We start from the raw sequence: 91028 nt of genomic DNA, 5'->3' as shown, positions 1-91028 counted from the left end.
AGGGAGAGGGGTTAAGGGGGAGCTCCACTAACACCTCTCCCACAAAGTGGGAGAGGAGGGGCCCGCCGCCGAAGGCGGTGGGAGGTGAGGGCTCTTGCCTCAGCCCCCAGCACCAGCCCCCGGGCCTTGCCCGAACGGCCCCCCGGCGCTAGGTGCGGGCGAACTTGATCCGCAAGGCCCGCCCCATGACCGACGCCCCCATCTCCGGCCCAGTTTCTGGCCAATTGTCCGGCAAGCAGCTCGCCCGCAAGCCGCGCGGCTTCCCAGACCAGCGCGAAGCGCTGATCCAGGCCCGCGCCCGGCTCGTGGAAACCGTCACCGGCGTTTACCGCCAATGGGGCTTCGAGGCGCTGGAAACCGGCGCTTTCGAATATGCCGACGCGCTCGGCAAGTTCCTGCCCGATGATGACCGCCCGAATGCCGGCGTCTTTTCGCTCCAGGATGATGATGAGCAGTGGATTGCCCTGCGCTATGACCTGACCGCCCCACTCGCGCGTTTTGTGGCCGAGCAAGGCCAGATGCTCGGGCGCCCCTTCCGCCGCTATGCCGCCGGCCCGGTCTGGCGCAATGAGAAACCCGGCCCCGGCCGCTTCCGCGAATTCTGGCAGTGCGACGCTGACACCGTTGGCGCCCCCGGCTTCCATGCCGATGCCGAGATGATCGCGATGGGCGCCGAAGCCCTGCGCGCGGTCGGCATGGCGGACGGCGAATTCGTCATCCGCGTTAACACGCGCAGGCTCCTGAATGGCGTCCTCGACGGCGTCGGCGCAGCCTCGCCCGAAACCCGCCTTGCGATCCTGCGCGCGCTCGACAAGCTCGACCGGCTTGGCGCCTCCGGCGTCGCAGACCTGCTGGGGCAGGGGCGCAAGGATGACAGCGGCGACTTCACCAGGGGCGCCGGCCTCGGCCCGGAGGAAGTCCGCCGCGTCCTCGCCTTCGCAGAGGCGGGCGCCGACACCCGCGCCGCCACCCTCGCGAACCTCGCGCGCGCCACCGGCAGCACCGAGGAAGGCAAGGCCGGTCTCGCCGAACTCGAAGCCATCGCGCTTGCCCTGGAAGCCCTCGGCGCGCCGGAGCAGGACGTGAAGATCGACCCGTCCGTGGTCAGAGGACTTGAATATTACACCGGCCCCGTCTTCGAGGCAGAGTTGCTGCGCGAAGTGACCGGCGAGGATGGCCGCACTTATCGCATCGGGTCCATCGGCGGCGGCGGGCGCTATGACGATCTCGTCGCCCGCTTCACCGGAGAGACCGTGCCCGCGACCGGTTTCTCCATCGGCATCTCCCGTCTTGCCGCTGCCCTCGCCATCCTGGGAGAGACGGGCACGCTGGATGGCCCGGTCGTCGTGCTTAATCTGGACAAGGACAATCCGGCGGTCGCCCTCGGCCTCGCTGCAGAACTGCGCCGGGCCGGCATCCGCGCCGAAGCCTATATGGGCGCCTCCGGGATGCGCCCGCAGATGAAATATGCCGACCGCCGATCCTCGCCCGCCGTCGTCATGGCCGGCAGCGACGAGATCGAGAAAGGCACCGTCACGATCAAGGATCTCGAAATCGGCGCCCAAAAGGCCAAGGCGATCTCCTCCAATGAGGAATACCGCGAAGCCCGCCCCGGCCAGATCGAAGTGCCGCGCGCCGGAATGGTCGAGGCCGTCCGCCGCATCGTCGAGGCGCACAGATGACACAGGACGCCCTGGTGGCCGTCGCGCGCGCCGTGTTCGAGGCGTCCGGCGGCACGCCCATTGATCCCGGCTATGTGCTGCCCGCCGACCTGCCGCTGGAGCTTTCCGGCGAGGCGGTGCGCGCCCGGCTCTGTGTCTTCGCAGACCATCGCGGCGCCGAAATGGTGATGCGGCCCGATTTGACACTCCCTGTCGCGCAGCATGAAGCGGCCCGGCTGGAGTCTGGCGAAAACGGCCCGCGCACCTACACCTATGCGGCGCCCGCCTTCCGGCTTCCGGCCTCGCCCGATGACCCGCTCGAATTCCCCCAGGTCGGCCTCGAACGCTTCGGGCACGAGACCGGCCCAATGGCGGATGCAGACCTCTTTGCCCTCGTCCTGCGGGCCGCCGAAGCCTGCGGCGTTCGTCCGTCCACGATCATTACCGGCGACCTTGCCATTGTGCCTGCCTTCATCGAGGCGCTGGACCTTCCGGCAGTCACCGCAGACCTCCTGAAACGCGCCTTCCGTCAGGAAGGCGGCATGCGTGCTGTGCTCGACGCCGCCGCCCGCCCGCTCGAATCCGAAGCCTCCGCCGCCCTCGACGCCGCCGATCCCGAGGCCGCGCTTGCGGCCCTTCTCGCCGCCCGCGCCATTCCCCTTGCGGGTACGCGCAGCCTTGCGGAGATCGCCGCGGGCCTGCGCGCCCGGCGCGCCGCCATCGAGGCCGGCGGGCTCACCCCTGCCGCCCGCGCCGCGCTGCTTGCCCTGCGCGAAGTGGACTGCGCCCTGAAGGACGCCCCCGCCACCCTCGCCGCGCTCGCCGAAACTCACGGCCTGACCGCGGCCGCGCCTGCGCTCGAGCGCTTTGCGGCGCGCACCGCCGCAATCTTCGACCTCGCGCCCCAGGCCGAGCGCCGCGCCGTCTTCCGCGCCGGCTTCGGCCGCCGCTTCACCTATTATGACGGCTTCGTCTTCGAAGTCCTCGCAGACGGCCTCGGCCCCGACCAGCATGTCGCTGCCGGCGGGCGCTATGACGGCCTTATCGCCAGCCTGTCGGGCGGGCGCGCCTCTGCCACCGGGATCGGCGGCGTCGTGCGCCCCGACCGGATCATCCGTGTCCGCAGGAGCGCTGCATGAGCCGGCTCACCCTCGCCATCCCCTCCAAGGGCCGCCTGAAGGAGCAGACCGAAGACTGGCTCGCCAGCCTCGGCCACCCCCTGCGCCAGATCGGCGGCGAGCGCGGCTACACCGCCGAGATTGCGGGTCTCGATGCCGAAGTGCGCCTGCTCTCCGCGCGCGAGATTGCCCAGGGCCTCATTGATGGCAGCCTCGATTATGGCGTCACCGGCGAAGACCTTCTCAATGACCTTGCCCCCGATGGCCCGTCCGACTTTGAAGTGCTGCAACGCCTCGGCTTCGGCGGCGCCGATGTCGTCGTCGCCGTGCCGCAGGCCTGGCTGGACGTGGACACGATGGCCGATCTCGAAGCCGCCGGCGCCGCCTTCCGCAAGGCCCACCACCGCCGCCTGCGGGTCGCCACCAAATATCTCCGCCTCACCCGGCGCTTCTTCGCGCAGAAGTCTGTCGGCGAATACCGCCTCGTCGAAAGCGCTGGCGCAACCGAGGCTGCCCCGGCCACCGGAACGGCCGATGTCATCGTCGACATCACCACAACCGGGGCCACGCTGAAGGCCAACGGCCTGAAGATTCTTGCCGATGGAATCATCCTCAAGAGCGAAGCTGCCTTCACCCGTTCGCGTCATGCGTGTGCGGAACGTGATGCGAGCGCTAACATCGCGCATCTGTTGTCAAGGCTGCAGTCCGGGACAACTTGACCCATTGCCGGCACCCCAAATTTTTTTCCGACACATTCTTGACACAACCCTGAAATCGTTGCCGTATGGGTAGGCAAGTTTCTGGGAGGAAACGCTGCAACGGTGGAGAGGCGCAGGACCCGGGAGGGATCTGCGCCTCTTTTTCATTCCGGGCTGGTCAAGGCACAGTCAGGGCGCGCTGAGGGCCGTATTTTCCGGGGAGCGTAAAGCCGGGATCCGCATGCTGCGATGCTTCAGGGGAGTCGAGGGGCGTAGAACACCGCGCCGCAAATCCCGGCTTCACGAGTAACAATAAGCACTTATCGATAAACGTCAACCGATTTTATCGTTTTTCGATTAAATTGCCGTAATCCGGCCTGATCCGGCCCTCTGCCCGCCCCCCGCGCCCCTGCCGCTGTTGACTTCGCGCCCCGCCCGCCGCATCCGTGGCCCGAACAAGCCCCGAAAGCCCAATGCCAGCCCCCTGAAAGAATGCCGCCATGTCCGACGATCTCCACACACCGGATCCCCGCCAGCACATCCTGCCGGTTTACCGTCCGCCTGAGGAAGTCTTTGTCGAGGGGCAGGGGGTTTATCTCTATACCGATGATGGCCGCCGCTATCTCGATTTCATCGCCGGCATCGCCGTTACCGCGCTTGGCCACGCCCATCCCGCCCTCGTCGATGCCCTGCGCGACCAGGCCGGCAAGCTATGGCACACCTCGAACATGTTCCGCGTCGAGGGCCAGGAACAGCTCGCCGACAAGATCTGCCGCGACACCTTCGCCGACCGCGTCTTCTTCACCAATTCGGGCACCGAAGCCGTTGAATGCGCCATCAAGACCGCGCGCAAATATCACTGGGCCAAAGGCAATCCCGAGCGCACCGGCATCATCACCTTCACCGGCGCGTTCCATGGCCGCTCGATGGCGGCCATCAATGCCGGCGGCAATCCGAAATACCTCGAAGGCTTCGGCCCGCCGCTGCCGGGCTTCGTCCATCTCGAATGGGGCGATCATGATGCGCTCAAAGCCGCCGCCGCAGACCCCACCGCCGCCGCCATCTTTGTCGAGCCGGTGCAGGGCGAAGGCGGCGTACGCGCCATGCCGGAACACTGCCTGAAAGGCCTGCGCGAGCTCTGCGATGCTCACGGCCTCCTCCTGATCTTCGATGAGGTCCAGTGCGGCATCGGCCGCACCGGCAAGCTCTGGGCCTATCAGTGGGCGGACGGCGTCGAGCCCGACATCCTCTGCGCCGCCAAAGGCATCGGCGGCGGCTTCCCCTTCGGCGCCTGCCTGATGACCGAGGCCTGCGCCGGCCCGATGCAGCCCGGCAGCCACGGCTCCACCTATGGCGGCAACCCGCTGGCCATGGCCGTCGGCAATGCCGTCTGGGACATCATCTCGGACGAAGCCTTTCTCGCCGAAGTCCGCCGCGTCGCTGGCACGCTGGCGCAGGGTCTGAAAAGCCTCGCCGACACCCATTCCGACAAGGTCGAAGGCGTCACCGGCAAGGGCCTGCTCACCGGCCTGAAACTCAAGGCAGACCCGAAAAACCTGCAGGGCCTCTGCCGCGAGGAAGGCCTCCTCACAGGCGTCGCCGGCAACAACGTCCTGCGCCTCGCCCCGCCGCTGATCATCACCGAAGCCGATGTCCGCGAAGCTGTCGGCACGCTGGATAACGCCCTCGCCATGTGGCAGCCGGGCTGAGCTTCAACCGGCGCCATCTCCGGCGGTATCGGTAACCCCGCCCACATCCAGGATCGGCGAGGCGTCGATATCGCTGGCGCCCAGCAGCGCCACGAGGCGCACGAGCGCGGCATTGATATAGGCCTGCTCCCAGCCGGGCAGCTGCGCGAAGCGGCGGCCGAAATCGATCTGCAACAGGTCCGGCGCCCCGGCCAGCACGTGCCGCCCCTCCGGGGTGATCTGCACGCGCACGGTCCGCCGGTCCTCATCGCCGCGCGTGCGCACCACCAGCCCGCGCTCCTGCAGCCGGTCCAGCAGAATCGAAATTGTCGCCTGTTTCAGCCCGGCGGAGCGCGCCAGTTCGCCCGGCTGGATGCTGCCGCGCACCGCAAGTTCGTTCAGCACCAGCGTCTGTGATGGCGTCAGGCCGGTCGCCCGCGCCAGCGTGCGGCCCTGGGCTTCGACAGCTTTCAGGATGCGGCGCAGCGAAATCAGCGCCTCATCGGCGCCGCCAGGCGCAGGCTCGGAATCGGGGGAGGGCAGCTTGGGCATGGCCAGACTGTAGGGGATATGCTTTTCCAGATAAATAATTATAGTATCAAAATATCTTTCGGCTTCAGTGGTCTAGGGTAATGCCGGGAAGGTTATGATCCTGTGGAAAATAGGCCGGGTGGTTGACTTTCAGGAGGCGACATTATTTAGACCGCCTAAATAAAAAAGGGAGCCGTCATGACCTATGAGGCCGCCGAAAGCACAGGAACAGATCCCGTCCCGGACCGAAGTTATCCGGCGCGGACAGCTGACGTCCGTATTTCCCCGCCCGTGGCCGAGGATGCTGCGGAGATCCACGATCTCATCGCGGCCTGCCCGCCGCTCGATGGCAATTCGCTCTACGCAAACCTCATCCAGTGCACCCATTTCGCCGAGAGCTGCGCCGTGGCGCGCTCCGGCGGCAGGGTGATCGGCTGGATTTCCGGCCACCGCCCGCCTGCAGAGACCGGCACCTATTTCCTCTGGCAGGTCGCCGTGCATCCCGATGCCCGCGGCACCGGGCTCGCCCGGCAGATGCTGGCGCAGATCCTCGCCCGCCCCGCCCAGTCCGGCGCCACCTGCCTGCAAACCTCCATCACATGCACGAACGCAGCCTCCTGGGCGCTGTTCCGCAGCATTTCGGGATGGCTGAAGGCGCCCATGCGGGACGAGCCATGGTTCCACCGCGAACGCCACTTCCATGGCCGCCACGATACCGAATTCCTCGTCACCATCGGGCCGTTCGCCCCGCTGGCCAGCAGCGCCTGACACCGCTTCACCGACACCGGAACAACCGGCTTCCAGACAAAAAAGGGGGCACCATGCCTTACGAAAACGAATCCGCACCGGCAGACATCTTTGAGCGCCGCGAGTCTGCCGTGCGCAGCTATTGCCGCGCCTTCCCGGACATGTTCCGCTCCGCGCGCGGCGCCGAAATGACCGCCGAGACCGGGCAGCGCTATATCGACTTCCTGTCCGGCTGCTCGACGCTGAACTATGGCCACAACCATCCCGAGCTGAAAAAGGCGCTGGTGGACTACATCTCCGCCGACGGTGTCGCCCACGGCCTCGACATGCACACAGAGGCCAAGGCCCGCTTCCTCGAAGCGCTGGAGCGTCACATCCTCAGTCCCCGGAAGATGGACTATTGCGCGATGTTCCCCGGGCCGACCGGCGCGAACGCCGTCGAAGCCGCCATCAAGATCGCCCGGAAAGTCACGGGACGGACGAATATCATCGCCTTCACAAACGGCTTCCATGGCATGACGCTGGGCGCGCTCTCGCTCACCGGCAATTCCGGCAAGCGGGAAGGGGCGGGCGTTCCGCTTACCGGCGTCTCCCACGAACCCTATGATGGCTATTTCGGCCCCGGCACGGACACTGCCGACCAGCTCGACCAGCGCCTTTCGGATCCGTCCTCGGGCATCGACGCGCCCGCCGCCATCATCGTCGAAACCGTGCAGGGCGAGGGCGGCCTCAACGTCGCCTCCGACGCCTGGCTGCAGCGCATCGAGCGCATCGCCCGCAAGCATGGCGCCCTCTTGATCATCGACGACATCCAGGCCGGCATCGGCCGCACCGGCGGCTTCTTCAGCTTCGAGCGCGCCGGCATCCGGCCCGACATCGTCACCCTCGCCAAATCGCTCTCCGGCTTCGGCCTGCCGATGGCGCTCACGCTGATCCGCCCGAAATATGACCGCTGGAAGCCCGGCGAACACAACGGCACTTTCCGTGGTAACAACCACGCCTTCGTGACCGCCGCCCGCGCCCTCGAACTCTTCTGGGCCGATGACCGGTTCGAGCTGGAAACCGCGCGCAAGGCTGCCCGCCTGCGCAGCGGCCTCGAGCGCATCGCCGCGTCCAGCCATCTGGTCCATCAGGTGAAGGGCAGGGGGATGATGTCGGGCATCGAGATGGCCAGCGGACACATTGCCGCCGAGATCTGCCGCGCCTGTTTTGACCGGGGACTGATCATCGAAACCAGCGGCAGCCATGACGAGGTCGTCAAGGTCCTCGCGCCGCTGACCATTCCGGATGCCACCCTCGATGCCGGCCTCGCCATCTTGGAGGACGCCGTGCGCGCCGCCACCACGCGCCGCAAGAAGTCCGCAGCCTGAAGGAAACAGAAACATGATCGTCAGAAATCTTGCTGAGGAAAGCCTCACCCCGCGCCGCGTCGACAGCGAGGGCTGGACCTCCGTCCGCCTGATTCTGGAAGAAGATGGCATGGGCTTCTCCTTCCACATCACCACCATCCATCCGGGGGCTGAGCTTCGGATGCATTACAAGAACCACCTTGAAAGCGTGTTCTGTATGCAGGGCTCCGGCTCCATCGAGGACCTGGCCACCGGCGAGCGCCATGCCATCCGCCCCGGTGTCATGTATGCCCTCGACGCGCACGACCAGCATATTCTGCGCGCGGACGCCTCCGGCCCGATGGTCATGGCCTGCGTCTTCAACCCGCCCGTCACCGGCCGCGAGATCCACGGGCCGGACGGGGCCTACCCGGCCGCAACCGAACCGGCGGAATCGGCATGATGATGGCCGCAGCAGAAGACACCGGCGTGAAGGATCTCTATCCCTCGCGCCGCCGCCCCGCGCCCGAATGGCTGGAGCGCCGCGACCCCGTCCTGCGCGGCCTTCCCGGCGCCAGCCCGCCCATCGACCCGGCCCTGATTGAAGGCTATGCGCGCGATGGCTTCGCTGTTCTCGAAGGCGTGTTCTCGCCGCTGGAGATCCGAGACTGGCTGAACGCCGCCAAAGCGCTCCGTACACAGAGTGGTCTCATCCCGGAATCCCGCGTCAGCGAGCCGGGCGCCGAGGGCGCAGAGGCCGTTCGCTCCGTCTTCGCCCCGCACCAGCAATCGAAGATCTTCGCGCGCCTCGCGGCAGATGCGCGGCTCGCTGGCCTCGCCCGCTACATCCTCGGCGGCGATGTCTACATCCACCAGTCGCGCATCAACTATAAACCCGCCTTTCGCGGCAGGGATTTCTACTGGCATTCGGACTTTGAAACCTGGCACACCGAGGATGGTATGCCCCGCATGCGCGCGGTCTCGATGTCCGTGATGCTCACGGACAATCACCCCCAGTCCGGGCCCACAATGTTCATCCCCGGGAGCCACGAAACCTTTGTCGCCTGTGTCGGCAAGACCCCGGACGATCATTACCGCCAGTCGCTGCGCAAGCAGGAAACAGGCACTCCGGATACGGACAGCCTGACGCGCCTCGTGCAGAAGGGCGGCATCGCCGCGCCCGCGCCGAAGGCCGGCTCGGTCGTGATCTTCGATTGCAACACAATGCACGGCTCCAGCAGCAACATCACGCCTTTCGAACGGATCAATGCATTCTTCGTGTTCAATGCCTGGGATAACCAGCTCGCAGACCCCTTCGGCGGCACGCGCCCGCGCCCTGAGTTCGTCGCGCGCCGCAATCCCGAAGGCCCGATCCGCCCGGTGCGCCTTCCCCCGCCATTCCCGCCCGGAGGGCGATGACATGTCTTGCACAGTCGAAAAAATCGGCGGTACCTCGATCGCCAACACAGGCGCCATCGTCAAGAATGTCCTGATCGGCGGCCGCCGGGGCGATGACCTCTACAACCGCATCTTCGTCGTCTCCGCCTATGCGGGCATGACCGACCTGCTTCTGGAGCACAAGAAATCCGGCGCACCGGGCGTCTTCAGCCTGTTCGCCGGGGCGGGAAACAAATGGGCGTGGACCGAAGCGCTCTCCGCCGTCTCCGCTGCGATGGAGAAGAAGAACGCCGAAATCTTCGCCGGCGAGCCTGAGCAGGACGAGGCCGACAGTTTCGCCCGGGAACGGATCGAAGATGTCCGCAACTGCCTGATCGACCTGCACCGCCTCTGCGCCTATGGCCAGTTCCGGCTCGATGAAAATCTCTCGACCGTGAAGGAAGTGCTCTGCGCCCTTGGCGAGGCGCATTCGGCCTTCAACACCGCGCTCCTCCTGCGCCAGCGGGGCGTGCGCGCTGTCTTTGTCGATCTCACCGGCTGGCGCGACGAGCTTGCCCCGCCGCTGGAGGCGCGCATGGAAGCTGCCCTGGCGAATATCGACCTGTCGCGGGAGCTGCCCATCGTCAGCGGCTATGCCAGCTGCCCTCAGGGCCTCGTCCGCCAGTTTGGCCGTGGGTATACGGAGGTTACCTTTGCCCGGCTGGCCGCGCTTGCGGGCGCGCGCGAGGCCATCATCCACAAGGAATTCCACCTCTCCAGCGCAGACCCGAAACTCGTCGGCAAGCACAAGGTCCGCAAGATCGGCGCCACGAATTATGATGTCGCCGACCAGCTCTCCAACATGGGCATGGAGGCCGTCCATCCGAAAGCCGCCAAGACCCTGCGCCAGGCCGGCATCCCCCTGCGCGTCAAGAATACATTTGATCCGCAGGATGAAGGTACGGTGATTTCGGCAGACTATATGCCAAAGGCCCCCCGCGCCGACATCATCACCGGAATGAAAGGCATCTACAGCCTCGAAGTCTTCGATCAGGACATGGTCGGGGAGAAGGGTTATGATGTCGCCATCCTCGATGCGCTGACGCGCCATTCCATCCGTATCGTGTCGAAATGTTCCAACGCCAACACGATCACGCATTTCGTCGAAGGCTCGCGCAAGGCCCTGAAACGCGCGGCCGCTGACATCGAACGCGCCCTGCCGGGGGCAACCGTCTCGGCCACGCGCGTTGCAATTGTCTCCGTCATCGGCGCAAACATCGACATCTCCGGCATCACGGCCGAAGCGCTCGGCGCGCTCCATTCCGCAGGCGTCAAGCTCTCCGGCCTCCAGCAGGTCTCCCGCAAGACCGACATCCAGGCCGTCATCGCGGAGGAAGACTTCGACACGGCCATCCGCACCCTTCATGCGGCGCTGGTGGAGGAGGGCGCCCGCCCGCGCATCCGGGAGCGGCGCGAGCAGGCGGCGGCATGATCCGTACACCCCGCAGGATGGGGCCCCGATGGCCGGTACCTGTGGGATTGTCAGCCTACCGCAACATCCTCGCGCTGGTCGCCGCGCTCACGCTGCTGCAGGGCGCTATGGCCGCGCTGGCGGTGGTCATGTCCTTCTCCCTGATCGCGGGCGGTGTCTCGCCCGCCGGCATCGGCCTTGTGGCGTCGGCCTATTCCGCCGGCTTCCTGGCGGGCACGCTGGTTGCGCCGTTCGAGATCGGCCGCATCGGCCATATCCGCGCCTTCACGCTGCTGGGCGGGCTGTGCGCGCTGGTCATGCTTCTGCTGCCGCTGGCGGGTCCGGCGCTCGCCGGCTGGGCGCTCCTGCTGGCGCTGGCGGGCCTCGGCGCGGCGGGGATGCTCACAGCGGGCGAGAGCTGGATCGCGAACGCCGCCCCGGCCCAGCGGCGCGGCGCCATTCTCGGCTTCTATCACATGGTCTCCAAATCCGGCGCCATCGCCGCGCCTTTCCTCGTGGCGGGCGCCATCGGCGGCCTCGGCGCCTTCATGATCGTGGCCGGCCTGTTCGTCATGGCGCTCCTGCCGGTCGCCGCAACGAACCGCACCCAGCCCGAACTCGTCGCCGCCCGGCCGCTCTGGCCGACGCGGCTGATCGCGCTGGCGCCGGCCTCCGCGCTCGCGGCGTTCTGTGCGGGCGCGGTGAACAATTCGGTGGCCCAGCTCTATCCCGTCTTTGCCGCCGGGGTCGCCGCCGAGTCCGTGGCGGCCTTTTCCGCGCAGCTCAATGGCGCGATCCTCGCCGGCGCCATGGTGGGCCTCTGGCCGGCGGGGCTCCTGTCCGACAGGTTTGACCGCCGCGTCGTCATCGCGGGCGCAGCTGCGCTGGGCGCAGCCTCCGCCGCCGGCATTGCGCTCGCCGCCGCTGCGGGCAATTCCGGCGCCATCCTCTGGTGTGCGGCCCTCTTCGGCGCGGGCTCGCTCAGCTATTACGGCGTCGCCGTCGCCAATGCGGTGGACCGTGCGCAGGCGGATGAAATCACCTCGATGATGGCCTGCGTGCTGGTGGTCTGGGGCATTGGCTCGGTGCTCGGGCCGCCGGTGGCCGGCCTCTTCATGCAGTTCGTGCCCGGCGGCTCCGGCCTGTTCGTCTTCGCCGGTATCGTGCTGGCAGGGCTCGCTGTCCTTTGCCTCTCGCGCGCCGCCGCCGCGCCGCCGGCTCCCGCCGAGGGCAGGGAGCCCTTTTCCGTATCGCCCGCCACCAGTCTCGCCATCGCCGAATTTGATCCGCGGGGAGATGACTTCCAGCCAGATCTGTTCTCCACTCCGCCGCAGGAGCCGACCCCATGATGACCGCCCTCAGCTTCGGCGTGATCCTCGCCCTCTTCGTCGCCATCGGGCTCGCCTCTGCGCGCAAGGCCACTGGCAGCCGCACCGACTACTACCTCGCCAGCCGCAGCGTCCGGCCCTCCCTCGTCGGTCTGTCGGCGGTCGCCACCAACAACTCCGGCTACATGTTCATCGGCGTCATCGGCTTCACCTATGAAACCGGCCTCGCCGCCATCTGGCTGATGATTGGCTGGATCCTCGGCGACTTTATCGGCTCCACCTTCATCCACCGCCGACTGCGCCGCGCGGCGGCGGCCACCGATGAAGCCTCCTTCGCCTCCGTGCTCGCCCGCTGGCATGGCGAGACGTTCCGCAAATGGCGCACCCTCGCGGCGATCATCATGGTCGTCTTCCTCGTCGCCTATGCCGGCGCGCAGGTCGCCGCCGGCGGCAAGGCGCTGCAGGGCGTGTTCGGCATTGATCCGCGCATCGGCGCCGTGGCGGTGGCCGCCATGGTGCTCGCCTACTCGCTCGCCGGCGGCATCCGCGCCTCGATTTGGACCGATGCGGCCCAGTCGATCACCATGATGGTTGCGATGACAGTCCTGTTCGTCGCCGGCATTGCCGGCCTAGGCGGCATCAGCGGCGTCATCGAAGGCTGGTGGGCCGTGCCGGGATACCTTGATCTGTTCCCGGAGGACCTGATCCTTCCGGGCCTTGCAGGCACGGGCTTCTTCATCCTCGGCTGGCTGTTTGCCGGCTTCTCCGTGGTCGGACAACCCCATGTCATGATCCGCTTCATGACGCTGGATGACGACCGCAACATGGTCCGCGCGCGGGCCTGGTATTACACCTATTTCTCGGGCTTCTACCTGCTCGCCACCGGTGTCGGGATGCTCTCGCGCCTCTACCTGCCGGACCTCTCAAGCCTTGACCCCGAACTCGCCCTGCCCGTCATGGCGATGGAGGTGCTCCCCCCGGTCCTGGTCGGCCTCATCCTCGCGGGCATCTTCGCAGCAACCATGTCCACTGCCGACTCGCTTGTCCTCGCCAGCTCTGCCGCCGTCACGCATGACCTCGCCCCAGAACGGCTGGAGACGCCTTTCATGCTGAAGCTCGCCACCGCCATCGCCATCGCGGTCGCGCTCGTCCTGGCGGTGTCGGAAAACCGCAGCGTGTTCAGCCTCGTCATCCTCGCGTGGTCGACGCTCGCCTCCGCCTTTGCGCCGCTCCTGGCGCTCTATGCCGTCCGCCGCCGTGTATCGGAGAACGCAGCCATCCTTATGCTGATTACCGGGGTCTCCGTCGCGCTCCTCTGGCGCTTCGGCCTTGGCTGGCATGACCGGCTGTATGAAGGCCTGCCGGGCATCGCGGTGCCGCTGCTGCTCGGCATTTTGCTGTCGCAGCCGGCAACCCGCAAGACCGAAGCCGAGGCGGCCTAGGCGCGCCGCCCAAGTCTGCGGCGGAACTCCTCGTATCCGAACTCGGACACCTGCTCCACGCGCCCGTCTTCCCAGCGGATGGCAAGGTTCGCCAGCGGCGTGCCGTTGAAGGTATTGGTCTTCACAAAGGCATAATGCATCTGGTCGGTGAAGATCACCCGGTCGCCCGGCTCCAGCGGCTTGTCGAAGGAATAGTCCCCGATCACATCGCCGGTCATGCAGGTCTTGCCGCCAAACCGGTACGTGTACGGATGCTCTCCGGCTGCGCCCGCGCCGATCACATCCGGCCGGTAAGGCACCTCCAGCACATCGGGCATATGCGTCGACGCCGACGCGTCCAGGATCGCGAGGTCCATCTCGTTCCAGTGCAGCGCCAGCACGGTCGAATGCAGCTCGCCGGTATTCACGACCAGCCCCGCGCCCGGCTCCAGGATCACTTCAACCCCGAACCGGCCCCCGAAAGCCTTCACCGCATGGATCAGCGCGTCCACATCATAGCCGGGCTTGTTCAGGAAATGCCCGCCGCCGAAGTTGATGGCCTTCACCTTGCGCACATAATCGCCAAACCGCCGCGCCACATGGCTGATCAGGCCGACAGAACCCTCCGCCATGCTCTCGCACAGCGCATGCACGTGAAATATGTCAACGCCGGACCAGTCCACCTCGTCCAGCTTTTCCGCGACTTCCCCGAACCGGCTCGTCGGCGCTGCAGGATTATAAAGGTCCCCGCCCAGCGTCGCATTCGACCAGCCGGGATTGACCCGCAGGCCTACCTTGCAGCCAGCCTCGCGCACAATATGCCCGAACCGTCCCAGCTGCTCGGCCGAATTGAAATAGATATGCTGCGCAATCTTCGTCAGACGGCGGACTTCCGTCTCGGTATAGGCGGGCGAATAGACATGCACCTCCTTGCCGAATTCCTCCGCACCCATGATCGCCTCATGCTCGCCGCTGGCGGTCGTGCCATCAAGATACTCCCGCATCAGCGGAAACACCGCCGGCATCGCAAACGCCTTGGTGGCCAGCAGCACCTTGCAGCCGGCCTCTTCCCGCACACGTTTCGCCGTCTCCAGATTCTTCCGGAGGCGGACGGTATCGAGCACGAAGCAGGGAGTTTGAATATCGGTCATTTAAGTGCCCTCACCTCCCACGCCCTTCGGGCGCGGGCCCCTCCTCTCCCGCAAGCGGGAGAGGGGTTATGTTGCGTTTGTGTCGGCGCGATGAAAACCCCTCTCCCTCCGGGAGAGGAGGGGCCCATCGCGCAGCGATGGGAGGTGAGGGCCTTCCTCACGTCTCCACCGCAAACAGCGCGGCCTGATCCTCCGGGCTCACATCGATGATCGTCGTCGGCAGGCCGCGTTTCGCTACATCCTCCAGGAAGGGCGCAGACGGGAACTCCTCGACATTGAACACGCCCGGCCCCTTCCAGATGCCCCGGAAGAACATCGCCGCGCCCGACACCGGCGGCACGCCCGTGGTGTAGCTCACAGCCTGCGCGCCCACTTCGCGGTTCGTCTCCGCATGGTCGCAGACATTGTACAGCATCTTCGCGATCTCTTTCCCATCCTTCCGGCCCCGGATGATCACGCCGATGCTCGTCTTGCCCGAATAGCCTTCGGCAAGCGAGCACGGCGCCGGCAGAAGATCACGCAGGAATTCCATCGGCACGATGTCCATGCCCTTGTGTTTGATCGGCTCGAGCGAGATGAGCCCGATGGATTTGAACACTTCAAGGTGCTTGATGTAAGCGTCGCCAAAGGTCATCCAGAAGCGGATCTGCTTCAGGCCCTTGATATTCTTCACAAGGCTTTCTTCTTCCTCATGATAGATGAGGTAGGAGGCGCGCGGGCCGACTTCGGGATAATCCACCATCGTCTTGATACTGAGGGCCGGGATCTCGATCCACTCGCCATTCTTCCAGTATTTTCCGTCCTGCGTCACTTCGCGAAGGTTGATCTCCGGATTGAAGTTCGTCGCAAAGGTCTTGCCATGGTCGCCGGCATTGCAGTCCACGATGTCGATATAGTCGATCTCGTCGAACAGATGTTCCTGCGCATAGGCGCACCAGATGTTGGAGACGCCGGGGTCAAACCCGCAGCCGAGGATGGCCGTCAGCCCGGCTTCCCTGAAGCGGTCCTGATAGGCCCACTGCCAGCTGTATTCGAACTTTGCCACTTCGCGGGGCTCATAATTGGCCGTGTCCAGATAATTCGTGCCCGCCTCAAGGCAGGCATCCATGATCGGCAGGTCCTGATAGGGCAGGGCCATGTTGATCACGAGGTCGGGCTTCACGCGGCGAATCAGCGCCACGGTCGCGGCCACGTCATCGGCGTCCACCTGCGCAATCTCGATCGGCGTCACGCAATCCTTCGCCACCTTCTCGCAGCTCTCGATGCGGCGGGAGGCGAGGGTGATGTGTTTGAACGTCTCGCGGTCCATCGCGCATTTCTTGGCGACGACCGAGCCGGCCGCGCCGGCGCCGATGATGAGCACATTATCCATGCCAGTTTCCATCTCTGGGGGGCCTCCCGGGCAAAGGTTGAAGGATTGGGCCTCCCTCTAGGACAGATCGGCCGGGCGGGCTAGATAGGGGCCGCCATCCCCCGGCACAATGACACTCCTGTGACAGAGCCCCCGCCAAGAGCCTCCAATGATCGCCGCCACGCCCCCGCCGCCCTACTGGGCCGTCATCTTCACCGCCGTCTTCTCCGGCCGCGAGGCAGAGGAATATGCCGAAACCGCCGCCCGTATGGTCGCCCTGATGAAGGATGTGCCGGGCTATCTCGGCTATGAAACCGCGCAGAGCCCCGGCGGCGGAGAAATCACCGTCTGCTACTGGGAAAGCGAGGCCGGCATCCGCGCCTGGAAACAGAATGCAGAGCATCTCGCCGCCCAGAAGCGCGGCCGCGAGGCCTTCTACAGCGCCTACCATATCCGCATCGCGAAGGTGGAGCGCGCCTACGGCTTCTGAAGCGCCCGCGCCGGAAGCCCCCGTTTACCCTACTGGCATCCCCGGCGAAAACACGCTATGCCGCGCCCTTTCCTTCGCGGGGGCAGCCCATGACGATCCGCCATTTCATTGATCTCTGGCCCATGGAGCGGGCAGACCTGCGCGCCATCCTCGACGAGGCCCATCGCATGAAGCGCGCCCGCAATGGCTGGCCGAAGGGCCGTATCGATCCCGGCGCCCCGCTCGATGGCCACACGCTGGCGATGATCTTCGAGAAGTCCTCCACCCGCACGCGCTTCTCCTTTGATATGGCCATGCGCCAGCTCGGCGGTTCGTCCATCACTGCCACCTCGTCCGACATGCAGCTCGGCCGCGGCGAGAGCATCGAGGATACCGCCCGCGTCCTCTCCCGCTATGTCGATGCGGTGATGATCCGCGCCAACGACCATGCCGATATCGAGGCCTTCGCCGAATGGTCGTCCGTGCCCGTCATCAACGGCCTGTCAGACCGCTCCCATCCCTGCCAGATCATGGCAGATCTCATGACGCTGGAAGAGGCCGGCCTCACGCTGCAGGGCGCGCGCATCGCCTGGGTCGGCGATGGCAACAATGTCTGCGCCAGCTTGATCCACGCCGCCGCCAAGTTCGGCTTCTCCCTCGCCATCGGCACGCCCGGCCGCTATGCTCCGGATGAGGACGATCTGGAAATCGCCGCCGAGATGCAGGCCCGCATCGAACTCTTCGACAATGCCGAAGATGCCGTCGCCGGCGCCGATGTCGTCATCGCCGACACCTTCGTCTCGATGGGCGACACCGACGCCGATGTCCGCCTCGAAATCCTGGAGCCCTTTGCCGTCACCGAAGACCTGATGGCGCTCGCTGATCCCGGCGCGAAATTCCTCCACTGCCTGCCCGCCCACCGGGGCGAGGAAGTCGACGCCGAAGTCATCGACGGCCCGCAAAGCCTCGTCTTCGACGAAGCCGAAAACCGCCTCCACGCCCAGAAAGCCATCCTCCGCTGGTGTTTGCAGAAATAGGGCGGAGCACCACACCCCCGCTGTCATTCCGGCGAACACCGGAACCCAGCAGAATCAACCTGCTCCATAAATTCTGGTTCCCGACTTTCGCACGGATGACAAAGAACAGCGGCGCGACACCCCTCACCCCACCTCCCGCACATTCCCCCTCAGCCATTCCGCCAGCAGCGCAAACTCGAACCGGTCCGCCCGGTAGAGCCCGATGATGAACTCATACGCCGCGCCAGCCTCAGCCGTGATCACCAGCCCGTTGATCGCAAGGAATGTATACGTCGCGGCAAAGGCCGTGCGCTTTTTGCCATCGATGAAGGGATGGTTCTGCGACAGGCTCTCCCACAGCGCGGCAGCTTCCTCGACCAGCCCGGAATAATATCCCGTCTGCGGACGAAACAGCGCCGCCTCCAGGAGCCCGGCATCGCGCAGGCCATGCGCCCCGCCATAGCGCTCGATCTGGTCGGCATGGATCGCGAGCAGTTCGGTGAGCGTGAGGTAATCCCTCACTCGGCGAGCTTCCGGTAAAGCGGCGCATAGGCCTCATGGCTCGCCTGATAGGCCGCCATCACATGCCCGCGCGGGCGGCCTTCCCTGCGCTTGGCGATCAGGTCCGCCAGCGCCTCATCGACCAGCGCCTGGATCTGGCGGCCCTCGCTCTGCGCCAGCTCGCGCAGCGCGGAGAGGATTTCCGGGTCCACCTGGGTGGCAAATTTCTCGCGCGGCTTTGCGGGCATGGACGCACTCCCTCTCAGGCGCAGACCCTATCATGAAACGTCATGATCTATCAAGAAGCACCCCCATCACATCCCCGCGCGTCCCGCTTGGCAGACGCCCCGGCCCGCACTAGCGTGCCGCGATGCCAGACACGCTGCCGCCCTCGCCGAAATTCGCCCATCCCGACATCACCGCCAAGGGAGAGATCCGCGCCAGCGTCGGCTGGACGGGCCTCAAAACTCTCTGGCTGAACACCGGAACCCTCTGCAACATCGAGTGCCGCAACTGCTATATCGAGAGCAGCCCGAAGAATGACCGCCTCGCCTACCTCACGCTGGCCGATGTCACCCCCTTCCTGGACGAGATCGACAGCCCCGCCGAAATCGGCATCACCGGCGGCGAGCCCTTCATGTGCCCGGATATCCTGCCCATCCTTGAGGCCGCGCTCGCCCGGGGCCACAGCCTGCTGGTGCTGACCAATGCCATGCGCCCGATGATGCGCCCGCGCGTGCAGGAAGGCCTCCTCGCCCTCGCCGCGCAGTATCCCGGCGCCATGACGATCCGCGTCTCGCTCGATTCCCATCTCGCGGCACTCAACGATGCCGAGCGGGGGCAGGGCGCCTTCGCCGAAGCCTGCGCCGGCCTTGCCTGGGTCTCCGCCGCCGGTCTGCCGCTCGCGCTTGCGGGGCGCAAGGCGCTGCATGAGGACGAGACCTCTGCCCGCGAGGGCTACCGCGCGCTCATCGCCCGGCTCGGCCTCACCCTCGATGCGGACGACCCGAAACAGCTCGTCCTCTTCCCGGAGATGATCGCCCGCGATGACCCGCCGGAAATCACCACCGCCTGCTGGGGCATCCTCGGCAAATCGCCGGACTCCATCATGTGCGCCAGCCAGCGCATGGTCGTGCGCCGCAAGGGCGCGCCCGCGCCCCGCGTGCTCGCCTGCACGCTGCTGGTCGATGATCCGCAGTTCGACCTGGGTGCCACCCTCGCCGAGGCGACCGCCGCACCGGTCAAGCTCAACCACCCCTGGTGCGCCAGCTTCTGCGTCCTCGGCGGCGCCAGCTGCTCGGCCTGATTCCCCCGCCGGAAACCCCGGCCTGAAGCCCGCCCCTTGTTCTGCCCGCCCCGCGCTGCCACATGGGGGCGCCACAGCCAACCCCCGCGACAAGGCAGCCCGCCCATGACCGGCCCCGCCCAGACTTCCGGTGATTTCACCGCATCCTTCCAGATCGAAGGCCGCCCCGTGCGTGGCCGCGCCGTGCGTATGGCCGGCGCCAGCATCGCGCCGATCCTCGCCCGCCATGATTATCCGCCCCATCTCGCCCGCATCCTGGGGGAAGCCGTCACGCTGGCCGCCCTCGTCGGCGCCTCGCTGAAATTCGAAGGCCGCATCCTGGTGCAGGCCGAAGGCGACGGCCCCGTGCGCCTGCTTGTCGGCGAATATTCGACCGGCGGCGGCGTGCGCGGCTATGCCCGCTATGACGCGGACGCCTGGGCCAATCTCGACCGGCTCAACAAGGGCCGCCCGCCGCATATGCCCCAGCTGTTCGGCCCAGCCGGCCGCCTCGGCCTCATCCTGATCCAGGACAATCCGGCCCTCCAGCCCTATCAGGGCATCGTGCCGCTCTCCAAGGCGACCCTCAGCCAGTGCGCCGAGGATTACTATGCCATGTCGGAACAGGTGCCCTCACGCATCCGCCTTTCGGTCAGCCAGACCGAAGATGGCGGCTGGGTCGCGGGCGGCATGATGGTGCAGAAAATCGCCGGCGATGCCGCGCGCGGGGATACCACCGAAGCCTGGCACGAGGCCGAAGCCCTGTTCGGCACGCTGACGGAAACCGAGCTCACCGATCCGGACCTTCCGGTGGCGGAGCTCCTGTTCCGCCTGTTCCATGAACAGGGCGTGCGGATGGAGCCGGGCGAAGCGATCAGCGATCATTGTACGTGCAATGAGGACCGCCTGATCGCCACCCTGCGCGGAATGCCGGACGAAGCCCTGCGCGAGCTGGTCGAGCCCGATGGCACCTTGTCGATCGACTGCCAGTTCTGCGCCCGCCACTACACCATCCCCATCACCCGCGTCACCAGCCCCGCCAACTGACGCAGGTTGGCCGGGGGGTGCGCAGCGCCACCTCTCCGTCACGGCCGATGGCCAAAGGCCATCTGGCCGCCCATCTCCTGACCTTTCCGCCCAGCTGAAGCCGCGGGAGATGGGCACCCTGATGCGCTGGCGCGCATCGGGTGTGACGATCTTCTTGAGTTCCGGTCTCGAGGGCGCCTATCCCACACCCCGCCGGAAAAAACTCCAATACCCTCAGCCCCTTGAAACAAAATCACCCGAACTTATCCTCCCCCTCCGGCGGCGGGTGTATACTGCCGGGCATGACCCCGCTGCCTGCCTCTCTCCACGCTGACGACACCGCCGCGCGCCTGTTCGCCGCCGGGGCGCGGATGGTGCAGGTCATCCTGACCCTGATCACTTCTATCCTGCATGGTCCCAGAACGCCCGATGCCAATTTCCTCAGGAGACTGATGAAAAGCCAGCTGCGCCTCGCAGAGACCATCGCGCGGCGCATGGTCTGGATGCTGGCCGCCAGCCTGCCGCCCATTTTGCCTGCCGCGCCGCGCACGGCCGCATTTGCCGGCCCGTCACTTCCCCTGGGCCCCGGCGCCCCGCGCCGGCCGGCCTTCTGCCTGACGGAGGCTGTGAGCCGCCAGCCTCCCGCCAGACCACGCGCCGCACCCGCCCCGGAAAAACATCAGCCAGCGGATAAAAGCCGGATCGCAGCCCGTCTCCTCGCCCGCATTCAGGCGCGCAGCGCGGCCCTCGCCGATGTCCTCGCCGATCCCGAACGAGCCGCCCGGCGCCTCCTCCGCAGGCTGAGCAAAAAGCCCGCCCCGCTCGCCCCGGCCATCCTGCCGGACGAAGCCCCGCCGCCCGTCCGCGCCTGCCTCGCAGACCTCGACCGGGCCGCCCACACCGCCCGCCGCCACCTCAGCGACACGTCCTGAATCGCCCGCAAAATCAGGGAACAAACCGGCAGGGGAACGCCTTTGCCGGGCGCTGGCGCTGCCTGAAGAGTGCTTCCTGCGCGCAACAGAAGGCTCACCCTGAGCGAAGTCGAAGGGCGAGCCGGAGACGATTCCCGCCGCCCGCCCATCCTTCGACTTCGCTCAGGATGAGCTAGCGGTTCGCTCAGGATGAGCTGTTGCTTTGCCCGCGATGAACGCCGCGCCTTGCTGCTTTCGCCGAACCTATTCCGGCGTATCCATCGCCAGGATGATCTGCGCATAGCCGCGCGTCAGCCGGCCCATATTCTCCACCGACAGGCGCTCATTCGTGCCATGGAAGCCAGAGAGATCCTCCGGGGACAGAACAGCCGGCGCGAAGCGGTAGACATTGTTGGTGATCGCGCTGGCATAGCGCGCATCCGTCGCCCCCAGCACGAGGCCGGGCGCCACCGGCGCGCCATTTCCGGCCGCTTCGGCCACGCTCGCCAGCACCGCATAGGCGCGGTTGTCCGTCGGCGAGACCGGCGAGGCGCCCGCCCCGCGCAGGCCTTCCGTGCCGGTGTGCACCTCGATGCCCTCGATGCCAGCAGTCACAGCCTTCACATGCGCGATCACATCCTCGGGATTGTCATTCGGATGTATACGGAAGTTCACCAGCGCGCTCGCCCGCTGGGCCAGCACATTCTCCTTGGCCGATCCCGCCAGCATGGTTGGCGCGGTTGTTGTGCGGATCATCGCATTGCCGGCGGGAACCCCGCCCAGCTGCTCATCGATCATGCTCTCGAACAGCCACAGATTGGCAAACGCCATCCGCTGCAGGAAGGGCATGTCCTGCGCGGCGGAGCGGAAAAGGTCCGACACCGGAGGTTTGGTGAAATCCGCCTTCATCTGGTTGTCGTCCAGCGCGGCAATCGCCCGGGCAAGGCGCACGGCGGCAGAATTGCGCGGCGGGGTGGAGGAATGCCCGCCCTCGGCGGTGGCGACGATTTCCAGCGTCAGGTAGCCCTTTTCCGCGATGCCGATAAAGCCCATCGCCTTGCCGGTCAGCGGCGAAGGGTCGACGATCATGAAGCCTTCATCCAGCGCCATTTCCGGCTCGATGCCGCGCGCCTTCAGCAGCGCCACGCCCGCCTCCGCGCCGGATCCGGACACTTCCTCATCATGGCCGAACATGAAATGCAGTGTCCGCTGCGGGCGGAAGCCGCTCTGCGCCAGCGCCTCGGCTGCCTCCATCAGCGCCACCAGCGAGCCCTTGTCGTCAATCGCGCCGCGGCCATAGACATAGCCCTCCACGATCTCGCCGGAGAAGGGCGGGGCGGTCCAGTCATCCTCGGTGCCGATATTCACCGGCACGACATCCTGGTGCGCCATCAGGAGCAGGGGCTTCAGCGAAGCATCCGATCCCGCCCAGGTGTAGAGCAGCGTCAGCGTGCCGGGCACAAGCTCGCGCGTCATGGCGGCATGAGCCGCCGGATAGGCCTCCTCCAGCCAGGCGTGCAGGGCCAGCCATTCGCCCTCCTGTCCCGGGCGCGGATCGCCGGCGGTGAGCGTGATCGTGCGGAATTGCAGCGCCCGCGACAGGTTCTCCGCCGCCCGCTCGGCCGAAACCGCCGGGGGCTCGGGCAGCTCCACGCGCCCGCCGACCGAATCGGCGCCGTAATTCAGGGTTCTGAAGATCACAACCGCAAAGAGAATAGCGATGATCGAGCCGAGCCCGATCAGGATATGGCGGATCATTCTCAAGGTCCTCCCCGGTTATCCGGCCCCGGATTTTGACGCGAACTGTGCCAGCCGAAGGCGCGGCGTCAAGCAAGCTCAGCGCAAAAAATGACTTGGCCGTCACGCTTTGTCACGGCACTCTCGCGCGCATGTCAGAACCTGAATCCCGGCGGCTGTCCTTTCCGCGCGTGCTCGCCTTTGCCTCCCTCAGCGTCCCGATCGCAGGGGTCGGGCTGCCGCTTGGCGTCTATCTTGCGCCGCTTTATGCGCAGGATGTGGGCCTGGGCCTGGAGATGACCGGCCTCCTCTTCATGCTGCTCCGCTTCTGGGACATCGTGACCGATCCGGTGATGGGATACCTGGTGGACCGCTACCGCACACCGCTCGGCCGGGTGCGCCACTGGATCCTCCTGTGCGTGCCCGTGCTGGGGATCGCGACCTATTTTGTCTACAATCCCGCGCCGGGGGCCAGCCCCTGGTATTTCATCGGCTGGATGCTGGTCTTCTATGTCGGCTTCACCCTGCTGCAGACCTCGCGCGCCTCTTGGGTGCCGGCGATTGCGCGCGATTATGACGACCGCTCGCGGCTTTTCCTGTGGCCGGAGATTGTTTCCGTCTTCTCGATGCTGATGCTGCTGGCCGTGCCGCTGATCCTGGCCGGCACAGGGGTTGAGGCAGACCGGTTCGGGCAGGTCGCGGTGATGGGCTGGGTGCTGATCATCGCGCTGCCGGTCTCGGCGGCGCTCTCCTGTCTCTTCGTGCCGGACCCGCCGCTCAGGGGCGAATCAAAGCAGGTGGAAAAGTTCGAGCTGAAGCCCCTCTTCGCCGCCATCCGCCATCCGATGTTCAGCCGGGTCCTCGGCATCGAGCTGCTCGTCTCCACCGCCATCTCGGTCACGGCGGCGAATTACCTGTTCGTCGCCATCCATGCCTTCGGCGCCACTGGCGGGCAGGCGAGCCTTGCGCTCGTTGTCTTCTTCATCACCGCCATCCTAGCCCTGCCGGGCTGGTTGTGGCTGGCGAAGCGCACGGAAAAGCGCACCGCCTATTCGATTGCCGTGCTCGCCTCCGGCATCTGCTTCATCGCCTATATCCCGCTCGCCCCTTCCGGCAATTACACCATCTTCCTGATCGCCTCGATGATGGCCGGCATTCCCTTTTCTGCGCCGATCTTCCTCGCCCGGTCGATGACGGCGGATATTGTCGAGCGCGTCGCCGCAGAGACCGGCCAGAACCGGGCGGGCAATTTCTATGCGCTCCTGACCAGCTTCAACAAGGTCGGCTCCAGCCTCGCCTTCGGGGTGGGCTATCTGATCGTCGGGCAGGTTGCGGGATTCCGTCCGGGGGCGGAGAATTCGGACGCGGCGATCTTCGGCCTCGTCCTCGTCTTCGGCCTGCTGCCGGGCCTCCTTTATGTCGCCGCCGGCCTGCTCGCGCGCACCTATCCCCTGACCCGCGCCATGCAGGAAGAAACCGCCCGCAGCCTGGAACGCCGCATCGAAATCACCCCCGGCGGGGAAGGGGGCTAGACCCCACACACCCCCATCACACCCCCACCTGGGGTTTGCCGATGACGAGGACGTCGTGGTGGCCGGCCCAGCCGCGTTCGATGTAGTTGAAGATGCGCAGGTCCTTCATCTGCTCGATCAGGGCGAGGATGTGGGAGGCCTTGCTGAGCGAGATGCCATAATCCCCGGGCACGTTGCCGTCATGGGCGGGCTGGGAATAGTTCTGGTAGCCATAGCCGCCGCGCTCATAGCCCTTGACGATCTTGCGCCAGATCGGCGGCTCGATATAGCCGAAGGCTTCCCCGTTCAGGGCCGAGAACCGGCCATGGAAGGTGGCAACTATGATGCCGGCCTCGGTCAGGTGGCTGGCGAGCTGGCGGATCCAGCGCAGCGTCAGGTCCTGCGTTGTGTGAGTGAACAGCGAGCCGATCCAGATCACATCATACTTGCGCGGGAACGCCACGTCTTCGGGCCTTGCCTTGGACAGGATGGGCGTTGCGCCGAACTGGCTGGCGCAGAACTCGATGCCCGGCTTGTCGATATCGCAGGCGTCGAAGACGGCGCCGGGAAACAGTTTGACGAGATGGCGCAGCACCCGGCCATGGCCGCAGGGCATGTCGAGCACGGTGCGGACATCCGAAAGCCAGCTGGACATGCAGGCGAGGGTGACGGCCTTCGCGCCGCTCTCGCCGACGCCGGCATACCATTCATTGCCCATCGATTCTTCCGGCGACAGGGTCATGTCGATCTCGGCCTGGAGATAGGCTTCATAGAGATGGGCGAAGCGCACAAGCGCGTCGGTGCGGGCCGGTTTGGCGGTTGCGTCATAACTCAAGATGGAGGTTCCCTGCCACTCGCCTCGTCCGCCGAGCGGCCTTCTGGCCTGCGTTGCCTAGCAAACACTCCGGAGGGGGGAAACCCTGCTTGATCGAAAAGCGTGCGCCGAGGGAGCTCCTGATCGAATTTGGTCAGGATGACAGGGCACGCATGAGGAAGCCGCCCCTAAGGGGCCTCTGTCGCCGGCCTCCAACAAAGCCGGGCGGGGTCATGGCAGGGTGCTCTACAGGAGTCCGGCAATGAACCGGGGCTTGCCGACAACCAAGAGGTCCTGGTGCCCGCCCCAGCCGCGCTCGATATAGTTGAATATCCTGAGATCGTCCATGCCCTCGGTCAGGCTTATCAGGCGTGAAGCCTTGCTGAGGGAGACGCCATAGTCCCCCGGCACATTGCCGCCATGCGCCGGGAACGGATAGTTCGCATAGCCATAACCGGTCTCTTCATATTCCGCGACAATCCGTTGCCAGTTTTCTGCATCGATATACCCGAATTCCCCGCCCCTACGGGCAGAGTAGCGGCCATGAACGGTTGCGGCGATTATGCCGGTATCGCTCAATTGCATCGCCAGATGGCGGAGCCAGCGCTCCGTCAGCTCCAGCGTCGTGTGGGTGAGGAGCGAGCCGACCCAGATGACATCATATTTGCGGGGGAACACGACCGCTTCAGGCTCCGCCTCGGAGATGATCGCCCCGGCGCCGAACTGACGGGCGCAGAACTCCGCGCCCTTACGGTCGATATCGCAGGCATCGACCTGTGCGTCCGGGAACAGTTTCACCAGATGGCGCAAAACTCTTCCGTGCCCGCACGGCATATCGAGCAGGGATCGCACGTCTGTAAGCTGGCTGGACATGCAGGCAAGTATGACTGCCCGCGCGCCCGCCTTGCCGACGGTGTGATACCATTCGAAGCCGCGCATCGTTTCGTCGGGCGAGATCGTCATGTCGATGTCGGACCGTAGGTAAGCATCCCACTTCGCCGCAAAGCCGAGGAGTGGGTCCTGCTCTGCCGACATCGAGCCCGGTCCGGCCGTTGCTGTTTCTTGCCCCATCATACCCATCCTGCTGGCGTCTCCGGAAAATCCTGCGGGAGCGCGTTCTGCTTATCCTGTCAGGTTGACTAGCGGATGCGCGATGGGAAGGAAACCCTTGGGGCGGCTGCCGGTTCGGCTGGGCCGATGACCGGCTGACTTGGCGCCGGCTTCAGAAGCCGCCGCCTTCGGCGAGCCATTCCTGTTCGGCTTCGGTGCTGGCGCGGGCGACGGCGGTGTTGCGGTGGGGGAAGCGGCGAAAATCGCGGATCACATCGAGATGCTGGCGGGCATAGTCGAGCGTGTTGGCGGTGAAATCGCGAAACTCCGGGCGCGCGGTTTCGTGCAGGGCTTCGAACAGGGCGACGGAGCGGTGCTGGTCTTCGAGGGATTCGGAATGTTCGAGCGGCAGGTAGAAGAAGACCCGCTCGACTTCGCTGAGGCGCGTGTTCTCGCCGGCTTCGAGGCCTTCCTTGCAAAGCGTCAGCGCGAGCAGGTCCTGCGCAAAGGCGCGCGGGCTGGCGCGGAAGATGTTGCGGCTGACCTGGTCGAGGATGATTAGCGCGGCAAGGCGCCCCTTCGGGCCCCGTTCGGCCCAGTCGCGGGCGAGCGGGCCGGCGGACAGGGTTTCGAGCAGGGGCTGGAACCGGGCGCGGAGCATGGCGTCAAAGTCCGGCCCGCCGCCGAACCAGAGCGGGGCATGGGTGGTGAGGACGTCCGGGCTCGAAGGGTCCGGCCCGAACCAGACTTCGAGGACGTCTTCCGGCGAGGGCAGGGGCGCGCTCATGCTGCAGGTCTCCTTGCGACGACCATGTAGTTGACGGAGGTGTCGGAGGAGAGTTTCCACTGGCCCGACAGTGGCTGGAAGGAAACGCCGATGGCTTCCTTGGCGGTCAGGCCGGCTTCCTCGAGGGGGCCGCGCACTTCCTCAGGGCTCAGGAATTTCGACCAGTCATGCGTGCCGCGCGGCAGCCAGCGCAGGACATATTCTGCGCCGATGATGGCGGTGGCGAGCGCCTTGGCGGTGCGGTTGAGGGTGGCGACGATCATCAGCCCGCCGGGGGCGACGAGGCTGGCGGTATCTTTCAGGAACTGCGCGGGGTCGGCGACGTGTTCGACCACTTCGAGGTTGAGGACGATGTCGAACAGGGGCTCGCCGGCGGCGATCAGGCCTTCGGCGGTGCCGGCGCGGTAGTCGATCGCGAGGCCCTGTTCGCGGGCATGGGTGAGGGCGGTCTTGATATTGGCCTCTGAGGCATCGACGCCGGTAACCTGCGCGCCGAGGCGGGCCATGGGCTCGGAGACGAGCCCGCCGCCGCAGCCGATGTCCAGGAGGCGCTTGCCTTCCAGCGGTTTGAGGAGGCCGGGGGCGAGGCCGAAATGGGCCTCGGCGGTCTCGCGGATGAATCGCAGCCGGACGGGGTTGAACCGGTGCAGCGGGCGGAACTTGCCATTCGGGTTCCACCAGTCAGCCGCCATGGCGGAGAATTTCGCGACCTCGGCCGGGTCGATGCTCGGGGTCACCGGGGGGGCGTCAGAGGCTTCAATTGTTTTGGCCATCGTTTAGCAAACCTGTTTGATCCGGACCGGAGTTTCGCCTACAGGGCCGCGATATAGGCCGCGAAGCGGTCAGGATACAGCTTATTGGGTCGAAATGGCGCGCACGGTGCTGAAATTCGGGGGTACTTCGGTCGGGGATCTCGACCGGATTGCCAATGTGGCGGACATCGTGGCCGCGCGCGCGGCGAAGGGCGAGCATATGGCCGTCATCGTCTCGGCGATGTCGGGGGAGACGAACAAGCTCGTCGCCCTGGCAGACGGGGCCGCGGGCAAGGATTTGCCGCGCCATCTCTATGATGATGAGTATGACGTCGTGGTCGCCTCGGGCGAGCAGGTGACGGCGGGCCTTCTGGCGCTGGCGCTGCGGCGGCGGGGGCTGAAGGCCCGGTCCTGGCTCGGCTGGCAACTCAGGCTCAAGACCGATAACAGCCATGGCCGGGCGCGGATCATGGGTTTTGATGATACGGCCCTGCCGGATTCGGTCGATAGCGGCGAGATCGCAGTGGTCGCCGGGTTCCAGGGCGTGACGGATAATGGCCGGGTGACCACGCTGGGGCGGGGCGGGTCGGATACCAGCGCGGTGGCGGTGGCGGCGGCGCTCGGCGCCCGGATGTGTGATATCTACACCGATGTGGACGGGGTCTACACGACCGATCCCAGGATCGTGCCGAAGGCGCGGCGGATCGACAAGATCTCGTATGAGGAGATGCTGGAGATGGCGTCGCTTGGCGCCAAGGTGCTCCAGACCCGCTCGGTCGAGCTTGCGATGAACCATGGCGTGCCGGTGCGCGTCCTGTCCAGTTTTGTAAAACCCGGCGAGGAGTCCCCCGGCACCCTCGTCTGCGCAGAGGAAGAGATCGTGGAAAAACAGGTCGTCAGCGGCGTTGCCTATTCGCGGGACGAGGCCAAGGTCACGCTCTATGGGGTGCCGGACAAGCCGGGCAGCTCGGCCAAGATCTTCTCGGCGCTGGCGCGGGCGGGGGTCAATGTGGACATGATCGTGCAGGCCAGCTCGCGCGAGGCCTCGAAGGCCAACCTTGTCTTCACCTGCACCGACCGGGACAGCCCGTTTGCCCGCGAAACGCTGGAAAAGCTGCAGGATGAGGTCGGGTTCGAGCGCCTGGAAGTGATCCGGGACGTGTCGAAAATCTCGATCATCGGGGTCGGCATGAAGAGCCATACCGGGGTTGCCGAGAAAATGTTCACCGCGCTGTCGGAGAAGGGCATCAACATCGATGTCATTTCAACTTCGGAAATCAAGATTTCCGTTCTGATTGCTGCGCCCTATACAGAACTTGCGGTCCGGGCCCTGCACACAGCCTTCGGGCTGGACGCGGACTGACAGGACACCGTAGACCGGGGAGAGGATGCCCCAGAATCTGCCGGCCACCCGTTTGCTGATGAACCGCCTCCGCCAGGTGATGGCCGAGGACGGGGAAGCGCGCTCGCGCCTGTCGCAGGTGGTGCGGCTCGTTGCCTCGACGATGGTGGCGGATGTCTGCTCGATCTATCACCGCGAGCCGGACGGCGCGCTGTTGCTGATCGCGACCGAGGGCCTGAAGACCGAAGCGGTCAACAAGACGCGCATGGCCGCGCATGAGGGGCTGGTCGGCTATGTGGCGCGCACGGCGGAGCCCATCGCGATCGAGGATGCGCCGCGCCATCCGGCCTTTTCCTACCGGCCGGAGACAGGCGAGGACCCGTTCCATGCCTTCCTCGGCGTGCCGATCCTGCGGACGGGGCGGGTGACGGGGGTGCTGGTGGTGCAGAACCGCACCGAGCGCACCTACCGGGATGAGGAGATCGACACCCTCCAGACCATCTCGATGATCCTGGCGGAAATTGTCCACCGGATCGAGGAGGACCAGTCGGCTCCGCAGCCCGACCGGCGCCAGCGCTTCCAGAATGGCGGGCCGCTGACGGGGCGGATCTTCTGCGAGGGGCTCGGCTATGGACGGGCGGTGCTGCATGACCCGGTGGTTCCGGCGGCGCGCTTCTTTGCGGCGGACCAGACGGCGGAGGCGATCCGGCTCAGCGATGGGCTGAAGGAGCTGCGCGCCTCGATCGACCGGATGATGCTGATTGACGGGGCGGCCCTCGGCGATGACCCGCGCGATGTGATGGAGGCGTACCGGCTGCTGGCGCATGACCATTCCTGGGCCGAGAAGCTGCAGGAGGGGGTGCGTTCGGGCCTGTCGGCGGAGGCCTCGGTCGACCGGGCGCGGCGGGAGCACCGGGCCAAGCTGTCGGCGGCGCGCGATCCTTATTTGCGCGAGCGGCTGCATGATCTGGAAGACCTCGACAACCGCCTGCTGCGCATTCTCGGCGGGGAGGCGAGCAAGCCGCAGATCACTGGTGAGCGCAGCGTTCTGGTGGCGCGCAGGCTGGGGCCGGCGGAGCTGCTGGAATACGCCAAGACGGGCCTGAAAGGCATCCTGCTGGAAGAGGCAGCGGCGTCGTCCCATGCGGCGATCGTGGCGCGGGCGATGGGCATTCCGGCAGTCGGCGGTATCGAGGGGCTGACGACCCGGGTGGAGCAGGGCGACTATATCATCGTCGATGCCGAGCAGGGCCAGGTGCATGTCCGCCCCGATGATGCGGTCTATGACGCCTACAAATCGCGCGTGGCGCTGCGCTCGGAGCGGCAGGCGGCCTATGCGGCGCTCAAAGGATTGCCGGCGCGCACGAAGGATGGGGTGAACGTCTCGCTGTTGCTGAACGCAGGCCTCGACCTCGACCTCGACATGCTGGAACCGGCGGGGGCGGACGGGGTCGGCCTGTTCCGGACCGAGTTCCAGTTCCTGGTGGCCGAGACGCTGCCGCGCCTTCAGGACCAGATCGAGCTTTACAAGCGCGTGCTGGAGAAGAGCGGGCAGAAGCCGGTGATCTTCCGGACGCTGGATGTGGGCGGCGACAAGGTGCTGCCGATCATGAACCAGCTGCGCGAGGAGAACCCGGCGCTGGGCTGGCGCTCGATCCGCTTCGCACTGGACCATAAGGGCCTGTTCCGCCGCCAGCTGCGCGCGCTGGTGAGGGCCGCCGGGGCGGGGCCGCTGACGGTGATGTTCCCGATGGTGACGACGCCGGCCGAATACCGCGAAGCGCGGGCGCTGCTGCAGGATGAGATCGACTGGAGCGAGCGGCGCACGGGCGTGCGCCCGCAGCCCGTGGAGATGGGGGTGATGCTGGAGACCCCGGCGCTCGCCTTCTCGCTGATGGATCTGGCGGGGGAGGTAGATTTCCTGTCGGTGGGCACCAATGACCTGTTGCAGTTCTTCTTTGCTGCCGACCGGATGACGCCTTTTGTCAGCGACCGGTATGACCTGATCAGCCCGGCGGCGCTGCGCTTCCTGCGGATGGTGGCGGAGACCTGCGCGGTGGCCAACATCCGCCTGTCAGTGTGCGGGGAGGCGACGGCGAAACCGCTGGCGGCGCTTTGCTTTGCGGCGCTGGGCTTCCGCAGCCTGTCGATGGCGGCCTCGTCCATCGGTCCGGTGAAGCTCGCCCTGCGCAGCATCGACCTTGGCGGCTTCCGGCAGGCGCTGGATGCAGCGCTGGATGCACCGAACGAGGCGTTCCGTAACCAAGTGTTAAGTATAGCCTTGCAGCATGGAGCGGATATACCGGACAGCTGAAGCCGGTTGCGGTTGGGTACGGGCGGAATTACCTAGAGGTGGACCACTTCTTGCCCGTGTCGGGCAGGAATTCCCTCACGGTCAGCGAGACTGGTAGAAATGGTACAGAATCCGACCCCCGAACCCACCCATGACGGCACGCCCGCCGAGGGCTCCGGCAATGAGAACGGTACGGACCGTTCCAATGTGACGCCGATTTCGCCGCGCGCCGCCCAGGCGCTGGGCGAGCGCGAGGGGCGGGCGAAGGCCGACGAGATTTTCCGCACCAGCGAGTTTGAAGGCGAAGCGCTGCGCATGGGGCAGGTGCTGCGCCGGGTGCGCGAGGCGCTCGGCATCGAGCTGCGCACGGTGGCGCAATCGACCCTGATCCGTGAGCCTGTGCTGATGTCGATCGAGCGGATGGAAGTCCAGACGATCGCGCCGGGCTATCTGAAGGCTTACCTGCTCACCTATGCCCGCGTGCTGGGCCTGCCGGAGGCAGACGTTGTCCAGCGCTTCACCCGCGAATGCGGCGGCATGGAAGAACTGAAGACAGCCGCGCCGGTGCCGAAGATCGGCAGCATCCAGAAGACGCCGAGCCGCTGGCCGCTGATTGCGGGCCTTTCGGCTGTGGTCGCGGCGGTACTGGCGGCGAGCCTGACAGCGTTCTGGTTCATGAACCGGCCGGAGCCGGAGGTGATGCTGCAGTCGCCGGTGGCGGTGAGCGGGGCGCGCAACAGCCTGTTCGACGAAGTGCGCCCGGCGCGGTCAGCTTCGGCAGACCTGCCGCTGGAGATCGTGGCCGTGCGCCAGGCCTGGCTTGAGGTGCGCGGGGCGGATGGCACCATCTTTGTCAGCCGCACGATGGCCGAGGGCGAGACCTATTTTCCGCGCATCAATGCCGGCTGGACCGTTTCGGCGCGCAATGGCGGCGCCTTTGAATGGCGGGTGGGCGATGTGACCGTCGCGCCGCTGGGGCCGGAGGGCGCGCAGGTATTCTCCATCTCGGTCGATGACCAGCTGGCCCGGGCGGCAGAACTGGCCGCACCGACCGTGGCGGCGACCGCCGGGACCAGCACGCCGCGCTGACACCCCTTTACGCGGGGCCGGTTGCGGGCCAGATCAGATATGATCCGGTCAGCGAGAAGGTAGGCGCGCGCCCATGAGCCATAATCCCATCCGCCCCTGGCGAAACATCGAGCGGCGAAAGTGCCGCCAGATCCGCGTGGGCAATGTGCTCGTTGGCGGGGATGCGCCGATTGCCGTGCAGACGATGACCAACACGCCGACCGAGGATGCGGCCGCCACGATTGCGCAGATCAAGGCCTGCGCCGAGGCGGGGGCAGACATTGTGCGCGTGTCCTGCCCGACGGAGGAGTCTACGGCGGCCTTCCGCCAGATTGCGCGCGAGAGCCCTGTACCGCTGGTGGCGGATATCCACTTTCACTACAAGCGCGGGGTTGAGGCGGCGGATGCGGGCGCGGCCTGCCTTCGGATCAATCCCGGCAATATCGGGTCCGAGGCGCGGGTGCGGGAAGTTGTGGCGGCGGCGCGGGCGAATGGCTGCTCGATCCGCATTGGCGTCAATGGCGGCAGCCTGGAGCGCCACCTCCTGGAGAAGTATGGCGAGCCCTGCCCGGACGCGATGGTGGAGAGCGCGCTCGACCATGCGCGCATCCTCGATGACCTTGGCTTCCATGATTACAAGATTTCGGTGAAGGCCTCCGACATGTTCCTGACGGTGGCGGCTTACCAGCTGCTGGCGGAGGCGACCGATGCGCCGCTGCACCTGGGCATCACGGAAGCCGGCGGGCTGCGCACGGGGACGGTCAAATCCTCGATCGGGATGGGGAGCCTCCTCTGGGCCGGCATCGGCGACACGATCCGCGTGTCGCTGTCGGCGGACCCCGTGGAAGAAGTGAAGGTCGGCTATGAGATGCTGAAATCCCTCGGCCTCAGGACGAGGGGGGTGAATATTGTCGCCTGCCCGTCCTGCGCGCGGCAGGGGTTTGATGTGATCTCGACGGTCGAGATCCTGGAGCAGCGGCTTGCGCATATTTCCGAGCCGATTTCGCTCTCTATCATCGGCTGCGTCGTCAACGGGCCGGGCGAGGCGGCGCTGACGGATCTCGGCTTCACCGGCGGCGGCAAGGATGCCGGCAAGATGTTCGTGAACGGACGGGCCGACCACAATGTCTCGAATGCCGACATGGTCGAGCATATCGTGAAACTGGTCGAACAGCGCGCCGAAGCAATGCGCGCGGCGCGGGAGGCAGAAGAGGGCGTGCCGGCGGAGTAGGTTGACCTGATACGTGTTACGTATTATGTAACGACCAGATGATCGTCTCCCTTGCCTGCCGGGATACCGGCTCTGTTTCACCGGCAGAGGGTTCGGCGTTTCCAGCAGTTCGAGCGGGCCGCGCAGCGAAAGCTCGCCATGCTGCAGGCAGCCGCCGTGCTGGAGGATCTGCGCAGTCCGCCGGGGAACCGGCTGGAGAAACTTCTCGGAGACCGGGAAGGCCAGCACTCCATCCGGATCAACCAGCAATGGCGGCTGTGTTTTGTCTGGACGGCGGAGGGGCCGGGGAGTGTCGAGATTGTGGATTATCATTCGTGAGGCGTGACATGAAAGCGAAACTTGCCCCTGTGCATCCCGGCGAAATCCTGGATGAGGAGTTCCTGAAGCCGATGGGCCTCAGCGCGCGGCGGTTTGCAGAAGCGATCCGTGTACCGGCAAACCGGGTGACGCGGCTGATCAATGGTCAGGTGAACGTGACTGCCGATACGGCGCTGCGCCTGTCGCGGGCCCTGCGGACAACGCCGGAATTCTGGCTGAACCTGCAGGTGCAGTATGATCTTCAGAGCGTCGAGGATGCGGACGGGTATGAGGATATCGTCCCGGTAGGGACGGTTTAGGTGCTTGTGGGTTAAAATTTCAGATGTCCACAACGTTCGTCACGCCCGATGGCCGTCAGGCCATCTGGGCGCCCAGCTTGTGAGGTTGAGGTTGGGTGATGGAGTGGGCGGCCCCCTCCGTCTCGCTGCTGCGCAGCGATCCACCTCCCCCGCCAGCGGGGGAGGATAAGGGGCTGCCGATGAGGAAAAATCACACCGGGCCGCAGCGGCTTTCGGGGGTGAGGGTGGCGGCTTCTTCCCAGGCGCCTCTTGTGGGGGCGAGGCGGCGGATCAGGGCGAGGGCTTCAGGGCGTTTCAGGGTGATCTGTTCGGCCTCTGCGTCTGCCTCGTCAAGGTCGTGTTTCGGCAGGCCGAGGATGACGCGGCGCATCGCGGGCGCGCCGGGCAGGCGGGCATCCAGCGAGCCGACATAGATATTGTCCGTATTCGCATCAAAGATCGAGAGCGAGCCATAGTCCGGCCAGGTCGGCACTTCGATCAGGACGGGGCCGGCGGTGAGGTCGATCAGGCAGATCGTGTAGGCAAGGTCGGGCGAGGGGCGCACGACGGTCTGGGTCTCGGGGGTGACCTGCGGGCTCATCTGCCAGTGATGCAGGGGCAGGCCGCGTTCAACCATCTGCGTACGGACGGTTGACATGATGCGCGACGGCAGGGCGGCGAGCACGAGGAAATGCACCGCGAGGAAGGTGACCACGAAGGCGCTGATAGCGAGGAGGGCGAACCGGGTCATGGCGCGCTCCGGCAGCTGAGGCGGGTGATCGCGGGCGGGGGCAGGGTCTCCAGCGGGGCGGCGATCAGGTCCGGCGCGGGCTTGTAGAGGCGCAGGGTCAGGTCGAAATTTCCGGCGGCGCGGCTGGAGACCCAGGGGCCGCCAGCGTCCGGGCGCTCGGGCGCGATGAGGAAGGACCAGGCCTCGCCCATGCGGGCGGTGTCAGCATCGGTGCGGTCGAAGGAGAGGGCGTTGTCACTGTTCTGCGGCAGGAAGCTGGTGGCATCGTAGAGCGTGAGCGACCACCAGAGCGCGGGCAGGGCAATGCCGGTGACGCGGTAGGTGCAGGCCTCCTGCAGGCGCTCGCCGGTATCGTCTGTGTTGCGGGTGAAATAAACCGCTTCTTCCTTTGACAGGGCGAGGAGGCCGTGGCGGGCGACGCGGGCGCGGGTCCAGGGATTGGCGGCGGGGGAGCCGATCGTCCAGTCCGATTTCCAGCCGCCGGCGTTGATGCCGCCACCGATGCGCACGCCGGGGCCGACCGCGCCGGCGATCCACATGGCGCTGCCCGCCCCGGCGGCCAGGCCGAGGATTGCGCCGATCAGGAGGGCCATCAGGGTCTTCACCGGCGAGACGCTAAGCCCGCTCACGCGAATTTGCAATTCCGGTGCAGGTGGGGGGCTGGGAGGGGGCGGGAGGATGCGCTAGCTCTGGGAGAATGTGCGAGCTGAGCGGCAAGGGGTGCCCATGGTTTTGAAGGTCCTGCGCTGGACGGGTCTGACGCTGCTGGCGCTCGTGATGCTGTTCATGGCGTCGAGCTGCACGATGCTGGGGCTGAACTATTCGAGCCTCGAGACCGGGAACAAGCCGGAGGCGCTGCCGCCGCTGCCGGCCGGGCTGGTGGCCGGGGACGAGACAGCGCGGGAGGAGGCGCGGGCGCTGCTGGCGGCGCTCTATGGCGACTGGCCGGAGGGGCTGCCTGTGGCGAAGAGCCCGTGGCGGGTGGTGGTTGAGGATTATCTCGGCGGGCGCGGCACGCTGGAGGAGGCCGACATCACGATTGGCCGGGGCGAAGGCGCGCGGACCTTCCAGCTGGTGGCGGCCTTTCCGAAGGGCGCGCGCGGGGCGCCGCTGGTGCTGTCGCAGACTTTCGGGTCGAACTGCGCGACCTTTCCCGAGCAGCCGGTGACGAGCGAGGATGGCGACGCCTGCACGGTGCGCGATTTCGGCAAGTTTGCGAGCATGGTGATCTCGGCGGTGTTCGGAGAATATATCGCCGAGGCGCCGGTGGAGCTCTATTTCGATGCGGGCTTTGCCTATGCGAGCTTCCATGCGAGCGATTTCATTCCCGATGATGCAAAGACCGCCCGGCCGGCGATGGAGGCCCTTGGCGGGGCGCCGAACCCCGGCGGGGCGCTGATGGCGTGGGCCTATGCCTATTCGGCGGCCCTCGGCGTGCTGGCGGACGACCCGCGCATTGATGGGGAGAGAGTGGCGCTGCTGGGCCATTCGCGCTTCGGCAAGGCAGCGCTGCTGGCGGCGGCGTGGGACGCGCGGATTGCAGCGGTGATTGCGCATCAGAGCGGGTTTGGCGGGGCGGCGCTGTCGCGCTCAACTGTGGGCGAGCGGCTGGACCGGATGATCCGGCGGTATCCGCACTGGTTGGGGCTGCAGGCGGCGGCGTTTGCGGAGTATCCCGAGGCGATGGACTTCGATCAGCATTTCCTGCTGGCGCTGATGGCGCCGCGTCCGCTGTTCCTGGGCAATGCGCGGCGGGATGTGTGGTCTGACCCCAATTCGAGCTTCCGGGCGGCGGAGGCGGCGAGCGCGGCCTGGCGGGCGCAGGGGGCGGCGGGGCTCGCCCTCGACATCCGCGAATTTGACCCGTCGGCGAAGATGGCCTGGTTCCTGCGGCCGGGCGGGCACAGCGTGACCGATGATGACCTTGAGGCGTTCCTGGCTTTCCTGACGGCGCATCTGACGCGGGGCGGGGCATTGCCAAGGGCGGCGATGGCTCCTTAGAAACAGCGCATAAAAACGCTGTGGGAGGCAACGCATGACACCTGAAATCGACTTCCTGAAACCTGTGCTGGCGCTGGTCATCTGGACCTGCGTGATCTGGCTCTGGATGTATTCGCTGCGCCTGCCTGCCTTCCAGAAGGCGGGGATCGAGCCGGATGCGGCGCGCCATCCGGGGACGTATTCGGACAAGCTGCCGGCGCATGTCCGCTCGGCGGCGGACAATTACAACCACCTGCATGAGCAGCCGGTGATCTTCTATGCGCTGATGTTCTTCATGGCGCTGACCGGCGGGGCCGACAGCACGGGGACGATGGTGGCCTGGGCCTATGTGGCGCTGCGGATCGTGCACAGCTTCGTGCAGATCGTGGTGGGCAAGGTGGCGCTGCGGTTCCTGGTGTTCACGGCCGGCACGTTCTGCCTGTTCTTCCTGGCGGGGCGGGAAGCGGTGCGCGTCTTCGGCGGCTGAAGGGCGCTCTTCCAAGCGGGCGGAAAGCAGCCTAAACGGCGGACATGTCAGCCCTTTCAGAACTCCGCCTGCAGCAGGTGATCGACCGGTTTGAGGAAGTCGAGGCCCGGATGGGCGCGGCCTCTGACCCTTCGGAAATTGTCGCCCTGTCGCGGGAGCATTCGGAGCTGCGCCCGGTGGTGGAGACCGCGCGGGAAGTGCTCTCGGCGCGGCGGGGGCTGAGTGAGGCGGAGGCGCTGGCGGCATCGGGCGACCGGGAGATGGCCGAGCTGGCGCGCATGGAGATCGAGGAGCTTAAGGAGCGCCTGCCGGAGCTGGAACAGGCGATGAAGGTGCTCCTTCTGCCGAGGGATTCCGACGACCGGGCGGACATTGTTCTGGAGGTGCGCGCCGGGACCGGAGGGGATGAAGCGGCGCTGTTCGCCGGCGACCTGTTCCGGATGTATTCGCGCTATGCGCAGCTGCTCGGCTGGAAGGTCGAGGTGGTGGACGCTTCGCCCGGCGAGGCGGGGGGCTACAAGGAGATCATCGCGAACGTGTCCGGTGACGGCGTGTTCGGGCGGCTGAAATGGGAAGGCGGCGTGCACCGCGTGCAGCGGGTGCCCGCGACGGAGACGCAGGGGCGGATCCATACATCGGCGGCGACGGTGGCGGTTCTTCCGGCCCCGGAGAATATCGAGATCGAAGTGCGCCCCGAAGACATCCGCATCGATACAATGCGGGCATCCGGCGCGGGCGGCCAGCACGTCAACAAGACGGACTCGGCGGTGCGCATTACCCACCTTGCGACCGGCATCGTGGTGACGAGTTCTGAAAAGTCCCAGCATGTGAACCGCGACAAGGCGATGCAGCAGCTGAAAGTGCGCCTGTATGAAAAGGAGCGCTCGGAAAAGGACGCCGCAAGGGCCGAGGCGCGCGCAACGATGGTTGGCTCCGGCGACCGCAGCCAGAAGGTGCGCACCTATAATTATCCGGAAAACCGCGTGACCGATCACCGGATCGGGCTGACACTCTATTCGCTCGACCGGATCATTGCGGGCGACAAGCTGGGCGATCTGATCGAGGCGCTGATTGCCGAGGACCAGGCCCGGCGGCTGGCGGCGCTGGAGGGCGTTTGATGATCCGTTCACTGATGGTTCTGGCCGTGGCGGCGATGGCTCTGGCAGGCTGCGCGCACCCGCCGGCGCCGGCTGTGGGGGTTGTGATTCCGGCGCCTTCGGCGAATTTGCGGGTGGATGGCGGCAGGCTGTATGTGCCGCTGGATATTCAGGGGTTCCGCACCGAGGCGCTGCTGGATTCGGGCGCCGAGATGACGATGGTGGACGCCGCCTATGCCGCTGCCATCGGGCTGGGCCTCGAAGGCGGGGATGTGGCGCGCGGGACCGGGGCGGGGACGGAGCCAGTGCGGTTTGCAAGCGGTGTGACGCTGCGCGCGCCGGGCCGGGTTCTGGAAGGGCGCACCGTGGCGGTGATGGATCTGACGGATGTGTCCCGGCGCCTGATCGGCCGTCCCCTGACGGTTATCCTGGGGCGGGATTACTTTGATGCGGGGCGCGTGCGGCTTGATATTGGCGCGGGCATCCTGGAGCCGGTGAGCGATGGCGAGCGGGCGCGCGGCGTGCGCCTGCCGCTGAGCGAAGCGCATGGGATCATGCAGGTGCCTGCGGCGCTGAATGGCCGCGAGGTGCTCGCTGATTTCGACCTGGGCAATGGCAGCGACATTCTGGTGAGCGAGGGGTTTGCCGAAGCGGCCGGCCTGCTGGCGCCGGAAAAGGTGCTTGGCGTCATCGAAGGCGGCGGGATTGGCGGGCCGGTGCAGCGCCGCCTCGTGCGGGTCGATTCCCTCAGCATTGCGGGCGAGACGTTCCACAACCTGACGGCGGCCGTTAATCCGGGGACGGACGGGGCGGAGCTGAATGTCGGCGTCTCAGTGCTGCGCCATTTCCGCATGGTGATCGATTTTCCGGGCGGCGAAGTGTGGCTGGAGGCAAAAAGGTGACCGACAAGACGCTGATGGTGGCGACGGATGTGGCGACGCTGGCGCTGTTTGATCCGGGCGAGCTGGCGCATACGGCGGGATGGCCCTTCAGCTGGTTTGGCGATGCCTTTGCGTTCGAGCCGGAATGCGCTGCCGGGCGGCTGGTCGCCTGGAGCACGGGCAGTGATGGCAGCTTCAAGCTGCGGGTAACGACCGGGGCGCTGACGGCGCGGGAGGCGGCGTACGCCTCACCCGAATGGGAATTTCCGTATACGGTACATCATGGGCGGGTAATGGTGGCGGGCATCGATGCGCTTGAATGGGCCTTGAGGACGCCGCCGGATGTGCAGGGCATCGATACCTATGGAGAATGGGTCGATATGCCGCCGGGCAATTATGCGGTGACCGTGCATGCGATTTTCTGGGATGAGGAGCCCGGCAGCGACGAAGAGGGCGCTGATACGCTGGCCAATTACACTGCCGTTTTCCGGCTTCTGGCGGAGGGCGAGGCCCCGCCGCCGGCCCCGCGCTGCCCGCCGCAGCTGATTGCCGGGGAGGAGGCGGATGATACGCCCTCGGAAGGGTCGATCTATGCCTTCCGGCCGGTTGATGCGGATGCGGACTTTTCGCGGCCGCTGGCGGCGTTTGCCTGCGCCGCTGTGGCCCCGGCGGGCAAGCGGTACCAGGTGGAGGGCCATGAAGGCGTCTATACGCTGTTCGGGCGCACGATGGCCGTGAATGACGCGCCATTTCCCTATGAGGTGATCAGCCAGAGCTTTGCCGTCGCGCCCGAGATCGTGCCGGGAGCGATCGGCCAGCTTTGCCGGTATGTGGGCGGGCGGACGGAACATGCCGGGCGCCGGACGATGCATGAATTCTACAGCGCAGGCCGTGTACGGATCGAAGAGGTGCTGCGCCCGATGCCGATGCCGAAGCGGAAGGGCACCGGCGGGCTGTTCGGGGCGGGGGGATTGCTGGGGGCAAGGAACGTGCCGGACATGGTGGATGTGCGGGCGGCGGCGCTGGATACCGAAGCGCCGGTGTTCCGCGCGGACGAGGTGGCGGCGATGCGCGCGCAGCTGATTGCGGCGCTGGACGGTGATACGCCGGTTGCGAGGGCGGCCGGCAAGGCGGCGGAGTATTTCCGGCGAATGCTGAAATCCGGGTGCCCGCATGAGGATATCTCGAGCTGGCTGACCGAGGCGCTCGACTTCGATGACGCGGCGCGGCTGGAGCTGATGCGCCTGTCGCCGCAGGAGCGTTTGCCGGCGCTGGTGGCGATGGCTTGCGGCGCGGAATGAGCAGCGGCGAGCGGTTTGATGCGGCGCGGGCGCGGATCGGGCGGGCGCTGCGGGAGGCGGGGGTGTCCTCGCCGGGGGTGAATGTCAACCGGATGATCGAGGCGGCGACCGGCCTGACCGCGATGGAGGAGATTGCCGGCGAGCGCCAGACGCTGACAGCCGCTGAGGCGGCGGCGCTGGAGGCGATGGCGGCGCGGCGGATCGCGCGGGAACCGCTGCAGCATATTCTCGGCTGGACGTGGTTCTATGGGCTGAAGATCAGGTGTGACGGGCGCGCGCTGATCCCGCGGGAGGACAGCGAATGCGTGGTGGAGGCGGCGCTGGCGCGGTTTCCGGTTGGCGCGGCGGGGCTGGTGGCGGATCTCGGGACGGGCACGGGCTGCCTGCTGGCGGCGATGCTGAGCCATCGGCCGGAGGCGCGCGGGATCGGCGTGGAGGCGAGCGCAGAGGCGGCGGGGCTTGCGCGCGAGAATTTGGACGCGCTGGGGCTGGCGGGCCGCGCGGAGGTGGTCGAGGGGCGCTGGGCGCACTGGGCCGGATGGGGCGAGGCGGAGCTGGTCATTTCCAATCCGCCTTATATTGCCGCGTCTGTGATTGAGGGGCTGGAGCCGGAAGTTCGGACGCATGACCCGCTGGCGGCGCTGGATGGCGGGGCGGATGGGCTGGATGCTTACCGGGAGATCATCGCGCTGGGGGCGGCAGGCATGAAGCCGGGGGCCTGGCTGGTGCTGGAGACGGGGTTTGACCAGCGCGAAGCGGTCACGGAATTGCTGTCGGCGCATGGTTACCGGGAGCTTGACGCCGGGCAGGATCTTTCCGGCTGTGACCGCTGGGTGGCGGGGCGGCGCCCGGATTGATGACATAGCTGTGCACTGGCCTGACGGGGCTTACATTTTCCCTTGGCGGCACCCGGATTCCGCGATAGACAGGAAGTCGGCGAGGGGCTGCCCGCAATTATTGCGGCTGCAAATGCGGCCTCCGTCCGGGATCGGTTGAAACGGCAGCGTCAAAACTCAGGCCCCGCCTGCAAGCAGAAGCTGATGCGCGACATAGCTGCTTGCCGGTGAATGCAGGCGACCAACACAGGATACACCTTGATGAAACGCTCACGCGGGCGCAACAGACGCTCAGGCGGCAATCCGCAGAATGCTTTCAGCAATCCCAACCGCCATTATGAGAGCGTCGGCCCGGATGTGAAAATCCGCGGCTCCGCCCAGCAGGTGCTTGAGAAATACCTCCAGTATGCGCGTGACGCCCAGACGAGCGGCGACCGCATCCTGTCGGAGGCCTACTACCAGTTTGCCGAACATTATCAGCGGATTGTGGCCAAGCAGCAGGAAGCGCGCGGGCAACAGCCGCCGCAGCAGAACCAGAATCAGAACAATCAGCAGAACGCGCAGAATCGGGGCCAGGGTGGCCGCGATGAAGGCGGCCAGCCGCGGCCGCAGCATGAGCGCGAGGCCCGCGCCGAGGTGGTTGTCGTCACCGATGCCGGGGGCGCGGAGGATGAGGATTCAGCCGAGGCAGAAGCCGAGGTGACGCCCGTCTCGTTCCGCCGCCGCGAGGAGGCAGAGGAGGCGTCCGACGCGCTGCGCGTGATCGATGCCGAGGATGAGGCTTCCGAGGATGAGGATGCGCCGGCCGAGATTGGCGGGCGCAGCGAGGAGGCCGCTGCCGGTGACCGCAGCCGCACGCGCCGCCGGCCCTACCGCGCCCGCGCCGAGCGTGAGGAGCGTCCGGCCGCCGCTGAAGCGGCTGCGCCTGAGACCGAGGGCGTGATGAAGACGCTCTCGCGCGGGCGCCGCCGCCCGGCCGCCGAGGAAGGCGCCGCTGCGGAGACCGCTGACTAGGCAAAGTTCCGGATACCGGACTGAACCGCCCCCCTTAACGGTGGGGCGTTTTCGTTTGCGGCGGAACGTTTTCCATTGCGGCGGAGTGCTTGCAGGCGGCGGGCGGGCTTCCCAAATCCAGCCTCAAGCGCCGGTTGCCGCTGAGCGGGGCCGGAGGCGAGACTGACTTCAATCTGCCTCAAGGAGGGGATGACCCATGAATATCGAGCAATATACCGAGCGGGCGCGCGCCATTGTGCAGGGCGCCCAGACCGCGGCGCTGGCCGCCGGACACCAGGCGCTGACCCCGGCGCATATCCTGAAAGCCCTTCTGGAAGACCGCGACCAGCTGGCCGTGAACCTGATCCGCGCGAGCGGCGGGCGGCCGGAACTGGCCGTGCAGAGCGTGGACGCCGCGCTGGCGAAACTGCCGCGTGTGTCCGGCAGCGGTGCAGGCGGGCTGCGGCTGGAACAATCGGGCGCGAAACTTTTCACCGAGGCAGAGGCCGCCGCGAAAAAGGCAGGCGATGCGTTTGTGACCGCCGAGCGGCTGTTGCTGGCGATTGCGGGGCTCTCCGGCGATGCGGCGGCAGAGGCGCTGCGCGCAGCGGGCGTGACGCCGAAGGCGCTGGAGGGCGCGATTGCGCAGCTGCGCCAGGGCCGGACGGCAGATAGTCAGACGGCGGAAGAAGGCTATGAGGCGCTGAAGAAATATGCGCGCGACCTGACCAAGGATGCGCGGGAAGGCAAGCTCGACCCGGTGATCGGGAGGGATGAGGAAATCCGCCGGACGATCCAGGTGCTATCGCGCCGGTCGAAGAACAATCCGGTGCTGATCGGAGAGCCGGGCGTCGGCAAGACGGCGATTGCCGAAGGCCTCGCGCTGCGCATCGTGAACGGCGATGTGCCCGAAAGCCTGAAGGGGAAGCGCCTCCTGGCGCTGGATATGGGCGCGCTGATTGCCGGGGCGAAATTTCGCGGTGAGTTCGAGGAGCGGCTGAAGGCTGTGCTGACGGAAGTCCAGCAGGCGGAAGGCGGCGTCGTGCTGTTCATTGACGAGATGCATACGCTGGTGGGCGCGGGGAAATCCGAAGGGGCGATGGATGCCTCGAACCTCCTGAAGCCTGCGCTGGCGCGCGGCGAGCTGCATTGTGTGGGCGCAACGACGCTGGACGAATACCGGAAATATGTGGAGGGCGACGCAGCCCTCGCCCGGCGGTTCATGGCGGTCTATGTCGATGAGCCGACGGTGGAGGACACGATCTCGATCCTCCGGGGACTGAAGGCACGCTATGAGGCGCATCACGGGGTGCGCGTGTCGGATGCCGCGATTGTTTCGGCGGCGACGCTGTCGAACCGCTATATTACCGACCGCTTCCTGCCCGACAAGGCGATTGACCTGATGGATGAGGCGGCTTCGCGCCTGCGGATGCAGGTGGATTCCAAGCCTGAGGAACTCGACGAGATCGACCGGCGGCTCCTGCAGCTGAAGATCGAGGCCGAAGCGCTGAAGAAGGAAAAGGACACTGCCTCGCAGGACCGGCTGAAGACGCTGGAGGGCGAGATTGCGGGCCTCGAGACGCGCTCGCGCGAGCTGACGACGGCGTGGAGCGCGGAGAAGGACAAGCTGAAGGGCGCGGCCTCTGCGAAGGAGAAGCTGGACAGGGCGTATTCGGACATGGCCGAGGCGCAGCGGCAGGGCGATCTTGCCAAGGCCTCCGAGATCAAGTTCGGGGTCATCCCGCAGCTTGAGAAGCTGATTGCCGAAGTCGAAGCCAAGGGCGACGCCGATGGCGGGCTCGTTTCCGAAGTCGTCCGTCCGGAGCATATCGCGGCGGTCGTCTCGAAATGGACGGGCATCCCGGTCGACAAGATGATGGAGGGCGAGCGCGAGAAGCTGCTGCGCATGGAAGACACGCTGCGCGGGCGGGTCGTCGGCCAGGAGGACGCGCTGCTGGCGGTGTCGAACGCGGTGCGCCGCGCGCGGGCGGGCCTGCAGGATCCGAACCGGCCGATTGGTTCGTTCCTGTTTGTGGGTCCGACGGGCGTTGGCAAGACGGAGCTGACCAAGGCGCTCGCCGAATTCATGTTCGATGATGACACGGCGATCCTCAGGCTCGACATGTCGGAGTTCTCGGAGAAACACTCCGTAGCCAGACTGATCGGCGCACCGCCCGGATATGTCGGATATGATGAAGGCGGTGTGCTGACCGAATCCGTGCGCAGGCGGCCTTACCAGGTCGTGCTGTTCGACGAGGTGGAGAAGGCGCATCCCGACCTCTTCAATACGCTGCTGCAGGTGCTCGATGACGGGCGGCTGACAGACGGGCAGGGCCGCACGGTGGACTTCAAGAACACGATCATCATCATGACCTCGAATCTCGGCGCGGACGCGCTGGCGAGCGGGGAGGAGGGCGATATTTCAGAGGCTGCCCGCGAGCATGTGATGAGCGCGATCCGCCGGCATTTCCGGCCGGAATTCATCAACCGGATCGACGAGATCGTGTTCTTCCGCCGGCTGGGCCGGGGCGAGATCGACCATATCGTCGACATCCAGATGGGCCGGCTGGAGGCGCTCTTGAAGGACCGCAAGATGGTGCTGGAGCTGAGCCTTGAGGCCCGCAACTGGCTGGCGCAGCGCGGCTATGATCCGGTCTATGGCGCGCGGCCGCTGAAGCGGGTGATCCAGAAGGAGCTGCAGGACCCGCTGGCGCGGCTGCTGCTGGAGGGGCGTATCCTCGACGGCGAGACGATCCGGGTTGGCGTTGAGGGCGGGGCGCTGTCGATCAATGGTGTGCCGAATGATTTCGCCAAGGGCCGGGCGGCGCTGAACTAGTCCGTCAGCTGAAGGATGGATAGGAAGGAAGCCCCGGTGCATACGCATCGGGGTTTTCTTTTGTTCGTTCGTGGGCGGCGCTCATTCTTCGGCTTCGCTCATTCTTCGGCTTCGCTCAGGATGAGCTTGGGGGGGTGAGCGGGGTTTACCGGCCGCCGCTGGGGGCGGCGCGGGTGCTGGCGAGGCGGACGGCGGTCTCGCGGCGTTCGGCGCGGGTGGGCGCGCGGGTGAGGGTTTCCTCGGGCTCGGCTTCGGCGTAGGCGGGGATGTCGGCGCCGCGCAGGGTGTCGATCATGTCGCGCTGTTCGGCGAAGGCCTTGAGGATTTCCGCGTCGCGGCTGAGATCGCGGCCAGAGGGAAGGGCGAGCGAGGCCGGGTTCACATAGAAGCCGTTGCGCAGCACTTCGTAATGGAGGTGCGCTCCGGTGGTGGAACCGGAGTCGCCGACATAGCCGATGAGGTCGCCGCGCATGACGGTGCGTCCGGGGGTGAGCTTGGGGGCAAAGCCGGAGAGGTGGGCGTAGACGGTCTCATAGCCGCGTTCATGGCGTATACGGATGAACCAGCCATAGCCTTCGCCCCAGCGCATGTCGGTGACGAGGCCGGAGCCGGCGGCGCGCACGGGCGTGCCGATGGGGGCGCGGAAGTCGATGCCGGCATGGAGCACATAGTCGCCGGTGATCGGGTGGATGCGGTTGCCGAAGCCGGAGGTGATCGGCGCGCCGCGAACCGGATCGCGCGAGAGGAATTCGTCGCCGGCGGCGCCGTGGCGGTCATAGAATTCCGGCAGGCCCGTGTCGGCGGGCGTGAAACGGTACCATGAGCCGGCGGTCACCTCGCCGTTAAAGGCGGCGAAGACGAGATCGCCGGGCTCGAGGATGTTGCCGCGCTCGTCGGCGATCATCTCGACGACAATGTCGAAGCGCTCGCCGGGGCGGCCGCCGCGGGCGAGTTCGGGGTCTTCGGGGTAGAGGGCCGCGAGCATTTCGGCCTGGGCGCGGCTGCCGCCGGCGGCGAGGACGGCCTCGGTGAGGCTGGTGTCGATCTCGCCGGTGAGGCGCTGGAGGACGGTTTCGGTGCGGGCGGTGAGGACGCTGGCCTGGAAGCGGCCATCGGCGCGGCGGCTGGCCATCAGGGTGGATGTGGGGCTGACGCGGGCGCTGACGCCGGTGAGGCGGTCGGCGCCGCCGGGGCCGGGCTCGAACCATGCGGTCAGGGGCGTGCCGGCGCGCAGGCGTTCGCCGCGTGTGGGGGCCGCTTCGCGCAGGGCGGTGGCGGCGGCGGCGGCGTCATGGGGCGCAGCGCCGAGGATTTCGAAGACATCGGCGGCAGAGACCGAGGCGGTCAGGGTGGCCGTGCGGGCGATGGCGGGATTGCCGCCGGTCACGTCGCGGTTGTCGGCGAGGGCGGTGAGCGGGGTCGGGGCAGGTGTTGCCGGATAGGCGCGCACGAAGGCGAAGAGCAGGACGAGGCCGGTGAGGATCGCCACAGCGGCGGCGCGCTCGGCCAGCGGCGAGAGCCCGCCGATACGCTGGACGGCGGCCGCGGCGGGGCCGCTGAAGCGTCCTTTCAGCTTGGCAAGAAGGCGGTGCATACCCGTAGTCTCCTGGCGTCATTCCGGCTTAAACAGCGGTGTCTGGCAGGAAGGAAGCAAGAATGGGACCAGCCTCGCGCTATGGGCGAGGCCGTTCGCAGGATTCTCCCAAGGCGTGTAAATTCAGGGGCTTGCCGGCGGTTCCTGAAGTGCTGCCGCAACCATGGCGCCGGCGCCTGCGAGGCGGAGTGCATCAATCTCGGCCTTGCGCCGCTGGAATTCGGCCAGCATGGCGGGATCCTCGGCCAGTTTGCGGCCCGTGGGCAGGTTCAGGGACATCGGGTTGACGGAGTCGCCATTGACCCAGACTTCGTAATGCAGGTGCGGGCCGGTGGAGGCGCCGGTGGAGCCGACATAGCCGATGACCTGGCCCTGGCTGACGCGCTGGCCGGGCTTCAGGCCGGCGGCATAGCGCGAGAGGTGGGCATAGGCGGTCTCATAGCCGCGCGTGTGGCGGATGCGGATATAGTTGCCATAGCCGCCATTCCAGCTGGCGCGCAGGACCGTGCCGGAGCCTGCGGCGTAGATGGGCGTGCCGGTGGGGGCGGCGAAATCGGTGCCCCGGTGCAGGCGGGTGAAGCCGGAGATGGGGTGGCGGCGGATGCCGAAATTGGAGGAGATGCGGGCGCCGTTGATGGGGGTTTTCATCAGGAAGCGGGTGGCGCTTTCGCCCTTGTCGTCGAAATAGTCGGTCTGACCGTCATCGCTGGGGGTGAAGCGGTAGAAGCCCCGGGTCAGCGCGCGGCCATCGAGGGCAGCGTAGAGCACTTCGCCGTGGCGGACGGGATTGCCGCGCTCATCCTCGAAGGTCTCGAAGAAGATCTCGAACCGGTCGCCGGGATGGATCTGGCGCTGGAAGTCGATGTCATAGGCGAAGGCGGCGGCGAAATCGACGACCTGCTGGTCGCCGGCGCCGAGCTTCAAGGCGGTGTTGTAGATCGAGCCTTCGATCTCGGCCGCGATGCGGCGGTAGCTGGGTGTGAGTTTCGCATTCAGCTCGGTTGCGGTCCAGCCGCCATCGAGCTTGCGGGTGACGAGGAGGCTGCGGTCGGTGGTATCGCGCAGGGAGAGCGCGGTCAGGCGGCCATCCTCGACCCAGGTTTCGGCGGCAAGGCCGGGGCGCAGGCGGCGATGGTCGATCATGTCGGTGCGGTAGACGGCCTGAAGGGCGGCGTTCGCCTCGCCCACCGGGGCGCCGAGGCGGGTGACGAGGCCGGTCAGCGTCTCGTTCCGCTCCAGCCGGCCTTCATTGTAGACCGGGTCGGGCGCGTCGATGATGTCGAGGGCGGAGAGGAGGCGGGCCGCCAGCGGCAGGGGCGCGGCCTCGGCGATCTCGGGCTCGGGGTCGGGCGCATTGCCCACGATCATCAGCCCGCCAATGGCGAAGGCCGGGCCGAGCACGGCCAGCACAGCGAGGCTTTTTATCCCGGCAGAAAGGGGCCGGCGGGGGGGCTTGGGATCGGCGGAGTGTACGTCGGTCTCGGTCAAGCTCGGTAATCCTGTCTTCTGACGCCCCCCGGCTTTGGGCCGGCATTGTCCGCAACGCCCTGATTTTGTCACCCTTTCCGATTAAGGATCCGACAACAGGGACTGTCTGGCTTATATGCCGCTTTAGGACTTTATGGCTTAGGTGAAGCAAGAAGCAAGCCGGTCGGACCAGTGAAACCCGTCGACGCCACCGAAATGCGCAGCCTGCAGAAGGGCAGGAAAGCGGGGCCGCTGGTCTGGACCAGACGGTTAATCCTGGGATTCCTGTTTGTCCTGATTGTTTCCATCGTGCTGCTCTGGGTGATGCGCAAGCCGATTGCCGAGCGCGCGCTGCAGGCCTGGTGCGCCGACCGGGACCTGACCTGCGAGGCGAAGTTCACCACGATCAGCGCCGACGGGGCGGTTCTGTCGGGCGTGAGGATCACCTCCGGGCGCAATGTGCCGGCCGAGGCGCAGGAAGTGTCCGCGCGGATTTCCTGGCCGGGGCTGTTCTCGCCGCGCATCGAGGGCATCACGATCGGCGGCCTGGCGATGCGGGGCATGCTGGGTCCCGGGGGCTTGCGGTTCTACGGGCTGGAGCGGCTGGCGGCGCCGGGGACGGGGCAGGCGGGCCCTGCGCCGCCTGTGGAAATCCGTGACGCACGGATATTCCTGGATACGCCGTTCGGGCCGGCGGCGGCGACGCTGAACGTGTCCGGCAAGCTGCCAGAGGCGGCGAGTGCATCGCTGCGGCTCGATCCCGGCCGGCTGTCGCTGGGGCCGGCGCACCTCGCGTTCACCGAGGCGCGGTTTTCGGCGCGGGTGCTGGCCGGGGAGGTGACGGGCGATGTGCGCCTGTCAGCCTCGAGCGCGGCGCTGGGCGGGTATGGGGCGGAAGGCTTCGTGCTGGCGGCTGAGGCGCGGGCGCCGATGTCGCTGGCGGGCGATGGACGGGCGGAATGGTCTGTGCGAGCCGCCGGGCTGACGGCGCCGGAAGCCGAGGTGCGCGGGCTGCGCAGCCGGGGGCAGGCGGGCTTCACGTTGGCGCCGGGCATGGATTTCACCGCGCTGGGCGAGGCGCTGACACTGCTGGTGATGCAGGCCGAAGCCGACAGCGCGGCGGTGGGCGATTGGACGGCCGGGCGGATCGAGGCGGGCGCAGACCTTGAGATGCGCGGCGGCGCGCTGGCCGGGCCGGTGAGCGCCGAGGTGCAGGCTGTGGACGGGCCGCAGGCGCGGGCGGGCAGCCTGCGGCTGGCGGGCGATGCGATCCGTCGCGGCGATGGCGGGGTGACGTTTGAAGGCGGGGCGCAGGCGGTGAATGCCGGTCTTGCGCCAGAGGTTCTGGCGCCGGTGCAGGCGGCGCTGCGCCTGCCGGAGCCGCTGGACGCGCATGGCGCGGCGCTGAGCCGGGCGCTGGGCGCTGCGGCGGCGGATTTTGACGCGGCCTTCGGCCTTGCCCTGCGCTATGGCCCGGACGGGCTGGCCATCCGGTCCGAAGGCCCGGCGGGGCTCGCCGCATCCTCCGGGCTGCGGCTGGATGTGGATGTGGCGGACACCGCGGCCTGGCTGGCGGTTGCCGGCGGCGAGGTGCTGCTGACGGGCGCGGCGCGGATGGCGGGCGGCGGGGCGCCTTCGGTGAGCGCGGAGATCGGCCTCGGCCGGATCAGCGGCGGGGCGGTGACGCTGGAGCGTTCGAGCCTGGCGCTGAGCCCATGGACGGCTGGCGGGCGCACGGTCAGCGCCGGGGTGACGGGGCTGGCCTTCCGGGGGGGCGGGGAAGAGGTCGAGGTGTCGGGAACAGGCGAGGCGACGTTCACCGGCGCCTTTGCCGGGTTTGACCTGACGCGGACGCGGATGTCGGGCGGCCTCGATGCAGCGATGGATGAGACCGGCTGGCGGGTGCAGGCTATGGGCGCGCCGTGCCTGGCGCTGAGCTCTGCCGGTATTGCGCTGGGCGCGGTGAGCGTGCCGCAGGCGGCGTTTGATGTCTGCCCTGTGGACGGGCGGTTCATCCGGCAGGGCGGACCGCCGGGCGGGGCGGCGCGGCTGGGGGATGTGCGCTTCCCGATCCGGTTTGATGGCGGGTCCGGTGATGTGGCGCTGAGCGGGGCGCGGGCGGACTGGACGCTGCAGCAGGGCTTCGGGCTGACGCTGCGGGCGGAAGCGGTGGCGCTGCCGGTGGAGCTTGGCGAGAACACGCTGGTGATCGACGGGGCGGCGCCGGAAATCCGGGTGCGCACGGCGGCAGGGGGCGGGCCGGTGCAGATTGCGGCGGCGCTGGCGAAGACTGAATTTGGCGGCACGCTGATCCCGGCAAAGGTCGAGGCGGCGGGCTTCGGCTTTGATGGGGTGAGCGCGCCGGACGGGATGGCGGGCGCAGTGCGGGCCGGGGGCGTGCGGATTTCCGATCCGGCGCCGAGTGATCCGCTGTACCAGCCAGTGATGGGGGATTTTGCGGGCCGGCTGGACGGACGGCGCCTGGTGATGGCCGGGCCGATGCGCAATGAGGCCGCCGGCTTTGCGCTGGCGCGGGCGGAGACCGATCTCGACATTTTCGAGCTGACGGGCACGGCGCGCGTGGTGGGCGAGCCGCTGGTGTTCCGCCCCGGCGGCGTGCAGCCGGCGATGATCTCGCAGCGCCTTGTCGGCCTGTTCACCAATGCCGAGGGGCGGTTCAGCGGCGCGGCGGATTTCACCATCGCGCGCGGGCAGATCGAGGCCACGGCAGACCTGGCGCTGGACGGGTTCGGCTTCCAGACGACGCGGCTGGGCCGGGTGAGCGGGGTGTCTGGAACCGTGCGGTTCAGCGACCTGATGGGGCTGACGACCGCGCCGGGGCAGGAGGTGCGCATCGGCTCGGTCGATCCGGGCGTGGCGTTCACCGATGGACGGATCGTGTTTGCCTTCGAGGGCGGGGAGACGCTGAAGCTGGACGAAGTGCGGTTCCCGTTTGCGGGGGGCGACTTGTCCCTCGCGCCGCTGGAATGGAAGCTGGGGGGCGCGCCGGAACGGGTGTCGGTGGCGGCCTCGCGGCTCGACCTGACGCAGCTGATCGAGGCGCTGAAGCTGCCGGATACGCGCGCGGAGGGCACGGTGAGCGGGGCGTTCCCGATTGCGTTCACGCCGACCTCTGTGGTGGTGGAGGACGCGCGGCTGAAGGCGGACGCCGGCGGCGGGCGGCTTGCCTATACCGGGGCGGCGATGGAGGCGGCGGCGGACGCCGATCCGGTGGCGAGCATGGCGTTCAATGCGCTGCGTGACCTGGAATTCTCGATCCTGGAAATTGGCCTGTCGGGCGATCTTGCCGGGCAGATGCGGGCCGAGATGCAGATTGCGGGCAGGAATGTGCGGCCTGTGCCGGTTACGCGGACGATGACGATGCCGCCGGGGCAGGCGTTTGAATTCGCGATGGGGTTCAACCTGCCGCTGGGCCAGCTGATCAGCCAGGGGCTGCAGCTGGCGGATGCGCGCACGGTGCTGGAGGTGGTGACCGATCTCGACACCGATGGCGGGCGCCTGCCGCAGCCCTGATTGCGCCTGAATGCGGGGCAACAGCGCGGTTGATTGACGTTAAGGCGCAGCATGTCATGGTGGCGCCAGATCACAGGAGCCCGACCCGATGAGGATGACCCCAGCCTTGCTTGCCGCCGCCATGATTGGCGTGGCCGCCTGCACGCACACCGTGCGTCTGGAGCCGTCGGACAAGCCGTTCAAGATCGACCTGAACGTGAATATCACCCAGGAGCTGCGCATCACGCTGGAGCGTGAAGTGAGCGAGCTCATTGCCAACAATCCAGACCTGTTCTGATCAGATCCAGCGAAGTTTTCCGGAGACACTCCCATGACCTTTCTTCGCACCCTTTTCCTGAGCCTCATCCTGGTGCTCGGCGCGGTTGCTGCTGCGCAGGGCCAGGGCCGGGGCGACCCGCAGATCGAGGCGGCCCGCGCCTCCGGCGTGATCGGTGAGCGCATCGACGGTTATCTGGGCATCGTGACCAGCGCCGATGCCGAGATCACGCGCAAGGTGCAGGACATCAACAACCGCCGCCGGGCGCTGTATGAGCAGACCGCGCGCGAGACGGGCGGCACGGTGCAGCAGGTGGCGCGCGTGGCCGGTGAGCGGCAGCTGGCCGACCGGGTGCAGTCCGGCGAGTTCTTCATGGACGAGAGCGGCACCTGGCAGCGCAAGCCCTGAGCGGGCGTCCCCGCGCCTTCCCGAAACGCCCAGAGACACCTCACCGCATACCCCCGGGTGTGCGGTGAGCCTATGTCGTGCCCATGTCCCGCAGCCTGATCCTGTGGATTGTTGCCGCCTTTGCCGCGCTGGGCGTGTTGCTGGCCGTGCTGATGCGCGGCTGGATGGGGCCGGAGATGGGCGTCAGCGGGCATGGCATGTTCGCCTTCATCATCGGCGCGGTGCTGACGCTGGCAGTGTCGATGGGGCTGTTCCTGCTGGTTTTCCACAGCGCGCGGCACGGCCATGACGACATCGACCCGCCGCCCGGAAGCTGAGCGCTTCACAGCCGTTACCAGACTGTCACGCCTCTCGCATTGACACACTCCGCGGCGCACCCGATTCTGTCGCCAGCTGAGATTGTCCCGGGCTGAACCAGATGAAACTCGAACCTGCGCGTTTTGCCGCGTATATCGCCGCACGCCTCTGCCATGACATCGTGTCGCCGGCGGCAACGATGTCGCTGTCGCTGGAGATGCTGGACAGTCCGGGGAGCGCCGAGGAGAAGGAGCATTGCGAGAAATCCCTGCGCGAGGGCGCGCATGGGGTGGCCGCGACGCTGCAATTCCTGCGCTATGCCTTCGGCTCGATGGGCCTGCAGGGCGGCACGGCGGATGTGCACCAGTTCCGCAAGCTGACGGACGAGTATGTGCGCTTCCAGAAGCCGAGCCTGGAATGGGACATCACCGCAACGGAGCTGGGCTTTGGCCATGCGCGGCTGATCATGAACATGGTGATGGTGGCGCTGACCGCGACCGCGCGGGGCGGGGTGATCACCATTCGCGTGCGCGACGAAGGCGCGATGAAGACCGTGACGCTGACCTGCAAGGGCGACCGGGTGAACCTGAAGGAAGAGGTGGCCAAGGCCCTGCGCGGGGAAGAGCCCGAAGGCGGCTGGCGGCCGGAAAATATCCAGCCGCTGTTCACCAAGATCACCTGCGATGAGCTGGGCGGCACGCTGCAAGCGCGGCAGGGGCCGGAAGGCGTCGTGATCATGGCCACCGGGCTGAAACCCCAGGTTTGAAACCGTTGAACTGATTACCGCGCGCTCAAGGTTTGTTAACGGGTGTCGGGCACGGATGATACCGCAAGCCAGAATTTGCGGAGCGGAGCCAGAAGCCCGATGCGGACCTGCCTGATCGTTGATGATTCCCGTGTCGTGCGGAAAGTGGCCTCGCGCATCGTGCGCGACCTGGGCTTCTCCGTGACCGAGGCTGGCGACGGGGCCGAAGCCCTGCGCATGTGCCGCGAGGCGATGCCGGACGCTGTGCTGCTGGACTGGAACATGCCGACGATGAACGGCATCGACTTCCTGCGCGCCCTGCGCCGGGAAGAGGGCGGCAAGGTGCCCCGCGTGGTGTTCTGCTCGATCGAGAACGACCCCGAACATATCAGCGAAGCCTTGCGCGCCGGGGCGGACGAATTCATCATGAAACCGTTCGATGCCGACATCCTGGAAAGCAAATTCGCCGAAGTCGGCCTGATCTGAAGACTTTCTTAAGAAAACCGGCTGAGATCGTAACCTTTGAGGCGCTGCGCGCGCCTTGCGGCGGAGAGGCCATGCAGGAGACCGTTTTCCATGCCCTCGCAGACCTGGCGCTGAAAAGCACCGGGCAGGCGATCCCGCTGTCGCGCGCATACCTGATGGAGGCGCGCCTTGCGCCTATCGCGCGGCGGGAAGGGTTTGGATCGCTGGCCGATCTCGTCCACTGCCTGGAGGCGCGCCAGAACCCGGTGTTCCGCACCGAAGTGGCCGCGGCGCTCCTGACCCATGAGACGAGCTTTTTCCGCGAGCGGGCGGTGTATGACACGGTGATCGACACGGTGATGCCGGAGCGCTTGTCAGCGCCGGGCGCCTCGGCGCGGCTGCGCGTCTGGTGCGCGGGCGGCAGCACGGGGCAGGAGGCCTATTCGCTGGCGATGATGCTGGAGGATGAGCCCTCGGCGCTCTTGCGCGCGGCGCGGATCGAGATTGTCTCCACCGATTTCTGCAAGGCCTCGACCGAGCGGGCGCGGGCAGGCGTCTATAATCACTACGAAATCCAGAAGGGGCTTTCGATCCGCCGGCTGATCAAGCATTTCGGGCGGCTGGAGAGCGGCGACTGGCAGGCCTCCGACGCGCTGAAAGGCCGTGTGGGCTTCCGCCAGCACAATCTGATGGAGAGCGCGGGCGGGCTCGGCCAGTTCGATGTGATCTTCTGCCGGCATGTATTGTCCGGCATGGCGCGCTCGGCGCGGGTGCGGGTGGCCGAAGTGCTGGCCGCGCAGATGGCGCCGGGGGCGGTGATCCTGCTGGGCGAGGGTGAGAGCTTCCAGGGGCTGACCGACCTGCTCGAGCCGGCCGGCGATATCCGCCAGGGCTGGGTCGCGGCAGGGACGGCGAACCGGCGCGCTGCCTGATTTATCTGCATTTTTTCCTGGAAGCAGCACGGCATGGCTGGCTTGCTGTTGCAATGCAGCATGAGTCGCGTAAAGCGGCCTCATTCCCACAGGCCTGAAGCATCGGATTCCCCTTCATGACCAAGTCAGACTTTGCGGCGTTTGCCGAGCGCATAGGCGCGGCGCGATGGGCGGGAAAAGACGTTGTGCCGGCATCTATCGGCGGGGTTCGCACTGAATTGCTGGCCGGCCTGACGGTCGCGCTGGCGCTGGTGCCGGAGGCTGTTGCCTTTGCCTTCGTGGCGGGGGTGCCGCCGCTGGCAGGCCTCTATGCCGCGTTCATCGTTTGCCTGATTACGGCGGTATTCGGGGGGCGCCCCGGCATGATCTCCGGCGCGACCGGGGCGCTGGCGGTGGTGGCGGTCGGCCTGGTGCATGATCCGCGTGTGGGCGATATGGGGCCGCAATACCTGTTTGCCGCGGTTGTGCTGATGGGCGTGATGCAACTCGGCGCGGGGGTGTTCCGGCTCGGCAAGTTCATCCGGCTGGTGCCGACGCCGGTGATGCTGGGCTTTGTGAACGGGCTCGCCATCGTGATTTTCCTGGCCCAGCTGGGCCAGTTCCAGGTGCCGGGCACGGCCGAGCAGGGCGGTCATGGCCTGCCGGACGGGGAGTGGCTCAGCGGCTGGCCGCTGGCTCAGATGCTGGCACTGACCGGCCTGACGATGCTGATCATCTGGCTGCTGCCGAAAGCGACCAAGGCCATTCCGGCGCCGCTGGCCGGTATCGGAGTGGTCGCGGCGCTTGTCATCGGCTTCGGCCTCGACACGCCGAATGTGGGGGACACGGCGTCGGTGCAGGGCGGCCTGCCGGCATTCTCCGTGCCGATGGTGCCGATGACGCTGGAAACGCTTGGCATCATCTTTCCGTATGCGTTCATCATGGCTTCGGTTGGCCTGATCGAGAGCCTGCTGACATTGAACCTTGTCGGCGAGATCACCGGCCGGCGCGGCGGTGCCTCGCAGGAATGCCTCGCCCAGGGCGGGGCCAATGTGTTGACCGGCTTCTTCGGCGGCATGGGCGGCTGCGCGATGATCGGCCAGTCGATGATCAATGTGAAATCCGGCGGGCGCACGCGCCTTTCCGGCACCACGGCGGCGCTGCTGCTGCTGTTCTTCATCCTCGCCGGCTCCGCCCTGATCGAGATGATCCCGCTGGCGGCGCTGGCGGGCGTGATGTTCATGGTCGTGATCGGCACCTTCGCCTGGCAGTCGCTGCGCATCATGCGGCGCATTCCGCGCATGGATGCCTTCGTCATCATCCTGGTGACCGCGGCAACCGTGGCCTATGACCTGGCCACCGCCGTGCTGATTGGCGTGATCGTCTCGGCGCTCGCCTATGCCTGGAACAATGCGAAGCGCATCCATGTCATCGAGCGCGACAGCATCCGGGAGCCGGGCGCGCATGTCTATGAGATCGAAGGCCCGCTTTTCTTTGGCTCGACGGATGGGTTTGCCGAACTTTTCCATCCTGAAACCGACCCCGATGTCGTGATCGTGGATTTCCGCCGCTCGCGGGTTGTCGATCAGTCCGCTTTGCAGGCGATTGAAGACCTTGCCGCCCGGTATGAGGCCGTGGGCAAGACGCTGCGCCTGCGCCATCTCTCGCCGGACTGTCACCGCCTCCTGAAAAAGGCGGGGCAGCTTGTCGTCGAGCAGGATGACGACCCGGATTATGGCCTTGCGGTGGATTACAATGTCCGCACCGGGATCTTTGCGGGCGCACATTGAGGGCTCGATTCGGCCTCGAACTTCGCTTATATGCCGGTCTCCTGTAGCTGCTTCGGGCCTTGAACCCGGTGGGAGTGTGAGATGAGTGATCGGGCGCTGTGGCCTCGCGGCCGCGTGAATTCCCTTGGATTTGCAAAGGCGCCGGGCGAGACCCGGGTGGTCGCCGCGATGTCGGGCGGGGTGGATTCCTCCGTGGTCGCCGCGATGCTGAAGGCCGAGGGCTATGACGTGATCGGCATCACGCTGCAGCTCTATGATCATGGCGCGGCGATCGAGAAGAAGGGCGCGTGCTGCGCCGGGCAGGACATCCATGATGCGCGCAATGTGGCCGACCGGATCGGCATTCCGCATTATGTGCTCGATTATGAGAGCCGGTTCCGCGAGCAGGTGATGGAGGATTTCGCCGACACCTACCTGTCGGGCGCGACGCCCATTCCGTGCATCCGCTGTAACCAGACCGTGAAGTTTGCAGACCTCCTGCGCACCGCAAAAGATCTGGGGGCGGATTGTCTGGCGACGGGGCATTACATCCGCCGCGTGGACGGGCCGGACGGGCCGGAGCTGCACCGCGCGCGGGATGCGGGACGCGACCAGTCCTATTTCCTGTTCGCAACGACGCGCGAGCAGCTGGATTTCCTGCGCTTTCCGCTCGGAGACCTTCCGAAGGCGGAGGTTCGCGCGCTGGCGGAGTCGTTCGGGCTGGAGGTCGCGGCAAAGCCTGACAGCCAGGATATCTGCTTCGTGCCGGAAGGCTCGTATGCCAAGGTGGTCGAGAAGCTGCGCCCGGGATCGGGACGCGGGGGCGAGATCGTGCATCTTGATGGCCGCGTGCTGGGGGCGCATGAGGGCGTGATCCATTACACCATCGGCCAGCGGCGCGGGCTTGGCGTGGCAACGGGCGAGCCTTTGTTCGTGGTCAAGATCGACGCGCCGCAGCGCCGGGTGATCGTGGGCCCGCGCGAGGCGCTGATGACGCGCGGGCTGCTGCTGGAGGAGCTGAACTGGCTGGGCAGCGGGCGCCTTGAGGACGCAGCGGCAGCGGGCATGGCTGTGCTCGTCCGCGTACGGTCGACAAGGGAGCCGGTGGCCGCGCGGCTGGGCTTCGAGGACGGCGTGCCGGCGATCTTTTTCGATGTGCCGGAAGAGGGCGTCGCGCGCGGTCAGGCGGCGGTGCTCTATGATGCGGGCGGCAGCAGCCGCATCCTCGGCGGGGGGTTCATTGCCCGCACACTGCCGGCGGATGAGCGCGTGGTGGCGGCTTAGGTGCTGTTTGCAGAGAGCGTTCGTCACGCCCGATGCGCATGAGCGCATCTGGGCGCCCATCTCCTGAGCTATTGCCGGAGCACGCTCGGGGGCGTGGGGAGATGGGCTCTCAGACCGGCTCCGCCGGTCGAGAGTGACGTACACGGATGGGTTTCGGTGCTGGGGCCGCTGGGTCCCGGATAAGCGCTGCGCGCTTTCCGGGATGACGGGGGAGGGGTGGGCGACTATTCCAGCCAGTCGGGGGCGGTGAAGCCGGTGCCGAAATCGGGGGCGGGGTGGCGCTCCAGCAATTTGGTCACGATCAGGTCGGCGACGCGGTCTGCTTCGCGCAAGGGTTCGTACGTCCACTGATCGAGCGTGCCGGTGAACCAGCGGGCGGCGCCGCGTTTCAGGAGGCCGTCATAGAGGCGGTTGAACTTTTCCGACTGGCCTTCGAGGCGGGCGATGTGGACGGGCAGGCCGTGCCAGGCGGCTTCTGACAGCATGTTGGCGCTGTCTTCGGTAACGATGGCGGCCTGTGAGAAAATGAGCCAGGCAAGGTAGGGGTTGGGCCCGTCCTGCGGGCCGGCCCAGAAGAGGGCGCCGGTGTCGCCTGCGAATTTGCGGAAGCGGGCAGCGATGGGCACGGGCGTGCGCCGGGACGCTGTGATGCGCAGGCGCCAGCCGGCAGCGGCAAGCGCGCGCAGCTGGCCTTCGAGGCGCGTGGCGGCGGCTTCGGTGAAGGTGTGGACCCGGGAGTCGCCGCCGAGGATGACGAGGGCCGCGCGGCCCGGTTCATCCGCCAGCGGAGCAAAGGCCTGGGCAGCATCCTCCAGCATTTCGGGCGCGAAATGCGCAGCCGAGCCGACGGTGCGCACGACATTCGGGCCGCTGACGGGGTCATGTTCGGGCACGACCAGCAGGTCGAAATTCGACGGATCGACGCGGGGGTCGAGGATCTGGATGGTGAAGGTCTTCCCGCCGGAGGCTTCGCGGACATATTTCGTCAGCGCGGCCGAGCGGCGCCCGGCGGCGATCCAGACGGTGGGCCAGGGCGGCTGAAGCTCCGCCCGCTGAGCTTGCGGAAGGGATTTCAGCGGGGCGGGCCAGCGGTCTGCCGGCAGCCAGAGCCAGGGCGCGCGGGGGGTGAGGGTGAGGGGTGCCTCGCGGTGACCCTCGCCCGGGATGTGCGCAATCTTCATCCAGCGGGAGGTGGCGCCAAGCGCCTGGGCCAGCGCCCGCGCCTGCGCGGCATTGCCGGCGCGGCCATCGGACACCGCCCAGACTGAAGGCCCGAGCGTGCCCATTGGCCTGTCCCCGTTTACTTGTAGACGACCTTGGAGACTTCGTAGGCACGCGCGCCGGCGGGGGCGGCGACCTCGGCCTCGTCGCCTTCTTCCTTGCCGATCAGGGCGCGGGCGATGGGCGAGGTGATCGAGATCTTGCCGGCTTTCACATCGGCTTCGTCCTCACCCACGATCTTGTAGGTGAAGGTTTCCTCCGTATCGACATCAATGATCGTGACGGTGGCGCCGAAGCGGATCTTCGTGCCGGAGAGCTTGGAGATGTCGATAATGTCAGCGCGTGCGAGCTTGTCGTCGAGCTCGCTGATGCGGCCTTCGATGAAGCTCTGCTTCTCCTTGGCGGCATGGTATTCGGCATTCTCCGACAGGTCGCCATGCGAGCGCGCCTCGGAGATCGCCGCGATAATGCTCGGACGCTCCACGGACTTCAGCACCTTCAGTTCGGCCTGAAGCGCGGCATGGCCTTCGGCAGTCATCGGAATGCGTTCCATCGTGAGGTTTCCTCATCTCAAAGCGGCAAAAAACGTTGTCGCAAAAATCAAGGGCGTCAAGTGGTGCCCCGTCAGGCGCTTTGCAAGGCGCGGACGGAGATTTCCTGTGATTTGAGGCTGGCGATGGCTTTTACAGCGGCCAGAGAGGCTGAAAGCGTTGTAAAATAGGGTATTTTGCGCGCAACGGCCGTGCGCCGGATGGAGCCGGAATCGGCGAGGGAGGCGGCGCCCTCGGTCGTGTTCATGACCAGCTGGACATCGCCATTGATCATCGCATCGACAATGTGGGGCTGGCCTTCGAGCACCTTGTTGACCCGCCCGACGGGGATGCCGTGGCTTTCCAGATGGGCGGCGGTGCCGGAGGTGGCGAGGATCGAGAAGCCGAGATCGACGAGGCCGCGGGCGGCTTCGACGGCGCCGGCCTTGTCGCCGTCGCGCACCGAGATGAAGACCGTGCCTTCGGAAGGCAGGCGCACGCCGCCGCCGAGCTGGCTCTTGAGGAAGGCCATGCCGAAATCATCGTCCCAGCCCATGACTTCGCCGGTGGAGCGCATTTCCGGGCCAAGCTGGGGGTCGACCCCGGGGAAGCGGGCGAAGGGGAAGACGGCTTCCTTGATGGCGATGCGGCGCGGATGGGCGCGGGAGAGGTCGAAGGCGGTGAGCGGCTCGCCGGCCATGACCTTGGCGGCAATGGCGGCGATGGGTGTGCCGGTGGCCTTGGCCACGAAAGGCACGGTGCGGCTGGCGCGGGGATTGGCTTCGAGGACGTAGATGTCCTCGCCCTTCACCGCGAACTGGATATTGATCAGGCCCCGGACATTCAGCGCACGGGCGATGGCGGCGGTCTGGTCTGCGAGGCGCTGCTGCAGCGCGGGCGAGAGGGTGAAGGGCGGCAGGGCGCAGGCGGAGTCGCCTGAATGGACGCCGGCTTCCTCGATATGCTCCATGATGCCGGCGACATGCACGCGTTCGCCGTCGCAGATGGCATCGACATCGACTTCGATGGCGTCGGAGAGGTAGCGGTCGATGAAGAGCGAGGCGTCGCCCGAGACCTGCAGGGCCTCGGCGGCGAATTTGGCGAGGTCGTCATCATTGCGGGCGATTTCCATGGCGCGCCCGCCAAGGACGAAGGAGGGGCGCAGCATGACCGGATAGCCGATCTCATGGGCTTTCACGCGGGCTTCGTCCACGCTGCGCGCGGTGCGCGACGGCGCCTGGGCGATGCCGAGCCGGTCGAGCAGGGCGGCGAATTGTTCGCGGTCTTCGGCAAGGTCAATCGAATGCGGGCTGGTGCCGAGGATCGGGATACTGTGCTCGAACAGCGGGCCGGCGAGTTTCAGCGGCGTCTGGCCGCCGAACTGGACGATGACGCCGAGAAGTTCGCCTGCGGACTGTTCCTTGTGCATGATCTCGAGCGTGTGCTCGATGGTCAGCGGTTCGAAATAGAGGCGGTCGGAGGTATCATAGTCCGTGGACACCGTTTCCGGGTTGCAGTTGACCATGATGGATTCGATGCCGAGGTCTTCCATCGCGAAGGCGGCATGGCAGCAGCAATAGTCGAACTCGATGCCCTGGCCGATCCGGTTGGGGCCGCCGCCGAGGATGATGGCTTTCTTGCGGGCGGTGGGCGCGGATTCGCACTCCGGCGCGGGATTGCCGAAAGGGGCGTGTTCGTAGGTGGAGTAGAGGTAGGGTGTCTTTGCAGCGAATTCGGCGGCGCAGGTGTCGATGCGCTTGTAGACCGGGCGCACGCCCATTGTCTGGCGCAGGCCCCGGATCCAGCCTTCGGTATGGCCTGTCAGCTCGCCGAGGCGCTTGTCGGAGAAGCCCTTGGCCTTAAGGGCGGTCATCTCGGCGGGTGTCTGCGGCAAGCCGTTGGCGAGGACGCCTGCTTCGGTGGCGACGATGTCCTCGATCTGGCGGAGGAACCACGGGTCGAAGGAGGTGACGGCCTGCACGTCCTCGACGCTGAGGCCCATGCGGAAGGCCTGGGCGATCACGCGCAGCCGGTCGGGCGACTGGATGCCGAGCGCCTGGCGCAGGGCGCTTTCATCCTCGAAGGGCATGTCGTTGAGGCCGGAGAGGCCGGTTTCGAGCGAGCAGAGGGCTTTCTGCAGGCTCTCCTGGAAGGAGCGGCCAATGGCCATGGCCTCGCCGACGGATTTCATCGCGGTCGTCAGGACGGGGTCTGCGCCCTTGTATTTCTCGAAGGCGAAGCGGGGGATCTTGGTGACGACATAGTCAATTGTCGGCTCGAAGGAGGCGGGCGTTGCGCCGGTGATGTCATTGTCGAGCTCGTCGAGGGTGTAGCCGATCGCGAGGCGCGCGGCGACCTTGGCGATCGGGAAGCCGGTGGCCTTGGAGGCGAGGGCGGAGGAGCGCGAGACGCGCGGGTTCATCTCGATGACGACGAGGCGGCCATCTTTCGGATTGACGGCGAACTGGACGTTGGAGCCGCCGGTCTCGACGCCGATCTCGCGCAGCACCGCGATCGAGGCGTTGCGCATGACCTGGTATTCCTTGTCGGTCAGCGTCAGGGCCGGGGCGACGGTGATCGAGTCGCCTGTGTGCACGCCCATCGGATCGATATTCTCGATGGAGCAGATGATGATGCAATTGTCCGCCTTGTCGCGGACGACCTCCATTTCGTATTCCTTCCAGCCGAGCAGGCTTTCATCGATCAGGATCTGGGCGGTCGGCGAGGCGGCGAGGCCGGAGCGGCAGATTTCCTCGTATTCCTCGACATTGTAGGCGATGCCGCCGCCGGTGCCGCCGAGGGTGAAGGCCGGGCGGATGATGGCGGGCAGGCCGACGGTTTCCAGCGCGTCCATCGCCATGCGCAGGCCCGCGAGCCGGTCATAGCGGCGCGGCTTGCCGGGCTCGGCGGGCAGCTCCGGTGAGGCGATGATGGCGGCGCGGGGGTTTTCGAGGCCGAGCCGGTCCATTGCCTCGCGGAAGAGCTTGCGGTCTTCGGCCATCTCGATGGCTTCGGCCTTGGCACCGATCAGCTCGACGCCGTATTTTTCCAGGATGCCGGCATAATGCAGGTCGAGCGCGCAGTTGAGCGCGGTCTGGCCGCCCATGGTGGGCAGCAGCGCGTCGGGGCGTTCGGCGGCGATGATTCTCTCGACGATCTCCGGCAGGATCGGCTCGATATAGGTCGCATCCGCCAGCTCCGGATCGGTCATGATCGTTGCCGGGTTCGAGTTGACGAGGATGACACGGTAGCCTTCGGCCTTGAGGGCTTTCACCGCCTGGACGCCGGAATAATCGAACTCGCAGGCCTGGCCGATGATGATGGGGCCGGCGCCAATGACGAGGATGGAAGAGATGTCGGTGCGCTTCGGCATGGGGGGCTCTCTCTCCTCGCGGTCAAACGGCTGCCCGATAGCAGGGAGTCGGGCGCCGGGGCAAGGCGGAAGCTGTATGCCGGGCCCCCGGATCAGGGGGAGGCGGGGCAACCGGGTGCATGTTACCCCAAAAGGCAGGAGGAACGCACCATGCCGAGAGCCCTGGCAGCCGCATCCGTCGCATCCGCCGCAGGCCTGACCCTGCTGATCACCGGCTGCGCCACGGACCTCGCGCAGGGATACCGCTCCACACCCGATTACCCGGCCTATGCCTCTGCGACATGTCCGGGGGTGGCTGCCGATCAGGCGATGAACCGGGCGGCTGAACGCTATGTGGAGCGCAAGACCGGGATGGATGTGCGCGGCCTCGGCCCGTCGGCGCGGGATGTGCGGGGCGGGCTCTTGATGGCGCTGGTGTTCGCGGTGGCCGAGGAGCGGCCTGTGGACGCGCGCGATGTCTGCGGCGGGATCGCGGCGGCGCAGTCCTCGGCCAACCGGCGGCGGCGGTGAGATAGGTTTCAGGCGAGAGGGACACGAAATGAAATGGATGATGATGAGCGCTGCGGCGCTGGCGCTGGCAGCCTGCGGGGATCATGCGCGCGATTGTGCGCCGGCTGCAGCACCGGCCGTGCAGGCCGAGGCGACGGCGCAGCCGAACCTGTTCCTGCTCTATACCCTCGCTGAGGGGGTGAGCCCCGCGGATTTCGAGCGCTGGGTGGTGGAGACCGATTACCCGGCGATGCGGGGCCTTGCGCGGGTGCAGGATTTCCGGACCTGGCGGGCCGAGCGGCTGCTGATCGGTGAGGGCAGTTCGGGCGTCGCCTATATCGAGGCCTTCACGATTCCCGATCTCGACGGCTTCATCGCCGAGGATATGGCCGGAGAGACGGTGCAGTCGATCATGGGCCAGTTCATGGGCTTTGTGGAGGCGCCGCAATTCATCATCGCCTCCGAGGTGAAGTGAGCGGCAAGGGGCTGGAAGGCGGGGTCGAACTCCGCCAGATTGCCCCGAGGGACGAAGACAGAGGGACGCGTATGGCACGCTTGAAACGGCTGGTGGCGGCGCTGCTGGGCGCGATGGTTGTGGCGGCAGGCAGCGCTGCGGCAGAGGATTGCGCAGGCGCGCGCACCGAGGCGCTGGGGGTGAGCGTGCGGCCGGTGACGACCGGCGCCGAATTGCAGGCGGCCTTTACGGATATGGATGCGCTGGTGGACCGCTGCCCGGAGGATGCCTGGCTCAATGCACTGGGCGCGGCGATGGATTTCCGGGTCTATTCGACGATCATGAATGCCAACAACAACCAGATGAACCAGCAATCGTTCGACGTTCTCAATCGCGCCTTCTACCGATCAAACCGGTATGGGGAGGCGCCAGCCGAAGCGCGCCCCGAAGTGGCGGGGGTCCAGACCCCGCACGGCCGGGCTGGGCTGAGCCATGATGCAGCCAGGGGCGTGCGGCGGGAAATCATGACCGTGTTCCTGGCGATGGCGCGAGCAGGGCATATGCATCCCTACCTAAAGGTTGAAGAGCCCCTGACCTGCCATGTATGGCTCAGGACGGACGTGCAGACAATCGGCTATCAGGTACAGTCGCGCACGGACCTTGGGCTGATGCCCTTCATAGATGCGGCGGCCGAGACCTGCCGGGACAATCAGGAGGGGTGGCTGCGAACGCCGCTGGCGGTGGCGGCGCAGGCGCATCTGCGCCTCGTGCAGAAGGGGGCGATCACCGATCCGGCGGCTGTCGGCGAGGCGCTGCTGAAGGCAAGGGACTACCGTGACGCCTATCTGGCGACGGAGGGGTTCGACGCCTTTTATTCAAAGTTCGACGCCGGCCAGCTCGACGGGGAGCTGCGCAAGCACGGGGTTGACCCGATGGCGGGTCGGCTGGCGCGGGAGCTGTGGTTCCGGCCGGAGCATCTGGGCAGTGAGATCATGCAATTCTCCGTCGCCTATGCGCTGAGCGAGGCCTGGGCGGAGCTTGCGGCGAAGATGCAGACCGAGGGCCTCGGCTATACGGCGGCCGATGCGGCGTACACGCGCTTCGCGAATGAGGTGCTTGCCGAGGGACGCGCCGCGGGGCAGGAGGAACAGACCAAGGCGGCGCTGCGCAACGCGCTCACCGATGTGCAGACAAACCGGGTGCGGGCGCCGGCCATCGCGGGGCACGAGCCGCCACGGGCGGTTATCTATACGGCGCTGATGAACGCGTTTGCGGCTGCGCCGGCACCAGTAGGCGGGAACTGAGATGATCCGTAAGCTGATGCATGGCCTGCTTGGCGGATTCGGTGCGCTGGTGATCATGGCGGGCAGCGCGTCGGCGGAGGATTGCACCGGCAGCCTGCGCGCCGAGGCGCTGGGGGTCAGCATCCGCCCGCTCCGGACGGGCACGGACATGCAGGCGGCGCTCAGCGATATGGACGGCCATGTCGCGCGCTGCCCGCAGGATCCGTGGATCAATGCGCTGGGCGCCGAGATGGACCTGCGGGTTCATCGGCAGCTTGTTGCCGGGAACAACAACCAGATCAACCAGCAGGCATTCGACTTTCTCCAGCGCGCCTTTGTGCGCTCCAATATCTACCGGGAGGCGGAGGCCGAGGCGCGGCGGGATGTGCTGGGGATCCAGACGCCGCATGGGCGGGGCGACCTGAAGTATGAGGTCGCTGCGCGCACGCGGGCGAGCCTCATCGAGGTATTCATGCAGCTTGCCCGGGCGGGGCAGGTGCATCCCTACCTGAAAGCCGAGACACCTATGACCTGTACCGGCTGGATCATGTCGGACACGCAGACGATCAGCCGTGGGATGGAGACCGCGGCGGACCTTGTGTTCCGGCCGTTCATGGATGCGGCGGCGGAGGCCTGCCGGGGAGGGTCGCAGACCTGGGACCGCCTGCCGCTGGCGGTGGCGGCCAAGGCGTATACGGAGCTTGTCACCAAGGAGGCGGTGACCGACCCTGATACTGTGCGCGAGTTGCTGCTGAAGGCGCAGGCGTATCGCGATGCTTACCAGCGCGGCGGGGCGCACGATATTCATTATTCGAAATACAATTCGGACCGGCTGGACAGTGAACTGCGCCGGCGCGGCATTGACCCGATGGCGGGGCGGCTGGCACGGGAGCTTTGGTTTGCGCCGGAGCATCTGGGCAGCGAGACAATGCAGTTCTCCCTCTCCTGGGCGCTGAGCGAGACATGGGCGGCGGCGGCCGGGCAGATCGCGAAGGGGGAAATCACCGAGCCGTCCGGCGCCGTCCTTTACTCTCGCTTTGTCTATGAAGTGCTGGGCGAAGGCCGCGAGGCCGGGAAAGAGGCGGAGACGAAAGCCGTGCTGCGCAGGGCGCTCGCCGATGTGCAGGAATACCGGGTGCGGGCGCTGGCCATGGCCGACCATGACCTGCCGCCGAAATATATTTACGACGTGCTGATGAACACGCTTGTGCCGGCACCGGCGGGAGGGAACTGAGATGATCCGTAAGCTGAGATATGCGCTGGCGGCCGGCGTTGCTGCGCTGACGGTGCCGGCGGCGATGGCGGAAGCCTGCGGGGCGGAGGACATCACGCGGGCGACACGGGACCTGCAAAGCATGCTGACGCTCGCAACGCCGGTCGGACAAGCTCAAGCGGCTGCAAGCCGGATCGACGCGCAGGCGCGCACCTGTCCGGAGACGGCCTGGATCCGCCTGATCGCGGCTGGTGCGGAAATCAATTTGCTCGAGCGCCATGAGGCCGCCGACCCGGAGGTTTCAGCCTCAATGCTGGCGCAGCGCTTCGGCCATGTCGAGCGGGCCTATGAGCATCTCGAGTTTTTCCGCCGGAACAAGCCGGAGGATTTCCGGCATGGGGCCATTCGCCTGGCCTATAACCAATGGGCGGAGGTGGCGGGCAATGTGATCGCGGCCATGCTGCGGTTTGCCGACAAGGGGCGTGTGCATCCGCTGGTATCGGAGACGCCGCCGCCGCTGGACTGCGACTTTGTGGTGAAGCACATGGCCACAACCGCGAGCGGCTGGCGGTACACGTCGAGCTTTCCGGCGCTGAATTATCTCAATGCCGCCGCCGATGCCTGCCGGCCATCGGACGACCCGCTCGACTGGGGCGTGCTGACGCAGCGGGCGGACCAGCTGGTTGTGCTTGTCAAGGACGGGCACATCTCCGAACCGTCCCGCATTCGATGGGCGCTGCGGGAAGCGTACAGGGATTCGCGGCAGTATCTGGATGGGCGCGAGGCGCCGTACTCGTTCTGGTCGACGTCGGACGAGACGGCCCTGATGGAGCAGATCGGGAAACACAAGGTCAGCCTGGAATTCTATGGAGACAGGATGGAGCTCCCGAAAGCGGCGTGGTTTGCGGCGGGGAATGCGGACAGCCTGGACACGGTGTATTCGGTCGGCCTCGCGATCAGCGGGTTTTGGACCCCGCTGGCAGCCGGGGTGACGGACGCAGAGGTTTCAGAGGTGACGGCGGCGCGCGCGGCCTTCGTCACGGCGGTGCGCGATATCGGCGCCGAGGCGGATGCGGCCGGGCAGACGATGGCCGGGCGCACCAGTATCCTCAAGGCCCTCGAAGCCTTCCAGGAGGGCGACATCCGCACGCCGGAAGCGGCCGCGCTGCCCGGCATGCCGGACTGGATGCACCGGCTGCTCAAGCAGATATTCCAGCAGAGGATCGACGAAGCGGGGTGAAAGGCCCCGCCTTCCCGGGGGGAGGGAGGGGCTTGGGGAGGCAGGGCCTTTCGGGGGTCATCCGGGCGCTCGGGGGGGACAGTCGCGCCCGGTAACTCCTTCAAACTCATCGTTCGATGATAGGGAAAAGCCGGCCAGGCGGATTGGTTCCGCGGCTCTGCAAAAAAATTTGCAAAAAAATTTATGTGTAGCGTTTCGAGAGCCGTTGCAGGATCTCGTCGGCATCGCCCTTTTCGGCGCCGCCATAGCCGAGCACGCTGTCGGCGACGAAGGGGTTGTCCTGGCGCTCCTGCCCGAAGGTGGAGAGGGGGCCGTGGCCGGGGACGAAGCGCATCTGGTCTCCCAGCGGCCAGAGCTTGCCGGTGATGGAATCGATCAGCTGCTGGTGGTTGCCGCGCGGAAAATCAGTCCGCCCGATGGAGCCGCGGAACAGGACATCGCCGACAAAGGCGAGCGCGCCTTCCCTGTGATAGATGACGACATGGCCGGGCGTGTGGCCCGGGCAATGGGCGACGCCGAAGGTCTCGCCGGCGAGCTGAAGCGTGTCGCCATCATTCAGGTAGCGGTCGGGCTTCACATTCCTGCCGTCGGTGATGCCATAGCGCGCGCCCTGGGCCTCGATCTCGTCGAGCAGCCACTGGTCGTCCTCATGCGGGCCGATGATGGGGCAGCCGGTGCGCTGCTTGATCTCGGTGGCCGCGCCGGCATGGTCGAGATGGCCATGCGTGAGCCAGACGGCGACGATCTTCACGCCGAAATGTTCGGCGGCCTGCATCAGCCGGTCCGCCTCGCCGCCGGGATCGACGAAGACGCCTTCCATGGTTTCGGAAGACCAGATCATCGAGGTGTTCTGCTGCAGCGGGGTGACCGGAATGATCCGGATTTCGAGCTTCGGGGCTTGGGTCTGTTCGGTCATATCCCTGACATAGCGGGTTCAGGCGGCTTCGCAAAGCTCGCACCGGGACGCAGTCATGAATGAGGGCGGTGGAATACCCCGCAAGGAGGATTCCGTGGTTGACACCACCCTGCCCGTGCCTAGGGTCGAGATGGTTTTGAATTGTTTTTGCTGGAAAATACAGGGGGGGTGCATGCGCCTTGCGCTCGGAAGTCTAGGTCTGCTTTTTTGTGCGGCCTGTGAAACCGTAACGCCGCAGTCAGGCGGCACTCATCACGGCACAAGACAGATGTTTAGCGATGCAAATGTGTCCATCGCGGCTTCAGAATATACCTATAAGGAATGGAGCGATGCCGGCACCTATTTGCGTTATTTTGCGACCAATAAGACACCTCATTATCTATGTGTTCAGATCAATGAAACTCAGCGCATGGAGCTCGTAGGCTTCTGGGGAGGGGTGAAAGCAGTACCGCCGAATGGAGGGCGGGTTCAGGTCGCCCATCACTTCACGCGGCGATCTATCTCCAATTGGCCGCGAACCACGACATCGTACTGGCCCGCCCGCCATCTGGCGCCTGATACGCAACCGACCTGGCAGGATTGTGACTCGAGCAGACCTGCCCAGTAAGTTTGCGTTCGCGCTGAATTCTTGACTTTTGCCCGGCTTTGGCAGGGTAGTAAGGTCCTGTGAATGTCGCAATCCGTAGGACGGCAAGATGGGCGATTTGTTACGCGGTCGCGGCGTCATCATCCTGATCGCGCTCGTGGGGCTGTTCGTCTACTGGCAGACGAACCAGCGAGACGTGCCGTTCGCGCCGGGCAGCCGGCAGTTCAATACGATGACCGTCGAGCAGGAAATGCAGCTCGGCGGTCAGGCCTATCTGCAGATCCTGCAAGGCGAGGTGCAGCGGGGCAATCGCGTGCTGTGCGCCGACGCAGCGAGCTGCACGGGCGCAGACCGCCAGATCACGGAAACCGTGCGCGACATTGGCCGGCGGCTGGAGCAGGCGGCGCTGGAGCTGGAGCGCGATTATGCGGCGCAGGGCTTCCGGATGCCGGGCGTCGTGGAGCGGTTCGACTGGACGTATTATGTGGTGGACTCGCCCACGCCGAATGCCTTCTGCCTGCCGGGGGGCTATGTGGCGGTGTATACCGGGCTCCTCGACATCACCGGGAATATGGATGAGCCGGTGACGCTGGAGGACATCGCCGATGTCAACAAGCTGGCGGTGGTGATGGGCCATGAGATCGGCCATGCGCTGGCCCATCATGGCGCGGCGCGGATGAGCACGCAGCAGATGATACAGATCGGGCAGATGGCGCTGGCGGTGGGCGTTGGCGACATGAACCCCGGGCAGCGCCAGGCCGTGATGCAGGCATTCGGCGTGGCCGCGCAGGGCAGCTTCCTCGCCTTCTCGCGCGAGCATGAGACGCAGGCCGACAGGATCGGGCTCGACCTCCTGGTGCGCGCCTGTTTCGACCCGCGCGTTGCGCCGGATCTGTGGGAGCGGATGGGGCAGATCGGCGGCGAGCGCCCGCCGGAATGGCTGAGCACGCATCCGGCGTCCGAGACGCGGGCGGAGAATTTCCGCCGCTGGATGCCGGAGGCGATCGCCGAATATGAGCGCCGCTGCGGGCGTCTGCGCTGAGGTTACCTGACCGCCGGATGCAAAACGACCCCCGCTGTAAAGCGGGGGCCGCCGGGAGGGTCTTACCCTGCACTCGGCGGGGCGAGGTTGTCTGTCCCCAACACCTCGCGCCCTCCGGAACCGAGGGTTAACGGGGCGAAGATGAACAAGGTGCAACATCAACGGAATTTGCGGGGGCGGCGCGAAATTTTTTTCGCGCGGGGCAGCCGGTGAGGATTGTGGATGCTGCAAGAGCGCAAAAAAACACCGCAGGAATGCCCCGGTTAAGGAGAATTCCTGCGGGTATCGGTCGGCCGGCCCGGACTAGGGGCCCACCCAGCCCACCCAGCCTGCGATAATCAGTTGAGCAGCTTGAGTCCTGAAGAGACCCGCAACCTCAAAAGGCTACCCTTTTTACATACCACTGGTATGGTGGTGCGCAAGAGGGTGGGTGCATGGCAAAACGCACAAAAGCACAGGCGGCGGAAACGCGCGAGGCCCTGCTTCGCGCGGCGCGGGAATTCTTCACCCGCGAGGGTTTCGCGGGCGCCAGCCTGAATGCGATTGCGGCTGCGGCCGGGGCCAGCAAGGGCGCGGTGTTCCACCACTTCCCGGGCGGGAAGGAAGAGTTATTCGTAGAGGTCTGGACACAACTCCAGAAAGAGATGGACGGCGAGGCGGCCGCCGGGGCGATTGCGGGCCGGTCGCGCGAGGATCCCTATGCGGCGTTCCTGGCCGGATGCCGGGTCTATTTCGACTGGACGCAGCGGGCCGATTACCGGCGGGTCGTGCTCATCGACGGACCATCCGTGCTTGGAATGGCACGCTGGCATGACCTCGATTTCGAGCTTGGCAAGGACAACATCACCCGGGGTACGCAATACCTGGCGAGCCAGGGATATTTCCCCATGGACCTCGCGCGCCCGGCGGCGATCCTCCTCCAGGCGGCGCTGAACGGGGCGGGCTTTGCACTGGCGGCGGAGCATCCGGATGTCACACCGGAGGAGGCATTCGACACGTTCGAACGTTTGCTGCGGGGGCTGAGATAGGAGCCGGGTGGCTGCCTCAGCCCGCTAGCAGGACCGGTCAGCAGTTCGTGGAGAAGTCGACGCGGGATTCCAGGTGGTCGACGAAGAGTTTGGCCTTGCCGCGCAGCTTGCCGGCGCTCCAGACGGCGTGGAGGGGTGTGGGGTCGCCGGACCAGTCCGGCAGTATACGGACGAGTTCGCCGCGCCTTGCGGCCTCGCGCACCAGCCAGTTGGGACCGAGCAGGATGCCGAGCCCGGCGACGGCGCCCTGCAGCAGCATCTCTCCGGAGGAGGCCTTGAACCGTCCGTCCACGGCGACGGAAAGGGTCTCGGGCCCGCTCTGCAGGCGCCACTCTGTCTGCGCGACCTGGCGGAAGGTGAGGGCGAGATGGTCTGGCAGTTCCCGCGGGTGGGCCGGTGTGCCGGCCCTGGCGAGATAGGACGGCGCCGCCCAGAGCGCGCGCGGGGCTTCGCCGAGCTTCTTGGCCATCAGGCTGGAATCCTGCAGCACGCCCATGCGGAAGGCGAGGTCGATGCCCTCGCCGACGAGGTCGGTGTAATTGTCGTCCAGCATCAGGTCGACGCGCACATGCGGATAGAGGTCGAGGAATTCCGGCACCTGCGGCCCGATCACCATCCGCCCCATCGAGGCGGCGCAGGAGAGGCGCAGGAGGCCGACGGGCTCATGCTCCAGCCCGCGCGCCTCGGCCTCGGCGGCTTCATAGTCGGCGAGGATGTCGACGGCGCGGCGATAGAAGCGCTGGCCGGCTTCGGTGAGGCTGAGCGAGCGTGTGGTGCGCTGGAAGAGGGTGGCGCCGAGGGCGGATTCGAGATCCTGAATGCGGCGCGAGACGGTGGGCTGGCCGAGTTCGAGATCAATCGCGGCGCGCGAGAAGCTGCCCGAGTCCGCAACCCGCACGAAGAGGCGCATGGCATCAATCCGGTCCAATTCCAGTCTCCACATGCAGAATCTGCATGAACCATATGGCAATTGCAGGCGTTCTGCGAGGGGCGTGCGGCGCCCATCTTGCGGTCATCGGCGGCACACGGGTCATCCCACCCGACTGGCCGGAACCCCTGACCGCGGAAAGCAAGACCTCTCATGTCGTCCCTCATCATCCATGACGAAACCACCGCGCCGGAAGCCGCGAAAGCGGCGCTCGCCGGTGTGCGCAAATCCTTTGGCTTCGTCCCGAATGTGCTGGGTGAACTCGCCGCGAACCCGGCGGTGCTGGACGCTTATCTCTCCCTCGCCGGTTTTGCGGGGAAGGCGGGACTGACGGCGCAGGAGACGCAGGTCGTGCAGATTGCCGTCAGTGTCGAGAATGAATGCCATTTCTGTGTTGCGGCGCATACGGCGATGGCGACGGGACAGGCGCTCGACGATGCGGTGATCGCTGCGGTGCGCGAGCGGCGCCCGATTGGTGATGCGCGGCTGGAGGCGTTGCGTGTCTTCACACAGAGGATTGTGAACCAGCGCGGCTTTGTCTCCGATGCCGATGTCACCGCGTTCAGATCGGCGGGCTGGAGCGATGCGGCGATGCTGGCTGTGATCCTCAATGCCGCGATGAAGACGATCACCAATTATGTGAACCACATCGCGGAGACGCCGCTGAACCCTGAGTTCGAGGCTTATGCCTGGACGCCGGGGCGCAAGGGCACGGTCCTCGCCTGAGGCAGAACGGGCCGGTCGCCGGGGCGGCGCGAAGATGCAGGCCCTGCACAGTTCCATTGGCTATCACACCGCGCTGCCGGTCGCCAATCACGAGTAATTGCTTTGTCAGGGCACGCCCGGAAGTGGCAAAAAGTCTCCAGTCGAGCAGAGGGCTTCCGCCATGATCCATCACCTCAGGAAAATTGCGCCGGTGGCCTACAGCCTCGTCGCCTCGGTTGTCTTTCTCGACAGCCTGCGCTTCAAATTCACCAACGCACCGGAGACACAGACCATCTTCGGCAAGCTCGATGCCTGGGCTGCAGGTCTTGGCGCACCGGGTCTGTTCGCGCAGTCGGGACTGTTCAGCCAGTATGTCATCGGCTCGGCTGAGCTGGTCGCCTCGGCGCTGCTGCTGGCGAGCCTGGTGCCAGCGCTCGGCCGCCTTCGGGCCATCGGTGCACTGATCGCTGCGGCGGTGATGACCGGCGCGGTGAGCTTCCACCTCTTCACGCCGCTGGGCATTGACCCCAACAATGACGGGGGCGGACTGTTCGTCATGGCGGTCGTCGTCTGGCTCTCCTCGCTGGCGATGCTGTTTGCCGAGCGCCGGACCCTCTTTGCCCTTGGCGGCGCCATTCTTGGGGTGCTCCGTATACCTTCTACCTCTGACACCCCTGTTCCGGCTCCCGCAGCCGGACTGCGTGCGGACGCCTGACCCCACCCCACTGGCGTCTCCGCACCGGGCCGCGAAAGCCTCCCCCCCTCCTGCTTTCGCGGCCCCAATTTTCTGCCCCGCCCGCCCTGTCCTTCAAACCGAAAGAGAGTCCCTGCCATGTCCCTCCGTACACTCCTTGCCGCCGCCGCGATTGGCCTCGCCTCGCCGCTCATCATCGCGTTGCCGGCTTCGGCCGAGCCGCCGATCTATACCGGCGCGTTCTCGGATCTTGCGGTGCAGGGCTATGACCCCGTCGCTTATTTCAATCAGGGTCAGCCGGTGCGCGGCTCGCGCGATTTCACGACCAGCTGGATGGGGGCGATCTTCCGCTTTGCCTCGGCGGCGAACCGCGACGCCTTCATCGCGAACCCGGAAGCCTTCGCACCGCAATATGGCGGCTACTGCGCCTGGGCGGTTTCGCAGGGTTATCATGCCAAGGGCGATGCGCGCTTCTGGAAGATCGTCGATGGCAAGCTATACCTGAACTATGATGCTTCGGTGCAGCGCAAATGGGAGGCGGATGTTCCCGGCTTCATTTCCTCTGCCGACCAGAACTGGCCGCGCATCAACCGGCGGTAAACTCTGGGGCAGTGTTCAGGCCGGCTATACGAAATGCGCTGCAAGTGCCTGAAAAGACATAAAAAAACGGGCGAGACTGGCTCGCCCGTTCAATTCGAAGATTGTCCGTAGACTTACTTCTTTTTCGCAGCGGCCTTCGCCGGAGCGGCTTTGGCTTTCACTGCCGGCTTCTTGGCCGGAGCAGCTTTTGCCTTGGCGGCCGGCTTGGCAGCCGGAGCAGCCTTGGCGGCAGGCTTTTTCGCCGGAGCTTTTGCAGCGGCTTTCACCGGAGCTTTGGCAGCGGCTTTCGCCGGAGCCTTCGCAGCGGGCTTCTTCGCAGGAGCCGCTTTCGCGGCGGGTTTCTTTGCAACTGCCATGTCTGATCTCCTGTCTATGGCCCGCCAATAATATCGCGATTCGGGAGAAATCAACTCTTGAAATTCACAATTCAGGAGAAAGCCTGTACCCCTCCGTACACGATCAATCGTCGCGGAGGGCCCAGACCTTCATGATATGATGGGCAATCGCGGTCGGCGGCGGGCAGAAAAGCTCCCCATGCGTCCCATCCAGAATCTCGCGCATCTCCGCCCGGCTGACCCATCGCGCGCTCTCAAGCTCTGCCGAGTCGATGCGGATTTCGTCGTTGCCGGCGGGCAGGATGAAGCCCATCATCAGGGAAGACGGGAAGGGCCATGGCTGGCACGCGATGTATTCTGCCTGCGACGGATCGCAAAGGATTCCGGCTTCCTCGAACATCTCTCGGGCAGCGGCCTGTTCGATGGTTTCGCCGGGCTCGCAATAGCCGGCAAGGCAGGACATGAATCCCGGCGGCCAGAATTTCTGCCGGCCGATGAGGGCGCGCCCGTCCTTCACTGCGAGCATGATCGCAACAGGGTCCGTGCGCGGAAAATGTTCGGCCCCGCAGAGCGCGCACTGCGCCTTCCATCCGGCATCAATGACGCCGTTCTGTCCGCCGCATTTTGCGCAGAACCTGTGGCTCTGATGCCACAGGAAAAGACTGCGCGCGGTGCACGCGCAGTTCGCATCCATTGCTGTCATCCGCGCGGCGGCCTGGCGGAAGTCGTTGAAGCTGCCCGTGCCGGCGATCAGCGAGGCGTCGAGATCGAAGCGCGGCGGAAGGTCGAGCGCGAAGACGGGCGTGCCGGCCTTGTCCTCTCCGAGGAAGAGACGCGGCGCGCCGGAGGAGAGGCGAAGCGCTTCCGGGCCGAACCAGGTCAGCCCGCCATCGGGCGCGCAGAAGGGTTCGCCATTGCGCAGCACAAGGATGAGCGTGTCGCTGCGCTGGATGGCGGTGTCGAGCCAGGCTTCGTCACTGCGCCGGTGGGCGGCGCGGTCGATGGGTTTTGCGGCGAGCGGCATGTCGTTGGAGTTTGTCATGGCGCGGAGAGGTAATCCGGTTTGCGCCGGATGCAAATGTGCGCCGGCGGTTTTGGAGCGGCTGACGCGGCGTCGCCCCGGATGCGCCTTTACTCTGCCTCAGTCGCGTGGATGAGTGGGAGAAGGAGAAGCGGACGAAACATCATGAGACATTTCAGGAAACCGGTGGGCCTGTCGCTGATGGCCTTGCTGATGGCGGGGTGCGCGTCCGTCGAGGCGCCGCCCGGGGAAGAAGAGACGGGACCGGTCAATCGGTTTGCGGAGTTTGCAGGGACTGAGCAGACCCGCGACGGTGTCAGCCCGGCCGTGTATGAGGACCCGGCGCTGGATTACCTGCGCTCTCCGGAGCTGTCGCGCTTCACATCGGAAGCAGAGTTCCGGGACTGGCTGATTGCGGTGCGCAAGGAAGCCGACCGGCGCAGCCTGGCTTCGCGCTATATGCCCTGGCCTGTTGCCGAGTCGGCGCCGCCAACCTCGGCCCCGCCGGTGATGTCTGGCGCGATTGCGGGGGCAATACCTGCGCCGCCGCCGCCGCCGTCTGCGCCGCCCCCTCCGCCCCCGCCGCCGCCTTCTGCGGCGCCTGCTGCTGAGTCTGTAGCGGTGACCGGGTCAGCGGCAGACAGTTCGAACCCGGAGATCACCAACAACCAGAAGGCCGGCGTCGATGAGGGCGGTATCGTCAAGCAGATCGGCCAGCACCTCGTCGTGCTGATGGATGGACGGCTGTTCGTCACTGACCTGATGCCGGATGGCGAGGCGGGCCTGAAGCTGACCGACCGCGCGAATGTCTATCGCTCGAGCAATGAAAACACATGGTATGACGAGATGCTCGTCTCTGGCCGGACGATCCTTGTGATCGGCTATTCCTACCGGGAGAGTGCGAGCGAGTTCACGGTGCTGACGCTCAGCGAGGATGGGAAGGTAACGCGCGAGGCAACCTTCTACATCTCCTCGAACGATTATTATTCGGGATCCAATTATGCGACGCGGATGATCGACGGGAAGCTCGTCATCCATACGCCGATCTACCTCTCCAGCTATGAATGGCAGAACCGGTTTGCCGCGCCGGTCATCCGGGAATGGCGCCGCGAGGGGAAGGTGCGGGGCCCAGCGAGCGACGAAAAGCCCAGCCCCCCACGCCCGCTGTTCCGCGCAGAGGATATCTGGCTACCGGTGCAGCGCACGCTGTCGCCGGTGATCCATACCGTGACGGTCTGTGACATTGCCGGGGCGAGCGACAGCGCGGCGCCGGCCTGCACGGCGACGGCGATGATCGGCACCGAGGAACATCAGTTCCTGGTGACGCGCGATGCCTTCTGGCTGTGGATGACGCCAAGCCGCGGCGAAGCCCGGCGGCGGGGGGAGACCGCGTCCAGCGAGCTGTGCGAGAACGGGCCCCGGCCCGGCCTGCAGGACATCGTATCCTCCGCACTGGTGCGCCTGCCGATCGACGGGGCGACACCGTCCGTGCTCGGTGTACGCGGTGAGCCGCAGGACCAGTTCTCGATGGATATGGATGCCGGCACCTTCCGCGCGCTGGTCAACTGGAACCACCGGGCCTGCGGCAACTGGCTCCGGAAGGAAGGGCAGGACCTTGCCTTCTTCGATACGCCGCTGAGCGCGCTTGGGCCGGTGCTGCATGATACGGCGGGCGGGCGCTATTTCGACCTGCCGGGTCCCGGCGTTTCGGACTATGAGGCGCGCTTCACGGAAAACCATCTCGTCTATGGCTCGCGCGCGGGCTGGGGAACCTGGCCGCCGCAGGAAGGGCGCACGCGCGACAACAGCCGCGCCATTGTCGTGCCGGTTGACGATCCGGTCTCGCCCGTGACTCTGGAGCTGCCGCATGACGTGATCCGCGCCGAGCGGGCCGGGCCGTACATGGCGCTGACGGGGTATCACGATAACAAGGGCCTCAGCGTGTCGCTGATTGACCTGCGCACCGAGCCGAATGTCTCCGGTCATCTGGTGCTGGAAGGCCGGTATGAGAGCGAGACGCGCAGCCATGCCTTCAACAGCAGCATTGGTGCGGAGGGGGCAGGGCTGATCGGCCTGCCGACCGTTCCGCGCACGGATCAGGCCGCGCGCTGGTGGTGGTGGTCGTCGGTGTCGGACATGAGCTATGTGGCGGTGTCGGAAGCGGGCGGGCTCGCCCTCGCCGGTCTGATCGAGGCAACGCGGAAGGAAGCCGACTCGGTCGAGAATGAAGGTTATGAGTGCGAGGTGTCGTGCATCGACTGGTATGGCAATGCGCGGCCGGTGTTTACCGGCGGGCGTATCCTCGCGCTGATCGCCTCCGAACTTGTCGAAGGCGTGCGCGAGGGCGATGAGGTGAAGGAGCTGCGCCGCATCGACCTGACGGCGCCGCTGGGCGAGTAGGCGCGCGGGTCAGCCCCGGCGGCTGCTCGCGCCGGTGTTCAGCCGCTCGATCAGATCCGGGGTGACCGTGCCCGTGACGGGCAAGCCTTCGGCGGCCTGATACTCGCGGATGGCGCGGGCGGTCTGGCCGCCGAGAACACCGTCTGCCGTGCCGGGCGCGTAGCCGAGGGCGTCGAGCGCGACCTGGACGCCGCGCACCTGCAGCGGGTTGCCGGTGTTCCAGCTCTGCGCGCCGAAGCGGCCATTGGCGAGACCGGGCGAGGGCGCGGCGCGCCAGCCATCGGCGCGCTCCAGCATGTCGATCACGGTATCCTCCGGCAGACGGGCAGAGAGGCTGCGCACTTCGCGGCCAGCGGCATCATCCCCGGCGCGGCGGGCAAGCTCGAACCAGAACAGCGCTTCGGCCGGATTGCGCGGGGTGCCCATCCCCTCGGCATGGACGACGCCGAGATTATACTTTGCGTCGAGGAGGCCGTGGCCGGCGGCGCGGGTGAACCAGTTGACGGCGGCGGCTTCGTCTTTCGGGCCGCCTTCGCCCTCGGCAAGGAAGAGGGCATAGTCGTACATCGCGCCGACATGGCCGGCCTCGGCGGCCTGGCCGATCAGGTGGCGCGCCTGGATGAAATCGAGGTCGACGCCGTCGCCGCGCTCATAGTGCTTGCCGAGCTCATACTGGGCGGGCGCGATGCCTTTCAGGGCGGCGCGGCGCAGGAGCGGAATTGCCTCATTAAGGCGGCCTTCGCCGCGGCGGGTGACGGCGAGCTGGTATTGCGCGATGCCATTGCCGGCATTCGCCTCGGTCTCGACCGTGACGACGGGCGGGATCGCCGGATAGCGGGCCGGCGTGAGCACGGCGAGGCGCGGGGGCTCTTGCGCGGTGGTCGCGGGCGCGGGCGCCTCGGGGGCGGCTGTTTCAGCCACGGCTGCGTCGAACAGGTCTTCTTCGGCGGCGTCAACGCCTTCCGGCGCGGCGGCGAGATCGATGATCGCGGCGGGCGCCTCGAAAGCCTCAACGGGGGCGGGCGGCGCAGCGGCGAGTTGCGGGTCGACATAGGTATCGACCGGGGCGGACAGGGCGGGCTCGGGGGCCTGCTTGCCGCGCAGGTAGAGATAGGCGCCTGCGCCGGCGCCGGTCAGCACCATGGCGGAGGCGGCAAGATAGAGCGGCGCCTTGCCGGGGCCGCGCTTCTGGTTTCCGGCGCGGGCCTTGCCATTGCCTTCCGAGGCCGCAAGGGCGGCACGGCGGGCGCGGGCGAGATAGTCGCTGGTCGTTTCGTCGAGTTTCGGCGGGGCGTCGTCCCCGCCGATCGATTCCATTGTCGAGATCAGGCCGTCTTCGCTCGAGGTTTCATCCGCCGCTTCGAGGAAGGGGTCGTCCGACACCAGATCATCGTCCTGGTCGAAGATGTCGGATTCGCGCGCCTCGCTGTGGCCGTCATCGAGATCATCGATGCCATCGAGGGCGGCCAGGTCATCGAACTCGTCAAGCGCGTCGAGATCCACAAACGGATCGTCCTCGTCTTCGGCGGAGGCATCAGCGCTGCCCCCGAACATCGCGTCGTCTTCGTCTTCCTCCGGCGCGGGGGAGGGCGCATCGGCGCCGGCGAGGCGCGCGGCAGCGGCCCGGATGGCCGCAAAGTCGTCCTCATAGGGGCTGGACTCTGCGGCTTCAGCTTCTTCGTCCGCCGCCGCTTCCGGTGCCATTTCCGGCTCGTCCCAGTCCGGCAGGTCCATGCCGGTGCCGGCTTCCGCATCTTCGCCGGCGGCGAAGGATTCGAAAGCCTCGAAGCTGTCGTCTTCTTCTTCCGTATGCGGCAGCAGCGCTGCGGGCTCAGGCGCCGCAGGCGGTTCGCTGGGCTCCGGGGTCAGATCAATCGGCGGCGGCAGGGGCTGGCCGGGCGGCGCCGCGAAGGCTTCAAGGCCTTCAAGGCGCGCCGCGAGCGCCGCAATGGCGCGCTGGACCGGCGAGATCGAGCGGTTGGAATCCTCGTGGATCTCGTCAAGGCGTTCGGAGACGGTGGCGAGCGCGTCGGACAGGCGGGCGTCGATATCCTTGCGGCTCGCGCTGATTTCCTCGGCGAGGGCGGCAAGGGATTCGTCCTGGCGCTTCTGCAGGCGGACGGCGGCGACGGTGACTTGTTCGCCGACCTGTTCGATGGCGTCGGCCGTGCGCAGCTCGTTTTCCTCGAAGCGTGTCTCGACCTGTTCGGCGAGGGCGCCGATCTGCTGGCTGACGGTTTCGTTGAGCTGGGAGAGCTCGGTGCGCACCCCGGCGATGAATTCTTCCGGATCGCGGGCCTCCACTTCGGTCAGGCGGGCGGAGACTGTGCCGAGCTCTTCCTTCAGTTCCCGGACGGCTTCGCTGTCGCGGGTCGCGGCGCGGGCGATCTCGCCGGCGATCTCGCGGCGGGTGTTGTCGACCGCCGACCGGATCAGCTGGGTCATGTCCTCGAGGCGCGCCTCGAACTCGCTGCGCAGGCGCTCGGCGAGGTCCGGCTCGATGCTGCTGGCGACGGCGCCGATGCGCTCGTCAAGGTGGGCGAAGGTGGATTCAAGGCCGCGCAGGGCCGCATCGGTCGCGGTCTCGGCGCGGTTCAGCCGGTCCTGCACGCGCAGCAGGGTTTCTTCCATCGAGGTGATCGTGCCGGTGACATCGCCTTCGAGCACAGCGAGGCGCGAGGCGGTCTCGGCGTCTTCCTCGCGCCGCTCGGCGAGGCTGGCTTCGATCTCTGACAGGCGGGCAGTGGCGGCGAGATCGGCGTCCTGCTTCTCGGCGAGGGCGGCTTCGAGGGCGGCAAGGCGCGCGGCGGCGGCGGCGTCCGCTTCGGCCTGTCCGCTAACACCGGTTTCGACGGCAGCGAGGCGTTCGCTGAGCGGCTGGACGAGGCTCTCGGCGCGCGCGGCGGCAAGTTCGATCGCGGTGCTGGCCCGGGCGGTTGCTTCCGACAGCTTCTTCTCGAAGCGGGTTTCGAGGCCTTCATAGCGGTCGGTGAGGTCAGCGAAGCCGGCCTCGACCCGGCCCTTGATGGCGGTGGTCTCGGTCTGGGCGAGTTCGGCTTCCTCATAGACATGCGCGGCGAGGCGGCCGAGGGCTTCTTCCAGCGCCTTGAGGGCGGCGAGGTTTTCCTGCGCGGTGTCGTCCTGTTCGAGGCGGCGGACTTTGGCCTGCAGCGCCTCATGCGTGGCGCGCAATTCCTCGATGACGCCTTCGACATGGCCGGCGATGGCGGCGGTCGTCTGCTCGGTCGTCTCAAGACGGGCGACGAGGCCGACGACGGTATGGTCGATGCCGGTGATGGCGAGGGTGGAGCGGGCCTCGGTCGCCTCGATGCGGCGGGAGAGGCGCTCCAGCACATCGGCGGCGTCATGGCGCGGCTCGCTGCGATGCGGCTGGCGGGGATCGCTGCGCGGTGCGCGCGGGGGTGTGCGATAGCCGGCGCCGGAATAGGACGGGGCCTCATAATAGGGGTCGCGCACTTCATAATGCTCGGCATCTTCCGATGCCATCAGCAGGCGGTTCAGGTATTCGCCCAGCGTCAGGCCTTCGGCGAGCGCGGCCTCACGGGCCGCTTCGCGGGCCCGCTGGTCGATTCCCTTCACACTCCAGGGGCCTGTCTGACTCATTACGCCGATCCTCGCGCGCCGGACCGCCTTCAGCCGGTTAAGGCAGGCAGCCGATTTGTTCATACTTGGCGAGGAATGCCGGGGTTTCTCTTAAGGGCGCGTTAATTCTGTTTTTTCCGGTACTTGCGCCGCGCGGGCGGGGCCGGCGATGGGGACCGGAGGGGGCGGAAACGCCTTTCCGTTCGCGTAAGCGGCAAATTGACGTTGACGTTCGCGGAAAGCTCGGTTTAGCTGCGCGGCATAACAAGAAAAACAACGGAACATTCTCTGGGAGACAGACATGCACAGACCCGCCTCTTCGATTTCCGCTGCAGATTCGCGCACCTACACGATCTCTGAGCTTGCCCGCGAATTCGGTGTCACGCCGCGCGCGCTGCGCTTCTATGAGGACAAGGACATGCTCCACCCCGCGCGGGATGGCATGATGCGCCTCTATTCCAACCGCGACCGCGCGCGCCTGACGATCATCGTCCGGCTGAAACGCCTTGGCCTGCCGCTGGCGGACATCCGCGAAATCCTCGACCTCTACGCCCTCAATGACGGCAAGCGGGCGCAGACGCGGATGATGCTGGAGAAGTTCCGCAAGCAGGCGCGCGAGCTGGAAGTGCAGCGCCAGGACATCGAAACGGCGCTGACCGAGCTCTACAAGGGCATCGACTGGCTGCAGGGCATCATCGAGAATCCCGGCCCTTCCGAGGAATCCAAGCGCCAGGCAGCGGCCTATGAACAGGTCGCCCGCAAGCAGCTGGACGAGGTCTGAGCCCCGGCCCCCTTCTCAAAATTGAACTGAATGAAGCGTGTTGGAATGACTTTTCCAACACGCTTTGCCATTGAAGGCGGCAACAAAACCATTCCCAGAGGAGCCCCCGAGGATGCCCCGTTACGACGCCCCCGTCCGCGATATGCAATTCGTGCTGCATGAAGTGCTGCAACTGCAGAACCACGCGAACCTTCCCGGCTTTGCCGAGGCGAGCCCCGAGACGATCGACCAGATCCTCGAGGAAGGCGCCAAGTTTGCCAAGAACGTGCTGTTCCCGCTGAATGCGGTGGGCGACAAGCAGGGCTGCAAGCGCAATCCGGATGCGAGCGTGAAGACGCCGGACGGGTTTCCGGAGGCGTACAAACAGCTGGTCGAGAATGGCTGGCCCCTCCTGTCGGCGGAGCCCGAGATGGGCGGGCAGGGGCTGCCGCATGTGGTCAACATTGCCTGGACCGAGATGGTGTCGTCCTCGAACATGGCGTTCGGGATGTATCCGGGGCTGACGCATGGCGCCTATCAGGCGCTGATGGCGGGCGGATCGGACGAGCTGAAAGCCAAGTACGGCCCGAAGATGGCCTCGGCCGAATGGGCCGGCACGATGAACCTGACCGAGCCGCATTGCGGCACCGACCTTGGCCTGATGAAGACCAAGGCCGTGCCCCAGCCTGACGGCACCTACAAGATCACCGGCCAGAAGATCTGGATTTCCGGCGGCGAGCAGGACCTGACCGAGAACATCATCCACCTGGTGCTGGCGCGCATCGAAGGCGGGCCAGAAGGTATCAAGGGCATCTCGTTGTTCGTCGTGCCGAAATACCTCGTCAATGAGGATGGCACCCTTGGCGCGCGCAATGCCTGCCAGTGCGGGGGCCTGGAAGAGAAGATGGGCATTCATGGCAATGCCACCTGCGTCATGAATTATGACGGCGCGACCGGCTGGCTGGTCGGCGAGGCGCACAAGGGCATGCGCACGATGTTCGTGATGATGAACGAGGCGCGCATCGGCGTCGGCCTGCAGGGCATGGCGCAGGCAGAGGTCGCCTATCAGAACGCGCTCGACTTCGCGAAGGACCGCGTGCAGGGCCGCGCGCTGACCGGCGCGGCCGAGCCGGAGAAGCCCGCCGATCCGATCATCGTGCACCCGGATGTGCGCCGGATGCTGCTGGAGCAGAAGGCCTTCACCGAGGGCGCTCGGGCTTTTGTTTACTGGATGGCGCTGCAGGGCGACCTGCAGCACAAATCGCCGGACGAGAAAGTGCGCGAGCGCGCCGGCGATTACATGGCGCTGCTGACGCCGGTGGTGAAAGCCTATCTGACGCATAAGGGCTTCGAGAGCGCGAACCTTGGCCTGCAGCTGCATGGCGGCTCCGGCTTCACGCGCGAATGGGGGCTGGAACAGTTCGTCCGTGATTGCCGCATCACGCTGATCTATGAGGGCACGAACGGGGTCCAGGCGCTGGACCTTGTCGGCCGCAAGCTCGGCGCCAATGGCGGCCGGGCGGTGTTCAGCTTCTTCGGCGAGATCGACGAGTTCGTCAGCGAGCATGAAGGCGTTGCCGGCATGGAGCCTTTCCTCGAGGGGCTGAAGACCGTGCGCGGCCAGCTGCAGGATGGCACGATGTGGCTGATGCAGAATGGCATGAGCGACTTCAACAATGCCGGTGCCTCCAGCCATGACTACCTGCACCTGATGGGCATGACGGCGCTGGCCTATATGTGGGCCCGGATGGCGAAGGTGGCGCTGGAGAATGCCGGCAGCACCGACCCGATCTATGCCTCCAAGCTCGCCACCGGGCGCTACTATGTCGAGCGGATGCTGCCGGATGCAGCGGCGCACCTCGCCAAGGTAAAGACCGGGGCGGGCGCGATGATGGCGCTGGAGGCGGCGCAGTTCTGAGGCACTGTTCTGAGAATATGGGTGCGGCCTTGACATAAATATGTCAGGGCCGCACTTTCAGAGGTATGCGCACGACCGTTCGCCTCGATGAAGCCCTGCTGCGCGCCGCCAAGATCAAGGCGGCGAAGGAGGGGCGCACGCTGACCTCACTGATTGAAGAAGGGTTGCGGCGGGTGATCGAAGGAGAGCGGGCTGCCGGCAGGGGCGCCGGCCTGCGCGAGGAGGCGGCGGCGTTTGACGCGGACGCGCGGCTGGACTCAGCCCTGGAGTTCGTGCGCAACCTTCCGAAGGTCAGCGGGCCGAGCCTGTTCGATCATCCGGAATACCGGCGCCTTGCGGCAAAGGCCGGATCCGATTTGCCCAGCCATGTGCTCGCCGTAATGGATGAAGAGGAAGACCTGGACCGGCTGCTGCGGCCGGATTCCTCAGCCCCCGATCCCTCTGCCAGCGAATGATCATTCCGGACGTCAATGTGCTGATCGGGGCATATGATCCGAACGCGCGGAGCCATGCGGCGGCGCAGGCCGGACTGGCGCAGGCGCTGGTCTCGGCTGGCGGGCTGGGGCTCTCCTCCGTTGCCGTCAGCGGGTTCGTGCGGGTCAACCTTCGCCCTCAGGCCGGGGGCATCCCGCAGGCTCCCCCAAACCTGCTGGATTATGTGTCCCGGCTGAAAGCCCATCCGGACTGCCACGATGTCGAGCCAGGCCCGGCGCACTGGCCCCTCTTTGACACGCTGGTCCGGCGCCATGTCACCGGCCACAGGCAGGTGACCGACGCGTGGTTCGCCGCATTGGCGATGGAGCGGGGGGCGACCCTGATGACTTTTGACGGCGGTTTTTCGCAATTCCGCGATCTTCGCTGGATACACCTGAAATCCTGACGTTGCGGCACGGCTGGAGAATCCGTGGCGGCGCGTCTAGAAGCTGACGTGAACGTAAGCGGCAAGTGCCTGCCGCGCGCCTGCCTGTGGAGAGTGATGATGCATGAGAGCCCGCTGAACGTCCCGAAAGCCGCCTGGCGGCAGGATGAGGAGCTGGACATCTTCTCCGATGCGGTGGCGGCCTTCTTTGAAAAGGAGTGCGCCCCGCATGTGCCGGCCTGGCGCAAGGCCGGCATCGTGCCGCGCGAGATCTGGACGAAGGCGGGCGAGATGGGCCTGCTCGGCGCCTCGGTGCCGGAAGAGTATGGCGGGGCAGGCGGGGATTTCCGCCATGAGGCCATCATCATCGAGCAGCAGCAATGGAAGGGCATCGACGGCTTCGGCATCACGCTGCACAACGCCATCATCGCGCCCTACATCACGGCCTATGGCACCGAGGAGCAGAAGCGCCGCTGGCTGCCGAAGATCTGCTCGGGCGAGCTTGTCACCGCCATCGCGATGACCGAGCCGGGCGCGGGCTCTGACTTGCAGGGCATGAAGACGACGGCGAAGCGCGACGGCGATCACTATGTGATCAACGGTTCGAAGACGTTCATCTCGAATGGCCAGACGGCGGACCTCATCCTCCTCTGCGTCAAGACCGATCCGAGCAAGGGCGCCAAGGGCATCTCGATCATCTGTGTAGAGACGGAAGCTGTAGAAGGCGCGGGCGGTTTCCGGCGCGGGCGCAATCTCGACAAGGTGGGCCAGCATGCGGCGGACACGTCCGAGCTGTTCTTTGACGAGGTGCGCGTGCCGGCAGGGCATCTGCTGGGCGGGGAGGAAGGCAAGGGCTTCATCCAGCTGATGCAGAAACTGCCGCAGGAGCGCCATATCATCGGCCTGCAGGGCATCGGCATGATCGAGCGCGCCATCCATGAGACGGTGGCGTATGTGAAGGGCCGCAAGGCCTTCGGCCAGACGATCTTCGATTTCCAGAACACGCAGTTCAAGCTCGCCGAATGCAAGACCGAGGCGACTGTCGCAAAAGTGTTCGCTGATCACTGTACGGAGCTTCTCCTGAAGGAGGAGCTCGATGCGTCCACGGCCTCGATGTCGAAATACTGGATCAGCGATCTTCAGTGCAAGATCATTGACGAATGCCTGCAGCTGCATGGCGGCTTCGGCTATATGGACGAGTATCCCATCGCTCAGATGTATGCCGATGCGCGCGTGCAGCGGATTTATGGCGGCGCGAATGAAGTAATGAAAATGCTGATTGCGAGGACGCTTTAGTTTGCGGCTTCTTTTGGTCCTGATGGGATTGTTTCTGATGGTAAGGTTATTCTCCTTCGCGCAGGACAAACCGCAACCTTTCGAGGTCAGCGTTTTAATCGACCCAGTTGGGCTACGTGCAGTCTCAACCGCTTCGAGTGGAGGCAGTTGGGAAGTGTCGATCCATTCGTCGAACTGGCTGATGCCAGATGGCAAGCACCGTAACGGCGATCTCCGGATCGGCCGGATAGTAGAGAAGCCAGAAATTGATGCCTGGTTCGGTCGCCTTCCGGCAAACAGCGTGGTCCGATTGCTGGTTGTTGACGACAAGGAAGCCGCGGACGGCATTGAGCGATACAAACTAGTATCCGTTCTCGGGGTTGGTGATGATGCGATATTGAACGGCATCGCTTCAGAGCTTGCGAAAACGGTAACGTTTGAGGATGATGTCTTCGGCACTTTTACTCTTGATCGCCAGCTCGACCTTTTTTTTGCCGAGGTCGGTGCGGACGGTGAACGCATCCAGGTATCAGTGACATCCTCCGACGACATGCCGGATAGGGATGAGTTGGTGCTGTTGAAGGCTTTCTGGGCGGGCTGGCCGCGTTGGGATCCGCGCCTCAGAGAGTTCGCAGCGGAAGAGTTGATCAACATGAAGCAAGACGCATGGCTTGAGGAAGAGGAAGCGCCTCCGACAATGATTGATTTTGCATCTCGAATGAAACCGCAAGATATCGGGATAAACAGGGAGGGCGAGTTTGTTGTTTACTATGACGATGGCGACCTTTTCTTTGGGCACAGCATTGTAGTTGAAGGTACGCTGGCCGCAGGGCCGACAGAGGCCTCGATTCAAGGATGAGACATGCCTGATCGCCATCTCCTCCGCGAAGTGTTCCCGAACCCGGCGCGCAGCTCGCTGTCACTTGGATTTGAGCTGCTGGAACTGGACGCGAAGGCCATGACAACGCGGGTCAGGTTTGACGGGCGCGCTGACTTTACCAATCCGGCGGGCTATATACAGGGCGGTTACCTGGTGGCGATGATGGATGACGCAATCGGCATGCTGGCAACGGTGAAAGCCGGGCGGGCGAAACTGCCGTCCACGGTTGATCTGCATACGCACTTCCTGCGGCCCGTGCGCGTCGGCGTGATCGAGGTGGCTGCGCGCCTGCGTAATGTGGGCCGCGCGATGGTGTTTGCCGAGGCTGACCTCTTCGATGCGCGCGGCAAGGAAGCGGCGCGAGCGACGGCCTCACTGACGCTTAATCCAATACAGAGAACGGGTGGGAAGGATGCGTAGTCTTCCCCCTCCGTCTCGCTGCTGCGCAGCGATCCACCTCCCCCGCCTTGCGGGGGAGGAGCAGCGCAGCGTTTCGCCGCAACATTTTTCCTCCCCTGCGAAGCGGGGGAGGTGGCAGGCCGCAAAGTGGCCTGACGGAGGGGGCCCTTGCGCCCACGCCGTACATGACAACTGCTATTCGACTTCCCAAAGGAGCCTCTCCCATGCCTGAAGCCTATATTTACGATGCCGTCCGCACGCCGCGCGGGAAGGGCAAATCCTCCGGCGCGCTGCATGAAATCACGGCGCTCAGCCTTGGCACGCAGGTGCTGCAGGCGATCCGTGATCGGAACAATCTGGATACTTCGAAGGTCGATGATGTGGTCTTCGGCTGCGTCTCGCCGGTGGGTGAGCAGGGCGCCGACATTGCCCGCGTGGCCGTGCTGAATGCCGAATATGCCGAGACGACGGCCGGCGTGCAGATCGACCGGTTCTGCGCCTCGGGCCTTGAGGCGTGCAACATGGCGGCCGCGAAGGTCATCGCCGGCGAGGCCGACATGGCCATCGGCGGCGGCGTGGAATCCATGAGCCGCGTGCCGATGGGCGCGTCTGGCGGGGCATGGTCGACCGACCCGCAGGTGGCGCTGAAAACCTATTTCACGCCGCAGGGCATCGGTGCTGATACGATCGCGACGAAGTATGGCTTCAGCCGCGATGATGTCGACGCATTTGCGCTGGAGAGCCAGAAGCGCGCTGCGCAGGCCTGGAAGGAAGGCCGGTTTGCAAAGTCCGTGGTCCCCGTGCGCGACCAGATGGGCGGCATTCGCCTCGCCCATGACGAGCATATGCGCCCGGACGCAACGATGCAGAGCCTTGCCGCGCTCGACCCGTCCTTTGCGGGTATGGGCGCGATGGGCTTTGATGAGGTGATCAAGCAGCGCTATCCCGAGCTTGAGAAGATCAACCATGTGCACCATGCGGGCAATTCCTCCGGCATCGTGGACGGAGCATCCGCTGTGCTGTTCGGCTCCAAGGAAATGGGCGAGGCGCTGGGCCTGAAGCCGCGGGCAAAAGTGCGCGCGATGGCCTCCATCGGCTCGGAGCCCGGCATCATGCTGACCGGCCCGACCTATGTGACGCAGAAAGTGCTGAAGAAGGCCGGCATGAATGTCGGCGATATCGACATCTATGAGCTCAACGAGGCTTTCGCGTCTGTCGTGATGCTGATGATGAAGCTGCTCGACATCCCGCACGAGAAAATGAACGTGAACGGAGGGGCCATCGCCATGGGCCACCCGCTCGGCGCGACCGGCGGCATGATCCTCGGCACGGTGCTCGATGAGCTTGAGCGGTCCGACAAGGAAACCGGCCTGATCACGCTGTGCGTCGGCGCCGGCATGGGCACCGCGACGATTATCGAACGCGTTTAATCACGATACAGAATACTGAGAGTAAACACATGAAACTCGAAACATTCACTTTTGACATCGATGGCGATGGCATCGCTCACGCCGTTTTCGACGTGCCGGGGCGCAGCATGAATACGCTGACAGGCAAGGCCGTTCAGGACATCATCGCGATTGCCAATGAGGTGGCCTCGAATGAGGCGATCAAGGGCCTCGTCATTTCCTCCGGCAAGGCGAGCGGCTTCTGCGCCGGGGCAGACCTTGGCGAGATGGGGAGCCGCGCCGGCGGCGGCGGCGACACCAAGAAAAAGTCCGAGGACGAACTGAAGAAAGAACAGTTCGAGCAGGGCTTTGCGCTCAACGGCACGCTGCGCAAGCTGGAAACCTGCGGCAAGCCGGTGGCCGTGGCGCTGAACGGGCTTGCGCTCGGCGGCGGCCTGGAAGTGGCGCTCGCCTGCCATTACCGCGTTGCGGCGAACGACAATCCGCGCATCCAGTTCGGCTTGCCTGAAGCCAAGATCGGCCTGCTGCCGGGCGCGGGCGGGACGCAGCGCCTGCCGCGCCTCGTGGGCGTTCAGGCGGCGCTGCCGCTGATCCTCCAGGGCGAAAGCTTCGATGCGCAGAAGGCCCATGCCATGGGCGTCGTTCAGGAACTTGCTCCGGGTGCGGAAACAGTTGCGCGCGCGAAGGCCTGGGTGAAGGCCAATCCGAAGGCGAAGGCGCCCTGGGATGAAAAAGGCTTCAAGGTGCCGGGCGGCGTGCCCCACAAATCACCGGGCGCCGGGCAGATCGCGACGATGTCGAACATGATGCTCGCCTCGAAAACCTATGGCAATTATCCGGCCCAGAAGAACATCCTCTCCTGCATCTATGAGGGCATCCAGGTGCCGATCGATGCAGGGCTCCGGATCGAGACGCGGTATTTCATCAATACCCAGCAGCGCCCTGAGGCGAAGGCGATGATCCGGTCGCTGTTCCTCTCGACGCAGGCATTGTCCAAAGGCGCAAACCGCCCCGCCGGCATCGAGAAGGCAGAGATCCGGAAGGTCGGCATCATCGGCGCGGGCCTGATGGGCGCAGGGATTGCCTATGAGCAGGCGCGCGCGGGCATCCGCACCGTGCTGCTCGATGTGAAACAGGAAGCGGCCGACAAGGGCAAGCAATACTCCGTACGCCTCGTTGAGAAGGCTGTCTCGCGCGGCAAGAGCACGAAGGAGAAGGGCGATGAGCTCCTTTCCCTCATCACGCCGACCACGGACTACAAGCAGCTGGAAGACTGCGACCTCGTGATCGAGGCGGTTTATGAGGACATGGACCTCAAGCACAAGGTGCTCAGCGATGCCGAAGCCGCCGTGGGCGAGAGCGCCATTGTTGGCTCCAACACCTCGACCCTGCCGATCACGCAGCTCGCCAAGCCGCTGAAGCGGACCGACAAGTTCATCGGCATCCACTTCTTCTCGCCAGTCGAGCGGATGGGCCTTGTCGAGATCATCATGGGCAAGGAGACGAGCCAGGAGACGCTGGCGAAGACGATCGACTATGTGCTGAAGATCCGGAAGACGCCGATTGTCGTCAATGACAGCCGCGGCTTCTACACCTCGCGCTGCTTCGGCACCTACACCCAGGAAGGCCTCGAAATGCTGGCCGAGGGCATCAAGCCGGCGATCATCGAGAATGTCGGCCGTCAGGCCGGCATGCCGATGGGCGCGCTGGAAGTGT

The 91028-nt window shown here is 66.1% G+C and carries 82 protein-coding genes and 1 pseudogene (1 of these 83 running past the window's edge); 61 read left to right on the top strand and 22 right to left on the bottom strand.

Annotated elements, in window-relative coordinates:
- Positions 1 to 185: 185 nt before the first annotated feature.
- From hisS to ACK4SV_RS03710, 4 genes are all read left to right on the top strand, one after another.
- The gene (gene hisS, locus ACK4SV_RS03725; RefSeq protein ID WP_409916454.1) at positions 186 to 1682 is read left to right on the top strand and encodes a histidine--tRNA ligase; all 1497 of its coding nucleotides are present in this window, start codon (positions 186 to 188) and stop codon (positions 1680 to 1682) included.
- Positions 1679 to 2800, top strand: coding sequence for an ATP phosphoribosyltransferase regulatory subunit (locus ACK4SV_RS03720; RefSeq protein WP_409916453.1), 1122 nt, complete (start codon positions 1679 to 1681; stop codon positions 2798 to 2800). The genes hisS and ACK4SV_RS03720 overlap by 4 nt, the downstream gene beginning before the upstream one ends.
- On the top strand, positions 2797 to 3498 hold the full coding sequence (hisG, locus tag ACK4SV_RS03715; protein WP_409916452.1) for an ATP phosphoribosyltransferase: 702 nt from the start codon (positions 2797 to 2799) through the stop codon (positions 3496 to 3498). The genes ACK4SV_RS03720 and hisG overlap by 4 nt, the downstream gene beginning before the upstream one ends.
- A gap of 479 nt (positions 3499 to 3977) precedes the next feature.
- Positions 3978 to 5186 (top strand): aspartate aminotransferase family protein, encoded by a 1209-nt coding sequence (locus tag ACK4SV_RS03710; protein WP_409916451.1) that lies wholly within the window; start codon positions 3978 to 3980, stop codon positions 5184 to 5186.
- A gap of 3 nt (positions 5187 to 5189) precedes the next feature.
- Here the strand turns inward: ACK4SV_RS03710 and ACK4SV_RS03705 are convergent, their stop codons facing one another.
- A complete protein-coding gene (locus tag ACK4SV_RS03705; RefSeq protein WP_409916450.1) occupies positions 5190 to 5717 on the bottom strand; it encodes a MarR family winged helix-turn-helix transcriptional regulator in 528 nt (175 codons plus the stop codon).
- A gap of 177 nt (positions 5718 to 5894) precedes the next feature.
- Here ACK4SV_RS03705 and ectA point away from each other — a divergent pair, with 177 nt between their 5' ends.
- Genes ectA through ACK4SV_RS03670 form a run of 7 tightly spaced genes read left to right on the top strand, consistent with a single transcriptional unit; the run spans position 5895 to position 13389 of the window.
- On the top strand, positions 5895 to 6464 hold the full coding sequence (gene ectA / locus ACK4SV_RS03700; protein WP_409916449.1) for a diaminobutyrate acetyltransferase: 570 nt from the start codon (positions 5895 to 5897) through the stop codon (positions 6462 to 6464).
- A gap of 53 nt (positions 6465 to 6517) precedes the next feature.
- Positions 6518 to 7813, top strand: a complete 1296-nt coding sequence (gene ectB, locus ACK4SV_RS03695; protein ID WP_409916448.1) for a diaminobutyrate--2-oxoglutarate transaminase — start codon at positions 6518 to 6520, stop codon at positions 7811 to 7813.
- Positions 7814 to 7826: 13 nt separating this feature from the next.
- On the top strand, positions 7827 to 8234 hold the full coding sequence (locus ACK4SV_RS03690) for an ectoine synthase (protein ID WP_409916447.1): 408 nt from the start codon (positions 7827 to 7829) through the stop codon (positions 8232 to 8234).
- 26 nt (positions 8235 to 8260) lie between these two features.
- Entirely contained in the window at positions 8261 to 9190 is a 930-nt protein-coding gene (gene thpD, locus ACK4SV_RS03685) for an ectoine hydroxylase (protein ID WP_409916457.1), read from the top strand.
- A 1-nt stretch (position 9191) separates the two neighbouring features.
- Positions 9192 to 10640, top strand: a complete 1449-nt coding sequence (locus ACK4SV_RS03680; protein ID WP_409916446.1) for an aspartate kinase — start codon at positions 9192 to 9194, stop codon at positions 10638 to 10640.
- Positions 10637 to 11968, top strand: a complete 1332-nt coding sequence (locus ACK4SV_RS03675; RefSeq protein WP_409916445.1) for an MFS transporter — start codon at positions 10637 to 10639, stop codon at positions 11966 to 11968. Before ACK4SV_RS03680 ends, ACK4SV_RS03675 begins: the two co-directional genes overlap by 4 nt.
- A complete protein-coding gene (locus ACK4SV_RS03670; RefSeq protein ID WP_409916444.1) occupies positions 11965 to 13389 on the top strand; it encodes a sodium/proline symporter in 1425 nt (474 codons plus the stop codon). Before ACK4SV_RS03675 ends, ACK4SV_RS03670 begins: the two co-directional genes overlap by 4 nt.
- On the opposite strand, the gene nspC is transcribed toward ACK4SV_RS03670, so the two are convergent.
- Positions 13386 to 14519: a carboxynorspermidine decarboxylase gene (gene nspC, locus ACK4SV_RS03665; RefSeq protein ID WP_409916443.1), complete on the bottom strand. Its 1134-nt coding sequence runs from the start codon at positions 14517 to 14519 to the stop codon at positions 13386 to 13388. The genes ACK4SV_RS03670 and nspC overlap by 4 nt on opposite strands.
- Before the next feature lie 157 nt (positions 14520 to 14676).
- Entirely contained in the window at positions 14677 to 15891 is a 1215-nt protein-coding gene (locus ACK4SV_RS03660) for a saccharopine dehydrogenase family protein (RefSeq protein WP_409916442.1), read from the bottom strand.
- Positions 15892 to 16039: 148 nt separating this feature from the next.
- On the opposite strand from ACK4SV_RS03660, the gene ACK4SV_RS03655 reads away from it, so the two are divergent.
- Together ACK4SV_RS03655 and argF are read left to right on the top strand one after the other, a co-directional pair.
- Positions 16040 to 16360: an antibiotic biosynthesis monooxygenase family protein gene (locus ACK4SV_RS03655; protein WP_409916441.1), complete on the top strand. Its 321-nt coding sequence runs from the start codon at positions 16040 to 16042 to the stop codon at positions 16358 to 16360.
- Positions 16361 to 16449: 89 nt separating this feature from the next.
- On the top strand, positions 16450 to 17376 hold the full coding sequence (gene argF, locus ACK4SV_RS03650) for an ornithine carbamoyltransferase (RefSeq protein ID WP_409916440.1): 927 nt from the start codon (positions 16450 to 16452) through the stop codon (positions 17374 to 17376).
- A 123-nt stretch (positions 17377 to 17499) separates the two neighbouring features.
- On the opposite strand, the gene ACK4SV_RS03645 is transcribed toward argF, so the two are convergent.
- On the bottom strand, positions 17500 to 17877 hold the full coding sequence (locus ACK4SV_RS03645; RefSeq protein WP_409916439.1) for a type II toxin-antitoxin system death-on-curing family toxin: 378 nt from the start codon (positions 17875 to 17877) through the stop codon (positions 17500 to 17502).
- On the bottom strand, positions 17874 to 18104 hold the full coding sequence (locus ACK4SV_RS03640; RefSeq protein WP_409916438.1) for a hypothetical protein: 231 nt from the start codon (positions 18102 to 18104) through the stop codon (positions 17874 to 17876). The genes ACK4SV_RS03645 and ACK4SV_RS03640 overlap by 4 nt, the downstream gene beginning before the upstream one ends.
- A 122-nt stretch (positions 18105 to 18226) precedes the next feature.
- Between ACK4SV_RS03640 and ACK4SV_RS03635 the strand changes: the two genes are divergently transcribed.
- The 3 genes from ACK4SV_RS03635 (at position 18227) to ACK4SV_RS03625 (ending at position 21099) form a co-directional block, all read left to right on the top strand.
- Positions 18227 to 19162 (top strand): radical SAM protein, encoded by a 936-nt coding sequence (locus ACK4SV_RS03635; protein ID WP_409916437.1) that lies wholly within the window; start codon positions 18227 to 18229, stop codon positions 19160 to 19162.
- Positions 19163 to 19267: 105 nt separating this feature from the next.
- On the top strand, positions 19268 to 20188 hold the full coding sequence (locus tag ACK4SV_RS03630; RefSeq protein ID WP_409916436.1) for an Hsp33 family molecular chaperone HslO: 921 nt from the start codon (positions 19268 to 19270) through the stop codon (positions 20186 to 20188).
- Between the two features lie 281 nt (positions 20189 to 20469).
- Positions 20470 to 21099, top strand: coding sequence for a hypothetical protein (locus tag ACK4SV_RS03625; protein ID WP_409916435.1), 630 nt, complete (start codon positions 20470 to 20472; stop codon positions 21097 to 21099).
- Between the two features lie 243 nt (positions 21100 to 21342).
- Here the strand turns inward: ACK4SV_RS03625 and ACK4SV_RS03620 are convergent, their stop codons facing one another.
- Complete coding sequence (locus ACK4SV_RS03620) at positions 21343 to 22836, bottom strand: M20 family peptidase (protein ID WP_409916434.1); 1494 nt, start codon at positions 22834 to 22836, stop codon at positions 21343 to 21345.
- A gap of 131 nt (positions 22837 to 22967) precedes the next feature.
- On the opposite strand from ACK4SV_RS03620, the gene ACK4SV_RS03615 reads away from it, so the two are divergent.
- The gene (locus tag ACK4SV_RS03615; protein WP_409916433.1) at positions 22968 to 24347 is read left to right on the top strand and encodes an MFS transporter; all 1380 of its coding nucleotides are present in this window, start codon (positions 22968 to 22970) and stop codon (positions 24345 to 24347) included.
- A gap of 16 nt (positions 24348 to 24363) precedes the next feature.
- Here the strand turns inward: ACK4SV_RS03615 and ACK4SV_RS03610 are convergent, their stop codons facing one another.
- The 4 genes from ACK4SV_RS03610 to ubiG form a co-directional block, all read right to left on the bottom strand.
- Positions 24364 to 25161, bottom strand: coding sequence for a class I SAM-dependent methyltransferase (locus ACK4SV_RS03610; protein WP_409916432.1), 798 nt, complete (start codon positions 25159 to 25161; stop codon positions 24364 to 24366).
- 225 nt (positions 25162 to 25386) lie between these two features.
- Positions 25387 to 26211 (bottom strand): methyltransferase, encoded by an 825-nt coding sequence (locus ACK4SV_RS03605; RefSeq protein ID WP_409916431.1) that lies wholly within the window; start codon positions 26209 to 26211, stop codon positions 25387 to 25389.
- 151 nt (positions 26212 to 26362) lie between these two features.
- Positions 26363 to 26977 (bottom strand): DUF924 family protein, encoded by a 615-nt coding sequence (locus tag ACK4SV_RS03600; RefSeq protein WP_409916430.1) that lies wholly within the window; start codon positions 26975 to 26977, stop codon positions 26363 to 26365.
- Positions 26974 to 27750, bottom strand: a complete 777-nt coding sequence (gene ubiG, locus ACK4SV_RS03595; protein WP_409916429.1) for a bifunctional 2-polyprenyl-6-hydroxyphenol methylase/3-demethylubiquinol 3-O-methyltransferase UbiG — start codon at positions 27748 to 27750, stop codon at positions 26974 to 26976. Before ubiG ends, ACK4SV_RS03600 begins: the two co-directional genes overlap by 4 nt.
- 94 nt (positions 27751 to 27844) lie before the next feature.
- Between ubiG and ACK4SV_RS03590 the strand changes: the two genes are divergently transcribed.
- The 6 genes and pseudogenes from ACK4SV_RS03590 to ACK4SV_RS03565 all read left to right on the top strand — a co-directional run bounded on the left by ACK4SV_RS03590 (position 27845) and on the right by ACK4SV_RS03565 (position 34280).
- A complete protein-coding gene (locus ACK4SV_RS03590; RefSeq protein WP_409916428.1) occupies positions 27845 to 29092 on the top strand; it encodes an aspartate kinase in 1248 nt (415 codons plus the stop codon).
- A 25-nt stretch (positions 29093 to 29117) separates the two neighbouring features.
- A complete protein-coding gene (gene ptsP / locus ACK4SV_RS03585; protein WP_409916427.1) occupies positions 29118 to 31385 on the top strand; it encodes a phosphoenolpyruvate--protein phosphotransferase in 2268 nt (755 codons plus the stop codon).
- A 99-nt stretch (positions 31386 to 31484) separates the two neighbouring features.
- Positions 31485 to 32453 carry a RodZ domain-containing protein gene (locus ACK4SV_RS03580; protein WP_409916426.1) on the top strand — a complete coding sequence of 323 codons (969 nt, stop codon included), beginning with the start codon at positions 31485 to 31487 and terminating at the stop codon, positions 32451 to 32453.
- A gap of 73 nt (positions 32454 to 32526) precedes the next feature.
- Entirely contained in the window at positions 32527 to 33663 is a 1137-nt protein-coding gene (ispG, locus tag ACK4SV_RS03575; RefSeq protein WP_409916425.1) for a flavodoxin-dependent (E)-4-hydroxy-3-methylbut-2-enyl-diphosphate synthase, read from the top strand.
- Between the two features lie 38 nt (positions 33664 to 33701).
- A pseudogene (locus ACK4SV_RS03570) lies at positions 33702 to 33981 on the top strand (type II toxin-antitoxin system RelE/ParE family toxin).
- Positions 33982 to 33989: 8 nt separating this feature from the next.
- The gene (locus tag ACK4SV_RS03565; protein WP_409916424.1) at positions 33990 to 34280 is read left to right on the top strand and encodes a HigA family addiction module antitoxin; all 291 of its coding nucleotides are present in this window, start codon (positions 33990 to 33992) and stop codon (positions 34278 to 34280) included.
- Positions 34281 to 34470: 190 nt separating this feature from the next.
- On the opposite strand, the gene ACK4SV_RS03560 is transcribed toward ACK4SV_RS03565, so the two are convergent.
- Together ACK4SV_RS03560 and ACK4SV_RS03555 are read right to left on the bottom strand one after the other, a co-directional pair.
- On the bottom strand, positions 34471 to 35010 hold the full coding sequence (locus ACK4SV_RS03560) for a DUF1254 domain-containing protein (protein WP_409916423.1): 540 nt from the start codon (positions 35008 to 35010) through the stop codon (positions 34471 to 34473).
- Positions 35007 to 35639, bottom strand: a complete 633-nt coding sequence (locus ACK4SV_RS03555) for a DUF1214 domain-containing protein (protein WP_409916422.1) — start codon at positions 35637 to 35639, stop codon at positions 35007 to 35009. The genes ACK4SV_RS03560 and ACK4SV_RS03555 overlap by 4 nt, the downstream gene beginning before the upstream one ends.
- A 97-nt stretch (positions 35640 to 35736) precedes the next feature.
- Here ACK4SV_RS03555 and ACK4SV_RS03550 point away from each other — a divergent pair, with 97 nt between their 5' ends.
- From ACK4SV_RS03550 to clpB, 8 genes are all read left to right on the top strand, one after another.
- A complete protein-coding gene (locus ACK4SV_RS03550; RefSeq protein WP_409916421.1) occupies positions 35737 to 37011 on the top strand; it encodes a hypothetical protein in 1275 nt (424 codons plus the stop codon).
- A 34-nt stretch (positions 37012 to 37045) separates the two neighbouring features.
- Positions 37046 to 37477, top strand: coding sequence for an MAPEG family protein (locus tag ACK4SV_RS03545; RefSeq protein WP_409916420.1), 432 nt, complete (start codon positions 37046 to 37048; stop codon positions 37475 to 37477).
- A 44-nt stretch (positions 37478 to 37521) separates the two neighbouring features.
- Positions 37522 to 38595: a peptide chain release factor 1 gene (gene prfA, locus ACK4SV_RS03540; protein WP_409916419.1), complete on the top strand. Its 1074-nt coding sequence runs from the start codon at positions 37522 to 37524 to the stop codon at positions 38593 to 38595.
- Positions 38595 to 39476: an aspartyl protease family protein gene (locus tag ACK4SV_RS03535; RefSeq protein WP_409916418.1), complete on the top strand. Its 882-nt coding sequence runs from the start codon at positions 38595 to 38597 to the stop codon at positions 39474 to 39476. The genes prfA and ACK4SV_RS03535 overlap by 1 nt, the downstream gene beginning before the upstream one ends.
- Positions 39473 to 40756 (top strand): hypothetical protein, encoded by a 1284-nt coding sequence (locus ACK4SV_RS03530; RefSeq protein WP_409916417.1) that lies wholly within the window; start codon positions 39473 to 39475, stop codon positions 40754 to 40756. The genes ACK4SV_RS03535 and ACK4SV_RS03530 overlap by 4 nt, the downstream gene beginning before the upstream one ends.
- Entirely contained in the window at positions 40753 to 41613 is an 861-nt protein-coding gene (gene prmC, locus ACK4SV_RS03525; protein WP_409916416.1) for a peptide chain release factor N(5)-glutamine methyltransferase, read from the top strand. The genes ACK4SV_RS03530 and prmC overlap by 4 nt, the downstream gene beginning before the upstream one ends.
- A 240-nt stretch (positions 41614 to 41853) precedes the next feature.
- A complete protein-coding gene (locus ACK4SV_RS03520) occupies positions 41854 to 42606 on the top strand; it encodes a DUF4167 domain-containing protein (protein ID WP_409916415.1) in 753 nt (250 codons plus the stop codon).
- Between the two features lie 196 nt (positions 42607 to 42802).
- Positions 42803 to 45421 carry an ATP-dependent chaperone ClpB gene (gene clpB / locus ACK4SV_RS03515; RefSeq protein WP_409916414.1) on the top strand — a complete coding sequence of 873 codons (2619 nt, stop codon included), beginning with the start codon at positions 42803 to 42805 and terminating at the stop codon, positions 45419 to 45421.
- 145 nt (positions 45422 to 45566) lie between these two features.
- On the opposite strand, the gene ACK4SV_RS03510 is transcribed toward clpB, so the two are convergent.
- Both ACK4SV_RS03510 and ACK4SV_RS03505 read right to left on the bottom strand, forming a co-directional pair.
- Positions 45567 to 47015: a M23 family metallopeptidase gene (locus tag ACK4SV_RS03510; protein WP_409916413.1), complete on the bottom strand. Its 1449-nt coding sequence runs from the start codon at positions 47013 to 47015 to the stop codon at positions 45567 to 45569.
- Between the two features lie 123 nt (positions 47016 to 47138).
- Complete coding sequence (locus tag ACK4SV_RS03505) at positions 47139 to 48503, bottom strand: peptidoglycan DD-metalloendopeptidase family protein (protein ID WP_409916412.1); 1365 nt, start codon at positions 48501 to 48503, stop codon at positions 47139 to 47141.
- 171 nt (positions 48504 to 48674) lie between these two features.
- Between ACK4SV_RS03505 and ACK4SV_RS03500 the strand changes: the two genes are divergently transcribed.
- From ACK4SV_RS03500 to mnmA, 9 genes are all read left to right on the top strand, one after another.
- Positions 48675 to 52016, top strand: a complete 3342-nt coding sequence (locus ACK4SV_RS03500; RefSeq protein ID WP_409916411.1) for a YdbH domain-containing protein — start codon at positions 48675 to 48677, stop codon at positions 52014 to 52016.
- A gap of 88 nt (positions 52017 to 52104) precedes the next feature.
- Positions 52105 to 52293 carry a YnbE family lipoprotein gene (locus ACK4SV_RS03495; protein ID WP_409916410.1) on the top strand — a complete coding sequence of 63 codons (189 nt, stop codon included), beginning with the start codon at positions 52105 to 52107 and terminating at the stop codon, positions 52291 to 52293.
- A gap of 33 nt (positions 52294 to 52326) precedes the next feature.
- Complete coding sequence (locus ACK4SV_RS03490; protein ID WP_409916409.1) at positions 52327 to 52680, top strand: YdbL family protein; 354 nt, start codon at positions 52327 to 52329, stop codon at positions 52678 to 52680.
- 83 nt (positions 52681 to 52763) lie between these two features.
- On the top strand, positions 52764 to 52997 hold the full coding sequence (locus tag ACK4SV_RS03485; RefSeq protein ID WP_409916408.1) for a hypothetical protein: 234 nt from the start codon (positions 52764 to 52766) through the stop codon (positions 52995 to 52997).
- A 101-nt stretch (positions 52998 to 53098) separates the two neighbouring features.
- Positions 53099 to 53743 (top strand): histidine phosphotransferase family protein, encoded by a 645-nt coding sequence (locus tag ACK4SV_RS03480; RefSeq protein WP_409916407.1) that lies wholly within the window; start codon positions 53099 to 53101, stop codon positions 53741 to 53743.
- A 99-nt stretch (positions 53744 to 53842) separates the two neighbouring features.
- Positions 53843 to 54208, top strand: a complete 366-nt coding sequence (locus ACK4SV_RS03475; RefSeq protein ID WP_409916406.1) for a response regulator — start codon at positions 53843 to 53845, stop codon at positions 54206 to 54208.
- A 71-nt stretch (positions 54209 to 54279) separates the two neighbouring features.
- Positions 54280 to 55119 carry a CheR family methyltransferase gene (locus ACK4SV_RS03470; RefSeq protein WP_409916405.1) on the top strand — a complete coding sequence of 280 codons (840 nt, stop codon included), beginning with the start codon at positions 54280 to 54282 and terminating at the stop codon, positions 55117 to 55119.
- A 116-nt stretch (positions 55120 to 55235) separates the two neighbouring features.
- Positions 55236 to 56888, top strand: coding sequence for a SulP family inorganic anion transporter (locus ACK4SV_RS03465; protein WP_409916404.1), 1653 nt, complete (start codon positions 55236 to 55238; stop codon positions 56886 to 56888).
- 81 nt (positions 56889 to 56969) lie between these two features.
- Positions 56970 to 58151 carry a tRNA 2-thiouridine(34) synthase MnmA gene (mnmA, locus tag ACK4SV_RS03460; protein WP_409916403.1) on the top strand — a complete coding sequence of 394 codons (1182 nt, stop codon included), beginning with the start codon at positions 56970 to 56972 and terminating at the stop codon, positions 58149 to 58151.
- A gap of 224 nt (positions 58152 to 58375) precedes the next feature.
- On the opposite strand, the gene ACK4SV_RS03455 is transcribed toward mnmA, so the two are convergent.
- The 3 genes from ACK4SV_RS03455 to carB form a co-directional block, all read right to left on the bottom strand.
- Positions 58376 to 59437 (bottom strand): mitochondrial fission ELM1 family protein, encoded by a 1062-nt coding sequence (locus tag ACK4SV_RS03455; protein ID WP_409916402.1) that lies wholly within the window; start codon positions 59435 to 59437, stop codon positions 58376 to 58378.
- Between the two features lie 14 nt (positions 59438 to 59451).
- Positions 59452 to 59925: a transcription elongation factor GreA gene (greA, locus tag ACK4SV_RS03450; RefSeq protein WP_409916401.1), complete on the bottom strand. Its 474-nt coding sequence runs from the start codon at positions 59923 to 59925 to the stop codon at positions 59452 to 59454.
- A gap of 71 nt (positions 59926 to 59996) precedes the next feature.
- Positions 59997 to 63275: a carbamoyl-phosphate synthase large subunit gene (carB, locus tag ACK4SV_RS03445; protein WP_409916400.1), complete on the bottom strand. Its 3279-nt coding sequence runs from the start codon at positions 63273 to 63275 to the stop codon at positions 59997 to 59999.
- A 150-nt stretch (positions 63276 to 63425) separates the two neighbouring features.
- On the opposite strand from carB, the gene ACK4SV_RS03440 reads away from it, so the two are divergent.
- The 5 genes from ACK4SV_RS03440 (at position 63426) to ACK4SV_RS03420 (ending at position 67954) form a co-directional block, all read left to right on the top strand.
- Positions 63426 to 63785 (top strand): hypothetical protein, encoded by a 360-nt coding sequence (locus tag ACK4SV_RS03440; RefSeq protein WP_409916399.1) that lies wholly within the window; start codon positions 63426 to 63428, stop codon positions 63783 to 63785.
- Between the two features lie 28 nt (positions 63786 to 63813).
- Positions 63814 to 64239: an REDY-like protein HapK gene (locus ACK4SV_RS03435; RefSeq protein ID WP_409916398.1), complete on the top strand. Its 426-nt coding sequence runs from the start codon at positions 63814 to 63816 to the stop codon at positions 64237 to 64239.
- 71 nt (positions 64240 to 64310) lie between these two features.
- Complete coding sequence (locus ACK4SV_RS03430; protein ID WP_409916397.1) at positions 64311 to 65522, top strand: hypothetical protein; 1212 nt, start codon at positions 64311 to 64313, stop codon at positions 65520 to 65522.
- A 1-nt stretch (position 65523) separates the two neighbouring features.
- A complete protein-coding gene (locus ACK4SV_RS03425; RefSeq protein WP_409916396.1) occupies positions 65524 to 66735 on the top strand; it encodes a hypothetical protein in 1212 nt (403 codons plus the stop codon).
- 1 nt (position 66736) lies between these two features.
- Positions 66737 to 67954 carry a hypothetical protein gene (locus ACK4SV_RS03420; RefSeq protein ID WP_409916395.1) on the top strand — a complete coding sequence of 406 codons (1218 nt, stop codon included), beginning with the start codon at positions 66737 to 66739 and terminating at the stop codon, positions 67952 to 67954.
- 181 nt (positions 67955 to 68135) lie between these two features.
- On the opposite strand, the gene ACK4SV_RS03415 is transcribed toward ACK4SV_RS03420, so the two are convergent.
- Positions 68136 to 68870, bottom strand: a complete 735-nt coding sequence (locus ACK4SV_RS03415; RefSeq protein ID WP_409916394.1) for an MBL fold metallo-hydrolase — start codon at positions 68868 to 68870, stop codon at positions 68136 to 68138.
- A gap of 94 nt (positions 68871 to 68964) precedes the next feature.
- Here ACK4SV_RS03415 and ACK4SV_RS03410 point away from each other — a divergent pair, with 94 nt between their 5' ends.
- From ACK4SV_RS03410 to ACK4SV_RS03400, 3 genes are all read left to right on the top strand, one after another.
- Positions 68965 to 69477, top strand: coding sequence for a hypothetical protein (locus ACK4SV_RS03410; RefSeq protein ID WP_409916393.1), 513 nt, complete (start codon positions 68965 to 68967; stop codon positions 69475 to 69477).
- A gap of 88 nt (positions 69478 to 69565) precedes the next feature.
- The gene (locus ACK4SV_RS03405; RefSeq protein ID WP_409916392.1) at positions 69566 to 70498 is read left to right on the top strand and encodes a M48 family metallopeptidase; all 933 of its coding nucleotides are present in this window, start codon (positions 69566 to 69568) and stop codon (positions 70496 to 70498) included.
- Between the two features lie 434 nt (positions 70499 to 70932).
- Complete coding sequence (locus ACK4SV_RS03400) at positions 70933 to 71526, top strand: TetR family transcriptional regulator (RefSeq protein ID WP_409916391.1); 594 nt, start codon at positions 70933 to 70935, stop codon at positions 71524 to 71526.
- A gap of 37 nt (positions 71527 to 71563) precedes the next feature.
- Here ACK4SV_RS03400 and ACK4SV_RS03395 read toward each other — a convergent pair whose 3' ends face one another.
- The gene (locus ACK4SV_RS03395) at positions 71564 to 72469 is read right to left on the bottom strand and encodes a LysR substrate-binding domain-containing protein (RefSeq protein ID WP_409916390.1); all 906 of its coding nucleotides are present in this window, start codon (positions 72467 to 72469) and stop codon (positions 71564 to 71566) included.
- A gap of 138 nt (positions 72470 to 72607) precedes the next feature.
- Between ACK4SV_RS03395 and ACK4SV_RS03390 the strand changes: the two genes are divergently transcribed.
- From ACK4SV_RS03390 to ACK4SV_RS03380, 3 genes are all read left to right on the top strand, one after another.
- Positions 72608 to 73180, top strand: coding sequence for a carboxymuconolactone decarboxylase family protein (locus ACK4SV_RS03390; protein ID WP_409916389.1), 573 nt, complete (start codon positions 72608 to 72610; stop codon positions 73178 to 73180).
- Positions 73181 to 73340: 160 nt separating this feature from the next.
- Entirely contained in the window at positions 73341 to 73874 is a 534-nt protein-coding gene (locus ACK4SV_RS03385; protein WP_409916388.1) for a hypothetical protein, read from the top strand.
- Between the two features lie 117 nt (positions 73875 to 73991).
- Positions 73992 to 74453, top strand: coding sequence for a YHS domain-containing (seleno)protein (locus tag ACK4SV_RS03380; protein WP_409916387.1), 462 nt, complete (start codon positions 73992 to 73994; stop codon positions 74451 to 74453).
- 113 nt (positions 74454 to 74566) lie between these two features.
- Here the strand turns inward: ACK4SV_RS03380 and ACK4SV_RS03375 are convergent, their stop codons facing one another.
- Positions 74567 to 74809, bottom strand: coding sequence for a hypothetical protein (locus tag ACK4SV_RS03375; protein ID WP_409916386.1), 243 nt, complete (start codon positions 74807 to 74809; stop codon positions 74567 to 74569).
- A gap of 103 nt (positions 74810 to 74912) precedes the next feature.
- Positions 74913 to 75830 carry an NAD(+) diphosphatase gene (gene nudC, locus ACK4SV_RS03370; RefSeq protein WP_409916385.1) on the bottom strand — a complete coding sequence of 306 codons (918 nt, stop codon included), beginning with the start codon at positions 75828 to 75830 and terminating at the stop codon, positions 74913 to 74915.
- A 144-nt stretch (positions 75831 to 75974) separates the two neighbouring features.
- Here nudC and ACK4SV_RS03365 point away from each other — a divergent pair, with 144 nt between their 5' ends.
- Complete coding sequence (locus ACK4SV_RS03365) at positions 75975 to 78209, top strand: beta-propeller domain-containing protein (RefSeq protein WP_409916384.1); 2235 nt, start codon at positions 75975 to 75977, stop codon at positions 78207 to 78209.
- Positions 78210 to 78218: 9 nt separating this feature from the next.
- Here ACK4SV_RS03365 and ACK4SV_RS03360 read toward each other — a convergent pair whose 3' ends face one another.
- Positions 78219 to 81833 (bottom strand): peptidoglycan-binding protein, encoded by a 3615-nt coding sequence (locus ACK4SV_RS03360; RefSeq protein ID WP_409916383.1) that lies wholly within the window; start codon positions 81831 to 81833, stop codon positions 78219 to 78221.
- Between the two features lie 280 nt (positions 81834 to 82113).
- Between ACK4SV_RS03360 and ACK4SV_RS03355 the strand changes: the two genes are divergently transcribed.
- From ACK4SV_RS03355 to ACK4SV_RS03315, 9 genes are all read left to right on the top strand, one after another.
- Positions 82114 to 82593, top strand: a complete 480-nt coding sequence (locus tag ACK4SV_RS03355) for a MerR family transcriptional regulator (RefSeq protein ID WP_409916382.1) — start codon at positions 82114 to 82116, stop codon at positions 82591 to 82593.
- A gap of 112 nt (positions 82594 to 82705) precedes the next feature.
- Entirely contained in the window at positions 82706 to 84490 is a 1785-nt protein-coding gene (locus ACK4SV_RS03350; RefSeq protein ID WP_409916381.1) for an acyl-CoA dehydrogenase C-terminal domain-containing protein, read from the top strand.
- 65 nt (positions 84491 to 84555) lie between these two features.
- Positions 84556 to 84945 carry a hypothetical protein gene (locus ACK4SV_RS03345; RefSeq protein ID WP_409916380.1) on the top strand — a complete coding sequence of 130 codons (390 nt, stop codon included), beginning with the start codon at positions 84556 to 84558 and terminating at the stop codon, positions 84943 to 84945.
- Positions 84942 to 85370 carry a TA system VapC family ribonuclease toxin gene (locus ACK4SV_RS03340; RefSeq protein WP_409916379.1) on the top strand — a complete coding sequence of 143 codons (429 nt, stop codon included), beginning with the start codon at positions 84942 to 84944 and terminating at the stop codon, positions 85368 to 85370. Before ACK4SV_RS03345 ends, ACK4SV_RS03340 begins: the two co-directional genes overlap by 4 nt.
- A 99-nt stretch (positions 85371 to 85469) precedes the next feature.
- Complete coding sequence (locus tag ACK4SV_RS03335) at positions 85470 to 86645, top strand: acyl-CoA dehydrogenase family protein (protein ID WP_409916456.1); 1176 nt, start codon at positions 85470 to 85472, stop codon at positions 86643 to 86645.
- A 1-nt stretch (position 86646) separates the two neighbouring features.
- Positions 86647 to 87483 (top strand): DUF2262 domain-containing protein, encoded by an 837-nt coding sequence (locus ACK4SV_RS03330; RefSeq protein WP_409916378.1) that lies wholly within the window; start codon positions 86647 to 86649, stop codon positions 87481 to 87483.
- 3 nt (positions 87484 to 87486) lie between these two features.
- On the top strand, positions 87487 to 87924 hold the full coding sequence (locus ACK4SV_RS03325; protein ID WP_409916377.1) for a PaaI family thioesterase: 438 nt from the start codon (positions 87487 to 87489) through the stop codon (positions 87922 to 87924).
- A 203-nt stretch (positions 87925 to 88127) separates the two neighbouring features.
- Positions 88128 to 89333 carry an acetyl-CoA C-acetyltransferase gene (locus ACK4SV_RS03320; protein WP_409916376.1) on the top strand — a complete coding sequence of 402 codons (1206 nt, stop codon included), beginning with the start codon at positions 88128 to 88130 and terminating at the stop codon, positions 89331 to 89333.
- A 29-nt stretch (positions 89334 to 89362) separates the two neighbouring features.
- Positions 89363 to 91028 carry the 5' portion of a 3-hydroxyacyl-CoA dehydrogenase NAD-binding domain-containing protein gene (locus ACK4SV_RS03315; protein WP_409916375.1) on the top strand. The gene runs 566 nt beyond the window's last position, so 1666 of the gene's 2232 nt are visible here — the first part of the coding sequence; its start codon is at positions 89363 to 89365; the stop codon falls past the right edge of the window.

Origin of the sequence: Hyphomonas sp., from assembly GCF_046313735.1 — a bacterium.
GTDB lineage: Bacteria > Pseudomonadota > Alphaproteobacteria > Caulobacterales > Hyphomonadaceae > Hyphomonas.
Note: the sequence above shows the minus strand (reverse complement) of the source record. Positions and strands in the feature narration are given on the sequence as shown.

Excerpts from the sequence above, each read along its gene's own strand:
- hisS (WP_409916454.1), top strand. The coding sequence starts at position 186 with ATGACCGACGCCCCCATCTCCGGCCCAGTTTCTGGCCAATTGTCCGGC.
- ACK4SV_RS03720 (WP_409916453.1), top strand. The coding sequence starts at position 1,679 with ATGACACAGGACGCCCTGGTGGCCGTCGCGCGCGCCGTGTTCGAGGCG.
- hisG (WP_409916452.1), top strand. The coding sequence starts at position 2,797 with ATGAGCCGGCTCACCCTCGCCATCCCCTCCAAGGGCCGCCTGAAGGAG.
- ACK4SV_RS03710 (WP_409916451.1), top strand. The coding sequence starts at position 3,978 with ATGTCCGACGATCTCCACACACCGGATCCCCGCCAGCACATCCTGCCG.
- ACK4SV_RS03705 (WP_409916450.1), bottom strand. The coding sequence starts at position 5,717 with ATGCCCAAGCTGCCCTCCCCCGATTCCGAGCCTGCGCCTGGCGGCGCC.
- ectA (WP_409916449.1), top strand. The coding sequence starts at position 5,895 with ATGACCTATGAGGCCGCCGAAAGCACAGGAACAGATCCCGTCCCGGAC.
- ectB (WP_409916448.1), top strand. The coding sequence starts at position 6,518 with ATGCCTTACGAAAACGAATCCGCACCGGCAGACATCTTTGAGCGCCGC.
- ACK4SV_RS03690 (WP_409916447.1), top strand. The coding sequence starts at position 7,827 with ATGATCGTCAGAAATCTTGCTGAGGAAAGCCTCACCCCGCGCCGCGTC.
- ACK4SV_RS03680 (WP_409916446.1), top strand. The coding sequence starts at position 9,192 with ATGTCTTGCACAGTCGAAAAAATCGGCGGTACCTCGATCGCCAACACA.
- ACK4SV_RS03675 (WP_409916445.1), top strand. The coding sequence starts at position 10,637 with ATGATCCGTACACCCCGCAGGATGGGGCCCCGATGGCCGGTACCTGTG.
- ACK4SV_RS03670 (WP_409916444.1), top strand. The coding sequence starts at position 11,965 with ATGATGACCGCCCTCAGCTTCGGCGTGATCCTCGCCCTCTTCGTCGCC.
- nspC (WP_409916443.1), bottom strand. The coding sequence starts at position 14,519 with ATGACCGATATTCAAACTCCCTGCTTCGTGCTCGATACCGTCCGCCTC.
- ACK4SV_RS03660 (WP_409916442.1), bottom strand. The coding sequence starts at position 15,891 with ATGGATAATGTGCTCATCATCGGCGCCGGCGCGGCCGGCTCGGTCGTC.
- ACK4SV_RS03655 (WP_409916441.1), top strand. The coding sequence starts at position 16,040 with ATGATCGCCGCCACGCCCCCGCCGCCCTACTGGGCCGTCATCTTCACC.
- argF (WP_409916440.1), top strand. The coding sequence starts at position 16,450 with ATGACGATCCGCCATTTCATTGATCTCTGGCCCATGGAGCGGGCAGAC.
- ACK4SV_RS03640 (WP_409916438.1), bottom strand. The coding sequence starts at position 18,104 with ATGCCCGCAAAGCCGCGCGAGAAATTTGCCACCCAGGTGGACCCGGAA.
- ACK4SV_RS03635 (WP_409916437.1), top strand. The coding sequence starts at position 18,227 with ATGCCAGACACGCTGCCGCCCTCGCCGAAATTCGCCCATCCCGACATC.
- ACK4SV_RS03630 (WP_409916436.1), top strand. The coding sequence starts at position 19,268 with ATGACCGGCCCCGCCCAGACTTCCGGTGATTTCACCGCATCCTTCCAG.
- ACK4SV_RS03625 (WP_409916435.1), top strand. The coding sequence starts at position 20,470 with ATGACCCCGCTGCCTGCCTCTCTCCACGCTGACGACACCGCCGCGCGC.
- ACK4SV_RS03620 (WP_409916434.1), bottom strand. The coding sequence starts at position 22,836 with ATGATCCGCCATATCCTGATCGGGCTCGGCTCGATCATCGCTATTCTC.
- ACK4SV_RS03615 (WP_409916433.1), top strand. The coding sequence starts at position 22,968 with ATGTCAGAACCTGAATCCCGGCGGCTGTCCTTTCCGCGCGTGCTCGCC.
- ACK4SV_RS03605 (WP_409916431.1), bottom strand. The coding sequence starts at position 26,211 with ATGGGGCAAGAAACAGCAACGGCCGGACCGGGCTCGATGTCGGCAGAG.
- ACK4SV_RS03600 (WP_409916430.1), bottom strand. The coding sequence starts at position 26,977 with ATGAGCGCGCCCCTGCCCTCGCCGGAAGACGTCCTCGAAGTCTGGTTC.
- ubiG (WP_409916429.1), bottom strand. The coding sequence starts at position 27,750 with ATGGCCAAAACAATTGAAGCCTCTGACGCCCCCCCGGTGACCCCGAGC.
- ACK4SV_RS03590 (WP_409916428.1), top strand. The coding sequence starts at position 27,845 with ATGGCGCGCACGGTGCTGAAATTCGGGGGTACTTCGGTCGGGGATCTC.
- ptsP (WP_409916427.1), top strand. The coding sequence starts at position 29,118 with ATGCCCCAGAATCTGCCGGCCACCCGTTTGCTGATGAACCGCCTCCGC.
- ACK4SV_RS03580 (WP_409916426.1), top strand. The coding sequence starts at position 31,485 with ATGGTACAGAATCCGACCCCCGAACCCACCCATGACGGCACGCCCGCC.
- ispG (WP_409916425.1), top strand. The coding sequence starts at position 32,527 with ATGAGCCATAATCCCATCCGCCCCTGGCGAAACATCGAGCGGCGAAAG.
- ACK4SV_RS03565 (WP_409916424.1), top strand. The coding sequence starts at position 33,990 with ATGAAAGCGAAACTTGCCCCTGTGCATCCCGGCGAAATCCTGGATGAG.
- ACK4SV_RS03560 (WP_409916423.1), bottom strand. The coding sequence starts at position 35,010 with ATGACCCGGTTCGCCCTCCTCGCTATCAGCGCCTTCGTGGTCACCTTC.
- ACK4SV_RS03550 (WP_409916421.1), top strand. The coding sequence starts at position 35,737 with ATGGTTTTGAAGGTCCTGCGCTGGACGGGTCTGACGCTGCTGGCGCTC.
- ACK4SV_RS03545 (WP_409916420.1), top strand. The coding sequence starts at position 37,046 with ATGACACCTGAAATCGACTTCCTGAAACCTGTGCTGGCGCTGGTCATC.
- prfA (WP_409916419.1), top strand. The coding sequence starts at position 37,522 with ATGTCAGCCCTTTCAGAACTCCGCCTGCAGCAGGTGATCGACCGGTTT.
- ACK4SV_RS03535 (WP_409916418.1), top strand. The coding sequence starts at position 38,595 with ATGATCCGTTCACTGATGGTTCTGGCCGTGGCGGCGATGGCTCTGGCA.
- prmC (WP_409916416.1), top strand. The coding sequence starts at position 40,753 with ATGAGCAGCGGCGAGCGGTTTGATGCGGCGCGGGCGCGGATCGGGCGG.
- ACK4SV_RS03520 (WP_409916415.1), top strand. The coding sequence starts at position 41,854 with ATGAAACGCTCACGCGGGCGCAACAGACGCTCAGGCGGCAATCCGCAG.
- clpB (WP_409916414.1), top strand. The coding sequence starts at position 42,803 with ATGAATATCGAGCAATATACCGAGCGGGCGCGCGCCATTGTGCAGGGC.
- ACK4SV_RS03510 (WP_409916413.1), bottom strand. The coding sequence starts at position 47,015 with ATGCACCGCCTTCTTGCCAAGCTGAAAGGACGCTTCAGCGGCCCCGCC.
- ACK4SV_RS03495 (WP_409916410.1), top strand. The coding sequence starts at position 52,105 with ATGAGGATGACCCCAGCCTTGCTTGCCGCCGCCATGATTGGCGTGGCC.
- ACK4SV_RS03490 (WP_409916409.1), top strand. The coding sequence starts at position 52,327 with ATGACCTTTCTTCGCACCCTTTTCCTGAGCCTCATCCTGGTGCTCGGC.
- ACK4SV_RS03485 (WP_409916408.1), top strand. The coding sequence starts at position 52,764 with ATGTCCCGCAGCCTGATCCTGTGGATTGTTGCCGCCTTTGCCGCGCTG.
- ACK4SV_RS03480 (WP_409916407.1), top strand. The coding sequence starts at position 53,099 with ATGAAACTCGAACCTGCGCGTTTTGCCGCGTATATCGCCGCACGCCTC.
- ACK4SV_RS03475 (WP_409916406.1), top strand. The coding sequence starts at position 53,843 with ATGCGGACCTGCCTGATCGTTGATGATTCCCGTGTCGTGCGGAAAGTG.
- ACK4SV_RS03470 (WP_409916405.1), top strand. The coding sequence starts at position 54,280 with ATGCAGGAGACCGTTTTCCATGCCCTCGCAGACCTGGCGCTGAAAAGC.
- ACK4SV_RS03465 (WP_409916404.1), top strand. The coding sequence starts at position 55,236 with ATGACCAAGTCAGACTTTGCGGCGTTTGCCGAGCGCATAGGCGCGGCG.
- mnmA (WP_409916403.1), top strand. The coding sequence starts at position 56,970 with ATGAGTGATCGGGCGCTGTGGCCTCGCGGCCGCGTGAATTCCCTTGGA.
- ACK4SV_RS03455 (WP_409916402.1), bottom strand. The coding sequence starts at position 59,437 with ATGGGCACGCTCGGGCCTTCAGTCTGGGCGGTGTCCGATGGCCGCGCC.
- greA (WP_409916401.1), bottom strand. The coding sequence starts at position 59,925 with ATGGAACGCATTCCGATGACTGCCGAAGGCCATGCCGCGCTTCAGGCC.
- carB (WP_409916400.1), bottom strand. The coding sequence starts at position 63,275 with ATGCCGAAGCGCACCGACATCTCTTCCATCCTCGTCATTGGCGCCGGC.
- ACK4SV_RS03440 (WP_409916399.1), top strand. The coding sequence starts at position 63,426 with ATGCCGAGAGCCCTGGCAGCCGCATCCGTCGCATCCGCCGCAGGCCTG.
- ACK4SV_RS03435 (WP_409916398.1), top strand. The coding sequence starts at position 63,814 with ATGAAATGGATGATGATGAGCGCTGCGGCGCTGGCGCTGGCAGCCTGC.
- ACK4SV_RS03430 (WP_409916397.1), top strand. The coding sequence starts at position 64,311 with ATGGCACGCTTGAAACGGCTGGTGGCGGCGCTGCTGGGCGCGATGGTT.
- ACK4SV_RS03425 (WP_409916396.1), top strand. The coding sequence starts at position 65,524 with ATGATCCGTAAGCTGATGCATGGCCTGCTTGGCGGATTCGGTGCGCTG.
- ACK4SV_RS03420 (WP_409916395.1), top strand. The coding sequence starts at position 66,737 with ATGATCCGTAAGCTGAGATATGCGCTGGCGGCCGGCGTTGCTGCGCTG.
- ACK4SV_RS03415 (WP_409916394.1), bottom strand. The coding sequence starts at position 68,870 with ATGACCGAACAGACCCAAGCCCCGAAGCTCGAAATCCGGATCATTCCG.
- ACK4SV_RS03405 (WP_409916392.1), top strand. The coding sequence starts at position 69,566 with ATGGGCGATTTGTTACGCGGTCGCGGCGTCATCATCCTGATCGCGCTC.
- ACK4SV_RS03400 (WP_409916391.1), top strand. The coding sequence starts at position 70,933 with ATGGCAAAACGCACAAAAGCACAGGCGGCGGAAACGCGCGAGGCCCTG.
- ACK4SV_RS03395 (WP_409916390.1), bottom strand. The coding sequence starts at position 72,469 with ATGTGGAGACTGGAATTGGACCGGATTGATGCCATGCGCCTCTTCGTG.
- ACK4SV_RS03390 (WP_409916389.1), top strand. The coding sequence starts at position 72,608 with ATGTCGTCCCTCATCATCCATGACGAAACCACCGCGCCGGAAGCCGCG.
- ACK4SV_RS03385 (WP_409916388.1), top strand. The coding sequence starts at position 73,341 with ATGATCCATCACCTCAGGAAAATTGCGCCGGTGGCCTACAGCCTCGTC.
- ACK4SV_RS03380 (WP_409916387.1), top strand. The coding sequence starts at position 73,992 with ATGTCCCTCCGTACACTCCTTGCCGCCGCCGCGATTGGCCTCGCCTCG.
- ACK4SV_RS03375 (WP_409916386.1), bottom strand. The coding sequence starts at position 74,809 with ATGGCAGTTGCAAAGAAACCCGCCGCGAAAGCGGCTCCTGCGAAGAAG.
- nudC (WP_409916385.1), bottom strand. The coding sequence starts at position 75,830 with ATGACAAACTCCAACGACATGCCGCTCGCCGCAAAACCCATCGACCGC.
- ACK4SV_RS03365 (WP_409916384.1), top strand. The coding sequence starts at position 75,975 with ATGAGACATTTCAGGAAACCGGTGGGCCTGTCGCTGATGGCCTTGCTG.
- ACK4SV_RS03360 (WP_409916383.1), bottom strand. The coding sequence starts at position 81,833 with ATGAGTCAGACAGGCCCCTGGAGTGTGAAGGGAATCGACCAGCGGGCC.
- ACK4SV_RS03355 (WP_409916382.1), top strand. The coding sequence starts at position 82,114 with ATGCACAGACCCGCCTCTTCGATTTCCGCTGCAGATTCGCGCACCTAC.
- ACK4SV_RS03350 (WP_409916381.1), top strand. The coding sequence starts at position 82,706 with ATGCCCCGTTACGACGCCCCCGTCCGCGATATGCAATTCGTGCTGCAT.
- ACK4SV_RS03345 (WP_409916380.1), top strand. The coding sequence starts at position 84,556 with ATGCGCACGACCGTTCGCCTCGATGAAGCCCTGCTGCGCGCCGCCAAG.
- ACK4SV_RS03340 (WP_409916379.1), top strand. The coding sequence starts at position 84,942 with ATGATCATTCCGGACGTCAATGTGCTGATCGGGGCATATGATCCGAAC.
- ACK4SV_RS03335 (WP_409916456.1), top strand. The coding sequence starts at position 85,470 with ATGCATGAGAGCCCGCTGAACGTCCCGAAAGCCGCCTGGCGGCAGGAT.
- ACK4SV_RS03325 (WP_409916377.1), top strand. The coding sequence starts at position 87,487 with ATGCCTGATCGCCATCTCCTCCGCGAAGTGTTCCCGAACCCGGCGCGC.
- ACK4SV_RS03320 (WP_409916376.1), top strand. The coding sequence starts at position 88,128 with ATGCCTGAAGCCTATATTTACGATGCCGTCCGCACGCCGCGCGGGAAG.